The sequence below is a fragment of the Sphingobacterium sp. UBA7631 genome (assembly GCF_002483935.1).
GTDB classification, from domain to species: domain Bacteria; phylum Bacteroidota; class Bacteroidia; order Sphingobacteriales; family Sphingobacteriaceae; genus Sphingobacterium; species Sphingobacterium multivorum.
The window spans coordinates 1-108,320 of record NZ_DLIX01000006.1; the positions used below are offsets into that span (position 1 = coordinate 1).

The 108,320-nt window shown below is 38.9% G+C and carries 97 protein-coding genes and 5 tRNA genes; 50 read left to right on the forward strand and 52 right to left on the reverse strand.

The window, feature by feature from the left end; all coding sequences use genetic code 11:
• Positions 1-151: 151 nt before the first annotated feature.
• Together B3P16_RS10380 and B3P16_RS10385 are read left to right on the forward strand one after the other, a co-directional pair.
• A complete protein-coding gene (locus tag B3P16_RS10380; RefSeq protein WP_286842870.1) occupies positions 152-901 on the forward strand; it encodes a hypothetical protein in 750 nt (249 codons plus the stop codon).
• Between the two features lie 16 nt (positions 902-917).
• Positions 918-1,859, forward strand: coding sequence for a TIGR01212 family radical SAM protein (locus tag B3P16_RS10385; protein ID WP_070570068.1), 942 nt, complete (start codon positions 918-920; stop codon positions 1,857-1,859).
• A 150-nt stretch (positions 1,860-2,009) separates the two neighbouring features.
• On the opposite strand, the gene B3P16_RS10390 is transcribed toward B3P16_RS10385, so the two are convergent.
• Together B3P16_RS10390 and B3P16_RS10395 are read right to left on the reverse strand one after the other, a co-directional pair.
• Positions 2,010-2,477, reverse strand: a complete 468-nt coding sequence (locus B3P16_RS10390; RefSeq protein WP_070570070.1) for a nucleoside triphosphate pyrophosphohydrolase family protein — start codon at positions 2,475-2,477, stop codon at positions 2,010-2,012.
• A 94-nt stretch (positions 2,478-2,571) separates the two neighbouring features.
• Positions 2,572-4,188, reverse strand: coding sequence for a pseudouridine synthase (locus B3P16_RS10395; protein WP_286842873.1), 1,617 nt, complete (start codon positions 4,186-4,188; stop codon positions 2,572-2,574).
• A 242-nt stretch (positions 4,189-4,430) separates the two neighbouring features.
• Between B3P16_RS10395 and B3P16_RS10400 the strand changes: the two genes are divergently transcribed.
• Positions 4,431-5,243 carry a lytic transglycosylase domain-containing protein gene (locus B3P16_RS10400; RefSeq protein ID WP_112375476.1) on the forward strand — a complete coding sequence of 271 codons (813 nt, stop codon included), beginning with the start codon at positions 4,431-4,433 and terminating at the stop codon, positions 5,241-5,243.
• A gap of 97 nt (positions 5,244-5,340) precedes the next feature.
• Here the strand turns inward: B3P16_RS10400 and B3P16_RS10405 are convergent, their stop codons facing one another.
• Both B3P16_RS10405 and B3P16_RS10410 read right to left on the reverse strand, forming a co-directional pair.
• Complete coding sequence (locus tag B3P16_RS10405; protein WP_286842876.1) at positions 5,341-5,994, reverse strand: LolA family protein; 654 nt, start codon at positions 5,992-5,994, stop codon at positions 5,341-5,343.
• 1 nt (position 5,995) lies between these two features.
• On the reverse strand, positions 5,996-8,731 hold the full coding sequence (locus B3P16_RS10410; protein WP_286842878.1) for an FtsK/SpoIIIE family DNA translocase: 2,736 nt from the start codon (positions 8,729-8,731) through the stop codon (positions 5,996-5,998).
• A gap of 275 nt (positions 8,732-9,006) precedes the next feature.
• Between B3P16_RS10410 and B3P16_RS10415 the strand changes: the two genes are divergently transcribed.
• Positions 9,007-9,516 carry a GNAT family N-acetyltransferase gene (locus B3P16_RS10415; RefSeq protein ID WP_070563216.1) on the forward strand — a complete coding sequence of 170 codons (510 nt, stop codon included), beginning with the start codon at positions 9,007-9,009 and terminating at the stop codon, positions 9,514-9,516.
• A gap of 121 nt (positions 9,517-9,637) precedes the next feature.
• Here the strand turns inward: B3P16_RS10415 and tyrS are convergent, their stop codons facing one another.
• On the reverse strand, positions 9,638-10,921 hold the full coding sequence (tyrS, locus tag B3P16_RS10420; RefSeq protein ID WP_070563213.1) for a tyrosine--tRNA ligase: 1,284 nt from the start codon (positions 10,919-10,921) through the stop codon (positions 9,638-9,640).
• A gap of 103 nt (positions 10,922-11,024) precedes the next feature.
• On the opposite strand from tyrS, the gene B3P16_RS10425 reads away from it, so the two are divergent.
• Together B3P16_RS10425 and B3P16_RS10430 are read left to right on the forward strand one after the other, a co-directional pair.
• Entirely contained in the window at positions 11,025-11,708 is a 684-nt protein-coding gene (locus B3P16_RS10425) for an ACP phosphodiesterase (RefSeq protein WP_070563210.1), read from the forward strand.
• Between the two features lie 80 nt (positions 11,709-11,788).
• A complete protein-coding gene (locus B3P16_RS10430; RefSeq protein WP_070563207.1) occupies positions 11,789-13,483 on the forward strand; it encodes an amino acid permease in 1,695 nt (564 codons plus the stop codon).
• An 88-nt stretch (positions 13,484-13,571) separates the two neighbouring features.
• Here the strand turns inward: B3P16_RS10430 and rlmF are convergent, their stop codons facing one another.
• A complete protein-coding gene (rlmF, locus tag B3P16_RS10435; RefSeq protein ID WP_070563205.1) occupies positions 13,572-14,483 on the reverse strand; it encodes a 23S rRNA (adenine(1618)-N(6))-methyltransferase RlmF in 912 nt (303 codons plus the stop codon).
• Positions 14,484-14,560: 77 nt separating this feature from the next.
• On the reverse strand, positions 14,561-16,507 hold the full coding sequence (locus B3P16_RS10440) for a KUP/HAK/KT family potassium transporter (protein WP_046671947.1): 1,947 nt from the start codon (positions 16,505-16,507) through the stop codon (positions 14,561-14,563).
• Between the two features lie 259 nt (positions 16,508-16,766).
• Here B3P16_RS10440 and B3P16_RS10445 point away from each other — a divergent pair, with 259 nt between their 5' ends.
• On the forward strand, positions 16,767-17,201 hold the full coding sequence (locus B3P16_RS10445; RefSeq protein ID WP_070563202.1) for a T9SS type A sorting domain-containing protein: 435 nt from the start codon (positions 16,767-16,769) through the stop codon (positions 17,199-17,201).
• Between the two features lie 104 nt (positions 17,202-17,305).
• On the opposite strand, the gene ispG is transcribed toward B3P16_RS10445, so the two are convergent.
• Positions 17,306-19,321, reverse strand: coding sequence for a (E)-4-hydroxy-3-methylbut-2-enyl-diphosphate synthase (ispG, locus tag B3P16_RS10450; protein WP_286842880.1), 2,016 nt, complete (start codon positions 19,319-19,321; stop codon positions 17,306-17,308).
• Between the two features lie 45 nt (positions 19,322-19,366).
• Entirely contained in the window at positions 19,367-20,314 is a 948-nt protein-coding gene (locus B3P16_RS10455) for a LiaI-LiaF-like domain-containing protein (protein ID WP_112375482.1), read from the reverse strand.
• Between the two features lie 246 nt (positions 20,315-20,560).
• Between B3P16_RS10455 and B3P16_RS10460 the strand changes: the two genes are divergently transcribed.
• From B3P16_RS10460 to B3P16_RS10470, 3 genes are all read left to right on the forward strand, one after another.
• Complete coding sequence (locus B3P16_RS10460; RefSeq protein ID WP_046671950.1) at positions 20,561-21,295, forward strand: MlaE family ABC transporter permease; 735 nt, start codon at positions 20,561-20,563, stop codon at positions 21,293-21,295.
• Between the two features lie 9 nt (positions 21,296-21,304).
• On the forward strand, positions 21,305-22,063 hold the full coding sequence (locus B3P16_RS10465; protein WP_070563195.1) for an ABC transporter ATP-binding protein: 759 nt from the start codon (positions 21,305-21,307) through the stop codon (positions 22,061-22,063).
• A 107-nt stretch (positions 22,064-22,170) separates the two neighbouring features.
• A complete protein-coding gene (locus B3P16_RS10470) occupies positions 22,171-23,076 on the forward strand; it encodes a class I SAM-dependent methyltransferase (RefSeq protein ID WP_286842881.1) in 906 nt (301 codons plus the stop codon).
• Between the two features lie 79 nt (positions 23,077-23,155).
• Here B3P16_RS10470 and B3P16_RS10475 read toward each other — a convergent pair whose 3' ends face one another.
• The 3 genes from B3P16_RS10475 to B3P16_RS10485 form a co-directional block, all read right to left on the reverse strand.
• A complete protein-coding gene (locus tag B3P16_RS10475) occupies positions 23,156-24,934 on the reverse strand; it encodes a hypothetical protein (RefSeq protein WP_159333400.1) in 1,779 nt (592 codons plus the stop codon).
• A gap of 83 nt (positions 24,935-25,017) precedes the next feature.
• Positions 25,018-25,860: a formyltetrahydrofolate deformylase gene (gene purU / locus B3P16_RS10480; protein WP_112375486.1), complete on the reverse strand. Its 843-nt coding sequence runs from the start codon at positions 25,858-25,860 to the stop codon at positions 25,018-25,020.
• Positions 25,861-25,897: 37 nt separating this feature from the next.
• A complete protein-coding gene (locus B3P16_RS10485; protein WP_070563183.1) occupies positions 25,898-27,751 on the reverse strand; it encodes a DNA topoisomerase IV subunit B in 1,854 nt (617 codons plus the stop codon).
• A 167-nt stretch (positions 27,752-27,918) separates the two neighbouring features.
• Between B3P16_RS10485 and B3P16_RS10490 the strand changes: the two genes are divergently transcribed.
• Both B3P16_RS10490 and B3P16_RS10495 read left to right on the forward strand, forming a co-directional pair.
• On the forward strand, positions 27,919-29,073 hold the full coding sequence (locus B3P16_RS10490; RefSeq protein WP_286842883.1) for an SPFH domain-containing protein: 1,155 nt from the start codon (positions 27,919-27,921) through the stop codon (positions 29,071-29,073).
• Positions 29,074-29,096: 23 nt separating this feature from the next.
• Positions 29,097-30,206, forward strand: a complete 1,110-nt coding sequence (locus tag B3P16_RS10495) for a zinc finger domain-containing protein (protein WP_286842886.1) — start codon at positions 29,097-29,099, stop codon at positions 30,204-30,206.
• A 72-nt stretch (positions 30,207-30,278) separates the two neighbouring features.
• Here the strand turns inward: B3P16_RS10495 and B3P16_RS10500 are convergent, their stop codons facing one another.
• The 3 genes from B3P16_RS10500 to B3P16_RS10510 are packed head-to-tail and all read right to left on the reverse strand — an operon-like array spanning position 30,279 to position 33,175.
• The gene (locus B3P16_RS10500) at positions 30,279-31,274 is read right to left on the reverse strand and encodes a hypothetical protein (protein WP_286842889.1); all 996 of its coding nucleotides are present in this window, start codon (positions 31,272-31,274) and stop codon (positions 30,279-30,281) included.
• Positions 31,275-31,308: 34 nt separating this feature from the next.
• The gene (locus B3P16_RS10505; protein WP_088162938.1) at positions 31,309-32,418 is read right to left on the reverse strand and encodes a hypothetical protein; all 1,110 of its coding nucleotides are present in this window, start codon (positions 32,416-32,418) and stop codon (positions 31,309-31,311) included.
• Between the two features lie 10 nt (positions 32,419-32,428).
• Complete coding sequence (locus B3P16_RS10510; RefSeq protein WP_286842891.1) at positions 32,429-33,175, reverse strand: hypothetical protein; 747 nt, start codon at positions 33,173-33,175, stop codon at positions 32,429-32,431.
• A gap of 65 nt (positions 33,176-33,240) precedes the next feature.
• Here B3P16_RS10510 and B3P16_RS10515 point away from each other — a divergent pair, with 65 nt between their 5' ends.
• The gene (locus B3P16_RS10515; RefSeq protein WP_286842893.1) at positions 33,241-33,396 is read left to right on the forward strand and encodes a hypothetical protein; all 156 of its coding nucleotides are present in this window, start codon (positions 33,241-33,243) and stop codon (positions 33,394-33,396) included.
• A 16-nt stretch (positions 33,397-33,412) separates the two neighbouring features.
• Here the strand turns inward: B3P16_RS10515 and B3P16_RS10520 are convergent, their stop codons facing one another.
• Positions 33,413-33,910: a phosphoheptose isomerase gene (locus tag B3P16_RS10520; RefSeq protein WP_286842896.1), complete on the reverse strand. Its 498-nt coding sequence runs from the start codon at positions 33,908-33,910 to the stop codon at positions 33,413-33,415.
• Between the two features lie 196 nt (positions 33,911-34,106).
• Between B3P16_RS10520 and B3P16_RS10525 the strand changes: the two genes are divergently transcribed.
• From B3P16_RS10525 to atpG, 9 genes are all read left to right on the forward strand, one after another.
• On the forward strand, positions 34,107-36,332 hold the full coding sequence (locus B3P16_RS10525) for a helix-turn-helix domain-containing protein (RefSeq protein ID WP_286842898.1): 2,226 nt from the start codon (positions 34,107-34,109) through the stop codon (positions 36,330-36,332).
• 49 nt (positions 36,333-36,381) lie between these two features.
• Entirely contained in the window at positions 36,382-36,609 is a 228-nt protein-coding gene (locus B3P16_RS10530; protein ID WP_286842900.1) for an AtpZ/AtpI family protein, read from the forward strand.
• Positions 36,602-37,000, forward strand: a complete 399-nt coding sequence (locus tag B3P16_RS10535; RefSeq protein ID WP_286842902.1) for a hypothetical protein — start codon at positions 36,602-36,604, stop codon at positions 36,998-37,000. The genes B3P16_RS10530 and B3P16_RS10535 overlap by 8 nt, the downstream gene beginning before the upstream one ends.
• 94 nt (positions 37,001-37,094) lie before the next feature.
• Positions 37,095-38,183: a F0F1 ATP synthase subunit A gene (atpB, locus tag B3P16_RS10540; protein WP_286842904.1), complete on the forward strand. Its 1,089-nt coding sequence runs from the start codon at positions 37,095-37,097 to the stop codon at positions 38,181-38,183.
• Positions 38,184-38,218: 35 nt separating this feature from the next.
• The gene (gene atpE, locus B3P16_RS10545; RefSeq protein ID WP_121127264.1) at positions 38,219-38,413 is read left to right on the forward strand and encodes an ATP synthase F0 subunit C; all 195 of its coding nucleotides are present in this window, start codon (positions 38,219-38,221) and stop codon (positions 38,411-38,413) included.
• A gap of 111 nt (positions 38,414-38,524) precedes the next feature.
• Positions 38,525-39,025 (forward strand): F0F1 ATP synthase subunit B, encoded by a 501-nt coding sequence (locus B3P16_RS10550; RefSeq protein WP_286842905.1) that lies wholly within the window; start codon positions 38,525-38,527, stop codon positions 39,023-39,025.
• 29 nt (positions 39,026-39,054) lie between these two features.
• On the forward strand, positions 39,055-39,597 hold the full coding sequence (gene atpH, locus B3P16_RS10555) for an ATP synthase F1 subunit delta (protein ID WP_286842906.1): 543 nt from the start codon (positions 39,055-39,057) through the stop codon (positions 39,595-39,597).
• Positions 39,598-39,651: 54 nt separating this feature from the next.
• Positions 39,652-41,226 (forward strand): F0F1 ATP synthase subunit alpha, encoded by a 1,575-nt coding sequence (gene atpA / locus B3P16_RS10560; protein ID WP_070563151.1) that lies wholly within the window; start codon positions 39,652-39,654, stop codon positions 41,224-41,226.
• 77 nt (positions 41,227-41,303) lie between these two features.
• Positions 41,304-42,203 (forward strand): ATP synthase F1 subunit gamma, encoded by a 900-nt coding sequence (atpG, locus tag B3P16_RS10565; protein ID WP_070563149.1) that lies wholly within the window; start codon positions 41,304-41,306, stop codon positions 42,201-42,203.
• 70 nt (positions 42,204-42,273) lie between these two features.
• On the opposite strand, the gene B3P16_RS10570 is transcribed toward atpG, so the two are convergent.
• Positions 42,274-43,320, reverse strand: a complete 1,047-nt coding sequence (locus B3P16_RS10570; protein ID WP_286753101.1) for a 3-oxoacyl-ACP synthase III family protein — start codon at positions 43,318-43,320, stop codon at positions 42,274-42,276.
• A gap of 78 nt (positions 43,321-43,398) precedes the next feature.
• Here B3P16_RS10570 and B3P16_RS10575 point away from each other — a divergent pair, with 78 nt between their 5' ends.
• From B3P16_RS10575 to B3P16_RS10585, 3 genes are all read left to right on the forward strand, one after another.
• Entirely contained in the window at positions 43,399-43,680 is a 282-nt protein-coding gene (locus B3P16_RS10575) for an ATP-dependent Clp protease adaptor ClpS (RefSeq protein WP_046671971.1), read from the forward strand.
• A gap of 99 nt (positions 43,681-43,779) precedes the next feature.
• Positions 43,780-46,221, forward strand: coding sequence for a TonB-dependent receptor domain-containing protein (locus tag B3P16_RS10580; RefSeq protein WP_286842908.1), 2,442 nt, complete (start codon positions 43,780-43,782; stop codon positions 46,219-46,221).
• A gap of 67 nt (positions 46,222-46,288) precedes the next feature.
• Positions 46,289-47,098, forward strand: coding sequence for a 3-keto-disaccharide hydrolase (locus B3P16_RS10585; protein ID WP_083295832.1), 810 nt, complete (start codon positions 46,289-46,291; stop codon positions 47,096-47,098).
• A gap of 32 nt (positions 47,099-47,130) precedes the next feature.
• Here B3P16_RS10585 and B3P16_RS10590 read toward each other — a convergent pair whose 3' ends face one another.
• Complete coding sequence (locus tag B3P16_RS10590; RefSeq protein WP_070563144.1) at positions 47,131-47,835, reverse strand: YjjG family noncanonical pyrimidine nucleotidase; 705 nt, start codon at positions 47,833-47,835, stop codon at positions 47,131-47,133.
• 212 nt (positions 47,836-48,047) lie between these two features.
• Between B3P16_RS10590 and B3P16_RS10595 the strand changes: the two genes are divergently transcribed.
• The 6 genes from B3P16_RS10595 (at position 48,048) to B3P16_RS10620 (ending at position 52,867) form a co-directional block, all read left to right on the forward strand.
• Positions 48,048-48,923, forward strand: a complete 876-nt coding sequence (locus B3P16_RS10595) for a sensor histidine kinase (RefSeq protein ID WP_070563141.1) — start codon at positions 48,048-48,050, stop codon at positions 48,921-48,923.
• Positions 48,913-49,620, forward strand: coding sequence for a response regulator transcription factor (locus B3P16_RS10600; protein ID WP_070563139.1), 708 nt, complete (start codon positions 48,913-48,915; stop codon positions 49,618-49,620). Before B3P16_RS10595 ends, B3P16_RS10600 begins: the two co-directional genes overlap by 11 nt.
• A gap of 10 nt (positions 49,621-49,630) precedes the next feature.
• Positions 49,631-50,149: a hypothetical protein gene (locus B3P16_RS10605; protein WP_286842910.1), complete on the forward strand. Its 519-nt coding sequence runs from the start codon at positions 49,631-49,633 to the stop codon at positions 50,147-50,149.
• Entirely contained in the window at positions 50,149-51,186 is a 1,038-nt protein-coding gene (hemE, locus tag B3P16_RS10610; protein WP_070563136.1) for a uroporphyrinogen decarboxylase, read from the forward strand. Before B3P16_RS10605 ends, hemE begins: the two co-directional genes overlap by 1 nt.
• Before the next feature lie 171 nt (positions 51,187-51,357).
• Positions 51,358-51,897 (forward strand): CopD family protein, encoded by a 540-nt coding sequence (locus tag B3P16_RS10615; RefSeq protein ID WP_070563133.1) that lies wholly within the window; start codon positions 51,358-51,360, stop codon positions 51,895-51,897.
• A 76-nt stretch (positions 51,898-51,973) separates the two neighbouring features.
• Positions 51,974-52,867, forward strand: coding sequence for a DUF4476 domain-containing protein (locus B3P16_RS10620; protein WP_286842911.1), 894 nt, complete (start codon positions 51,974-51,976; stop codon positions 52,865-52,867).
• A gap of 21 nt (positions 52,868-52,888) precedes the next feature.
• Here B3P16_RS10620 and B3P16_RS10625 read toward each other — a convergent pair whose 3' ends face one another.
• The 5 genes from B3P16_RS10625 to B3P16_RS10640 form a co-directional block, all read right to left on the reverse strand.
• Positions 52,889-54,322, reverse strand: a complete 1,434-nt coding sequence (locus B3P16_RS10625; RefSeq protein ID WP_286753103.1) for an NAD-dependent succinate-semialdehyde dehydrogenase — start codon at positions 54,320-54,322, stop codon at positions 52,889-52,891.
• Between the two features lie 77 nt (positions 54,323-54,399).
• Positions 54,400-54,795, reverse strand: a complete 396-nt coding sequence (locus tag B3P16_RS24355; protein WP_353681989.1) for a thiol-disulfide oxidoreductase DCC family protein — start codon at positions 54,793-54,795, stop codon at positions 54,400-54,402.
• A gap of 141 nt (positions 54,796-54,936) precedes the next feature.
• Complete coding sequence (locus B3P16_RS10630; protein WP_070563122.1) at positions 54,937-56,151, reverse strand: bifunctional 3,4-dihydroxy-2-butanone-4-phosphate synthase/GTP cyclohydrolase II; 1,215 nt, start codon at positions 56,149-56,151, stop codon at positions 54,937-54,939.
• A 71-nt stretch (positions 56,152-56,222) separates the two neighbouring features.
• Entirely contained in the window at positions 56,223-57,707 is a 1,485-nt protein-coding gene (locus B3P16_RS10635) for an LptF/LptG family permease (protein ID WP_070563119.1), read from the reverse strand.
• A 102-nt stretch (positions 57,708-57,809) separates the two neighbouring features.
• Positions 57,810-58,187, reverse strand: a complete 378-nt coding sequence (locus tag B3P16_RS10640) for an START-like domain-containing protein (RefSeq protein ID WP_070563117.1) — start codon at positions 58,185-58,187, stop codon at positions 57,810-57,812.
• 66 nt (positions 58,188-58,253) lie between these two features.
• Between B3P16_RS10640 and B3P16_RS10645 the strand changes: the two genes are divergently transcribed.
• The 3 genes from B3P16_RS10645 (at position 58,254) to B3P16_RS10655 (ending at position 60,746) form a co-directional block, all read left to right on the forward strand.
• Positions 58,254-58,327: transfer RNA gene (locus B3P16_RS10645), tRNA-Met, on the forward strand.
• A gap of 293 nt (positions 58,328-58,620) precedes the next feature.
• Positions 58,621-58,694, forward strand: a tRNA-Met gene (locus B3P16_RS10650).
• Between the two features lie 135 nt (positions 58,695-58,829).
• Positions 58,830-60,746, forward strand: a complete 1,917-nt coding sequence (locus tag B3P16_RS10655; protein WP_070563114.1) for a peptide-N-glycosidase F-related protein — start codon at positions 58,830-58,832, stop codon at positions 60,744-60,746.
• Between the two features lie 94 nt (positions 60,747-60,840).
• Here B3P16_RS10655 and B3P16_RS10660 read toward each other — a convergent pair whose 3' ends face one another.
• The 3 genes from B3P16_RS10660 to B3P16_RS10670 all read right to left on the reverse strand — a co-directional run bounded on the left by B3P16_RS10660 (position 60,841) and on the right by B3P16_RS10670 (position 63,840).
• Entirely contained in the window at positions 60,841-62,520 is a 1,680-nt protein-coding gene (locus B3P16_RS10660) for a hypothetical protein (RefSeq protein WP_070563111.1), read from the reverse strand.
• Between the two features lies 1 nt (position 62,521).
• Positions 62,522-63,298 carry an ABC transporter ATP-binding protein gene (locus B3P16_RS10665; protein WP_070563110.1) on the reverse strand — a complete coding sequence of 259 codons (777 nt, stop codon included), beginning with the start codon at positions 63,296-63,298 and terminating at the stop codon, positions 62,522-62,524.
• A gap of 158 nt (positions 63,299-63,456) precedes the next feature.
• Positions 63,457-63,840, reverse strand: a complete 384-nt coding sequence (locus tag B3P16_RS10670) for a hypothetical protein (RefSeq protein WP_070563107.1) — start codon at positions 63,838-63,840, stop codon at positions 63,457-63,459.
• A 195-nt stretch (positions 63,841-64,035) separates the two neighbouring features.
• Here B3P16_RS10670 and B3P16_RS10675 point away from each other — a divergent pair, with 195 nt between their 5' ends.
• A complete protein-coding gene (locus B3P16_RS10675; RefSeq protein ID WP_070563105.1) occupies positions 64,036-64,296 on the forward strand; it encodes a hypothetical protein in 261 nt (86 codons plus the stop codon).
• Here B3P16_RS10675 and B3P16_RS10680 read toward each other — a convergent pair.
• From B3P16_RS10680 to rplM, 6 genes are all read right to left on the reverse strand, one after another.
• On the reverse strand, positions 64,293-65,114 hold the full coding sequence (locus B3P16_RS10680) for a helix-turn-helix domain-containing protein (RefSeq protein WP_083295829.1): 822 nt from the start codon (positions 65,112-65,114) through the stop codon (positions 64,293-64,295). The two genes, B3P16_RS10675 and B3P16_RS10680, sit on opposite strands and share 4 nt — an antisense overlap.
• A gap of 139 nt (positions 65,115-65,253) precedes the next feature.
• Positions 65,254-66,117: an SDR family oxidoreductase gene (locus B3P16_RS10685; RefSeq protein WP_115049397.1), complete on the reverse strand. Its 864-nt coding sequence runs from the start codon at positions 66,115-66,117 to the stop codon at positions 65,254-65,256.
• Between the two features lie 188 nt (positions 66,118-66,305).
• Positions 66,306-67,142 (reverse strand): translation elongation factor Ts, encoded by an 837-nt coding sequence (gene tsf, locus B3P16_RS10690; protein WP_070563096.1) that lies wholly within the window; start codon positions 67,140-67,142, stop codon positions 66,306-66,308.
• A 195-nt stretch (positions 67,143-67,337) separates the two neighbouring features.
• Entirely contained in the window at positions 67,338-68,135 is a 798-nt protein-coding gene (rpsB, locus tag B3P16_RS10695) for a 30S ribosomal protein S2 (RefSeq protein ID WP_070563093.1), read from the reverse strand.
• Between the two features lie 18 nt (positions 68,136-68,153).
• Positions 68,154-68,540 (reverse strand): 30S ribosomal protein S9, encoded by a 387-nt coding sequence (gene rpsI / locus B3P16_RS10700; protein ID WP_070563091.1) that lies wholly within the window; start codon positions 68,538-68,540, stop codon positions 68,154-68,156.
• 11 nt (positions 68,541-68,551) lie between these two features.
• Positions 68,552-68,995 (reverse strand): 50S ribosomal protein L13, encoded by a 444-nt coding sequence (rplM, locus tag B3P16_RS10705; RefSeq protein WP_046671993.1) that lies wholly within the window; start codon positions 68,993-68,995, stop codon positions 68,552-68,554.
• Positions 68,996-69,230: 235 nt separating this feature from the next.
• Between rplM and B3P16_RS10710 the strand changes: the two genes are divergently transcribed.
• From B3P16_RS10710 to B3P16_RS10730, 5 genes are all read left to right on the forward strand, one after another.
• Positions 69,231-70,952 carry a tetratricopeptide repeat protein gene (locus B3P16_RS10710; protein WP_286753107.1) on the forward strand — a complete coding sequence of 574 codons (1,722 nt, stop codon included), beginning with the start codon at positions 69,231-69,233 and terminating at the stop codon, positions 70,950-70,952.
• Positions 70,942-71,745: a DUF4292 domain-containing protein gene (locus B3P16_RS10715; protein ID WP_070563085.1), complete on the forward strand. Its 804-nt coding sequence runs from the start codon at positions 70,942-70,944 to the stop codon at positions 71,743-71,745. The genes B3P16_RS10710 and B3P16_RS10715 overlap by 11 nt, the downstream gene beginning before the upstream one ends.
• 108 nt (positions 71,746-71,853) lie before the next feature.
• Positions 71,854-73,158 carry a murein hydrolase activator EnvC family protein gene (locus tag B3P16_RS10720; protein WP_286770024.1) on the forward strand — a complete coding sequence of 435 codons (1,305 nt, stop codon included), beginning with the start codon at positions 71,854-71,856 and terminating at the stop codon, positions 73,156-73,158.
• Positions 73,159-73,251: 93 nt separating this feature from the next.
• Positions 73,252-73,449, forward strand: coding sequence for a twin-arginine translocase TatA/TatE family subunit (tatA, locus tag B3P16_RS10725; protein WP_046671996.1), 198 nt, complete (start codon positions 73,252-73,254; stop codon positions 73,447-73,449).
• Positions 73,450-73,632: 183 nt separating this feature from the next.
• Positions 73,633-75,099 (forward strand): LysM peptidoglycan-binding domain-containing protein, encoded by a 1,467-nt coding sequence (locus B3P16_RS10730; RefSeq protein WP_286753109.1) that lies wholly within the window; start codon positions 73,633-73,635, stop codon positions 75,097-75,099.
• 9 nt (positions 75,100-75,108) lie between these two features.
• Here the strand turns inward: B3P16_RS10730 and B3P16_RS10735 are convergent, their stop codons facing one another.
• Together B3P16_RS10735 and B3P16_RS10740 are read right to left on the reverse strand one after the other, a co-directional pair.
• Positions 75,109-75,621: a phosphoribosyltransferase family protein gene (locus tag B3P16_RS10735; protein WP_070563077.1), complete on the reverse strand. Its 513-nt coding sequence runs from the start codon at positions 75,619-75,621 to the stop codon at positions 75,109-75,111.
• Positions 75,622-75,726: 105 nt separating this feature from the next.
• Positions 75,727-76,308, reverse strand: a complete 582-nt coding sequence (locus B3P16_RS10740) for a C40 family peptidase (RefSeq protein ID WP_046671999.1) — start codon at positions 76,306-76,308, stop codon at positions 75,727-75,729.
• Positions 76,309-76,844: 536 nt separating this feature from the next.
• Between B3P16_RS10740 and thrA the strand changes: the two genes are divergently transcribed.
• The 3 genes from thrA to thrC all read left to right on the forward strand — a co-directional run bounded on the left by thrA (position 76,845) and on the right by thrC (position 81,778).
• Positions 76,845-79,292 carry a bifunctional aspartate kinase/homoserine dehydrogenase I gene (gene thrA, locus B3P16_RS10745; protein ID WP_286842914.1) on the forward strand — a complete coding sequence of 816 codons (2,448 nt, stop codon included), beginning with the start codon at positions 76,845-76,847 and terminating at the stop codon, positions 79,290-79,292.
• 87 nt (positions 79,293-79,379) lie between these two features.
• On the forward strand, positions 79,380-80,318 hold the full coding sequence (locus tag B3P16_RS10750; RefSeq protein ID WP_046672011.1) for a homoserine kinase: 939 nt from the start codon (positions 79,380-79,382) through the stop codon (positions 80,316-80,318).
• Between the two features lie 152 nt (positions 80,319-80,470).
• Entirely contained in the window at positions 80,471-81,778 is a 1,308-nt protein-coding gene (gene thrC / locus B3P16_RS10755; protein ID WP_286842916.1) for a threonine synthase, read from the forward strand.
• 15 nt (positions 81,779-81,793) lie between these two features.
• On the opposite strand, the gene B3P16_RS10760 is transcribed toward thrC, so the two are convergent.
• Positions 81,794-82,567: a hypothetical protein gene (locus B3P16_RS10760; protein WP_286770021.1), complete on the reverse strand. Its 774-nt coding sequence runs from the start codon at positions 82,565-82,567 to the stop codon at positions 81,794-81,796.
• A 226-nt stretch (positions 82,568-82,793) separates the two neighbouring features.
• On the opposite strand from B3P16_RS10760, the gene B3P16_RS10765 reads away from it, so the two are divergent.
• Entirely contained in the window at positions 82,794-83,981 is a 1,188-nt protein-coding gene (locus B3P16_RS10765; RefSeq protein WP_286770020.1) for a class I SAM-dependent rRNA methyltransferase, read from the forward strand.
• Between the two features lie 65 nt (positions 83,982-84,046).
• Positions 84,047-85,243: an MFS transporter gene (locus tag B3P16_RS10770; protein ID WP_286753110.1), complete on the forward strand. Its 1,197-nt coding sequence runs from the start codon at positions 84,047-84,049 to the stop codon at positions 85,241-85,243.
• A 69-nt stretch (positions 85,244-85,312) separates the two neighbouring features.
• Here B3P16_RS10770 and B3P16_RS10775 read toward each other — a convergent pair whose 3' ends face one another.
• From B3P16_RS10775 to B3P16_RS10805, 7 genes are all read right to left on the reverse strand, one after another.
• Positions 85,313-86,074 carry an SGNH/GDSL hydrolase family protein gene (locus B3P16_RS10775; protein WP_115046669.1) on the reverse strand — a complete coding sequence of 254 codons (762 nt, stop codon included), beginning with the start codon at positions 86,072-86,074 and terminating at the stop codon, positions 85,313-85,315.
• A 34-nt stretch (positions 86,075-86,108) separates the two neighbouring features.
• Complete coding sequence (locus B3P16_RS10780; RefSeq protein ID WP_112375506.1) at positions 86,109-87,296, reverse strand: aspartate aminotransferase family protein; 1,188 nt, start codon at positions 87,294-87,296, stop codon at positions 86,109-86,111.
• A 61-nt stretch (positions 87,297-87,357) separates the two neighbouring features.
• Positions 87,358-87,777 carry a hypothetical protein gene (locus B3P16_RS10785; RefSeq protein ID WP_231585177.1) on the reverse strand — a complete coding sequence of 140 codons (420 nt, stop codon included), beginning with the start codon at positions 87,775-87,777 and terminating at the stop codon, positions 87,358-87,360.
• The gene (locus B3P16_RS10790) at positions 87,777-88,733 is read right to left on the reverse strand and encodes a hypothetical protein (protein ID WP_286842920.1); all 957 of its coding nucleotides are present in this window, start codon (positions 88,731-88,733) and stop codon (positions 87,777-87,779) included. The genes B3P16_RS10785 and B3P16_RS10790 overlap by 1 nt, the downstream gene beginning before the upstream one ends.
• Positions 88,734-88,766: 33 nt before the next feature.
• Positions 88,767-89,312 carry an RNA polymerase sigma factor gene (locus tag B3P16_RS10795; protein WP_046671841.1) on the reverse strand — a complete coding sequence of 182 codons (546 nt, stop codon included), beginning with the start codon at positions 89,310-89,312 and terminating at the stop codon, positions 88,767-88,769.
• Positions 89,313-89,333: 21 nt separating this feature from the next.
• Positions 89,334-90,287, reverse strand: coding sequence for a transketolase family protein (locus B3P16_RS10800; protein ID WP_046671842.1), 954 nt, complete (start codon positions 90,285-90,287; stop codon positions 89,334-89,336).
• A gap of 1 nt (position 90,288) precedes the next feature.
• Complete coding sequence (locus B3P16_RS10805; RefSeq protein ID WP_070563052.1) at positions 90,289-91,137, reverse strand: transketolase; 849 nt, start codon at positions 91,135-91,137, stop codon at positions 90,289-90,291.
• A gap of 170 nt (positions 91,138-91,307) precedes the next feature.
• On the opposite strand from B3P16_RS10805, the gene B3P16_RS10810 reads away from it, so the two are divergent.
• On the forward strand, positions 91,308-93,725 hold the full coding sequence (locus B3P16_RS10810; protein WP_286842922.1) for a glycoside hydrolase family 3 N-terminal domain-containing protein: 2,418 nt from the start codon (positions 91,308-91,310) through the stop codon (positions 93,723-93,725).
• 124 nt (positions 93,726-93,849) lie between these two features.
• Here the strand turns inward: B3P16_RS10810 and B3P16_RS10815 are convergent, their stop codons facing one another.
• The 4 genes from B3P16_RS10815 to B3P16_RS10830 all read right to left on the reverse strand — a co-directional run bounded on the left by B3P16_RS10815 (position 93,850) and on the right by B3P16_RS10830 (position 96,548).
• Positions 93,850-94,404 (reverse strand): NifU family protein, encoded by a 555-nt coding sequence (locus B3P16_RS10815; protein WP_070563046.1) that lies wholly within the window; start codon positions 94,402-94,404, stop codon positions 93,850-93,852.
• A gap of 72 nt (positions 94,405-94,476) precedes the next feature.
• Positions 94,477-95,826: an adenylosuccinate lyase gene (purB, locus tag B3P16_RS10820; protein WP_070563043.1), complete on the reverse strand. Its 1,350-nt coding sequence runs from the start codon at positions 95,824-95,826 to the stop codon at positions 94,477-94,479.
• A gap of 125 nt (positions 95,827-95,951) precedes the next feature.
• The gene (locus B3P16_RS10825) at positions 95,952-96,176 is read right to left on the reverse strand and encodes a hypothetical protein (protein WP_046671847.1); all 225 of its coding nucleotides are present in this window, start codon (positions 96,174-96,176) and stop codon (positions 95,952-95,954) included.
• Between the two features lie 147 nt (positions 96,177-96,323).
• On the reverse strand, positions 96,324-96,548 hold the full coding sequence (locus B3P16_RS10830; protein WP_046671848.1) for a hypothetical protein: 225 nt from the start codon (positions 96,546-96,548) through the stop codon (positions 96,324-96,326).
• Positions 96,549-96,875: 327 nt separating this feature from the next.
• Between B3P16_RS10830 and B3P16_RS10835 the strand changes: the two genes are divergently transcribed.
• Entirely contained in the window at positions 96,876-98,225 is a 1,350-nt protein-coding gene (locus B3P16_RS10835) for an acyl-CoA dehydrogenase family protein (RefSeq protein ID WP_286842924.1), read from the forward strand.
• Between the two features lie 112 nt (positions 98,226-98,337).
• On the opposite strand, the gene B3P16_RS10840 is transcribed toward B3P16_RS10835, so the two are convergent.
• The 5 genes from B3P16_RS10840 to rplS form a co-directional block, all read right to left on the reverse strand.
• Entirely contained in the window at positions 98,338-99,123 is a 786-nt protein-coding gene (locus tag B3P16_RS10840) for an META domain-containing protein (protein WP_286753115.1), read from the reverse strand.
• 118 nt (positions 99,124-99,241) lie between these two features.
• A complete protein-coding gene (gene yidC / locus B3P16_RS10845) occupies positions 99,242-101,068 on the reverse strand; it encodes a membrane protein insertase YidC (RefSeq protein ID WP_286842925.1) in 1,827 nt (608 codons plus the stop codon).
• Positions 101,069-101,107: 39 nt separating this feature from the next.
• Positions 101,108-102,718 (reverse strand): CTP synthase, encoded by a 1,611-nt coding sequence (locus B3P16_RS10850; RefSeq protein ID WP_286842927.1) that lies wholly within the window; start codon positions 102,716-102,718, stop codon positions 101,108-101,110.
• A 123-nt stretch (positions 102,719-102,841) separates the two neighbouring features.
• A complete protein-coding gene (locus B3P16_RS10855; protein ID WP_286842929.1) occupies positions 102,842-103,927 on the reverse strand; it encodes a carbohydrate-binding family 9-like protein in 1,086 nt (361 codons plus the stop codon).
• Between the two features lie 295 nt (positions 103,928-104,222).
• On the reverse strand, positions 104,223-104,570 hold the full coding sequence (gene rplS, locus B3P16_RS10860; protein ID WP_046671854.1) for a 50S ribosomal protein L19: 348 nt from the start codon (positions 104,568-104,570) through the stop codon (positions 104,223-104,225).
• Between the two features lie 342 nt (positions 104,571-104,912).
• Between rplS and B3P16_RS10865 the strand changes: the two genes are divergently transcribed.
• Positions 104,913-104,986 (forward strand) — tRNA-Pro (locus tag B3P16_RS10865).
• A gap of 45 nt (positions 104,987-105,031) precedes the next feature.
• Here the strand turns inward: B3P16_RS10865 and B3P16_RS10870 are convergent.
• Positions 105,032-107,407 (reverse strand): ABC transporter permease, encoded by a 2,376-nt coding sequence (locus B3P16_RS10870; RefSeq protein ID WP_286842930.1) that lies wholly within the window; start codon positions 107,405-107,407, stop codon positions 105,032-105,034.
• A 434-nt stretch (positions 107,408-107,841) separates the two neighbouring features.
• Between B3P16_RS10870 and B3P16_RS10875 the strand changes: the two genes are divergently transcribed.
• Positions 107,842-107,915: transfer RNA gene (locus B3P16_RS10875), tRNA-Pro, on the forward strand.
• A gap of 329 nt (positions 107,916-108,244) precedes the next feature.
• Positions 108,245-108,318, forward strand: a tRNA-Pro gene (locus tag B3P16_RS10880).
• Positions 108,319-108,320 lie beyond the last annotated feature (2 nt).

Sequence of the window (108,320 nt, forward strand, 5' to 3'; positions counted from 1 at the left end):
TCAAGGGCTTCTTTCGTTTAGGTACTTTTCTTGTGAAGTATCTCGCCTGTTCTAGAACTCCCATATCTAGTTTTTTTGTATATTGCTGTAAATATTACTTACTGGCCGTATGAGAATTTGTTTGATCATCGTCTGTCTTCTCTTGTTGAATGTGAGATCAGGTATTAGCCAAGATAGACAGGATTACATTTTTGTTTCTTATCAAAACTACCTTCCAACCCCGAAGATAGGTATTATCGATTTTTATAGGCAGTTAAATGAAAAATGGAAACGTGATATGGATATGCTTAATGATGAGGCTCATGTTGGATTCGAGGTTTATAAGGATAGCACTATCAGAGTTGTTTCTAGCAATTTTGGTCATGTAGATAAGACTGAAGAAATGAATCAAAAATTTTCGTCCATATCAAAGTGGATACCGGCAAATAAAGATGGTAGATCGACCAATATAGCGCGTGAATATATCATTCATCTTGGGGAAAGGTCCTCTATTGGGGAATTGGGGACATATACGCGGAGTAAGGATACAATGGTTGTCATCGATCCAGGTCATATCCAATTTATCGGCGGTAAATGGTTGAATGCACTGTATTATCAAACACTTGATTATTTTTATACAAATGGCAGGCTAAAAAGAATTGAAATATTGGTTTCAAGAAATAGGAATAGGTTTTATGGCTATTTGTCATTTAAAGAATTTGAACAATTTTTCGTATTCTATTACGGTTTACCTACTTATTATGATAATTCTCCCAGTTTAGCTGTTAAAAGCAGTTATTTTGATTTGGAGAATGCAGTTAAGGATAGTTTGTATAAATTATCTTGGGAAGATTTTCGTGATGGCCGTATCAGTTTAACATTTGATCCTGAGAAAGTAATGGTCACATATGATTTTTATTGAGTAACTTTGCAGCGCAATGGGTACATTATTGGACAACGGAATTAAACCGTATAATCATTACGGGGCTTATTTAAAGCAAAAGTATAACGGACAGAAAGTGTTTAAAGTGATTGTGGATGGTAATTTTACCTGCCCCAATCGTGATGGTAGTAAGGGCTATGGTGGTTGTACGTACTGTAATGTAGATTCTTTTACACCGGATACTGCCCGGAAAATTCCTTCTATACGCGAGCAGGTGGAATCGGGTATTGAAAGAGCACGTAATAGCTATGGCGCTGAGAAGTTTATTATTTATTTCCAGCCAAATACAAATACATATGCGCCGACTCATCTACTGAAGATGATGTATGATGAGGCTTTAAGTATTGATCCTGAAAATACTTTGGGTCTTTCTGTGGGTACACGTCCTGATTGTTTGGATTTTGAAAAGATTGCATTGTTGGAGTCTTACACAGATCGTTACGATGTAGATTTGGAGATGGGTATGGAATCTATCTACAATGATACATTGGAGCAGATCAATAGAGGCTGTTCTCACGACGAATTTGTTCAGGCCATGAATATGCTGAAAGATACTCCGTTGGAGCTTTGTGTGCATACCATCTTTGGCTTCCCGTGGGAATCTGAAGAAATGATGTTGAAATATGCAGATGAAATCAACCGCTTTCCACAAATTAAATTTGTGAAGTTGCATCACTTACATATTGTAGAGGGATCTATTATGGGCGTTAAGTTCAAACGTGAGCCTTTTGAACTTTTCTCGATAGAAGGTTATACGGAATTCTTAGCAAAGTTTATTCCTCGATTGCGTCCTGATCTGATCATTCAACGTATTTTCGGGATTGCAGATAAAGAATTGTTAATTGCTCCGAATTGGGGCTTACCGAAATCAGGTATTCAAACATACATCGATAAGGGATTGGAAGCACGTCAGGTCGTGCAGGGGAGTCTTTTTTAGCCGTTCCTAATATTTTTTATACTCTTTTGATAGATCATTGTATGCTATCGCGTTTAATGAATATATTCCGCGTTATAAAAACAGCAAAGGCTTCTCTAATGAAGCCTTTGCTGTTTACCTACAAAAAAAGGGTACGATTACCATCTTTATTTAGCCCTCAACAATTGTTTTTAGATCGGCTGGAGAGTAATTGATGGATTTTAACGTTTTATTGTCAGCTGTTCTGAATACCAGAAATTTGCCATCAACTTCTTTATAATAGGATTCTACACCTTTTAATTTATAGTGCTCCTGTGTAGCGATGGCTTCTGCTTCGTCTTTACATGCTTTGCTCATATTGGAACGTTGAACTTCATCAAAAAGAGCAGAGAATTTATCTTTTAAACCAAATTCTAATACCGCTCCAGCAAGTACATATTGAATGTCACATAGCGCATCTGCAATCTCGACCAAATCTTTATCCCGGATGGCCTCTTCTAATTCTTTTAATTCCTCAGCGATCAACGATACCCGTAAGGCACATCTTTGTTCAGATGGAATAGTAGGCGTGTCTAGGATTGGATGTTGGAATGTTTTATGGAACTCCGCAACGGATGAAAGTGTTTTCGGATCAGTCATATTCTTTGTTTTATTATTTGAAAGAGCAAATATAAAAAATAAAGGACGGTTAACTGAATGACCGTCCTTTATTTTTATTTATCTGCTTAAGCGATTAAATCAGGTGCTTTAACTGCACGATTTCACGCTCTTCTAAATATCTCCAACGGCCACGTGGAAGGTCTTTTTTCGTTAAGTTTGCATAAACCACACGATCCAATTTAACGACTTCATATCCTAATGACTCAAAAATACGACGTACGATACGATTTTTCCCCGAGTGGATTTGGATACCGACTTCACGTTTCGATCCGCCTTGAACATAGCTCAAGTCATCTGGTTTAATTACACCGTCCTCTAATTCGATACCAAAGCTGATTTTGTTAAAATCGCCTTGTGTAAGGCTTTTGTTTAACTCGACATTATAGATTTTGCTGATGCTGTTGCGCGGGTGTGAAAGTTTTTCAGCAAGACTACCATCATTTGTCATCAAAAGTAGTCCTGTTGTGTTTCTGTCAAGACGACCAACAGGATAGATTCTTTCTTTTGTCGCTTTAGAAACAAGTTCCATTACGGTATGACGCTCCTGCGGATCATCTGTAGTCGTGATATAATCTTTTGGTTTGTTCAACAAAACATAAACATTTTTTTCACGTTTTAAACGTTCGTTGTTGTAACGGATTTCATCTGTTGCAGGATCTACCTTGGTACCCAATTCCGTAACAGGTTCTCCATTTACCCAAATAACACCAGCAGTGATAAGCTCATCCGCTTTACGTCTTGAACAGATACCAGCATTGGCGATGTAACGATTTAAACGAACTAAGCCGTCATCTTCTGCATCCTCTGCTTTTTTCTTTGGACGTTTAATATATTGTTTATCACCAAAGTTTTTGTTGTCGTCAAAATTTCTACTTTTATCGCCATCAAACTTTCTGTTAGAAGGTCTTGAAGAGTCATTTCTGTCTGAACGTTTGAAACTGTCTCTTTTGTCAAAAGAACGCTCTGATCTGTCGAATGATCTTGGGCTGTCATTTCTGTCTGAACGTTTGAAGTTATCTTTTTTATCGAAAGAACGCTCTGAACGGTCAAAAGATCTTGGAGTGTCATTTCTGTCTGAACGTTTGAAACTATCTCTTTTGTCAAAAGAACGTTCTGATCTATCAAAAGATCTTGAGGAGTCATTTCTGTCTGTACATTTGAAACTATCTCTTTTATCAAAAGAACGCTCTGAACGGTCAAAAGATCTTGAGGAATCATTTCTATCTGTACGTTTGAAACTATCTCTTTTATCAAAAGAACGTTCTGAACGGTCAAAAGATCTTGAAGAGTCATTTCTATCGGAACGTTTGAAGTTATCTTTTTTGTCAAAAGAACGTTCTGATCTATCAAATTTATTGAAGGAATCTTTTTTGTCAAAAGATCTTGAAGAATCATTTTTATCAAATGAGCGGCCTCCTCTACCAAAGGATTTTTCTGAATTATCTTTTGAACGGAAGGAATTGTTATCTCCTCGGAAGGAAGGTTTGTCTGAGAATTTTTTAGATCCGAATGATCTGTTCTCACGAATATCATCTTTTCTGAAAGAGCCTCTTTCAGATTGGTCATTCGACCCATATGATTTTTTTCCGAAACTATTGTTCTTATCGCCTCTAGATTTGAAACTATCTGAGTTGCCTCGTGACTTTCTGGAGTTGTCATCACGACTGTTCCTTTTATTGCTGAATGGCATTGTGTTTTGCTAAAATGTGAACGACAAAGTTAGGTATAATTTTGGGTTTTGCGAAAAAATCCTTATCTTTTTGTCTTTTCTTGAATTTGCTGCGTTTTTACGCTAACAAAGCCGCTTTAAGTTGTCTAGAATGTAACTATTTGTTTTTTAAATAAATAGTGTTTACCTTTGTACCCTTGAATTTGAACCAAGCTATTTTTTGATCGATTGCAGTCGTGGATAGGGTAGCATTAAGGGAGTGAATGATAAGAAAGAAAGTTTTATGTAGTAGTTTGATTTTGTTTGCTTTATTGCTGTCAAAGTTATACTCAACCCCACACAACAATGCTTCAAACGGCGATAAGATCGTTGAACCGAAGCTCGTAGTAGTTCCCGTTCATCATGGGGATGAAGAAGAAAAAAAAGAAAAAAGCAATTCCTTTGAATCGTATATGAATTCATTGACATTTGCCGAAGATTCATTACCGATGGATCGTCCGCTTGTGGAAAGTAAATTGCGTAAATTTTTCAGTCGATTCTCGTTTAAAAAAACAGGATCGTACGATATGCACAAAAAGGCAGAGACCTACTTGCCTATGATTGCAAAGATCCTTAAATCACATGGTATTCCGGAAGATTTCAAGTACATTCCATTGGTGGAAAGTGGCCTTAGTAAAGCTGTTGTTTCATCGAAGGGAGCTGGTGGCTATTGGCAATTTATGCCGGCAACAGCCCGTTTGTATGGATTAAAAGTCAATGGTACGGTAGACGACCGAAAGGATCTTGTTAAATCTACGCATGCTGCAGCGAGATACCTCAAATACCTCTATGGCCAATTTGGTAACTGGACCTTGGTTGCTGCGGCGTATAATGTTGGTGATGGCAGTTTAAGAGGTTCTATAAGAAGACAAAAAAAGGACGACTATTTTGCCTTGAAATTGAATAATGAAACGGGTTCGTATGTGTACAAACTTGTTTCTATGAAGGAAATTATCGAACATCCACAGAAGCATGGCTATTCACGTTATGCCAATAAAGAAAGTGAGACGTTGGATAAGGAACCGAACATGCTGTAAAATAGTGTACTTCACAATAAAAAGGGCTTTCCACTGCATAGTGGAAAGCCCTTTTTATTGTACTGTCTTTAATCAGACCTGTAGTATTGTTCTATTTTTACCTCAGATCGACGATGTCGAAGCCTTTATAATCATTTTTGTTGAATACGAATAGACTACCGGAAAGCGCCTTATTACCTTCCTGAGAAGTTAATGTATACATATAGCGATTACCACTTTTATCAAATACGGTGGTATCATAGATCAGACTGCTTGCTTTGTTAATGCGCAGCTTGATCTTTGAATAGTTTTTTTTGCTATCAAGAGGACTTAATTCAACAACACTTAGTGTAAGCCCTTTTACCTTTTCTGTATTGGTCAAGGTATATTTAAAACCTGTGGTATAAAAGCTGAATATATTTGTTGGATTGATCTCGTTGGTCGAATTGCTTGCTTCTGAGATTTCAACTTCTTTTTCCGCTTTCATGATATTCCACTGTGTCTTGGAATCCGATATCAATACTTGATTTTTGGTATTGACCTGGTACTTGTTGTTACTCTTGTCCAGGTATATTGTTCCGGCATCAGTATGCGAGCCGCCATTAGCTTGTTTAATATCTAATGAGAAATTGGCCTGTATTGTTTTGTATGCATTGTACTTTTGGCTTACTTTCGTCAGTAGCGCCTTGGCAACAGCGTCATTTTGTGCATAACTGTTTTGGCTGTATGCCATGATTAGCAGACCTACAATAAACCATACTTGTTTTTTCATCTTAGTTGTCCTTTCTTAACGTCTCCAAAAATTGTTCTAATGAATACTCATCTGGATAAAGCACTTCGCGGGCCTTACTTCCTTCAAATGGACCTACAATTCCTGCAGCTTCCAATTGATCGATGATTCGTCCTGCTCTGTTATAACCCAATTTTAATTTACGTTGGATTAATGACGTAGAGCCTTGCTGATGCATGACAATCAATCGGGCAGCTTCTTCGAACAACTGATCGCGGTCTTTGGGATCAAAATCTACACTACCAGAACCATCTCCGTTTTCGTCTACGTACTCCGGAAGCATAAATGCCGAAGGATAGCCTCGTTGCGCACCGATGTAATCGGAAATTTGTTCAACCTCAGGCGTATCCACAAAAGCACATTGAATACGTATCAAATCACTTCCAGTCGCTAGAAGCATGTCACCCCGACCGATCAACTGATCTGCACCGCCTGTATCTAGAATGGTCCGTGAATCGACTTTCGACAACACACGGAATGCCAGACGTGCAGGGAAGTTGGCCTTGATTGTACCGGTAATGATATTGACAGAAGGACGCTGGGTTGCAATAACCAGGTGAATTCCTACCGCACGGGCCAATTGTGCCAATCGTGCAATCGGTGTTTCGACCTCTTTTCCTGCTGTCATCATCAAGTCGGCAAACTCATCAACAATAAGAACGATATATGGTAAGAATCGATGACCCTCCTCAGGGTTTAATCTGCGATTGATAAATTTTGCATTATATTCCTTTAAATTCCGTACCTGCGCATTTTTTAACAAATCATAACGTTGATCCATTTCTATACAGAGGGAATTTAAGGTGTTGATTACTTTCTTCGTATCGGTGATAATCGCATCTCCGTCGTCAGGCAATTTTGCAAGGAAGTGGCGCTCTACTTTTTTGAATAGAGAAAGTTCCACTTTCTTAGGGTCAACAAGGACAAATTTTAGTTCGGCTGGATGTTTTTTATACAGTAGAGAGGTCAGAATCGCGTTAATACCTACTGATTTACCTTGCCCGGTAGCCCCCGCAACCAGAAGGTGAGGCATTTTAGCTAAATCGGCAATATACACTTCATTTGAAATTGTCTTACCTAAAGCGATCGGGAGATCCATATCTGTTTTCTGAAACTTCTCCGTAGCAAGGACCGATCGCATGGACACCATTTCCGGACTGGAGTTTGGTACCTCAATACCAATAGTTCCTTTTCCGGGCATCGGTGCAATGATCCGGATACCTAAGGCCGCAAGACTTAAGGCAATGTCATCTTCCAGATTTTTGATTTTTGAAATCCGTACACCTGGTTTTGGTATAATTTCATACAAAGTCACCGTTGGTCCTATCGTTGCCTTGATGCTTTCGATCTCGATGCTATAGTTTCTCAGTGTATCAACAATCCTATTTTTGTTCGCTTCGAGTTCCTGTTGATTGATGGTAATTTTACCACCACCATAGTCCTTCAATAAATCCAATGCCGGATGTTGGTAGCCAGAAAGATCCAATTTTGGGTCATACTGTCCGAATTGGGCCACAAGATCACTGGCGGTAATTTCTTTTTCCTCTTTGATATCTTCGACCACCAGACCGGGTACTGCATCGGGTTCTATAATAGCTTCTGGCTCTCGTTGGCGTTCTGCTTCGATTTTCGGCGCTTGATATTCCTGGATTAACGGTAAGTCTTCGGCTTCAAATTCTTCATTTGGCTGATCAATTGTAAAACTGATTGAAGGTGTATTCTCTGTTCTTTCAAGCGGACTATCGTCGAAGGTGAGCACCACTTTGTCCTTCGGATCAATTTGTACTTCGGGTACAGGGTGATGCGTAAAGGCAGGACGCTGAAGTTCTTCCTGTACCTCTTTGTCCCGAGCAGATTGAAATCGCTCATTGATTGACGTTGACCGTTGGAAAGATTCTCGCACCGACTGGATGGAATCATCTTCAATATGAATTTTGTTTCTAAGATTTTGTGGAGCGTATTCATCCTCATCCTCTTCGTCCGTATCTTCAGAGAATGACTTGGATTTCCTGTTACTGAATAGGACAAATTTAAAATCGAGGTTGTAAAGTAAGATCAATGTCGTCAGGTAGGCAAAAGCCAATATACAGCCAACGCCGACAATGCCAACTTGTGCTTCCAGTAATTTATTGGTCCAAAAGCCAAATTTACCCTCGAGCATATGCGGTGTATCGGCCATAAATCCATGCAGGAAGCCTAAAGTTACCGAGATAAAAACGATAGCAACAAAAGAATAGACTACAGTACGGTACAAAGGAAGTAATGATTTCTTGAACAACAAGCGATATCCTAAAATGAATAATACGGGGATAAAAAGAAAAGATGCGACGCCAAACCATTCGTACATGAATTGGTTGGCTAGCAATGCGCCAAATTTCCCTAGTTTATTATCGACAACGGGTAGATCAACAGCTTCATCATGAATTTCTTCTGCGGATCGGAATAATGTCGACCATCCACCATTGGTTTTTGCAATATAACTTTGATCGTCTTCCCAAGTGAATAAGTAGGAGACGAAAGCTGTAGCAAATGCCAATGAAAGTAAGATCAATAAAATCCCTAATATCTTGACAGCCTTTTGCTGTGCATCAGAATAATCTCTTGGTACACTGTTTTTTTGACTTTTTTCTTTTTTAAATGTTGTCGATTCCTTTTGAGGGGCACGTTTGCCGGAAACTGAATTCCCTGTCTGCCTAAATGTATTTCCTTTATTTGACATTGAAAAGCTCACAATTATACTGCTTACAAACTTAGTTATTTTGATAGTATTTTAAAGATGCTGATCGCCTATTATTTTAAGTTTGTCGTTTTTTATGAATGAATAAATTTAGATGTAGCTAAAAAGCTTGATAGGTATAATGGCTAGCAAATACTATGCCCTGCAAGTGGGGTGGGCTAAAGAATATGGGATATGGCTAAAGATTGTTTCTGTTTTTGCCTATTCTTTAGAGTTGCTCTAAAATATGTAGTTTTACGAATAAAATAAGAGATAGCATGAACAAGTTTGAAATACGAAAAGCGACATTAGCTGATAAAGGACGGATTTGGGAAATTATACAACAAGCAATTGCCCTCAGGAAAGAACAAGGTAGCCGACAATGGCAAGATGGTTATCCGAATGAAGATGTGGTTCAGTCGGATATTGATAAGGGCTACGGGCATGTCGTTGAAGTGGAGCGTAGGATTGTAGGTTATGTTGCTATTATTTTTGATGTCGAACCTGCATATAATGATATTGACGGAAAATGGTTAAGTGATGGTTCTTATGTCGGTATACACCGACTGGCCTCGGCGCAGGATCCGCATATGAAAGGTGTGGGGACGGCTATTATGTCCGGGGTGGAAGAGATAGCCATCGATCATGGCGTTTATAGTATTAAGGTGGATACTAATTTTGACAATGGGGGTATGCTGCATGTGTTCGAAAAGTTAGGGTACCGCTATTGCGGGGAAGTACATTTTAGGGGAGCGTCACGCAAAGCATTTGAAAAACTATTAAAATAACCGAACCGATTTCTTCTGCGGAGGAAGAATAACATTGGATTTCATAAAAAAGTCCCTTTTACTTTGTTCAAAAGGGACTTTTTTATGTTTATGGATTATTAAATCAGGATACTGCTGATCATTAATCTGCAATAATCAAGTAGTAATTCTTTTTACCGCGTTGTGCAACAATATATTTATTGTTTACAAGGTGATTGTCCGTAATCGAATCTTCAATATCGGTTGCTTTTTCTCGGTTGATAGAAACGCCGCCGCCCTGAAGCATTTTGCGGGCTTCACCTTTTGACGGAAATACCTGTGTCTGAACAGCTAGTAAATCAAGAATATTGATGCCTGCTGCGAGATCTGCTTTAGCGACCTGAAACTGCGGAATGCCTTCAAATACCTCTAAAACTGCGTCGTGATCTAAGTTGTTTAAGAATTCTAAAGAGCCATTTCCAAAAAGAAATTCAGAAGTTTTGATCGCAGTTTCGTACGCTTCTTCGGAGTGGGTACGAATGGTGATATCTTTTGCCAGTGCTTTTTGAACTAAACGTAAGTGTGGCGCTGCATCATGTTCTGCAATAATGGACTCAATTTCTTCCTGAGGTTTGAGTGTAAAAATTTTGATCCAGTTTTTAGCATCATCATCTGACGTATTCAACCAAAATTGGTAGTACTTATACGGAGAAGTTTTTTTTGGATCTAACCATATGGCACCAGATTCGGTCTTTCCAAATTTCTGGCCGTCGGCTTTTTTGATTAATTGCGTCGTGATGGCATAGGCTGTTCCCTGATCTTGGCGACGGATCATTTCGCTTCCTGTTACGATGTTACCCCATTGGTCCGACCCGCCCATTTGAACTTTACAGTTGTGGTGCTTCCAAAGATAGTAGAAGTCATATCCTTGAATCAATTGATAGGTAAACTCTGTAAATGAGAGACCATTGTCGCCTTCCAGACGTTTTTTTACAGAATCTTTTGACATCATATAGTTAACGGTAATCATTTTACCGATATCACGAATAAAATCCAAAAATTTAAAATCTTTAAACCAGTCGTAATTATTAACCATTTGGGCGTCATTTTCCCCTTCTCCAAATTCAAGAAATTTGCCTAACTGCTTTTTCAGACAAGCGACATTATGCTGTAAGGTAGCTTCGTCCAACAAGTTACGCTCTGCAGATTTGAAAGAAGGGTCTCCGATCATGCCTGTTGCTCCTCCAACCAGGGCAACTGGTTTGTGGCCTGCATTTTGGAAATGGATCAACGTCATGATTTGCGTCAAGTGTCCTACGTGTAGAGAGTCGCCTGTGGGATCAAAGCCGATATAACCAGCGACTTTTTCTTTATTCAGTAAGTCTTCAGTGCCTGGCATAATATCTTGCAACATGCCTCTCCAACGTAATTCTTCTACAAAGCTCATTGTTAAATGGATTTAATTTTTTAATTTACAAGATGCAAAGATAGGAGATTAAGCGTATATTGAGCGAATAATTTCCCATAAAAGCACACGCTAATAAGCTGGTATGAATTTTTTATCACATTTCTATTTTGAACGGTTTGCAACTAATCCCGAACGTATGGTGGGTGGATTGTTACCCGATCTATTAAAAAATGCGGATAAATCCTTTATGCTAAAACCGCGTCAGTATGAAGATGAGCTCTTGGACAATCCTTTACTGGAACAATTGTACATAGGCTGGAACCGTCATATCGAGGTCGATCGTCTATTTCACAATTCACCTTACTTTTTTCATCATACACATCAGCTGAAACTAAAAATCCAGTCTAGTTTAGCCGGGCTGCCTATCCGTCCGTCCTTTATGGCCCATATTGCGTTGGAGCTATTGTTGGATCATATCCTAACACAAAATAAAGCGGTCTCCATCGATAAATTCTACGCTGCACTGGTACATGTCAATGAAGATGCTGTTCGGAAGTTTTTGAAAATTAATCAGCTGAGTGATATTCCTAAGTTTGAAAAGTTCTATCATCAGTTTATTGAGTGGGCGTATATTTATGACTATGCACAGGTAGAAAAAATCGCAGGTGCGCTTTTCAATATTTGTAAGCGATTGTGGAAATTTGAAGTTTCAGTGGAGCAAAGACAGCTTCTGACAGAACAGCTGATTTCCTATTTACATACGCAGATGACCGATTATCAAGAAATTTACCAGTATATTCAATATGAGCTGGTGGACTTTAATTAGTCTGTCAGAAAATACCAATAGTATAAGACCTTGAAAATATTTATTTTCGCATAATTTTAAGTATCAAAAACTAAATTTACATGTCACATAGACTTTTTCGGAAGAAAAGTGTTGATCAGATTCTGCATGACACTCAAAAAGAGGAGGGGACGGGCCTTGCAAAGGTATTGGGGGTAACAGATCTGGTTTCGTTGGGTATCGCCGCTATTGTAGGGGCTGGAATCTTCAGCACAATTGGATTGGCGAGTTATGAAGGTGGACCAGCGGTATCACTCCTCTTCGTTTTTACGGCTTTTGCCTGTGTTTTTACGGCATTGGCCTATGCGCAATTTGCCAGTACGGTTCCTGTGTCTGGCTCAGCATATACATACGCTTATGTGGCCTTTGGTGAGTTGTTTGCATGGATTATAGGTTGGGCATTGGTCTTGGAGTATGCTGTTTCCAATACGGTTATTGCCATTTCCTGGTCGCAGTATTTTGTCTCCATGCTGGAGGGCTTTGGACTCCACATACCGGCTTGGTTGTCCATGGCGCCAGGCTATGCTTATGATGCTGTAGAGAAGATGAACCAACATGGTGCGGCTGCACTGACCGCAATCGACCAACATGGTCTGGATGCTTTTAATAATGCACCACGAATAGGAGGACTGCCTATTATTTTCGATTTACCAGCAGGTGTCATTACATTTTTGGTTACTTGGTTGGTTTATATCGGAATCAAAGAGTCCCAGAAAGCGAGTATGATTATGGTTATGATCAAGGTAGCGATTATCCTGGCCGTAATTTTTGGGGGTATATTTTTCATTAAACCTGAAAATTGGACACCTTTTGCGCCGAACGGCCTCAAAGGTGTACTCGGAAGTGTGGCCGCGGTTTTCTTTGCCTTTATCGGATTCGATTCGATCTCCACAACTGCCGAAGAGTGTAAAAACCCGCAGCGCGATCTACCTAAGGCGATGATCTATTGCCTATTGATTTGTACTGTATTGTATGTTGCTATTACCTTAGTCTTGACGGGGATGGTTAATTACACCGAATTAAATGTGAAGGATCCGCTTGCTTTCGTGTTTAAATATGTGGGCTTTGACCATATGGCCGGAATTATATCGGTCACCTCTGTGATTGCCATCACCAGTGCCTTGCTGGTGTATCAATTGGCGCAACCAAGAATCTGGATGACGATGAGTCGGGATGGTTTGTTGTGGAAGAAATTTGCGACCATTCACCCAAAATATAAAACACCTTCGTTTGCAACTATTGTAACGGGTTTGGTGGTTGCTATCCCTTCGTTATTTTTTAAAATGGATTTCTTTGTGGATTTAACGAGCGTCGGTACCTTTTTTGCCTTTATACTTGTGTGCGCCGGTGTATTGTATATGGATTATTCGGGTTTATCGGCAAAATCCAAATTTAAAGTTCCTTACATCAACGGTAAGTATTTGGTTGGTGCAGGGCTACTGATTGCTATTGTGTTTATTTTTAGCTATGCGCAAGAAACGATACAGGAGTGGAAATCGCTTACCATCCTTGAAATTCTAGAACATAAAATGTTGGTCATCATATTTTGGTTAACTTGGCTTGGACTGGGGATTTATAGCTTTAAAATGAACTTTTCCCTATTGCCTGTCGTTGGTATTCTGATCAATCTGTATTTAATGACGGAGCTGGGGGCAAGTAACTGGATAATATTTGTGATCTGGCTCGTGATTGGATTGGCTGTATATTTTATGTATGGCTATAAACATTCAAAGTTAAATAAACAGGCGCAAGCCTAGTATAGGAGAAGCGTCGTACAGTAATGGATCAAAGAAAAGGAGCTATCTGCATAAAAGATAGCTCCTTTTTTTTAATATCATGGACTTATTAGAATCTCCATAAAAGGATCCGGCTTACCTTATTACCTTGTTCCATGCGGATCACTTCGGTCTCTTTTACGTTTATTTTCTTTAGTTTGTGTTGTAGAAAGCGAATGTCTTCGCGGTGGGCAACTAATGTTGTGAACCATTTTACTTGATCTTTGTGAAATTGGCTTTCAAAGATCATGCGTGACAAGAATGCTTTTTCACCACCATCGCACCATAACTCGCTTCCTTGTCCAGAAAATGCCTGTGTGACCGGTTTTTCGTCTATTTTAGCGTCTTTGATACCTGTGGTCTTACGGATGGACTGCTGTAAAGCCTCGGTCTGAGAGCTAAAAAATGGGGGATTACAGATTACCACATCATATTTTTCCCCTGGAAGAATAATGTCTTTAAATATGGCTTTGGGATTATTTTGGAGACGGATTTGTATGCTCTTTTTTAAGCTCATATTTGTCCGTGTTATCTCGATGGCGTTTTTGTATGCACTCTTGATGATTTCAGACCCTACAAAGCTCCATCCATACTCCTGATGTCCGATGATGGGGTAGATACAATTTGCACCAACACCGATATCGAGGACGTGGATGTTTCCGCCTTTTGGAATTTCACCATTATTGTCCCTTGCAAGAACGTCTGCGATATAATGAATATAATCTGCCCGGCCCGGAATAGGGGGGCAAAGATTCTCTTTGGGGATATCCCAGTGTTGAATGTGGTAATATTTTTTTAGAAGTGCCTTGTTTAACGTTTTAACAGCATCGGGGTTGTTAAAATCGATGGACTTTACTTTATACGCATTTTCTATAACGAAATCTTTGAGCGAAGGTTCCACTTTGCTCAATTCTTCAAAATTGTAGTTATCGAGATGTCTATTTCTAGGATGTAATTTCTTTTTTGGATTAGCGTCTGCCATGATGTATTATTTGCAACAAAAGTAATGCAATTCTATTGAATAAAAAAGGTGATGCTTGAGCATCACCTTGAGGAGTCTTAATCTTTCCGTATGAGATGGACCTCTGAAGTCTGTGGAAAATTGAGCGGAACCCGTTCAATTGTAACAAAGCTGGAATCTAAACCAAAACCTTTTTCTTCGGACAAACTCATTTTTTTGAGGTAACCATAGATGTCCATAATTACTTTTTCTATCCATGTCATCTGGTTGGTTTTGGAGAGTACTTTTTCCAAAACAACAAACTTAAAGTCACCAGGAATATTGTGTTTACGTAGGGTGTCGTATTGACTGGTGATGTCAATTTCACCTTTTTTCACCATTTCCTCAACTACTTTTCTGAACAGTAGACTGATGCGCTGTTCCTCTCTAAAGCCAAGTTTAAAATCAACCCGTATTAACTTACCGGGGATAAGCTGATCGATTGAATATTCTTTTGTATGTGGATGATCCATCACATCAACGTGGACTAGCCAATATACATCCGCACGCTTTGGCTTTTTATTAATAATTGAATAAATAATTTTAGCCTCTATCTCGGATTTGAAATTTGCACTTGTCAGATAGACCAAATGCGACGCATAGGGAGGGACCGATTTGTCCTCGCTCAATTCGGAGATAATGGGGTAATATTTATTGATGTTAATGAAGTTAACAAAACGATTTTTAATTTTTCGCGCTGTGTACCAGCAATACATTGTTATATATAGCGCAGTGGCAAGCAGAAGAGTCAACCAACCGCCATGGGCTATTTTAACACCATTTCCTATTAAGAAAGTTAGTTCAATAACAAAATAAGCAATCAAAAATACCGCAATTAGTACACGGTTGACTTTTTTCATGGCGAGGAAGTATCCCATTAAAATCGTGGTCATCAATACCGTTAAATTGATCGCAAGACCATAGGCTGCATCCATTCGGCTTGATTCTTCAAAAACCCAGATGACAATCATACAGCCGACCCATAAAATTAAATTGATGGATGGTACATACAACTGACCTTTATGTTCACTGGGGTAGCGGATAGCCACCTTAGGCCATATATTCAACCGTACTGCTTCCGAAATTAGGGTATATGATCCGGATATCATGGCTTGACTGGCGATGACCGCTGCAATCGTCGCGATGGCGATACCGTAGCCTATAAACCAATCGGGCATGATTGAGTAGAACGGATTTTCACCTCCAAGGACACGTCCTTCCTGTGTCAATAACCAGGCTCCTTGTCCGAAATAATTTAGTATAAGTGTGATTTTTACGTAGATCCAGCTGATGCGGATATTGTTTTTACCACAGTGTCCCATATCCGAATACAATGCTTCGGCACCTGTAGTACATAAAAACACGGCACCGATCAGTAATAGCGAATGGGGGTAGGTAATCAAAATATGGAAAGCATAATAGGGGTTGATCGCTTTCATCACTTCTGGTGCGAGGTGAAGATGAGATAAACCGATTACACCAATGATTGTAAACCAGATGGTCATCAATGGGCCGAAAACCTTTCCTACAACAGATGTTCCAAATCGTTGGATAATAAACAATAAGGAGATAATTGTAACTACAATAGGTACTGTAGGTAATCCTGGGAATTTGAGATCCAAACCTTCAATAGCCGAGGATATTGTGATGGCAGGGGTGATCATTCCGTCCGCTAACAAGGTCGCTGCACCGATCATCGCCGGGAAAATTAACCAAGGGGCTCGTTTGCGTACCAATGAATAGAGGGATAGGATACCGCCTTCACCTTTATTGTCTGCCCGGAGTGTGATCCAAACATACTTTACTGTTGTCTGGAGCGTCAGTGTCCAAAAAACACAGGATAGCCCGCCCAAGACTAAGTCCTTTTGAATGGCTCCTTGTCCCATGATTGCTTTGAAAACATACAATGGAGAAGTTCCGATATCTCCAAAAACGATTCCTAAACTGATCAATAATCCGGCGAAACTCACCTTATTGATACTGTTGTGATGACTGTTGTCTGCCATTTATCAATTATTTTATTTCAAAATATACTGCAAAAATATACTTTTTGCCTGTACTTTAAGTAGGTACATTTCCTGCGCCAAATTTTAGCATTTACTTTGACATGCGCAAGAGCTGTTAAAATTTGTTAAAAGAAACTTAGAATGAATCTATTTGCTGAAAAACTTTTAAACAAAATACTAACTTTGTTGTTGATAATTCAAATAGTTAGCGTTATATTTGATTAAACCGTAACCAGTATTTGAAGTCTAATTTAACACTATGGGGAGAAATCTACTTAAAGCAGCTTGTTTAACACTTTTATCCGCACTGACATTGTGTAGCGGGTTGACTCGGGTGTATGCAAAGTCTCCTTATGACCATACTATTTCGCAACATATTTGGGACGGCAGTGAGGCATTCGGAGAAGATAATAACATCAAGGAGACAGAGAAACTTATCAATAATGTGAAGGTTTTCTACAATCCGATTGCTGAACAAATAAATCTTTCTTTTAAATTGGCAAAATCGTCGAGTGTGTCTATCAAAGTAATGGATGCATTGGGCAATGAGATTCTCCAATTAATGAATGGTAATCTGGATTCAGGAATTCAAAATCTTTCCTTTGAGCATGGTGGAAAATTAACGACAGGATTTTACTTTGTACGCGTAGTTGCAGGTTCGGAAACTGTGGTGAAAAGATTTTCTATTCGATAAGAAAGTAACATTTTTCGATAAAAAGGTAATTTGTAATGTACGTTCATTCGTATACATAAAACAGCAAAGGGNNCCCTTTGCTGTTTTATGTATAGCTTGATTTGTTAATTTTGGTCTTGTTGTAGTTCTTCGATCCACAATCCATCATCTTGAATGATCTTGATCAATTCATCTAAGGCATGGGCTGAACTCACATTTTTCTTAACCACCTGCTGACCTCTATATAATGTCACTTTATCAGGGCCCGCCCCAACATAACCATAGTCTGCATCTGCCATTTCTCCAGGGCCATTAACAATACAGCCCATGATTCCAATTTTTAAGCCTTTTAAGTGATTGGTACGGCTTCGGATCATTTGCGTGGTTTCTTGGAGATCAAATAAGGTTCTGCCACAGCTTGGACAGGAAATATATTCTGTCTTGGATATTCTGGATCGTGTCGCCTGTAAAATTCCGAACGAAAGTGAGGCGATATTTTCCAATGCCGTTGCCGGAGAGTCAATCCAAATTCCTGAACCTAAACCATCGATTAATAATGCGCCTAGATCTGTAGAAGCGTACAGCTGTATTTTTGATATCGGTTCTTCGGGATTCATAAAATCACCAATGGGTCCTGAGAATTCTTCCGCCAAATAAGAACGCTTGATAATGACAGGATTGTCAATACCGATTTCCTGCAGATTTCGAAAGAACTGTCTTTGATCTGCCATACCGTGCAAGTAATCGGTTTCTACGATAAATACGACTGTTTTGTCTAGCTGTAAGGATTCAAACAATGGGGTTAATAAATCTGAATTACAGATTTTGACCATATTCAGGACTTTATCCTTATTGTCTGACTTTACGAATTCTTCTAAGGTAAAGAGCGGATGAATATTGGTTTGATCGGTAAGTTTTGACCAGGTATTATAGTTATATACTTGCTTCAGATTTGCCGGCATCGTAAAGGATGGTAAACTGTCTGCGAGATAAACAAAGTCTACAGACTGCTCACCCATGTGGTATTTATCTAATAGGATATCGTAGCGATAACCTACTTTGGTAAGGATCTGAGCGTCCTTTAGATTTTCCTTAGAAATGTCGACCACAACCCTAGGTACCAAAGAGCCGCCGATGAAAGTATTTACTTCTTGGCTGGCATAAGGAATATGTGGTGTCTCCGGAGAGAGCTGAACAATCTTTTGTTTGGGCTGACTCGCGATGTTTGCCTTTCTTTTGCTATATCTATTGACAAGTGCTATAGCGACCGGAGCTTCCCGTTCAGGCTCTTCGGTTAGCGATACACGTACCGTATCGCCCAATCCATCTTCCAACAGTGTTCCGATACCGACGGCAGATTTTACACGACCATCTTCACCGTCTCCAGCTTCAGTTACACCGAGATGTAGGGGATAGTTCATGTTTTCGGAAACCATTTTTTCGACCAGCAATCGATAGGCTTTGACCATGACCTGCGGGTTGGACGATTTCATGGAGATACAGAGATTGTAGAAACTCAGGTCTTCACACATCCGGATAAACTCCATGGCTGATTCGACCATCCCTTCCGGAGTGTCACCATAATGACTCATGATCCTATCCGAAAGTGAGCCGTGGTTGGTACCAATACGCATGGCGGTACCATTTTCCTTACAGATATTTACGAGCGGAGTGAATTTTTGATAGATGCGATCTAACTCGCGCTTGTATTCAGCATCGGTATAAGATAGCTGATCAAATTTCTTCTTGTCTGCATAGTTACCGGGATTGACCCTTACTTTCTCGACGATGCGCGCAGCGACCTCGGCAGCATTTGGTGTAAAATGAATATCAGCGACTAAAGGGACTTTATAGCCTCTTCTGCGAAGTTCATCTTTTATGTTAGCTAAATTTTGTGCTTCTTTAATACTTGGAGCGGTAATACGAACGTATTCGCAGCCCGCCTCTACCATTCGAATGGTCTGCTCAACTGAGCCCATCGTATCCATTGTATCTACCGTAGTCATACTTTGAATACGAATGGGATTATCGCCACCCATGGGAATATCACCGATCCGAATTTCCCTTGTTTTCCATCTCGAATAATCTACCTTGGAATTGCAATAGATTCCAGGTAATGTCAACATATTACTTGTGTCCATATCTAACACAAAGTTAGCTTTTCTTGACTAAAAATCGGGTGTCAATTAATATCTTCTAATTTTTATTGACGCGATGCCACCGTTGATATCGAAATCGAATTTTTGAGCGGCAGAGTCGTAATTTGTCGATTTTACTTCGCCTTCACTTTTTAGGAAATCGCCCTCATAATCTGTCGAGGATAATGCATTGTCGCTTGTAATACGACAGGCCGCGTTTTTGGGGATGGAGATTTCAATAGAGGAGGCTCCAGCATCCATAGAAATTTTAGTTGTTGCCAGCGGTTGACCTAATTTTAACTTTAGACTAGTCGCTCCAGCATCGATATCCAATGTTTCTATCTTGTAGGGTGAAAGATCTAACCTGGCATCAATTGCACCTACATCAAAATTCAGATTCCATAGGATGTTGGGGTTTAATGCGATAAACGTATTGTTGTTTTTGCTGTTAAAATCCTTGTTTTTGAATTTTCCCTTTAGGTTGATATCTAATTTGTCTGCAGATTCTCCATGTACAGTTATGCCCAATAGATATTCTTTTGATGTGTTAAATGCCGAGAAGATTTCTGAAGTGGTGCTACTATCATTTCTTAATGAAGTGGCCCCCAAATCGAGGTTTAGGGTAGCACTATGGATTTTATCATCCAGCGGGACGTTTAATTTTTCTGTTGTATAATTTGTTTTATCGTTGGGATCGTCGACATTGATGTTGACGCCTTTACTTTTTAAAAGCTGTGTTAAAAGTGGTTCCTTTGGTGTCGACAGCCCTATGTAAGTCAAAAAACCTAAAATTACGACGGTAGAACCGATGGCGACAAACTGTCCAATCTGTTGGTCTTTGGGTACCAGCATACGAATTCCGGCAAGCACAATAAACAGCGGCCAGTATCTAAAAATACCTACCCAGTTGAAAGAAATTGTGTTGAGCTGTGATAATAATAAGACAACTCCTATAAAGAGAATGGTGATACCAGTTGTTATTCTTCGTGTATTCATAACTAATTCCGTTTGTTAATATATCTCAAAAGTAAGTCGCTTTGGGAGATACCGTATGAATGTTTAGGCTATTATACATAAAAAATCGGTAAATGTGACTAATTGATCGGTAAGTAATTTCGTTTTTCGTATACTTTTTGGGTTTTTGCTTGTTTATATATTTGCTGGAATTAATTACCTTTAATGGATAGCTTGGCTCAGTATAGCCGTTAAATTGGCGTAATACATTGAAATTAAATAGATAATATGATCTTTCATCACATTGGTGCATATCTCATACTCCTGAAATCAGTTTTTAAAAGACCGGAGAAAGGGCGAATTTATTGGAAGGAAACCGTATTGGCAATGACCGATATTGGTATAGGATCTCTGGGACTTATCGTTATTATTTCCACCTTCATTGGCGCTGTTATGACCATGCAAATTGCCTTTCAGATGGTATCCGACTTGATCCCAAATTCTATTATAGGTTCGATCAACCGGGATTCAAATATTTTGGAATTAGGACCGACGATCTCGGGATTGGTCTTAATGGGGAAAATTGGGTCGTCTATATCTTCACAGATCGGATCCATGCGTGTTACAGAGCAGATTGATGCTTTGGAAATTATGGGGATCAATGCTCCTGGTTATTTGATATTACCCAAAATATTGGCGGGTATCACCATGATTCCGATGTTGGTGATTATTTCTATCGTGTGCGCTTTAGTGGGCGGTTTGTTAGGTGGATCCCTTTCGGGCGCTGTGACACAGGCGGATTATATTTTAGGAATTCAAGATGGCTTCAACGGCTTCACGGTGACAGTTGCCCTTGTTAAAGCTGTTGTGTTTGGGTTTATTATTACCTCGATATCTGCTTATAAAGGGTATAATGTAAAGGGCGGAGCGTTGGAAGTTGGGCAAGCTAGTACGGAAGCAGTTGTCGTTGGCTGCATAACTATTCTTGCGGCGGATTATGTGATAACCGCATTAATGCTTTAAAAAGATTTTATGATTCAAATCGAAGATATTAACAAATCGTTTGGTGACAACCATGTGCTGAAGGGTATCAGTGCAAATTTCGAACCTGGAAAGGTGAGTTTGATTATTGGAGGGTCGGGGTCGGGAAAGAGTACTTTATTGAAATGTATCGTAGGCCTGCACCAACCGGAAAAAGGAAAGGTAATTTTTGATGGCAAGGATTTTACTCGGATGAATTTTGAAGAGCGTGTTCCTATTCGAAAAGAAATAGGTATGCTTTTTCAAAATTCAGCGCTGTTTGATTCGATGACGGTCGAACAGAATATCATGTTTTCGTTGGACATGTTTACGGATATGTCCAAAGCGGAAAAATTAGACCGTGCAAATCATTGTTTGGAACAGGTTAATCTGGAGGGACGAAATAAACTGTTCCCTGCGGAGCTTTCGGGGGGGATGAAAAAGCGGGTTGGAATTGCACGTGCAATTAGTATGAACCCTAAATATCTATTTTGTGATGAACCCAATTCGGGATTGGATCCGGAGACTTCGATTGTTATTGATGAATTGGTACTAAAAATTACGCAAGAGTTGAAATGTACGACAGTCGTTGTTACACATGATATGAATTCTGTGATGGGAATTGGTGAGTATATTTTGTTTCTCTATAAAGGAGAGAAATTCTGGGAAGGTTCCAATAAGGATATGATGCGGTCGGATGTGGAGGAATTGAACAACTTTGTTTTTGCAAGCCCATTAATGAAAAGTGCGAAAGCTTCTATGGGGCAATAAGGGCTGGGAACATGGCTTTATTGCGCGTAATTTTATGTGTTTGATCTGTGTTAGCATCATGCAGATTTCTTTTATATTGAAATTTAGCTTAGTTTTGTCGGAAAATTTTGATTTTGGCAGCAACAAATATACAACTATTGACCCCACAGCATTGGAAGGACTATGAACTCATTGATTGTGGTGATTTTGAAAAACTGGAACGTTTTGGTGATTTAATTTTAATCAGACCAGAACCTCAGGCTGTATGGCCTAAAGCATTGACTGATGCGGAGTGGAACAAGCGTTATCATATCAAATTCAAAGGTCGTTCGGCTACTTCAGGAGAATGGTTGAAGAAAAATCCTAAGGCCCAAGACCGTTGGCATATCGAATATAAAAATAAGGATGTGGCCATCAAATTTAGATTGGGCTTGACATCTTTTAAACACGTCGGGATATTTCCGGAACAGGCTGTAAATTGGGACTATATTTCGGAATCTGTACGTTCATTTAAGACGGAAAGACCGAAGGTTCTAAATCTTTTTGCATACACTGGTGGAGCATCTTTAATAGCAAAGGCTGCGGGCGCGGATACGACTCACGTAGATTCGATTAAACAGGTTGTTACCTGGGCAAATGAAAATATGGAAATTTCCAATTTGGATAACATTCGTTGGGTGGTTGAAGATGCTTTGAAATTTGTAAAGCGTGAGCTGAAAAGAGGTAATACGTATAATGGGATTATTTTGGATCCACCCGCATATGGGCATGGGCCAAAGGGCGAGAAATGGAAATTGGAAGATCACATTATGGAAATGATGACTGAAGTCGTTCAACTATTGGATCCTAAAGAGCATTTCTTGATTTTGAATACGTATTCATTAGGGTTTTCCTCTGTTATTGTTGAAAATTTAATTAAGACAGCTTTCCCAAAAGTGGAAAACTTGGAAATAGGCGAGTTGTTCTTAAAAGCAACTGCAGGACCGAAACTTCCACTTGGGGTATTCGGTAAATTTCGCAAAATAGCGAAGTAAGGCTTGTCAAAAGATTCCTGATAATAACACGGGGCGCTTATTTAAGCGCCCCGTGTTTGTTTAAAGTTATATTAGGAGGTTACATATGGATGTCTTTTAAACGTAGTGATGCCAGTTCAAGCTGTCTGGGTATCGCTGTGCTGATATTTTGTGGAATAAGCGATAAGTGCTGGGTAAGTTCGTTGTAATAAGCTATTCCAGCTTGTAATTGTGCTTTGAATCTAGCTACATATTTTATCTTTTTATCGTTCATGATATTTTTATTGTCTGTGACATATTTTTGAATATGATCGATATACAGGTTGAGTTCGTTGATCATAACAAAAGGTCTGTTGTCATTTTCAAAAACTGATATACGGCCATAGATGTGGTCGATCATTTCCCGCAAAGAATATTGTTTTTTGAACCAGACAAGATTCGGGCCTGGGCAGATGGATACAGCGGTCTGTTCTTTGCTCTTTTGGATATTGTACTTAAGATAAGCTGGTGCTGCGAGCCCTTCACAAAGACAGGTTTTTTCTGTAATGGCGTCAAAGGCTTTATCGTATTCCGCAGCGGACAGATTTTGTTTTTGTAGTTCCTGGATCTTTTGATGTTGATAGACGCGTGATGCAGTGCAGATCGGTTTATCACCAAACTCGGTGTTCGAAATAAGGTATTCTTTTTTACAAGGGCTACCGGGGCGCCCTTTTTTTATACGTTCCAACCGTAGGTACTCTGCGCCACTTTGTCTGAAATTGTTAAAGGGAATTCCCAATGGAGATGCTCCACTACAGTAGAAGTCTTCTTTCTTGGCAAGTTCCAATGCTTTCAGGGTTTCTTGATCTACTGTGGTTGCTTCGGGAACCATCAGAAATGGGGATCCCCATCCTACGGCATCGAATCCATAATAGTCTAATAAGAACTGATGTTCTGAAGCTGTTCCCACGCCTCCTTGAACTGTATATTTGATGCTGGGAGGAGTTGTTAATGAGCGCTCCTGGGAAACCCAATATGCGTGGTATATCTCGAAAAGTTCGGTTTTCAAACTTTCTTTTTTCTCTTTAAACTCTTGAAGGATTGGTCCCAGAAGAAAACCATCGGTTGCGAAAGCATGACCACCGCAGTTCAAACCGGATTCTATTCTGAATTCAGATACCCATACACCACGCTTAGCGAGATATTTTGCCTGGATGAGCGCCGATCGAAAGTCACTTACTTTCAAAACGACTTTTTTGTCAAATAGACCTTCACTATTGGGGAAGAAAGCCGGTAATTCAGCGAGGTAAGCGTATAGGTGTGGATTCATCCCTGCGGAAAGGATAAGGGAGGAATGCAAGTTGGAATTTGCAAAACCACGTAAGGCTGCTGAAGCATCAGAATAACGCTGATCCAATAGGTTACCATCCTGGTAATTCATTTTATCTACTTTGGACATAATATTAACATCGATGTCTCCCGGTTTGAGATAATTGATCAATAGATCTTGCAGCTCGGTTTTAATCGCGCGATTGGTTTCCATTTCCATCGCGTGATAAATCGGTTTTGAAGGATGTGACTCGGGTAAAAGCTGAAAATATTTGGTAAGTTCTGAATTTTCGGTGAAGGGCTGACGCTTCAAGGCCGCGACTTGCTTATTGACCACAAACTGTACGAGATTGAGATAGGCCGTAATTCTTTTTGCCCGGTAATCTTCTTCTGTTTTAGTGATCGGATGATAGACGATTTGATATTGTCCGCAGTAATAGCGGCGCATGCGCTCGATGAGTTCATCGTCAACAATAGACATTACGGTGGAGATACCATATTGTGCGACCTTAAGTGCGGAGTCGATGGAGAAAGCTAAGCCTAATACGGGGATATGAAAAGTATGCGTCATTCTTAAATATTTCTTTTACGAAATAATGGAGAATAACGCTGAAAAAAAGTAATGATTGTTTTATCGGGACATGATCGTAATCACTATTCAAATACAATTGTCTTGTAATCGTTGCGCATCACACGATCTTCACTAAGCAGACGAATTGCTCTGCTCAGAACAGCCTTTTCTATTTCTTTGCCGGCAGTTACCATATCTTTTACAGTATAGGTGTGATTGACATGTCGTATATCCTGTACGATGATGGGGCCTTCATCGAGTTGGTCGGTAACGAAATGCGCTGTGGCACCGATGATCTTAACGCCTCTTGCATGAGCCTGCTTGTACGGGTTGGCACCAATAAAAGCGGGTAAAAATGAATGGTGTATGTTGACCAGTTTATTTTCAAAGGTACTGACAAACTGAGGAGACAAGATTCGCATGAACTTCGCCAGAATGATGTAATCGAAATTATAGTTTTGGATTTGTGCGATCAGTTGTTTTTCGAATGTTTCCTTTGTCAGGTTTTCATGTGAGATGCAATGAAAAGGAATATCAAACTTTTCCGTAAAGGAGCGTAATGATTCATAATTACCAATTACGGCCTGTACTTCGGCTCCCCATGTTTCGAAGTGTTGACGTACCAGGATATCGGCAAGGCAGTGATGCTCTTTGGTCACGAGGACGACGATTTTTTTGCGGTTATTGGGGTTTATCTGTATCTGAGCAGATGGGGGAAGTACTTCGGCAAGGGAATCCGAAAGCTGTTTCTGCTCAGGCACGATACCGTTACACACGACACGCACGAAGAATTTGTTGGCTTCTTCATCCACATATTCACGCATGGTGACAATATTGAGTTGATATTTTGCCAGCGTATTTGAAATGTTGGCGACCAATCCAACGGCATCTTGACATTGGATCAGAATTAAGGTTTGGTTGTGCATGAAAGGTGGTTGTAGGTTGCTAAAAAAGCGGGTTATTTTAACCCGCTTTTTTTGTTAGTTCTTCTTCAAGGTCAACTTCAACACGCAGATTTTCGACAATATGCTTTTGTCGATCTGGTGTGTTTTTGCCCATGTAATATTCTAATAACTGTTGAATTTTATTGTCTTTGGACAAGATAACCGGGTCAAGACGGATATCTTTTCCGATAAATAATCCAAATTCGGAAGGTGATATCTCACCCAAACCTTTGAATCGGGTAATTTCAGGTTTAGCGCCTAATTTTGCGATTGCTTTTTGTCGTTCTTCATCGGAATAGCAATAGATCGTTTCCTTTTTGTTGCGGACACGGAAAAGTGGTGTCTGTAAGATGGAAACGTGGCCAGCTTTGACAAGGTCTGGGAAAAACTGCAAGAAAAATGTCAATAGCAACAGGCGGATGTGCATGCCGTCGACATCGGCATCGGTAGCAATTACGATATTGTTGTAGCGTAATCCATCGAGACCGTCTTCAATATTAAGCGCATGTTGTAAGAGGTTAAATTCCTCGTTTTCATAAACAATCTTTTTGGACATACCGTAGGAGTTTAACGGTTTTCCTTTCAGACTGAAAACAGCTTGAGTCTGCACATCCCGCGATTTGGTAATAGAACCAGATGCAGAATCCCCCTCGGTGATAAACAACGTTGTTTCTTGGTTACGTTCATTTTTATCGCTGAAGTGCACTTTACAGTCACGTAGTTTACGGTTGTGCAAAGAGGCTTTCTTCGCTCTTTCGTTGGCGAGTTTTTTGATACCGGCGATATCCTTACGTTCACGTTCCGATTGAAGAATACGTTTTTGAAGAGCATCTGCCGTAGCCGGATTTTTATGTAAGTAATCATCCAATGCTTTTTTAACAAAGTCATTGATAAATCCTCTTACCGTAGGGCCTTCTGGGCCTACACTTTGAGATCCTAGCTTTGTTTTGGTCTGTGATTCAAAAACGGGTTCCTGCACTTTGATGGCGATGGCACCGATAATTGATGAACGAATATCCGATGCGTCAAATTCTTTTCTGTAAAAATCGCGGATTGTTTTGACAAGTGCTTCACGGAAGGCAGCCTGGTGTGTTCCACCTTGCGTGGTATGCTGACCGTTGACAAAAGAATAATATTCTTCTCCGTACTGCTGGCCGTGAGTCATCGCGATTTCAATATCATCCCCCCGTAAGTGAATAATCGGATAGCGCATGGATTCAGCATCAATATTTCGTTCCAATAGATCTTTTAGTCCGTGTTCAGAAATAAACTTTTGCCCATTAAAGTTGATCGTAAGACCTGAGTTTAGAAAAACATAGTTCCAGATCATGTTTTCAACAAATTCAGGCCTATATTTATAATTCCGGAAAATAGAATCGTCGGGGTAAAATGTTACAGATGTACCATTCCGTTGCGTCGTATCTTTTTGTTCATCATTGACTAATTCCCCTTTAGAGAATTGGGCAATGCGTGTTATATTTTGACGGTATGACTGGACGGTAAACTGACTGGACAAAGCATTTACGGCTTTTGTACCAACACCATTTAAACCGACGGACTTTTGGAAAGCCTTACTATCATATTTACCACCCGTATTGATTTTAGAAACAACATCAACCACAGAACCAATTGGGATACCACGTCCATAATCGCGTACGGAAACTTTATTTTCGTTTACCGTGATATCAATAGTTTTACCGGCACCCATAACAAACTCATCAATTGAGTTGTCAACGACCTCTTTCAATAAAACATAGATACCATCATCATAGGCCGAACCGTCCCCCAACTTTCCAATGTACATTCCCGGACGGAGGCGGATATGCTCTTTCCAATCCAGGGACCTAATGCTGTCTTCGTTATATGTACTCATAAATTAATGTAGAACTTAGCTAACAAAAGTAAAAAAAATAAACTACGATAAGTAGTTTGAAAGGCTAAATTTTTTAGATATCGCTAGTTTGCGTACTGCTGGAGAAAATTGCCGGTTTGCGGGGAAATGTTTACATTTAGTGTAAGTAATTGTAAAGAGAATAATTTATGGGATTATTTGATAAAATCAGGAATGAGTTTGTCGATATTATCGAATGGGTCGATAATAGCACAGATACGATTGTGTGGAAGTTTCCACGGTATCAGAATGAAATAAAAATGGGGGCACAGTTGACTGTGCGAGAAGGGCAGGCTGCGGTATTTTTGAATGAAGGCGTGGTTGCGGACGTCTTTCAGCCTGGTCGTTACGAACTTACGACCCAGAATATGCCGATCATGACAACCCTCAGAGGTTGGAAATATGGGTTCAATAGTCCATTCAAAGCCGATGTTTATTTTGTCAACCTTCGACAATTTGTCAATCAGAAATGGGGAACTAAAAATCCGATTATGTTGCGGGATCCTGAATTTGGTCCCATTCGACTTCGGGCTTTCGGTAATTTCTCTTTTCAGGTGAAGGAAGTTACTGTTTTTATGAAACAGCTTGTTGCGACGACGCCTGTATTTACAGTTGAAGATATCACAGAGCAGCTTCGAAACATTGCGGTATCGCGGGGGATGGATGCTATTGCTGAGTCGAAGATACCGGCCTTGGATCTTGCATCCAACTATGATGAAGTTTCGGCCTTGATACAGCAAAAAATTGGGGTTGATTTTGATGAGTTGGGTTTGAGCTTAACGAAGTTCTTAATTGAAAATATTTCATTCCCAGAAGAAGTCGAGAAAGCCCTTGATAAGCGAAGCAGTATGGAGGTCGTTGGTAATCTGGGGGCCTATGCCCAATTCCAAGCCGCAAATTCAATGGAGAAAGCTGCTGAGAATCCCAGTAGTGGAGGGATTGTAGGTGCTGGATTTGGTGCTGGGTTGGGAGCAGGAATGGTTGGTCAAATGGGTAATGTATTTCAGCAAAATAGTTTTGATGGGAATAATCCTACTGGTACGGGATCAGCTGCTGCGGCTTCGTCTGCAGGGGCCGTTGGACCTCCTCCATTGCCCAAAGCGGTCGCTTATTACCTGGCCGTTAAAGGTAAACAGGAAGGGCCCTTTGATTCGGAACAGCTGCGCGCTCTGATAAAAGAGGGGACGATGACACTTGCTACCTTGGTCTGGAAAGAGGGACTTGAAAACTGGATTGAGGCTGAAAAGGTAGTCGAATTAAAGGATCTGTTTTCGCAGAACCCGCCACCGATACCAGGAGTTTAGGGTAAAATGCATTACCGAGTTTTATGAGTTTTGAAGAAAAAACCTCCGAAATAGAGCAGGGGTTAAAATGTCAGGGCTGTGGTGCTATTTTGACTTATCAGCCCGGTACGTCCTATTTAGCGTGTTCCTATTGTGGAACCAGGAATGAAATAGCGGATCAGCTACCGGAAGATGGGCATATTGAATCTACAGATTATAAAGTTTTTGGACAAGCAATGGAGGGGCTCGCCGATGAGCGCTATAGCTATTTGGCTGAAGTTGTGCATTGTAGTAACTGTGGCGCAAACTCGCGTTTGAATCCTCATGTTACGGCAGATTTATGTGCTTTTTGTGCTTCACCATTGGTAATTGACCATCAGCAAAAGCGTATTGTGAAGCCACATGGTCTTGTTCCCTTTTCCGTTGATTACAAAAATGCTTTTGGGCTATTGACACAATGGGCCGGTAAGATATGGTTCGCTCCGAATGACTTTAAGCGAATTTTTAATTCAAGAAATGATCGTTTAAAAGGAGTGTATATACCATTTTGGTCCTATGATGCAGATGTACATTCTGATTATGTGGGGTCACGTGGCGAGTATTATTATGTGACGCGTACAAGACGCAATTCGGATGGTGAGACGGAAGAATACGAAGAAAGACGAACAAATTGGTATCCAGCTTCAGGTAGTATCTATAGTCAATTTAAGGATATTGTCATTTCGGGATCAACATCTCTTCCCGAAAAGTTCTCTGATAAAATCGGACCTTGGAATTTGGGCTATCTAAAACCTTTCAATGAGCAATATTTAAGTGGCTTTATCGCTGAAACTTTTAGTGTGGATCATGTAAAAGCGGCGGAGACTGCCCGGACAATAATGGATCGGGAAATCGAACGCCAGGTTGAGAATGACATCGGTGGTGATACACAGGATATTGATTCTATTGATAGCGATTTTAAATCCATTAAATTGAAGTATATTCTTTTACCTGTATGGTTATCAGCATATCAGTACAAAGGAAAGAGTTATCAGATCATGGTCAATGCATTTAACGGTAAAGTTTATGGACAACGACCTTATAGCTTTTGGAAAATCGCTTTTTTGGTATTGGCGATCATTATTGTTTTATATCTCTTGAGTTTTATGGGATAACAAAAAAGGTTATAAAAAAAGCGCTGTTCTCTTTTATTGAGAACAGCGCTTTTTTTATGTTAATCGTCTTGACTATTTGTTTAGTGAAAGTAGGAATCCGATCGTGAAATTGGCATCCCAATCAAATACGAAAGTGTCGCAATTGGTTGCATCTTTAATTGCTTTATAGATGTTGACACCGCTTTTTGTTTTTATTTTATCTGTTTTGTAAGATGCTGGATCGTTCAAAACCGTAAAACGCTCTTCACCTTGGCGTGTCTGCGATGCTAATTCAAAAGGAACCCCGCCTATAATAAAACAAACCTCTCTTTTATTTGACGGAATTTTCTCGCCTAATTTTTTTACTTCTGTATAGACCGCGTCATCTTTAAGGTCTTTTTCATAATATTTTGCACCAGGTGCTTCTACCGATTTTGTGTCACCGTCAATCCAGGAAATTTTAGTATTACCGGAGCCAATGTCAACAACAAATGAATTATCTTCGTAAGCTTTCGGCAGGACAGATTTTAACGCTAATTTTCCTTCTTGCTCTGCTGTAACCAGGTTGACCACAAAGCCCATTTTTCTTAGTTCAGCACTAATAACTGAAGTTTTAGGTTCTTTCTGGGCTCCGGAGCTAATGACGAAATGTATGTTTTTGGATTTGACGCCTTTGTCGAGCATCATGCCTATATAATCTTTTAATCCTTTACGGATGTCTTCCGTATTTGCCAATCCTTCGTATGCAAATGACTTTCCAAAGTCTTTGGAAATGATCTCCCAGCGATTTTCTTTGTCCATATTGACGACAAAGGAATTGAAACCCGAAGCGCCCACTTCAACGACACCCTTGTATTCGCCGTCGATTGGTTTTTCGGGTTGATAGTTGAATGAACGAGTCGTTTCTGAGCCTGATGAAGGTGCGGCCGCATGACCATTATTGCTTGTTGAATCTGTTGTTTGGACTGTCGAATTAGCATCAAATTTGCCCGATTGAATGGCCCAATAACCGATTGCGAGAATAGGTAAGGCGATGATAATTGCTTTGATTGGCCATCTTAATCTTGCCCATGTTGATTTTTCTTCCATAATGTTCGTATAATAAGTTTGATTTTAGTTAATGTTAATCGAGTAATGTAAATCCTTTATCTACTTTTTCTTCGGGTTTGAGTTCATAGCTGGCATCGGCCATTTGTGTTACGTTTAATACATTTAGATTACGTTCGTCAACTTTGCGGATAAACTCTTCCAGTTCACCTTGAGTAGGCGTGCCACCCACGGTGATGTTGTTGTTTTGATCCAAGAAATCAAGATTCGATCGGATAGAGGCAATATTTTGACTGATGGCACCTGTTGCTGCATTCATGGCCTCTTGAAATGCCCAGCCATCTTTAATATTGAACACATCGGCTAGGCCATCGGTGGCATTTTTCATCTTTTGAGTGGCTTCTAGCTTCTTGGAAATAATAGAAATGCTGCTATCCAAGGTGCTGACATAGATACGCGCTGCGCTTTCATTATCTTTTAGGACTTCCAATACTTTTGCAAATTGATTGGCATATTGTACGTAACTGCGCGCATTTTGTTCTTCAGATTCACCTTCTTTTCCCAATAGAAATGCTTTGGTACGTGTTTCTTTGGCATCTCTTGCATAAGCATTTGCCTTCTCTGCATTATTTTTGCTCGTTTCCTCCTTTGATTTCTCGTCGAGATTGGCCGCTTCAGCGGTGAAACGTTTCGCATAGGTGTACTTCTCTTCGGCTGTTTTTTGAGCAGTTTCACCGCTTTGAATCATGTCGATGCGGACACCGTCTACATTGCTGATTTTTTCCTTCACACGTTTCAGGGTGTCTTTTGCATCCCTTGATAACAGTTGTAAGGTTTCGATAGGGTTATTTCTAATGATGGATTTTTCACCTTTAAAAAGTAGTACGGTACCCAGTCGGTGCAATAGCGCAATGATCTTTGGGGCTAGCAATAATAAGGTAATCAGGATTATACTGAATATCACAAAAAGTATACTTTTTCCGGCATATTCCAGCATAATCGGTAAGTACTTGAAAAAAGCAAAGGCTCCGCCAAGTAAAAGCGCCCAAAAGAAGATCGACGAAGCTGTCTTCTTCGCTTCTGGTGATTTTAATTGTGCAGGCAAATGATCGCCCAGTACTTGAAATATCGGAAGTTGCGTTTTTATCTCAGCGGGAATATTAACATACTGATCTTTTCTTTCCATTGATTTATTTTTATGTTATTGATTGATTAATCATATGCAATGCAGTGTTGATTTCGGTGACCACTTCATCAACGGCCGCGTTGCCGATGTTTATTTTTTGTTCGATATCTTTAATTCTTGGTTCGTACTTTTCATTAATTTGACCCAAAGCGAGTTGTTTTTTCTGTAGGTCATCTTGCAATTTGGCGATATTCTCCGTTATTGTTTTGATTTCAGTGTTCAGATTTGCAATCTCCATGGTTCGGTCTTGTTCAGTCTTTTTCTTTTCAGCCTGTTTTTGTTCCGATTCTTTGGCAATGGTTTCTTTCAATTTATTAGCATAATTTGTGCCAGTTGCTACCAGTTTATCCTTGGTTAACGAACTGTCTACAAATTTCAGTGAAGTATAGGCTGCTTTTAATGTGTTTTCCTCTACTTTTCCCATTGCGGCAGCAGCATTCCATACTTCGAAAAAATCTACACCCTGTTCGTTGAGTTTTTCAAGAATGGCATAGACCTTTAATTTCATTTCTTTGAGGTCGGTTGTTCCGTCATTGGCTGTTATAGGGATTGGGGGCGGTGTTTTTCCAGTTGGAGCCTGGGCCGTGGGCGATGAATATGCCGGTGGTACAGCGGGGCTTTCTGGAGCAGCGCTAGTAGCTGGCGCCGGAGGGGCTTGTGCCGGTGGCGTTTGCTTTGGCTGATCGTCCTCAAAAATTAATTTCTTCAGACTGTTTAATATACTGGATCCTCTTTTAGTATCGTCGTTGCTCATCATGTCATAGTTGATTATATCTCTACTAAAATAATAAAAATTAATATTCTCTTCTAATGAATTGCGTTATGGAACACCTGAAATGGACATGGGGTGGAGGAGCTTGGATAAAAGCGATGAAATGCAACTGTGCGGAGAGTGAATCAGCTGCTATGGCACTTTATTTTTGGGGTAAAAACAAAGATTCCCAATTGTTGGATTGGGAATCTTTGTTTTGGCGGTAACGGTCCTGTGGGACTATTATCTGCCAAAATCATCTTGTACGCGAACAATATCGTCTTCGTCAGAAGGGTGGTTAGCATCTGTGTGCTGCCAGATCTCGGCTAAAATACCGAAGCCATCCAATCCAATTAAACGGTGACGTTGCCCTTGACGCAATCTGATTGTTTCTCCCTCTTTCAATGTTGAAACAACCGATTCTTCATCTGTGTCAGAAACCATAACGCCTACGTTACCTTGAATAACACGCCAGATTTCGGCACGACGGTGGTGATATTGCCATGAAAGTCTTTTCTCTGGTGCGACAATTAAAATTTTTGGGCTTAATTTTCCTGAAATTCTTAATTCTTGTACATCCATTCCGCCGAAGTACTCATCGGCAAATTCTTGTGCTTGGGATTCGTCGATAACGAAAAATCCTCCCCAAGGGCGTGCAGCATCTGATTTATCAATACGAAAACCTTTGGATGTCAGCATTTCCTGTACTTTTTCAAACAATGCGATTTTATCTATAGCCATATTAAAAATTCTAAAAATTTGTTATTCGTTAATTCAGTTGCTAAATATAAAAAAAATCCATTAATATTTTAAGTTAACCGTTTTAGCTTTATCTAAATCCGTTATAATGGAGCTGTTTTGGATATCTCTAGCTATAATATGTCGCGTGAAGTTAAAAATGAAATTGCTAATTTTGTGATCAATCTAATTTCAGGATATGTCAAACTTTCAAGTCGATCGGGAAAATACTGCATTTATGCAGGCTGTTGCTTTTGTTAACCAAACGAACCAAAACATATTTATAACAGGAAAGGCTGGTACAGGAAAAACGACGTTCTTGAAGTATATCCGTGAGCATAGCTACAAGAAGATGGCTATTACGGCACCCACGGGCGTGGCTGCGATGAATGCGGGCGGAACCACTTTACATTCTTTATTTTGGCTTCCATTTGGAACCTTTATTGAAGATTATGAGTTACGTTGGGACGAACAGGATAGTCATATTTACAATAAATCGCGTTTATTCAGTACGATTAAACTGACCAAGCAGCGCAGAGCTATTTTGCAGGAATTGGAACTATTGGTAATTGATGAGGTCTCAATGGTCCGTGCAGATACGTTGGATGCGATTAATGTGATTCTGCAATCTGTTCGTCGCGATATGCGACCTTTTGGTGGGTTACAAGTATTGTTTATCGGAGATTTATATCAGTTGCCACCAGTAGTGAAAGATGCCGAATGGAATGTTTTGCGGGATCATTATTCTTCTGTTTTCTTCTTTAATGCTAAAATTTTGAGGGATAATCCGCTGGTGATGTTAGAGCTCAATAAAATCTATCGTCAACAAGATGAAGGTTTTATTTCAATTTTGAATGCCATACGAAACAATCAGTGTACAAGTGACATGCTAACGACCTTAAATGGTTATTATCAACAGGACTTTGTTCCAAATGAAGAGGATCAGTATATTACATTGACCTCCCATAATCGAAATGCTGATGAAATAAACGGAGCCAAGTTGGCATCATTATCGGGGAAAATGTTAAATCTTAAGGCTGTTGTCAAAGATGATTTTGCGCAGGGTTCCTACCCTGCTGAAGAAACGTTATCCTTAAAGATAGGGGCACAGGTGATGTTTATTCGAAACGATTCGGGAGATGAGCGTAAATATTACAATGGAAAGATTGGTACGGTAAAGGACATCGATACGGTGCAGGGCACAGTAACGGTTACATTTCCTGATGGGTCGGAATCTGTTACGGTAAAAAGGGAGACCTGGGAGAATATTCGGTATAATTACGATAAGGGGCAAGATCAGATTAAGGAGGAGATATTGGGTACATTTTCGCAATTTCCACTTCGACTGGCCTGGGCTATCACCATTCATAAAAGCCAGGGTTTAACTTTTCAAAAAGCGATTATTGACGCAGGTACCTCTTTTGCTGCGGGACAGGTGTACGTTGCACTGAGCCGTTTAACGAGTTTAGATGGGCTTGTATTAAAATCGATCATCCCGTCTTATGCCATCCGTACCGATTACCAAGTTGTCGAATTTGCGCAGCGTGCTCAGGGACAGGCTGATGTAAATGAGATTCTAGAGCAATGCCAGCGGAATTATCTTGGCCAGATTTTAATGCACGGTTTCCGTTGGGACGGTCTATTGGCCGAAACTTCTGAATTACTGAAATCACTTGAGGAGCGTAATATTGATGGAAAGGAACAAGCAATACTATTTTTTCAACAATTGGTCAAGCACCTTCAGACCCAGGAGAAAGTTGCACATAAGTTTATTGTTGTATTGTATGATTTGTTGCGGGATAAAAACGCGATCGACTATGATGTAATTTGTGAACGTTCTACTGCTGCGGTCAATTGGTTTTTACCGAAAATGGATGTAGATCTGATTGAGGCCTTAACCAAACATATCGAAGAGTATCAGATACGAAAACGTACGAAGAAATATATTGACGAGTTAAAAGCACTGTTGCTTGATTACAAGCGAAAACGCGAGCAGTTGCAACATTGTCTGCTTATTGCCGATACGCTTTCAAAACGGGAAGATTTTCAAACAGCGATGCTCGATGTTGCTGCCAGTGTGAAGACCAAAGAAAAAGATGAATTGGCTGCGCAAAATGCAGATGAAGAGGGGCCTAAGAAGTTGGATACAAAGGAGGTTTCCTTAGAAATGTTTAAGGATGGGATGAGCATTGCTGATATAGCGGTTAAGCGCGGGATGGTTGCCGGTACGATATATGGGCACCTGATTAACTTTGTGGGTGCCGAAGTGGAAGCAACAGAGTTGATCGCGCAGGAGAAGTTGGATCGTATTCTTGGTGTGATACGTGCAAACCCGGATAAATCCTCTTCAGAACTTAAAATGCTTTTGGGGGCAGATATTGATTATCCGGATATTAAAATTGGACAAAAAGTTTTGGGATTGTAGTGGATAAGGATTTATGATGTATATTTGTCAACCTTTTATTATAAGCTAATTGAAAGAGGAGAAAACCAATAAGAAAATTAACAAATGGATTGTATTTACTTCCATGCCTATTCAAATGGGTGTGACAATCTATTTATTTTATTGGGTGGGAACTTGGTTGGACAATAAATATGCGATTGCTGGTGAATGGGGGATGAAGGGATTAACACTTTTGGGGGTGATTGTATCTTTGTATCAGTTCATCAGGCAGGCAAATCAAATTAATAAAAATGAATAGTTATCTGAAAAGCGTATTTGTACTGCTGATCGTTTTTGCGGCAAGTTTTGCTGCGCATTATCTCGTGATATCCGGAATGAACACAGAGGGATACTGGGCTCAAACGTCCTACAGTCTTGTGGGGATGTATACTTTTGGCGTCTGTTCTTCTTTGCTGGCTGCGGTTTTGATCTTTTTTGCGAACTGGTCCATGCCGGAGAAATTAGGTGTAATATTTCTAGGGCTCGTGCTACTGAAAGCTGTCGCGGGGTATATTTATATAAAGGACGGGCTAAAGACCGTTGAAAACAACTTTATCGAATATAACTTTTTGGTGGTATTTTTCATCGCTTTGTTTGTGGATGTATACATCGCTTTTAGCGCTTTAAATCAAGCAGATAAAAAGGTTTAAACTATTTTTGGAAAAAGTTTAAACAAATGGTGATTTATGCCAAATAAAATTGTATTTTTGCGCAAAATTTTTTATTATTCAATAGTAATCTGAAATGGTGAATCTTAAGAGAGCACTTTTATTATTTGCAGTAATTTTTCTTGCTGTCAATCCTTTTACCTTAAAAGCAGCTGAGGAAGCGCATGGGGATGCGCCTAAAACCCAGGCTGAGGAAATTAAAGAGTATAGTCAACATCACTTACAGGATGATCATTATTTCTCTTTGTTTACCGATAAAAAAGCAGGAAAACATTATGGTTTTCCATTGCCAGTAATTCTTATTGATAATGGATTGATTGTTTTTTCTTCTGGCGAGTTTCATCACGGTGAGTCTGTTGTGGAGAAAAATGGTCAATACTACACACTTTATCACGGAAAGATCTATAAAACAGACGCTGCTGGTACATTGAGTTACGATGAAAAACATCATCCTACGAATGCAAAACCCCTAGATTTTTCGATTACAAAAAACGTTGTCGGTTTAATATTAGCTGCATTTTTAATGTTTTGGGGCTTTATCTGCCTAGCTAAAACCTATAAAAAAGGTGTGAATAATTTGCCAAAAGGCATCGGTCGTGTTTTAGAGCCATTGGTTTTATATGTACGTGATGAAATGGCTATTCCTAATATCGGTCACCGTTATAAGGAATTTATGCCTTACCTGTTATCGGTATTTTTCCTGATTTTTATTCTAAACTTATTAGGTTTAACACCTCTTGGTTTTAATGTGACGGGAAATATTACAGTCACGTTATGTTTGGCTTTATTTACCTTTTTTGTTATCAATTTCAAAGGAAATAAAGATTATTGGAAGCATATTTTCTGGATGCCGGGTGTTCCAGTTCCTTTTAAAATAGTTTTGGCACCAATTGAGGTGTTGGGTATGTTTACAAAACCCTTCTCCTTAATGTTGCGTTTGTTTGCGAATATTACGGCTGGTCACTCTGTTGTCATGGGTTTGATCGCAATTGTCTATTTATTCCAACAACAGTTGACAGTAGTAGGTAGTATTGGTGTCTCTATGGTATTGACACTTGTTCTATTCTTATTGGAACTTTTAGTAGCTTTTCTTCAAGCATTCATCTTTACGATGTTGTCATCCTTATTTATCGGAATGGCAGTAGAGGAACACGCTCATCATTAATTGAATTTTTTTGTTAAATTTTATATATTAAAAACATGGTAATTCCAAATTTAGTAGGTGCAGGTTTAATCGTAATCGGTGCAGGTTTAGGTTTAGGTAAAATCGGTGGTTCAGCTATGGAAGCTATCGCTCGTCAACCAGAAGCAGCATCTAAAATTCAAACTGCGATGATCATCATTGGTGCCTTAGTTGAAGGTTTAGCATTCGGTGCTTTAATCTTAGGTGCATAATCCAAGTTGATTAAAAAAATTACTAAACACAGTTTGCAACGGTTGGTTGCAGACTGTGTTTAAACAAAAAAATACAAACAAAGGAAAATTATAATTTACAATTGTATATAAATGGAAGCATTAATTAATCAGTTCTCGTACGGTTTGTTCTTTTGGCAACTAATCATCTTATTGGTTGTGATATTTTTATTAGGCAAATTTGCTTGGAAACCTATCGTAAATGCTTTAGATGAACGTGAGCAAGGAATTGCGAATGCATTGGAGGCTGCTGAGAAAGCTAAATTGGAAATGGCTCGTTTGACAAATGAGAACGAACAATTGCTTAAAGAAGCTCGCGCGGAACGTGATGTTATCCTTAAAGAAGCAAAGGAGCTAAAAGAGAAAATTGTTGCTGAAGCGAGAACACAAGCACAGTATGAAGGTTCTAGAATGATTGCTCAAGCAAAAGAGGAGATCAATGAACAAAAGAATAAAGCTTTGACTGAGGTTAAATCTCAGGTTTCTTCTTTGTCCTTGGATATCGCTCGCAAAGTTTTAAACAAAGAATTTGAGGACCAAGGAAAGCAAGAAGCTTTAGTGGCAGATTTGCTTAATGACGTTAAATTGAACTAATCCGGTCACTTAAATTACGAAATAGAATTATGTCAGTATTTAAAGTAGCATCGAGATATGCTAAGTCATTAATCGACTTGGCTAGCGAGCAAGGCGCACTGGAAACAATCAAGACAGATATGGATTCATTCATTGCTGTTTTAAAATCCAGTACAGAGTTGCAAGCGGTTTTTGCCAATCCTATTGTTCCTTTGGACAAGAAGAAAAACATATTGGATGCGCTGTTTAAAGATAAGATCAATCCAAATATCTTGGCTTTCTTTAAGATCATGATCAACAAAGGTCGTGGCGAGATTGTATATGCCACTGCTCAAGAATTTATTCGTGAGTATAACGAGGTAAAAGGAATTGTGAAAGCTACAGTTACATCTGCAGCGCCGCTTTCTGAAGCTAATTTGGCAGCGATGAAAGATGTACTTGCGAAAGAAACCAACGCTCAAGTGATATTGATCAATAAAGTTGATCATAATTTGATCGGTGGATTTGTAGTCAATATCGGCGATCGCCAAATTGATGCAAGTATTGCTGGTAAGTTGAATAAATTGGAAAGATATTTGAATCAGAATAATTAATTTGTTCTGATACTTGAAGTAAAATAAATCAAAAAACCCCTTATAATAATTAAAATGATAGAGGTAAGACCAGATGAAGTTTCGGCAATTCTAAGAGAGCAATTGTCGGGCTTTAAATCAGAAGCCGAACTAGAGGAAGTGGGTACCGTACTTGCTGTGGGTGACGGTATTGCTCGTATTTACGGCTTAACTAAAGTTCAGTCCGGTGAGTTGGTTGAATTTGATAACGGATTACAAGGTATTGTATTAAACTTAGAAGAAGACAACGTTGGTGTTGTACTTTTAGGTCCTTCTGATGAGATCAAAGAAGGAGATACTATTAAACGTACCAACCGTATTGCATCCATCAAAGTTGGTGAAGGCTTGTTGGGACGTGTTGTAAATACTTTAGGTCAACCAATCGATGGTAAAGGACCTATTCAAGGTGATTTGTATGAAATGCCTATCGAGCGTAAAGCTCCGGGTGTTATCTACCGTCAACCGGTAACTGAACCATTACAAACAGGTATTAAAGCGATCGATGCAATGATTCCAGTAGGTCGTGGTCAACGTGAGTTGGTTATTGGTGACCGTCAGACAGGTAAAACAGCTGTTTGTATCGATACAATCTTGAACCAAAAAGAATTCTATGATGCAGGAGAACCTGTATTTTGTATCTACGTTGCCGTAGGTCAAAAGAATTCTACAGTTGCGAATATCGTGCGTACATTGGAGGAAAGAGGTGCTATGGCTTATACAGTAGTTGTGGCTGCATCTGCTGCTGATCCAGCTCCACTTCAGTTTTATGCACCAATGTCAGGTGCTGCTATCGGTGAGTTTTTCCGTGATACAGGTCGTCCAGCATTGATCGTTTATGATGATTTGTCTAAGCAAGCTGTAGCTTACCGTGAGGTTTCTTTATTGTTACGTCGTCCACCGGGCCGCGAAGCATACCCAGGTGACGTATTTTATCTACACAGTCGTTTGTTGGAGCGTGCAGCGAAAATCAACTCTTCAGATGATATCGCGCGCAACATGAATGATCTACCTGAATCGATCAAACACTTGGTCAAAGGCGGTGGCTCATTAACTGCCCTTCCGATCATTGAAACCCAAGCTGGTGACGTTTCTGCATATATCCCAACCAACGTAATTTCAATTACAGACGGTCAGATTTTCTTGGAGTCTAACTTGTTTAACGCAGGTATTCGTCCAGCGATCAACGTAGGTATCTCTGTATCTCGTGTAGGTGGTAATGCGCAGATCAAACCGATGAAAAAGGTATCTGGTACATTAAAGTTAGATCAAGCTCAGTACCGTGAATTGGAAGCTTTTGCGAAATTCGGTTCTGATCTAGATGCTGCTACTAAATCTGTCTTAGATAAAGGTGTTCGTAACGTTGAGATCTTGAAACAAGGTCAATATTCTCCAGTTTCTGTAGAGAAACAAGTTGCGATTATTTATATCGGAACTAAAGGTTTATTGCGTAATGTTCCTGTAAATAAAGTGAGAGAATTTGAAGAAGAATTCTTGACTCAATTGGAACAACGTCATCCAGAAGTATTGTCAGCTTTCAAAGCTAATAAGTTCTCCGATGAATTAACTGCAGTGTTAGAAACAGTAGCTAAGGATTTAGCATCAAAATATTAATAGTAATGAGTATTTGGTATTGAGTCTATTGACTAGGCTCAATACTCAATACTAGGTACTTAATACTTAAAACAAATATGGCAAATTTAAAAGAAGTAAGAAACCGGATTACCTCGGTATCATCAACACAGCAGATCACGAAAGCTATGAAAATGGTTTCGGCTGCTAAATTGAAGCGCGCTACTAACGCTATCTTACAATTGCGCCCATATGCGAATAAACTAAGAGATATTTTGGCGGATGTTTCTGCGAGTGTTGAGGGAAGTAACTCTCCTTTTACAGTGGATCGCGAGCCAAATAAGGTATTAATCGTTGTTGTTTCTTCTAATAGAGGTTTGGCTGGAGCATTCAACGCAAATGTTATCAAAACGACTAATAACTTGATCTTTAACAAATATGCTGAGCAACATGCTAAGGGCAATTTGAGTATCATTGGTATTGGTAAAAAGGGTTATGACTTCTACTCGAAACGTAACTTCAATGTGGTAGCTAATCACTCTGATTTGTTTTCTGATTTAAATTTTGGTTCTGTATCTGTGGTGACTGAATTTATCATGGAGCAATTCAAAGAAGGTAATTTTGATCGTGTTGAAGTGGTTTATAATCAGTTCAAAAATGCTGCAGTTCAAGAGTTGACTGCAGAACAGATTTTACCATTATTACCTGCGGAGGAAAACAAACAACATACGCATAAAGCAAAAATAGAAGCTGAGGTGGATTATATCATCGAGCCTTCCAAAGAGAAGATTATCGAGGAATTGATTCCTAAAGCAATCAAGATTCAATTATATAAAGCTGTTTTAGACTCGAATGCTTCTGAGCATGGAGCACGTATGACGGCAATGGATAAAGCTACAGAGAATGCCGGCGACTTAATCAAATCACTGAAGCTATCTTACAACCAGGCACGTCAAGCTGCAATTACAACAGAATTGACGGAGATCGTATCTGGTGCAGCAGCATTATCAAACGGATAATCTTTTATTCGGAAATGTATAAAAAAGGTGGTAATCGAAAGATTATCACCTTTTTTATATATGCTATTTTTTACCATCGAATTAAGGCTGAACCCCACGTAAATCCTGCTCCAAAAGCTGCCAAACATACGAGATCACCGTCTTTAATCTTTCCTTCTTCCCAAGCCTCGCATAGTGCTATCGGTACAGAGGCTGCAGTGGTATTACCATATTTCTGAATATTGTTGAATACCTGATCCTCCCTTAATCCAAGTGTTTTCTGTACAAATTGCGAAATGCGAAGATTGGCCTGATGTGGAATTAATAAATCGATATCATTAGTTTTTAAATTATTTTTTGCTAGCGCTTCATGAATAACCTCAGGGAATTTGACAACAGCTTTTTTGAAGACGGCCTGTCCATCCATATTTGGAAACGCAGTCCCATCTTCGAGCATCTCCTTGGTCATCAATAATCCCCCCAATTCTTGGTCCGGCCAATCGGGCATTTTATCCAGCCAAATTCCACTGGATGCACCGGGATAATACATAGCTAGCTTTTCGGCATCGTCTCCGTCTGAATGTAAGTGCGTGCTCAGGATTCCTTTGCCGTTTTCGGTTGTGGGTTGCACAACCACTGCTCCGGCACCATCGCCGAAAATAACAGAAACGGCTCGTCCTCTCGTAGAAAAGTCAAGTGCAAAAGAGTGTTTCTCCGAACCAACCACTAGCACATTTTTGTACATCCCTGTTTTGACAAATTGATCGGCAATAGAAAGTGCATATATAAAACCTGAACATTGGTTTCTAATATCCAGCGCCCCGACCTCCTTCATCTTCATTTCCCGTTGCAGTAGAACGGCGCAGCCCGGGAAATAATAATCTGGCGATAAGGTGGCAAAGATGATGAAGTCGACATCTTCAGGTGTAATATGGGCTCGTTCGATGGCAATTTTAGCGGCTTCGACCCCCATAGTGGTGGTGGTTTCGCCTATTCGGTCTGCATATCTACGTTCTTTAATGCCAGTTCGTTCTTGAATCCATTCGTCACTGGTATCCATAAAGCGTGTTAGGTCATTATTGGTATATACGTTTTTTGGAACGTAATAGCCAATTCCTGCAATTTTTGACTGTAACATAATAAATTCCTCTAATTGATTGTATTCTTCCCTTTTATATTATCGTTAATTTAGAAAAAAATATTCTATTTTTGCAGCATGGGTACCCAAACTGCTGAAGAAACCTTTACGTTAGAAGAGATATTAGCCTCTGTGAAAGAGTCTAATCGACTCATTTTGTGGAATGATGAAACCAATACGTTTGAACATGTGATTCATTGTCTCATCTATCATTTACAATATACCGAGAAGCAAGCTGAGAAGATTGCCTGGAAAGTACACACTGAGGGGAAATGTGCTGTATTGGAAGGCACCTATACGGAGATGGAAATCTATCGTAAAATTCTGAAAGCCGAGGGATTGACTGTTTCTGTGGAGTAATTTACTATTCTTTTGTTACCGTAATAATATGGTTACGCTTCAATTTTGTCTATAAGTTTTAGTTTTCTTTGCACTATAACTTATAAACTAAGCTGAAGCATGTTTTTTTACGCTAAATCGTTTAAATCTTTCTTATTTGTATTCTTTTTACCTGTTGTCCTTTTTGCTCAAACAGGTCAAATCAAAGCTATTTTAGTTGATAGCGAAACCTCTAAACCTATTTCATCGGCTAGTGTCGCGCTCTTGGACGCCCATAGTAACGTTCTTGTTAAGGGGGGACAGTCTGTATCCCAAGGATTCCTTTTGTTGTCTGATATTAAACCTGGTAAATATATTGTCCGTATCACTTATGTTGGCTACGAGACACAAACTATAGATAGTATAGCGGTCTTAGGGGGTAAAAGTAAGGACTTAGGTCGAATTGCTTTGAAACCTACAGGTAATATGTTGAATGAAGTTGTTATTGAAGGACGAGCTCCAGCCATGCAGATTGGTATAGACCGTAAAACCTTCAATGTAGGTGAGAGTTTGGTCAGCGCGGGTGGAACAGCGACTGATGTGCTTGCGAATGTTCCCACTTTGCAAGTTGATCAGGATGGATCGGTCAGTTTGCGTGGATCAAGTAGTGTGAAGATTTTAATCGACGGCCGGGAGTCTGCTTTAGCAGGAAATGATGTAACTTCTTTGCTTCAGAGTCTACCTGCCAATTCAATTGAAAAAGTTGAAGTCATCACAAATCCATCCTCTAAATATGATGCAGAGGGCCAAACTGGGATTATCAATATTGTTTTAAAGAAAAATATTCGAACAGGGCTGAACGGATCGATAAATACATCCGCTGGTTCTTATGATAATTATATGGCTGGTATAACATTGAATTATCGTGATCGGAAATTCAATTACTTCGGATCCTATAACTTCAATAAACGAAACATGTTGGGAAGTGGGAAAACGGACAACAGGTTTTTTGGTGATAGCACGCGTAATTATAGCGAATCCGAATCGTCAAGAAAGGGCAATAGCCATACGGTAAAAGCTGGGTTTGATTATAATATGTCAGATCGAACTTCATTGAGTTTTTCGAGTAATTTAAGTATACGTGATAACAAGCGAATAGAGGACTTGAATTATGAGTTCTTTAAGCAATCGCAGATGACAGGAACGAGTGTTCGAAATTCAACGCAATTTGAGGACGATCTGGGTTATGAATTAAATGCTGATTTTAAACATCAATTTAAGCGAGAAGGAGAGGAGTTGACGGGGAATGCAAGTTATGGAAGAGACAAGGAAGATGGTACAAATGATTTTTCTCAAAATTATACCGATGGACGGAAGGCCACTTCACGGAAGAATGTTACGTCTGAGGATGGCAAGAATATCAACCTTCAATTAGATTATGTTTTACCTTTCTCTGAAGTAAGCAAATTTGAGGCGGGTTACCGTTCTCAAATCAGAAAGTCATTTGATACCCAGTTTTCCAGATCACTCGATTCTATAGGTAACTATGTGCCAGATTATAGAATCAGCAACGATTTTGATTTCACGAGTACAGTCCATGCGATCTATGCGAATTATCAAAATAAATTAACGGATAAAATTGGCTATCAAATCGGACTACGTGGAGAACAATTTGAGCTGAAGTCTACCTATTTCTCCAAGGATCCAGCTGCTGTGGAAACGGAATCCAATGCTAAACAGAAATTTTTCAGGTTATATCCAACACTGTTTTTAACCTACGATGTTGGTGAAAATGGGGATAAAGTTCAATTTAGCTACTCGCGCCGTGTTCAACGGGCTCGTGGTTGGCAAGTTAACCCATTTTTAAACGTATCCGATGATTTGAATTATCGTCAGGGAAATCCGAATCTGAAACCGGAAGATGTGCACAGTTTGGAAATGAGCTTTGCCAAAACCTTTGGTAAAGTAAACCTCATATCTTCGGCTTATTTCAATCACGCAAGTGAGGTTATTCAGCCATTTGTTTACAAGATAGAGGATGGAAGAACATACAGTAGATGGGAGAATATGACCAGTCGTAATCTTTCGGGTTTTGAGTTTATTTCAAAGATCAACGCAACGAAGGATTTTGACTTTACATTTAATCTCAATTTGATCCACATTCAGTATAATGCAAACCCGGACTATGATATTAAAGAACGAAAGGATTTCGCTTATAATGCTAATCTGACCGCTAATTATCGTTTTACGCCAACATTTTCTGCACAAGTGCGCGGCGAGTATAATTCTTCCCGTGTAATGGCTCAGGGACAGATGAATGCAATGAAAGGTATGGATCTGGCCTTGAAAAAAGATGTGTTTAAGAAGAAAGCTTCAATTATGTTGAATGTTAGAGATGTATTTAATTCGCGGAAAATGAATGGTGTGACAGAAACCTCTCAACTTATATCCAATTTTGAGCACCGTTGGATGAAGCGGATGGTAACTTTATCACTTTCCTATCGGTTTGGTAGCCAAGATTTAAACAAATCAAAGAAGAAAGAGTCAAATACAAATGAAATGGGCGGTGGAGAGGAATATTAAAAAATATTCCTCTTTATACACTCAAATGCTTAAATTTAATTTTAAAACAAACCTAAAACTAAAAAGAATGAAGTTATTAAAAACAGTTCTTGCGGTATCGGTGATTGCTTTTTCAGCACATCTTAATACTGCCGTAGCGCAAGCAAAAAAAGAGGTTCCTGCTTACAAAATCTTAGATTTACCTCGTGTAGATATCAAGAAATTTAAAAAGAATAAAGCTGGAGCCTATGTTATTTTTGATGGTACTTCGCTGGAAGGCTGGAGAGGATATGATAAGACCGTAGTCCCGAAAAGATGGGTAATTAATGAGGGGGCGATCAAATTTGATAGCCAAGCTAATGTTGGTAAAGAAGAAGGCGGAGATTTGGTCTTTGCTCATGATTTTAAGAATTTCGAATTGGAGATGGAATGGAAAGTTGCTAAAGGAGCAAATTCGGGTATCTTCTTTTTAGCGAAGGAAGTGGAAGGACAGCCGATTTATATCTCGTCTCCAGAATGCCAGGTCCTGGACAATGAAAACCATCCTGATGCTAAAATGGGGGTAGATGGAAACCGTAAATCGACTTCATTGTACGATATGATTCCTGCCAAGCCGCAGAATGGTAAACCGTATGGCGAGTGGAATAAGGTTAAGATCAGAGTAAACAATGGCAAGGTCGAGCATTTTCAAAATGGTGTAAAGGTTGTTGAATATACATTATGGGATAAGTCGTGGATTGATTTATTGCAAAAAAGTAAATTCAGTGAAGAAAAATGGCCTTTGGCTTTTGAATTGTTGAGCCATGTTGGTGGCGATAGCAAATCAGGGCTTATCGGTCTTCAGGATCATGGAAATGATGTCTGGTTTAAGAATATTACCGTTAAGGTTCTAAAATAGAAAAAGCAGCTTTAAGCTGCTTTTTCTATTTGCTATAGTATCGATTGTAACTCTTTTAAGTCGATAATCATATGTGATACATCGTCCGGTTTTTCAATAACATTTGGGTTAAAGAAAATGGCATCCATGCCTACATTTACGGCTCCACGGATGTCGGCATCCAGGTTATCTCCAATCATCAGTGATTGCTGCGCCCGAGCTTGAGCAGTCGTCATAGCGAACTCAAATATTCGGGGGTCCGGTTTATTCACGCCGATGACTTCCGAAATAAAAATATGTTTGAAATATTTGCTGAGGTTGCTCTTTTCCAGTTTGGTCTCACAGGCCTCTTTAAAACCATTCGATATCAGGTGAAGATTGTATCTGTCACCCAAATAAGCCAAGGTTTCATGTGCATGTGGAAACAGATTTGTTTTTTTTGGACAGATAGCGAGGTATTCCAGTTCGAATTCTTCAGGAAACAACTCCGGATCGACACCGAGCTCAGTAAAGGTGTCGGCAAAGCGTGCTTTCCTGAGTTCTGGTTTTGATATCTTTCCGTGATGATAGAGCCCCCAAAGGCGATGATTGTTAACCGTATAAGTTTCTATAAAACGAGTGGATGACTCTTGATTGAACAAGTGATCAAACTTGTATTTAAAATATAACTCGTGCAGACTTTCTTCGGCATTTTTATCAAAATCCCATATGGTATGATCCAGGTCGAAGAAAATGTCTTTTTTCTCGTGATTAAACATATACAAAATTAAAACAAATTAATTTTAAATTCCAAGTCAGTTGGGTTAGCTAGTGATGAAATTAAAGGTCACTTTTAGCGCTATCGGGTTTCCGATGGTTTATATGAGCTGTTTGTTGATTTTAGTCTTATTGCGAATCGGTTAATTTTCTTCTTTGTGTCATAATCCTTCGGATATTTCCGAATACATAGGTGAATACCTATTTTTGTCACATGAAGAAAGCGCTGTTACTCTTTTATTTTCTATTGTTCTATGCGGTTATGCAACTGATATGGTGGGGGGTGATGTTTATTCGTTTTGATCCGAGTAAAAAGAACATGATCATAGGGGAGGGAATATTCTTCTTGATTATTTTCTTGTGGGGTGCATGGCGATTGAAGCGACTGGTTGAAAGGGAGCAGAAACTGTTGCAGCAACAGCAGAACTTTCTTTTGGCTATCACACATGAACTTAAATCGCCGTTGGCTTCTGTCAAATTGTATATTCAAACGATTTTGAGACGTGATCTTGACAAGGAGCAACAACAAACGTTCTTGAGAAATTCGCTGAAGGATATCGAGCGTTTGGATGATCTGGTTGAAAATGTATTGATGACAACCAAGTTGGACAGCCGTAACTACAGTATGCCGAAAGAGGATTTTAATTTTACTGCTTTGGTAGAACAGGTTGTGGATAGACTTCAAAAGAATTCCTGTAGTTCGCAAGTCTTGAAACCTTATTTGGAGTCGGATATCATTATTCATGCTGATAAGTTTGCGATTAGTAATGTGGTTACTAATCTGATAGAAAATGCCATTAAGTATTCACCGGCATGTGCTATGGTGGATGTGAAATTATATACGGAGAATAATAAAATAATTTTTTCTGTTGCTGACCATGGTATCGGTATCAGTGATGAAGAGAAAAAACTTATCTTTAATAAGTTTTATCGCGTGGGAAGTGAGGCAACACGAAAAACCAAAGGTACAGGTTTGGGGTTATATATCGTGAAAACCGTATTGCAGAAGCACGACGCGACCATAAAAGTTAAAGATAACACTCCTAAAGGGAGTATTTTTGAAGTAACATTTGAAAGAAATGCAAAGTAAACAAAGAATATTACTTGTCGAAGATGAAGAACACTTGTTAGAAGCTATCAAGTTGAATCTCGAAATGGAAGGTTACCGTGTTACTACGGCTACCGATGGAAAAAAAGCACTAAAAGTCTTCAAGGAGGAACGTTTCAACTTGGTGGTTTTGGATGTGATGATTCCCGAAATAGATGGATTCCAAGTAGCTGAAACTATTCGACTGCAAAACACTGAAGTTCCTATCATGTTTTTAACTGCGAAAAATAGCAGTGAGGATCGAATTACGGGTCTTAAGAAAGGGGCGGATGATTATTTGGTAAAACCTTTCAACTTAGAAGAATTGATCCTTCGCGTTGGAAATTTGGTGCGTCGTGGCATGAAACCGGATGATTTGAAAGAACTAAATTCTTATCAAATCGGTGATAAAACGATCTATTTTAATTCGTATGAGCTACATCATGCGGATGGCACGATCACTTCTTTGACAAAGAAGGAGACTATGCTGTTGAAACTGTTGATTGAACGACGTAATGAGGCAGTATCACGGGAACAAATATTGGAGACCGTATGGAATTACGATGTTTATCCATCTACGCGTACCATCGACAATTTTATCTTAACCTTCCGAAAATATTTCGAACCAGATCAAAAGCATCCGATTTATTTCCATTCTATCAGAGGTGTTGGTTATAAGTTTACCGACAATAACGCATAGGTAGAAAGAGATGATGACAATCAAGGCTAGAATAGTCGTTATTTTTATTGCTGCATTATTTTTAGGCTATGGCTTATACCAGGGGCATTATCAAACTGCTGTGCTGATAGCGGGTGGAATAGGCTACTTGATTTGGAGTCATTTTAGAGAAGGGTCCGTTTTTTTGGCAACGCAGGCTTTTCATAGACAAGATTATGAAAAGGCAAAAAACTTGCTTGCTGAGATAAAGAATCCGGATGCACTTCGTAAAGGCAGGCGCAATTTCTATGAATTTATGATGGGAAACATTGCGCTTAAAGAGGAACGTGTCGATGAGGCTGAATATCATTTTCAGCTAGCTTCGCGTCTGCCTTGGAAAAAAGATAATGAAAAGGGTATGGTTATGATTAATCTAGCAAATATAGCGCTGCGAAAGTTGGATTATGAAAGAGCTAGAGCTTATACAGATGTTGCCAATAAGTTACATCTGACGGCTAGGCAGAACAGCATTATTACAAAAATAGAAAACGAAATTTCAAAACATTTATAGTGAGTACTACTTTACAAAACGACTTATTGATTAGAGCTGCGTTCTCGCAGCAAACGGAAAGACCTCCTGTGTGGATGATGCGTCAAGCTGGACGCTTTATGAAGGAATATTGGGATATCAAGAATAAATATTCCTTTTTGGAGATGTGCAAAACACCAGAAATTGCTGCGGATGTCACTATGCTCCCAGTAGATTTGCTAGGCATTGATGCCGCTATTTTATTTTCTGATATTTTAGTTACAGCTGAAGCTATGGGAGGGGATCTGTCCTTTGAGCAAGGTGTCGGTCCTCGTTTTTCTAATCCTGTTCGCTCTGTAAAGGATGCTGAAGCTTTGTCTACCAACTGTTTGGATAAATTGCAGTATGTTGCTGATGCAATCAAGGTCATTCAACAACGTCTTGACAGCCGCATCCCTTTGATTGGTTTTGCGGGCGCACCATTTACAATTTTAAGTTATTTGGTTGAAGGTGGATCTTCAAAAGATTTTAAGTTAACGAAGTTGATGTTGAACAATCAGCCTGAGTTAGCACATCTGATCCTTCAAAAGATTGCAGATGTAACGGTTGAATATCTTAACATGCAGATTGCAGCCGGAGTAAATGCAATTCAATTATTTGATAGCTGGGCCTTGGCCTTATCTTGGAATGATTATCGTGATTTTTCGCATTATTATAATAAGCAGATTATTGCGAAGTTGAACCGTAAGGATATTCCAGTCATTTCCTTTTGCAAAGGATCTTCTGTTTTTGCACCAATGATGGTCGAAGCGCAACCTGATGTTGTTTCTATCGATTGGAATGCAGATTTAAAAAATATTAAACAATCTCTGCCGCAGGGTATTGCTGTTCAAGGGAATTTGGATCCATTTGTTTTGTATGCAGATAAACCTGTTATCAAAAAGAAGATTATCGAACTATTTGAGCGCATGAGAGGTGAAAATGGTTTTATTTTCAATTTGGGTCATGGTATTATGCCGGATATTCCTTTTGATAATGTAAAATATGCCATTGAGGTTGTAAAGGAATTTAGCTATTAGTTTGCTATCCACTTCAACAACAAAAACGACTTGCCTCTGGCAGGTCGTTTTTGTTGTTACATGCTACAATCTCGTGTTTTTGATAGTGTTCTTTTGTATAATGGATGTAAGATTTGTGCAATTGATGTTTGGACGTATTGATTGCTCTTAACTTTTCTTATTTTTGTACCTATGGTCTATTTATATGCAAAAGCAGTTCATATTATCTTTGTGATTTGTTGGATGTCAGGTCTGTTCTATATGCCTCGACTCTTTATATATCATACAGAAGCTAAGGACAAGAGTCAGGAAGCATTTGATGTTTTGCATAAAGAATTCAGTAAGATGGAAAAATTACTGTGGTGGGTAATTACTACTCCTGCGATGTACATCACAGTCTTTTCTGCACTAGTTATGTTATGGTATTCTCCTGGCTTATTATCCATGGGGTGGATGCATGTAAAACTGACATTCGTTCTGGGAATGATAATTTATCATTTTACCTGCCAGAAGATTATGTTCAAATTAAGCCGTCAAGAATCCAAATTAACCTCAACAAAACTCCGTTTGTTTAATGAGGTCGCGACAGTTTTATTATTTGCGATTGTTTTTACTGTTGTCTTAAAGTCAGCCCTGAATTGGATATTTGGTGTTTTGGGGCTCTTAATTTTATCCATCGCTTTAATGATGGCCGTAAAACTTTATAAGAAGTACCGGAACAAGAAAGCATAACAAAATGTTAAATTCGTCTGGTTTCTTAACCCTTTTTTATGCTGTGTAGTCGAAAGATTATAAATTGAATCGGATTATGTACAGGAAAATTTTGGTGACGGTCTCGTTGCTTATTGTCGCAACGGCTGGGTTCGCGCAGCGATACAGACCTTTTGGAGGAGCATTAAATATCTATTCTACTGATGTTCCATTTTTTCTTTATATCAACAACGTTTTGTATAACAATAGAGCTTCCACGGATATCAGGGTCCCCAATTTGACGAGTCGTCGTTATGATCTGCGTATTGTGTTTGCTGATAGGCAGCAACGAACGTTGAACGGTAGCGGCGTGCAACTTGTCAATAGAAATGGACAATATATGAATGTTGTATTTTCTGTCAGTAGCAGACGTGGAAATAGGGGGATTATCTTGGAGTCCATGAATCCTGTTGATCGGTATAACAACGGTAATTATCGTGAGGATTTACCTTATACTAACCGGGACGGATATCGCAATGAACAAGGTAATGATCGATACAGACAATCAGAAGATCGTGACGATTTGCCAGACAATAATCGTGAAGGATATAACAAAGGATGGAATAATGATCGATATAGGCAATCAGGAGACGATAAGGTTCATCGCGACGGTGTAGCGAATCAAAGAGGATATGCTGAAAATGAAGATAATGATCAGTCTGATAACGGAGTAATGAATAAGACGAATTCTAATCGATTGAACGATCTATTGAATCAGAAGGAAAACGATCAGGATAGGCTTGCTGTAGCTGCTCAGGAATTAAAAAGTATGCGCCTAAGTGTTACTGAAATTGTTGATTTAATGGAACTTTTTATACGAGATGATAATAAACTGGCTTTTGCCAAATATGCTTATCCGACCTGTGTGGATAAACAGAATTATGAGAGAGTAGGGGATGCCTTATCGTTCAGTTCAACCCGGGAGAAGCTAGTGGATTTTTTAAAAAAATAAAAGGAGCATTTTGCTCCTTTTTTATTCACCGCCGAAGCAGATATATTTTAATTCCATATATTCATCCAAACCGTGTTTAGAACCTTCACGACCTACACCAGATTGTTTTACTCCACCAAAAGGAGCTGCTGCATTTGAAATAAGACCTGTGTTAATACCTACCATGCCAGCTTCTAGCTGTTCAGCAACACGAAAACAGCGATTTATATTTGTACTATAGAAATAGGAGGCTAGGCCAAATTCAGTAGCGTTGGCCATTGCTATTCCATCATCTTCTGTTTTGAAACTGAAAAGAGCGCAAATAGGACCAAAAGTCTCCTCGCGGAATATAAGTGCTTCTTTCGGGACGTTGGTCAGGACAGTTGGTTGGAAAAATAGGTCTTTGATGACCTTTCCTCCTGTAGCCAATTCGGCACCATGATTTAACGCGTCTTGCACATGATGCTGCACTTTTTCTAGCCCTTTTGTATTGATTAATGGACCTACCTGGACGCCTTTGTCAAGTCCATTGCCAACTTTCAATTTACTGACAGCATGGCTAAGTTTCATCGAAAACTCATCATAGACTTCTTCTTGGATTAGAAACCTATTGATGGAAACGCAAGTTTGCCCTGAGTTTCTAAATTTTCCGGCAATAGCTCCTTCGACTGCAGCATCAATATCCGCATCGTTAAAAACCAAAAAAGGAGCATTACCACCAAGCTCCATAGACACTTTTTTAATGTTAGAGGCTGATTGTTCTATGAGTGTTTTTCCGACTTCGGTTGAGCCTGTGAAAGATAGTTTTCGTATGAGGTTGTTCGTAGCGAGTTCTTTGCCGATACCAGCACTATCTTTTCCAGTAATCACATTAAAAACGCCTTTTGGAATCCCAGCATCTTCAGCCAGTTTAGCCAAAGCTATAGCAGAAAATGGTGTTTGAGATGCCGGTTTTAGCACAATGGTACAACCAGATACCAAAGCTGGAGCAACCTTTCGGGTGATCATCGCTAAGGGGAAATTCCAGGGTGTAATTGCAGCAACAACTCCGACCCCTTGCCTAATTGTAAGCATTCTAGTTCCTTTTTTTTGAGAAGGTATCGTCTCACCATAGGCCCTTTTTCCTTCTTCTGAAAACCATTCTACGAAGGAACTACCGTAGTCAACCTCTACCCTCGATTCGCTAAGGGGTTTGCCACTTTCTAAGGTCATGATTTCCGCTAGATCGTCTTTATATTGCTGAATAAGATCGTACCACTTTCGGACGGTGTTGCATCGTTCCAGTACAGTTGTGTTTTTCCAGCTTTTCCACGCCTTGTCAGCATCAATTATGGCTTTAGTACAGTCAGCTACTTTTAGATCTGGCAACGAAGCAATAACTTTCCCTGTTGCAGGATTTACCACATCAAAGGTGTGTTTTGACTTGATAAATTTCCCATTGATATAGGCACTGTCAATTAAAAGTGTATTTTTCATCGATGTAAATTTAATTGTCACAAGTATAATTAGAAGATTTCTGAACTAAACTTCACTTCAATATGATCGTTGTTTGTTCAAATGAATCTCTCTCGCTCAGATTTTGACGGTATTGTACAAAACTCATTTTTTCCAAACCATCGATAGCGATTTTTAGCAAAATAATCATAGAGCGTATCTCTCCATTTGAGTGGTAAAATCTTCAGTAAATAACATGTCATGTAGGGGAAGCCCAATTGCTTACAAATCTTTAAAACAGCTTCACTTTTGAGATAGATACCGGTTGGAGATAGGAAAACGATGGAGTCAGTATTTTTGGGAATATTTGTTAGTGTGGTCCGGGCAAATTCAGACTGCAAAGAACTAAATAAGAATTTCTTTCTGCGATCTATTCTTAATAATAGTTGAACAAAGCGATTACAGATCAAGCAATCACCATCGAAAAAGATGATATATCTCCCTTGTTGTTCCATATTATAAAGTTACTCCTATTTATTGAAAGTACTGCCACAACAAGATCATAAAAGGGAGAGATTTTATCATTAACCGAGTTTAGTCCTCCATGTAAAAAAGGCGGTGTTTCTATTTGAAACACCGCCTTTTTTTATTCCTTTTTATAGGTTTTTCATGATTGTATGTCCCATACGATCCCTTTTGGTTTTTAAGTACTCTTCGTTAAAGGGATTTGCAGTTATTTCAATAGGTACATTTTCTATAATTTCAAGACCATAACCTACTAGGCCAGCACGTTTTGTCGGATTATTTGACATAAGACGCATTTTTGTGACACCAAGATTTCGAAGAATCTGTGCTCCGACACCATAGTCTCTTAAATCTGCTTTAAATCCTAATTGTACATTGGCATCTACCGTGTCCAAGCCATTTTCTTGTAACTTGTAAGCATGTAGCTTATTGATCAGTCCAATACCGCGACCTTCTTGATTCATATAGACAATAACACCTTTCCCCTCTTGCTGGATCATTTCCATTGCTTTGTGCAGTTGAGGACCACAGTCACAACGGCAAGAACCAAAAATATCACCCGTAACACAAGAGCTGTGCACCCGCACCAAAATAGGCTCATCTTCATTCCACTCCCCTTTGTAAAGCGCTAAATGTTGTTCGCCAGTGTCTTTTTGTGTAAAGGCTTTCATCTTAAAATCACCAAATTGCGTTGGCATATTAACAGTGACTTCTTCATTGATTAAAGAATCGTGCTTAAGACGGTATTCAATTAGATCTTCAATACTAACGATCTTTAAATCAAATTTTTTAGCAACCTCTATTAGTTCTGGAAGTCTGGCCATTTCACCATCTTCTTTTAGAATCTCAACCAATACACCTGCTGGTTCAAATCCTGCTAATCGAGCAAGGTCAACGGTAGCTTCAGTGTGTCCTGTGCGACGTAATACGCCACCATCTTTTGCTATTAGCGGGAAAATATGTCCTGGTCTACCTAATTCTTCATAATGAATATTAGGATCAATCATTGCTTTAATTGTTTTCGAGCGGTCTGACGCAGAAATTCCGGTTGTACAACCGTATCCCTGTAAGTCAATGGAAACTGTAAAGTTTGTTTCATATACTGCTGTATTCTGTCCCACCATTAGATCCAGATGTAATGCATCTGCTCTTTCTTTTGTAATTGGGGCACACACTAGTCCACGACCATGAGTCGCCATAAAGTTGATGATTTCGGGAGTTGCATTGCGGGCAGCTGTGACAAAGTCTCCTTCATTTTCGCGATCTTCGTCATCCACGACGATTACTACTTTTCCTGCTTGTATATCAGCGATCGCTTCTTCGATCGTGTTTAATTTGAAATCCATTTATTGATATATTGTAATTGGTACAAAGTTAGTGTAGAATCTAAATTTATTTATAATAGCGTTGTCACAATCTAATGTGATTCTTTCAATTTATTCTTTTTTGCAAGCTTTTCCTTAATCCATTTCCAAGCGGCTTCTACTTTTAATTTATATTGATCAATATCAAATAACGCGGAATCTGTCGTTGACTTGTATGTTAGAAAAGCGGCCAATGGTGTTAAGACAATAATGGCCATCCACATGCCAACGGCTGATGATATGGCACCATCTTTAGCTGTTTTTTCTGCTACTGTAGAGATAATGTGATAGATCAGAAAGAAAATGATGGCCATCACCACAGGAAGACCAAGTCCACCTTTTCTGATAATGGCTCCTAGTGGAGCTCCAATTGCAAATAGTAAGAGACAGGAGACAGCTAGGGTAAACTTGCGATGCCATTCAATACGATAACGGATATCTTTCGATTTGTAATCTTTAAATTCAAGTGTACGGCCGTTTAGATCTTCCTTTAAATAATTCAACTGGTTCAGCGCATTCATAGTGATTTGTGCTCGTTGTTCTTGTGGAACGAGATCGGTAAGCAAATTTTTAAAAGGTTTGATCTTAGCCTCTTTGACCTTTGGCTGTCCGGGTTGATTCACACTAAAATATTTCGAATAGATATTATATCGGGTGTCTAATGTACGGACGATTGCCTTTCCCATGCTGTCTATTTTGATATGATTGGAATCGATGTACATGTCTAACTGTTTCAGGTTTAACATGGCATGGTGGCTCTTGAAGAGGTTTTCGTCAGTTTTACCCTGTTGAAAACTTCCCATATCAAACTTTTGCTCTGTTTCCTTAAACTTAAACCGCGTAAATTGCTGGCGTGGATCGTAGGTTTTGGAGTTTTTAGTCCGTGCTTCCTCGTAGCGGATACCATCCTTAAGTTTAAGGATCATATAATTGTTGTCAGGAGAGTTATAGATATACCCTTCTTTGGCCATAAGTACATTATTGGCTGTATTACCGCCACGATGATCATAGATCATCAAGTCATAGAGAATTGTTCCCGCTTTGTTTTTTCCTCTAGCGCGGATTGAGTAACCTGGAATGGTGTTGTTAAAGATTCCGGGTTTGATGAGGAAATCTGCCTTTTTATTACGTACATCAGTAAGTAGCGTACCCATTTTTAGGTTCACTACGGGGAGAATATAATCGGAGAACAGAAAAGAACTTGTTGCGAAAATTGCAACGAGTATAAATAGCGGGGTCATTGCTTTACGTAAAGATACGCCTGCAGCCTTGATTGCAACTAATTCATAGCTTTCACCCAGATTTCCGAAAGTCATAATGGAGGAAAGGAGCATGGATAAAGGCATTGCCATTTGGATTTGAACAACGCATTGATATCCAATTAGCTCCATGATGGTATACCATTCAAATCCTTTTCCAATCAAATCATCAATGTACTTGAATAGGAAAAGCATCAATAAGACAAACATCACAATAAAGAATGTGACAATAAATGGTTTTATGAAAGCTTGAAGAATAAGTAAATGAACCTTTTTCATCCGTGACGCAAAGCAAATTGATGCCTTTACATTAAGGCATCTCCCAACTAAGAAGCTCCTGCTGGAGCCCCTAGTGGAAATATATTGCAAAGATAGGCTTTTTTATGCACCTATAACACTTTGAAGATAGACTATTGAATTTTTCCAAATTAACTTTCTATTTTCAAGGTCTTCTTCTTTAGCGTAATCTGTTATCTTAAGAGCAACATCATTCGTTAGCTCGTCTTGATCGATCTCCAGATCGAAATAATAGGGATCATCATCTAGCCATTTAAAGCGTACAGATTTATTTTCTTTTGATGCTACAATTTTTGCTCGGTGAGGTTCATCATCCCAAATGAAAGTATAAACGGTGTCTTTATAGTTTACATCATCTGCAAACCATTGTGCCAATTCGTTTGGTTCTTGCAAATACGGAAATAAAATTCTAGGTGAAGAGTTGATGATATATTCTAGTTGGAATTTTATTTTATCTGCCATAAAAATGTTTTTTTAAATTTTAGTTTGTTTAAATCAAAAATAAGCTATATTTGCATTCCCAAAAATGGCGGGGTAGCTCAGATGGTTAGAGCGTTGGATTCATAACCCAAAGGTCGGCAGTTCGATTCTGCTCCCCGCTACAAATCTCTTCCAAAATTGCTTTTTATTGCATCAACTTATTATTTGTAATAATACATATTTATTTTGTTATTGCAAGTTTTTTTGTAAAAAGTTGCTCCCGTTTTTTAATAAACATGTTGTTTTTTGGGCTGTCAATTTTTTTAAGTTCATTTTCTATTTTTCAATGCTAAATTTATTGAGTTAAAAATGAGTTTGTTGTGTTTAATACAAGTTTTAAATAGGCCAGAATCAGTAAAAAAATAAAAAAATCTTTTGAATTGACATACGAAGTGGTATATTTGCATACCGAAACGGCGGGGTAGCTCAGATGGTTAGAGCGTTGGATTCATAACCCAAAGGTCGGCAGTTCGATTCTGCTCCCCGCTACTAAAAGCATCAATCTTAACAAGATTGATGCTTTTTTTATGATTGCATGTATTTCCTTTTTATCGCATTTCCTTTTTTTCGCTGCTGGCAAGATTACATCTATCTTTGTATTGTTTTATGGATAATATTTAAATAATGAATATAAGACCTATACTAACCCTATTTTGCTTTTTTATCTGCCATCATGTTTTTGCACAACAAGGCACAAAAAGCCACGTCGTTACACATCAACGGAAAACCATTCTATGTGATGCACAGAAAGGCGAGAATTCTTACCCGGCTTGGGGAGTATTTCCAAAAGAAAATTATCCTATACGAAAGGTTACTATGTTTGTTACGCTGGGGAGCCCGGATAGTTTGCGCACGGCGCATTGGGACTATTTGGATCACATCGTATTACGTCGTAAAGGAGGGAAAAATGGACCAGCACTAAATTATGAATTAGGAAGAATGCTTACGCCATATGGTAGTATTTACAATAAGGGATGGAGTTGGAAGTGGCAGGTCGATGTAACTGATTTTGCTCCTTTCTTAAGGGATAGCGTGGAAATTGTCTATACTCATTCTGGTTTTGAGGACAAGACTGTGGGATGGGCACTTACCGTAGATTTTGAAATTTTATCAGGTCCACCAGTTGTTACCCCATTGGGAATAACAACGCTGTGGAATAAAGCCTATAAATATGGGGATGTCAACGAAAAGATAGCAGAAAATCTACTGCCAATAACATATACCTCGAGTGCGGGAGCAGCATTGAGCCGAATACGCATTCAGCATACAGGGCATGGTATGGATAAACCACGTGGCTGTAGCGAATTCTGTAGCCGGTGGCGCGAACTAACCTTCGATGGAAAGACTGTGGACAAACGTGATATGTGGAAGAAATGTGGGGGTAATCCACTTTATCCACAAGGCGGGACCTGGGTACATGACCGCGCATATTGGTGTCCTGGAGATTTACAGCAGCCTGATTTTATTGATGTATTTACTAAAGTTGGTACCCATCAAATTGCCTTACAGATGGAACCTTATACAGCGACTGATAATGTGCAGGCTGTCGAAAATATATCCGCTTACTTGTTTCAATATTCTGCCCCTAAGCAAAAAGTTGATGTTGCCGTTGAGTCAATAATGGTTCCAAGTGATGAACAGCGTTTTTCTCGATTAAATCCGGCGAGTGTTGGCCCAAGGATCTCTTTCAGAAATTTAGGTGCTGAGCCGATTCGTACCCTAGAAATTGTTTATGGCACGAAGGGATTCCCTGCCAGAACTTTTCATTGGAAAGGTAATCTTTCTTTTAATCAGGTTGCAGAAGTTATACTGCCTGGAGAAATACAAGAAAGAGATCAGGAGAATGTATTTACGGTATCACTTCTAAAACCGAATGGCAAGTCGGATGCGTGGCCTATAGACAATAAGGCGGAAAGCGTCTTTAACGCGCTGCAGCTATTTCCCACTGATTTTGTTTTGGAGTTTATGACCAATAATAAACCGGCGGATAATCGTATATTTCTAATTAATGCAAAGCAGGATACGGTCTTTCGCAAAAATGGCGCCCAACTGGCTGCGGCAACGATGTATAGAGATACTTTACACCTTAATGAGGGAAACCACTCACTCTCTTTGGCCGATACCGCAGGTAACGGACTGCAGTTTTGGGCACAACCTGAAAATGGTGATGGCCATTTACGAATCTTCGATTTGAAAGGAAACCTTATTCATGCTTTTGAAAGCGATTGTGGAAATGGCGAAATGTTTAGTTTCCATGCTAAACGTGGATTTGAGACGGGTCTAAGTTCAACGCAATATGCCTTTTCGCTTTATCCAAGGTCGGTTGTGGATAAGACTCAACTAAGCGTAGTCTCCAATGAACCGAGTGAGATGACTGTGCTTTTTATGGTTGATGGCGTTTTGTGGCAAAAACACGAATACAAATCCATTCAACAGGCTGTGCTGAATTATGATGTGAGTCATTTACCATCAGGAAGAATAATCGTAGAAGTTTTGATGGATGGTATTAGCCAGTTTAAAGGACGAATAAATAAAAGATAACCGGATAAAGAAAAGCGTGAAGATATTTTGTGCTTAGATTTTGAAGAATTTGATAAAAAAAGCTCCATTATGGAGCTTTTTTTCATCTGTTTAATCAATTGTCGTCGTAAGCTAAGCCTTTCCAGTCTTCTCGCTGTAAGTACTTCAGCATTAAAAAGAAGATGAACCATGCAAGTCCAGCTAAGATCCAAATTAGTGTTTCATAGTGGAAAATGATTTTATGTAAGTATCCCAAAATACCCAATAGACCTAATATCAGTAGATTAGTTATTGCTTTTGAATTGGATTGACTAGCCTTCGAAAACGGATAGCTTTTGACAATAAAAAGCATAATCAGAATACTTTCGATACCGCCAATAGCGGAAGATAATAGCAGATCATTAATAGAACTGAGACCAAATAGTGGTACACAGATAGAAAGAAACAGAATGTTGAACGGTAAAACATATTTGATAAGACATGCTTTAAGAACTCCAGTCATCAGTTGTCCTGGTTTTTGTATGGGAGTCACATGGTAGACCCAGGCCGCTTTATATTTATTACTTTGCGTAATAAGCTGGAAAACGGTTAGTATGGTTAATAACGAAAGATAAAACATAATTATATACAAGCCTGAATCACGAAGCTTCGCTATTTTGCCAGCTATTGGGAGATCGTCTCCTGTACGTAGAAATAAAAAAACGAAATAAATAGGTAGATAAGCCAACGAAGGATATAGCTGTTGCTTAAATTCTCTCGTTTTAGAACTTATCAGCCATACAATGCTAAATCCTGCCTCTTCAACGGGGGATGAGCAAACCTTCGAGGAAATTCTTTTATATAAAGGTAATTGGGATGGATTATTTCGAGTTAATTGTGAAGCTTCACCAGGAAGGCTATCGGCGGTTGCAAGTGCAGCTATTTTCGCATTAAATCCACGTGAAAATAGCTTAGTACAAGCGTAAATACCAGCAAGAGGAGTTAGTATTCCTAATGTTGATAAGACGACCATATGTACACTGTGGCTGCCAAAGAGTAATGGTTGAAATGATGCAATCCAGGTACTTGGGAATATCCAAAGAAATCTGAGTTGTTCCATCGTTAAATGAGATTCTACAATAGATTGAATCAAATTAGGGCCAACATAATAGGATAGGAAAAGAACCAGTGAGAGACCGATCTGTATATAAGTAATTACATCTTTAAACTTTTGTATGGGGAGATATTTGATGCTAATCAGATAAAATCCGTTGACAAATATCAGCGCGATCAATGTGCTTAGTATAAGCTGCAGACATAAAAGAAGGACGGAGACGATATCCCAATTGAAAGATACATAAATAAGCACAGGTAAGGTTAACGCAATTACTTGATTAAAAAGCTTGATTGAAATAAAAGTTATTCGGGAAATAGCTAAAGTCTTATCATTAACTGGTCTGGGCATAATGATATACTGATCCCGAGTATCTAATAGTATGGGCGAAAAATCGGACACCAGTGTAATACTTAACATGCTAATGAAACTGAGTAGCATGATCGAAATGGCTAAGTACCTATCTGGAATCGACAAAATAATGACCATGAATATCAGGCCAAAGATGAGATACAATAAGAATTGTAAAATCGATGACGACGAAGATGATTTTCCCGAGCTACGTTTGCGAAAGCTAATAGGCTTTCGATTATCTAGGATTATTTTGGTTTGTAAGATGATCTTAAACTGTTCATAATTGATGCCTAAGCCTTTCCAAACCCCACGAAAAAGAAGGATAAATTTTAAGATAAATTTTTCCATGTTATTGAATTGCTGTAATGATATTGGAAGCGTCCAATGCGCTGCTGCCCGTATTGGTTAATTTAGCAAATATATGCTCCAATGATTCGTTAGGATCTGTTTTTAGTTCCTCAATCGTACCATCCGCAATGATGCTCCCCTGGTTTATCAGTAAGATTCGATCAGATACTTTTTCAACAACGTCCATCATATGTGAACAATAGAAAATTGTTTTCCCTTCTTTTGCAAGTAATGAGATAAGTTCTTTAACAAAGATAACAGCATTAGCATCGAGTCCAGATAATGGTTCATCCAGCACGATAATTTGTGGGTTATGAATAATTCCTGAAATTAAAAGTACTTTTTGACGCATTCCTTTGGAGAAGGTATCCATCCTATTATTTACATTAGATTCAAGGCCAAACGCCGCTAACAGTTTTAAGGAACGTTCCTGAATGACTTTATCTTCCATTCCATAGAGTTTACCTACAAAATCCAGGTATTCCATGGGAGTCAGTACATCATATAATTCTGCGTTTTCGGGAACATATCCCAATAATGCTTTTACTGCAAGTGGATCTTTTTGAATATTGATGCCATTTATTTCTACAGTGCCTGTGAAGTCCTCGATAAGTCCTGTTAATATTTTAACAGTAGTGGATTTGCCGGCACCATTTGGGCCAATATATCCGATAACTTGACCTGGGAATATGTCGAGGTTGATTCCTTTCAATATTTCTTTTTCTCCGTATGATTTTTTTAGGTCAACAATCCGGATGAGAGGTAATATACTTTCCATATCATTATAATCTTCAAAGTAAACTTACATAAAAAATTGGAGTTATAGTTTCCAATTGAAAAGTATATGATTCCTAATTTTGAGAAGAAAGTCTTTATTTTAATCCATGGAAAAGGGACCTTCCGGTCCCTTCAAAAACTATGTTATTTTCGGAAAAACTATCTATCGTTTTTAGGATATCCCTCTTCATCGAGATCATCTCTCAAATCTTCTTCGTTCTCGGCTAATTTCTTGTCCAAAGGAGATAAACGTTCATGATCAAAAGTCTCGATTCGCATGTTAGCATTATCTAGATCTTCCTCTTTGAGTTCATCTTGTGTTGCATACTCATCTCCGACAAAAGGATTAGAGTCATCGTATGTTGAATCATCATCAATTGCACCTTCAGCTACTGTATCGTAGTCAGCCGGGTGATCGTAGTCTGGATCGTTGTCATCGACATCCATTTCATAACTGTCAAGTTCTTCATTAAAAGCAAGGTCCTGCTCTTTATCTGGATAGTCTTCTTCGACTTTCCCATTTTTACTTTCTTTTTTCGACATAATCCTGCTAATTTTTATTTATCTGTAAAACAGTTCCCGTAAAAAAAAGTTTTTGATTTATCTGTGAAAGCGAATGTTCCAGTGCCACTAGGAGGTCAGGAATGTGAAGATTCTTTTGGAAAGATAAAATCCAAAAAATGGTTAAAGCAGTAAAACAATATAATTATATGTTTGTTTTATTTTAAAATAGGAATTATGATCTTCAAGCGTTTAAATTATCAGACTTTACAGAGTTTACGCCTACAAGGCTACAATATTTTATTGACCATTGGTCGGGCTGAAGATGAGAACCCAATTTATTTCCCAATGAAATTGGAATCTTTTAATTCCAGTAGCTCAAATTTTGACAGTCATGATGCAGCGACCTTTCAAGGAAAGAAGATTCTTATTTTGGATGAAGCCATTCAACGCTCTTTAAATCACGATCTTAATGGTGTAATCCAACTCGACAATTAAGCACTATTTTTAGCTCTTTTATAAGAGCTGGGTGTAATATTTCTTTTCTTCTTATAGAAATTGGTTAGGTGACTTTCATCATTAAATCCGAGTTCTTCTACAATTTGTTTCATCGTGTATCTATTGGATGCTAGTCGCTCCTCAATTAGTTTAATACGAATATCGTCTATATACACTTTGTAGCTTTTTGAATATCTTTTTTTAAAAAAGGCCCCAAAATAATTTGCTGAAATTTGGAACTGATCTGCAATCGACTTGATTTGTAATTTATCCGGGAAATAGATATTTTGCTGTATGTATTGCTCGATCTCTTGAGACAATTCATAAGACTCGTTAATAGGTAGCTCCAGATCTGTCAATATATTTTCTACTAAAGCGAAAAGGGACATTGTCTGGTGGAATATAAAAATTGATGCCGCTTCATCTTCACTCTCATATTGTTGAATTAGCGAAATTACCCGCTCGATCAGTTTTTTATTTTCCTTTTTAAGGGATAGGCTCTTATTTAACAATGTCTTCGAGTTAAAGATATCAACCGGGTTGTGAGTAAGTCTAAAATTTTGTTGTATAAAGTGCAGATCTTTAAAGTAGGAGTTGGAGAAATAGAGTACAAATGCAGTTGTATCTTTTTTTGTCTCAAGTGTTTCGAAATCTTTATTCAAAAAAAGTAAATTCTCTTTGGAAAATTTTAAGTTATTCCCTTTCGATACGAGTGTGCCTTCGGCTATATAAACTAACGCAAAATCAAAACCCGTTTTATTGAGTTCTAATTTTTCTTTATGCTTGATTTTTTGAGATTCGAAAGATAAATTCATCATATGTACAGATTCTATTGGAATAATCGCTACAAACCTAAGAAAAATGGATTAAAGACCTTGCTATTTCCTCTTTTAAACCGGCATGTAATACAGTTGCGTATTCACCATAAAATAAATCATTCGTTATTTTAAACGATTATCAGGTGCTTTTTGCATTTCTGGTCATCTGTTCAATAGCATCCCATTGATCTTCAGGAATAATATCCAATCCATTGAACTCACCTGCTCCCTTAAGCCACTCGCCGCCATCTATCGTGATAACATCACCGTTGATATAACTGGCGTAATCGGATACCAGATAGGCCGCGAGGTTGGCCAATTCCTCCAGTTTGCCCAAGCGGCCCAAGGGGATACGTTTGGTAGGCGAGAGAAGTTCGCCTAATTCACCTGGAAGTAGCCGTTCCATGGCACCTGAAGTTTGGAATGGACCCGGAGCTATAGCATTGAGTCTTATCCCTTTTTTTCCCCATTCAACGGCTAACGATCGAGTTAATGCAAGAACTCCGGCTTTAGCTGTTGCAGAAGGAACAACGTAGCCAGAACCCGTCCAAGCATAGGTTGTGACGATACTTAGTATAGCTTTATTATGTTCGTTGGCCTCAATCCAACGCTTGCCCAGTGCTAGGGTATAGTTTATACTACCTTGGAGAACGATACCAATAACAGATTCGAAGGCGCGGTGGCTTAAACGTTCGGTAGGGGAGATAAAATTTCCGGCAGCATTGTTTATGAGGATATCTATCCCGCCAAAATGTTCATATCCAAAGGAAACGACGCGCTCGACATCCTCATAATTTCGGACATCTCCAGCTACTGCAAGACATTTCGCCTGATATTTTTCCGACAATTCGTTCGCTGTATGCTGTATAACATCATCTTTACGGCTCGTGATCAGGCAAGAGGCGCCAAGCTCGAGAAAGTAATCTGTCATGGCTTTTCCGAGGCCTGTACCACCACCCGTAATCAAAATTCGTTTTCCTTTTAACGCGTTTTCCTTTAACATACCCATATGCTGTCCAGTTTTTATGTATCCTTAAGTTACACAAATTTGGGATAAAATAAAAGCCAAGGCCAGCGGTGAAAAATAGTTCGGGAATAAATGAAAGAAGAGATATAAACAAAAACAGGAGCCATTCGAAGAATAGCTCCTGTTTTAAAAATTTCCAATTCTGGTAATAGAATGAATTATGCTTATGCGCCCAATTGTACGCGTTTGAAAGCAGTTACAGTTAATCCTTTGGAAACTGAATCTAAGAATTGAGCGATGTTTTTAGAAGAATCTTTTACGAATTCTTGGTTTAACAAAGTTGTGTCTTTGAAGAATTTATTCAATTTACCTTGAGCGATTTTCTCAGCCATTTCAGCAGGTTTACCTTCAGCAATGATTTGCTCTTTAGCAATAGCGATTTCACGCTCGATTGTGTTTTGATCAACACCATCTTTGTCAATTGCGATAGGGTTCATTGCGGCAATTTGCATTGCTACATCTTTACCTGCTTCTTCAGCACCAGCAGCATCAGCAGAAAGACCTACTAATACACCTAAACGGTAGTTACCGTGAATATAAGCGATAACCTTTTCAGCAGTGATAGTTTCGTATTTAGAAACGTCAATTTTCTCGCCAATTACACCAGTTTGCTCGATTAATAAATCAGCGATGTTTTTGCCATCAAGTTCCAAACCTTTTAATTCTTCCAAAGAAGCAGGTTTACTGTTTAATGCAACGTCTGCAATTTTTTCAGCGAAAGCAACGAAGTCTGCGTTTTTAGCTACGAAGTCAGTTTCACAATTAACTTCAACTACGATACCTGATTTACCATCAGCAGTAGCTTTAGCGATGATAACACCTTCGTTAGAGTCGCGATCTTGACGGCTAGCAGCTACTTTAGCGCCTTTTTTACGCAAGTAATCTACAGCAGCTTCAAAGTCACCATTAGACTCAACTAAAGCTTTTTTACAATCCATCATACCAGCGCCAGTTTGTTGACGCAATTTGTTCACATCTGATGCAGAAATTTGTACTGACATGTTTATTTCTTTTTATTATTATTTACGACTGAAATTTGTACAATATTAACTTAAAACATGTTAAGCTAATATGAAGTTTAACATTTCTTGATAAACGAGTATTGTTAAACCAAAAAACCGGACAGAGAGGCTAGTTCAAGAAAAGTAAACTTTTCCAGAAACTAACGCTACGCCATCCGGTTTGGAATAAAAATATTATTCTCCGTCTTTCGCTTTGCGAGGACGTTTAGCTTCTGAAGCATCACTATTATCAACTTTTGCTTTAGCAGCAGCAGCATCTTTTTCAGCTTCTTCTTCTTTGTCGCGTTTGCGCTCGTCCAAACCTTCTTGGATTGCTTGACCAATGATACCGGCGATTAAACTAATAGATTTACTAGCGTCATCATTTGCTGGGATTGGGAAATCAATGTTTGAAGGATCAGAGTTTGTATCTACCATTGCAAAAGTAGGGATGTTCAATTTCATTGCTTCAGAAACAGCGATGTGTTCTTTTTTCACATCGATGATGAATAAAGCAGCTGGTAAACGGTTCAAATCAGCGATACCTCCTAAAAGGTTTTCTAATTTGATACGCTCACGTTGAATCATCAACTTCTCTTTTTTAGACAATACATCATATGTACCATCTTTTTGCATTTTGTCAATGTTAGACATTTTTTTGATAGACTTACGAACTGTAGCGAAGTTTGTAAGCATACCACCTAACCAACGCTCAGTTACAAAAGGCATATTAACCTCTTTTGCTTGTTGTGCGATGATCTCTTTTGCTTGTTTTTTCGTAGCGACGAATAAAACTTTGCGACCTGATTTTACGATTTGTTTGATAGCTGAAGCAGCTTCTTCTAATTTCGTAAGAGTTTTGTTCAAGTCAATGATGTGGATACCGTTGCGTTCCATGAAAATGTACTTAGCCATTTTCGGATCCCATTTACGTGTAAGGTGACCAAAGTGCACACCTGCATCCAATAAATCTTGATAAGTAGTTCTTGCCATTTTTTGATCCTCCTTTGATTAACGTTTACTGAATTGGAATCTTCTACGAGCTTTACGACGTCCTGGTTTCTTACGTTCAACCATGCGGTCATCACGTGTTACTAAACCTTTAGCGCGTAATGCAGGTTTAACTTCTGGGTTAAGCTCAACCAAAGCTTTTGCGATCGCTAAGCGAACAGCTTCTGCTTGACCTTTAACACCACCTCCGTTAACGTTTACTTTTACATCAAAGTTTGCTAATTCACCAGCTACGTTCAATGACTGTGTAGCGATGTATTGCAAAGGTAATGTTGGGAAATACTCTTTGTAGTCTTTACCGTTTATGATAATGTTTCCGCTACCAGCAGTTAAGTAAATGCGGGCAACAGCAGTTTTTCTTCTTCCTGAAGTGTTAGTTGTTGACATGACGATTCTCCTTAAAATTTAACTGGTTTTGGATTTTGTGCTTCATGCTTGTGCTCAGTACCAGCATAAACGTAAAGGTTTTTAAACAATTGACGACCTAAACGGTTTTTAGGAAGCATACCACGAACAGCTTTTTCAATAATGCGTTCAGGAAATTTAGCCATTAACTCTTTAGGAGAAACGAAACGTTGACCACCTGGGTATCCAGTGTAGCGTACGTAAACTTTGTCGCCTAATTTGTTTCCTGTCAATTTAATTTTGTCTGCATTGATAACAATCACGTTATCTCCACAGTCTACGTGTGGGGTGAATGTAGGCTTATGCTTACCACGAATTACTTTCGCGATGTTGCTCGCCAAACGCCCCAAAATCTCTCCTTCAGCGTCAACAACGATCCACTCTTTGTTAACGGTGTTCTTGTTGGCAGAGACAGTTTTGTAACTTAACGTATTCACTTGCTTTTGTTTAAATAATTTATTAAAAAATTTTTCTTCCCCTTATCTCAAGGGTCTGCAAAGGTACATCTATTATTCTATATTTTAAAATCTATTTTGCTTATTTTGTTGAAAACGAGTTGAATTTCAAGCGAGCCCCACTAATCTCAATATTTTTACAACTTCCTCGAATGAATATTGTTACATTAGTTAGTATATTGCAGGAAGAATTTTTAAATTATTATAGCGGAAGTAGATGAGATTGAATTTTTTAGATAAACGATTTTTTTTAAGTTTTATTGGTTTACTCCTAGTAGCACTGGGCTCATTAAAGGCGCAATCTTCGGATAATAAGCCTAAACCTTACGATGCACGACTCAAAAACGTACAGGAAATATTGAAGCAAGGAAAAATTGGCCCCGGGATGGATTCTTTGGATGCTATAATCGCAGATTACCCACAAGCCGATGACATCTATTTTACAAAGGCAATTCTTCTTGCGCAGATGAGAAATCAAGATGGAGCGATCGAAGCTATAAAAGAAGCGCTGAATATTCAGTCGAAGCCGGAATATCTAAGTTTTGCTGTAGATGCATTTAAAAGTAAAAACGACGCGGATAGTGCTTTAATCTATCTCGATAAGTTGATAGATCGAGATGACAATAATACTGCCTCACTAAAACGGGAGCGTATCATGCTCCTTTTCAATGGTGGGTACAAGGATGTGGCTTTGGAGTATTTCTATAAAACCAAAGAGATCGCTGTCGCTTCTGATACATTGGACATGGTTGGCAGTGTGTTGTTAAATGATGCCGGTAATTATAAAGCTGTCATTGATCTTTTGAAGCCCTGGGCAGACAAAGGGACTTCGCTGGCTCAAGTGTATGGACAATTAGCGCAAGCCTATAATCTTTCCAAAAACTCGAAGCTTGCATTGGACTACATTAATAAAGGAATTCAGACGACAAAAGAGGATTTTCTTTATTTCGATTTGGCTGATCTCTATCGATTTGATAAAAAGCTGAAATTATCTTTTGATGCACTTAAGCAAGGATTTCAATCTAAGAAAGTTGATTTTGCAGATAAGAATCGGATTATAATGACCTTGTTGAATCCGAAAGGTCCCTATACAAAAGACCAACTTTTGGAATTGGTGAATATCTTGGTTGAAGTTCATCCACGTATTGCCGAAAGCCATATGGCAAAGGGACAAGTGTTATGGTTGAGAGACGATAAGTCCGCTGCTCAAAGTTCACTAGCGGTAGCCGTGAGTATGAACCCCTACCAGATCGATGCTTGGCGGATGCTGATGAGTTTGGATATGGACAAAGGTGAATTTGATCAAGCCATTGCACATGGTGGGGAAGCGTTACACTATGTGGCCAATAATGCGACCATACTCTATTTTACGAGTATGGCCTATTTGATGAAAAAAGACATGGAAAATAGCCGAAAGTTTATGGAGGCTGCACTTAATAATGCACAGGATGAATCGCCTTTTCTACAAGCAAATATTTATGGGGGATTAGGTGATATTTATAATTCACTTCAGATGTATAAAGCCTCTGACGCGGCTTACATCGAAGCTATTCGATTGGATAGTACAAATGTGACGGCGATGAACAATTTAGCATACTATTTGTCGTTAAGAAAAGAACGACTTGATGAAGCTACAAAGTATGCCGCAATGGCGACGAAATTGCAGCCCAATAATGGAACTTTTGAAGATACCTATGCTTGGGTACTTTTTGCAAATGGAAAATATGATGACGCACTAGTATGGATTCAAAAAGCGTTAAAAAATACAAATCCGCAAACGGCGGTATTACTGGAACACTATGGCGACATTTTGATTAAGTTAGGGAAAACAACGGATGCCGTTAAGCAGTGGAACCTCGCTTTAGAAAAGGGAGCTGATACGGAGGAGGGTAAGCTGAAATTGAAAAAGAAGATTGAGACTAAAAGCTATGTGGAATAAAATTGTTTGGGTTAGTGCTGTTGTGTTGCTGCTTTCTTCTTGTAGTTCTAAGAAGAAACTACTAAAAGGTGCTGACCTTAAAGCTGAAAACGAGTTGACCATAAAAGATAATACAAGGGAGGCGAAAAAGAATAGCTTACGTGATCTTTTTTTGACCAATTTGAATTATTCTACTTTTTCTGGAAAAGCGAAGATGCGTCTCGATCTTGGGAAGGACAATTATGATGTCACTTCTACTATTCGAATAGAGAAAGATAAAAGGATCTGGATTTCCATTTCTGCTACACTGGGTATAGAGGTTGCCCGGGTATTGATCACTCCAGACAGTGTACAAATCTTAAATAAGTTTCAGAGCGAATATATGGTTAAGCCATTTGACTACCTATATCGTTTTGCCAGTCCGGATTTAACTTTCGGAAATCTACAGGATTTGTTGCTAGCCAATCTTTCGGTGAATCTATTGTCCGATATTGATCAGGTTAATTTTAAACAGGACTCGATGTCTGTCCAGTTGGATGGCAAACTGAATGAACTAGATTTTTTATATAAGTTAAATAATAACAATAGGCCTTATCAGTTTAGATTAGCGCAACTTTCAAAAAAACAATTGCTGGAGGCCAATTACGGTGAATATGCCATGGCCTCTGGACAAGAATTTCCGATGCTTTTAAAAATGATCATTTCTGATGGTCGTCAAGAGATAAAAACAGAGATAAATTTTAACAAAGTGACTTTTAATGAACCAGTCGAAATGCCTTTTTCAGTATCGTCACGTTACAAAGTAATCCGATGAGAAGCTGTCTATTTCCTTTAGATTTATTACTTTCGCAATTAGTTTGCTAAAGTATGGGGTGAATTAATAGGATAGAAAGATGGCAAACACAAAAAAATAGTACTGTAAATGAACTTTAAAAAGACAATACTTGGTATAGCTGCTTTCCTATTCATGATTGGGATTTCATCGGCGCAGACTAGGGCTGAACTTGAAAAACAGCGTGAGAAACTCAATCGTGAAATTGCTGAATTACAGAATACGGTCAAAGAGATTGCAAAGGAAAAATCACTTACTCAACAACAAGTGACAGCATTGAGTAAGCAGATTAATTTGCGCGAGCAGAAGATAAATACCATTACTTCGGAAGTAGCTGTAATTAACAAACATATCAATGCCAATACCGCTGCCGTAAATAAGTTAAAGGCCGAATTGGAGAAGATGAAACGTGACTATGAGAAGATGGTGATGTTTGCGTTCAGAAACCGGAATGCCTATAATAAATTGATGTTTATTTTTGCATCCAAGGATTTTAATCAGGGGTTCCGACGGGTTAAGTACTTACAACAGTTTAACGATTCTAGAAAGCTGAAAGCTGCCGATATCGAAAATACAAAGAAACAGATTGAACAAAAAATTGCTCAATTGCAGGCGGACCGAAACAAACAGGTTGCCTTGATGAAAGAGCAGGAAAATGAGAAAAAAACCATATCTCAACAGCGATCTGTTTATTCTGGACAATTGAGTGAATTGATTGTTACAGAGCGCGGCGTGAAGAAAGATATTACCCAAAAGCAAAAAGAGGAGCGTCGTATTAATGCGGCCATCAAGGAGATCATTAGAAGAGAAATTGAGGCTGAACGTCGACGAGCTGAGGCGGCGCGTCGTGCTGCGGAAGCTGCTGCTGAACGGAATCGCAAAGCGAATGAGTCCACATCAACTACAAAGGGTAAGAACAATACAAAAACGAGTACTTCGAAGATGTCAGAATCTGAGGTGCTCCGTAGTACACCAGAAGCAGTTAAACTTTCAAATGACTTCAGATCTAACCGCGGTAGTTTACCTTGGCCTGTTTCCAATGCGAAGATCATGCAAGATTTTGGAGGGGAAAGTGTCGGAAGAAATGTCAATGTGGAACATATATCCGTGAAAATACAAACTTCTAGTGGTGCGGCTGTGAAAGCTGTTTTCGCAGGAGAGGTAAGTAGTGTTTTAACAATGTATGGTCAACGTATCATAATGATTAAACATGGTGAGTACTATACTGTCTACAATAATATGGGAAGTGTAAGTGTTTCTAAAGGGCAAAAAGTAAGCACGGGTCAAACTATAGGAACGGCGGATGTGGACTCCGATACAGGTGTGCCAATGGTTGACTTCTCTGTTTATCAAGGGTCAACACCACTGAATCCGATGTCATGGTTGGCGAGATAAGAAATAATTACTATATTTAATAATTATCATTACATTTGTAAATAGAGAGAGAAGTTTTAGTTTAAAAGAATTGAAAAACAAGAAATTATAGTTATGTCAACATCATTATTAATCATGGGAATCGGGGGGCAAGAGTTAATTGTCATTGTAGTAATATTGTTACTATTATTTGGTGGCAAGAAGATTCCTGAATTGATGCGCGGATTGGGTAAAGGAGTAAAGGAATTTAAAGAAGGCCAAAAAGATGAGTCTTCACCTGAAAAAAAATCTGAAGTAGAAGATAACAAATAAGGGAGGTTTTGATCCCATATAGCATGGATACGATTTTGTGAAGAACAAAATCGTATTTTGTTTTATACGCGACCTATAGCGAAATAGGACGAAAACCATTTTATACTAAAATCCATTTCTAATCGTTTAGATTATTGTTGATTTTTCAGCAGATGAATCAAACTCGGATTTAACAGTAAATTTATGATCGGAAAACAGACGTTAATTTCAATACTAGGAGGGGTATGCTATGTACTACCACTCATGGCCCAAGAAAGCGCTGTAGAAGGTATGAAAGAAGCTGCCCATACCTTCTTTCAAAAAAGCATCGAAAAAGAAAAACAAGAGATTTACCAGTACCTGGACAGTATAAAATCTTCCGGAAGTAACCGACAGCATGATGCTGAAATTACAGATGAAGATATACAGCTTGTACGGAAATTAAAGGCAATAGAACGTGAGGTTCCATTGGACTACTCACCACGAGTGAAAGATCTGATTGCCAAATACACGTCGGATAATTATAATCCCTATATGTGTAGGATGATGGGACTAGGACAATACTATTTCCCATTGTTTGATAAAATCATGGATGAAGTAGGAGTGCCGCGGGAACTCAAATATCTAAGTGTAGTCGAATCATCATTAAATCCACGTGATATCTCTAGTGCCGGAGCAACAGGATTATGGCAATTGATGTATTATGAAGCCAAAACTTATCATCTTACGGTGGACAGTTATACCGACCAACGTATGGATCCGATCGCTTCGAGCTATGCTATTGCAAAAATCCTAAAAGAAGCTTATGATGAATATGGCGATTGGTTGTTAGCGATAGCATCCTATAATGGCGGTAAAGGAGCGGTTAGCCGTGCGATCCAACGTTCGGGAAAGGAGAATGCTACTTTTTGGGATATCGCTCCATATCTAACGCAACAGACCCAAAACTATATCCCTAAGTTCATCGCAATGACCTATGCGATGAAATACGCAGACGAAAATGATATCAATGCTGCGGATACCGAACTTTCACTGAGAACTCAAGCATTGGATATCAATAAGCGTATTTCATTGAACCAAATAGCGGATGCTTTACAGGTGTCAAAAGAGACATTACGTGCATTGAATCCTAGTTTTAAAAGAAACGTGTTAAATGGCACTGAAGAGTCCCCATTGCGATTAGTTTTACCTGTATTGGATAAAAAGATTGCCGCAGAGGAATTGTATGCAGCGCTCAATACGCCAATATCTTCGGCAAATCCTAGTCAGACAGAAAATCCAAGCGAGCCTTTACAGAATGGGAAATATAAAGTGAAAGTTGGTGAGACATTCGCTTCCATTGCTGACAAGTTTGAAGTAACCGTACAGGATATAAAATCTTGGAATAACCTGCGTGGAAATCAGATTGTCCCTGGACAAAACTTACTGATAAAAAAGGAGGATGATTTCGTCAATGCGAAATTAGCTCGTAACACAGAAAGGTCTTCAAAGAAAAACCAACAACGTGCCGCTAGCGCCACGCGTACAGCTTACTATGTCGTTAAGAAAGGTGATACATTATCTGAGATCGCAGATAAAAATGGCACATCAGTCGGTCGACTTAAAAGTGAAAATGATTTAAATGGAAGCCGGATAAAACCGGGGATGAAATTGAAAGTCTCAAAAAAATAACAGCATGGTTTAAATTAACCATGCTGCATCTTCTTCTTTGTCAAATTCTTCAAGAGTAACGGTAACATGTTCTCTTAATATCGTTGAAAGCTTCGTACCATAGTAGTCACTAAATATAGGGAACTTATGGTGGCTTCTATCAATTAATACAGCCGTTCTCATTTTCTTCAATGGAACGTTTAAGAATACACCTAGTCCATAGGCTAAGGCTCTACCACTATTCAGTACATCATCGACTAAGATGATGGTCTTATCTTTTGCAATATCAACAGGTATGTCTGTGCTTGCACTCAACGATCTACTCGTTTTCTTCATAGTAACTTTAATCAGCAGGATTTCCTTCGTTGAAATCTCCTGTAAAATCGCCTGAAGGCGTTGTGCAAATACATAACCCCGGTCAGCAATTCCTACCAATACAAGTGTTTCATCTTCAAAATTGTCTTCCAAAATTTGATAGGCAATCCGAATAGATTTTTGTTTTATTTGTTCTTTATTTAAGATGAGCGTTTTCTTTGAAGACATAATAGTATTCCAATGATTATGGGGTAAAAATAGGATATTATATTGTATAAAAAAAGTCCAAAACGAGTTAAACGCTTTGGACTTTTCGAGACTGAATCAATCTTATTAATTCAATTTATTATCTTTTTCCGCTTTTAATATTTCTGCTGTAAGCGATCTATTATCTTCTGGTAAACGACCACCATTGTAATAATAACGTCGCCAGTATGGCTCATCTAAATTGCTAATCATAACTCCTTTACTGGACGAGGCATGTGCAAACTTATTATCGCCGATATAAACACCTACATGGGTAATACTTTTACTTCTAATTTTGAAGAATACCAAATCACCTGCTTTTAGCTCATTTTTTTCGACAGTTTTGACTTGAGAATATTGATTTCTGCTATTATATCCTAACGAAGTGTTAAATACTTTGTCGTATAATTCATAAGAAAATTTAGAACAATCAATGCCTCTTTTTGAATCTCCTCCTAAGCGGTATGGAGTTCCCAACCATTCGTAAACAAATTGATAAAGTTTGGTATTTGTTGTTGCTGAGACTGCAACTCCCATGATTTGTGAAAAGTATTCTTTCGCTAGATTATCAGGATCTGATTCTGGTTTGGAGTTTCTGTTGGTTTGTGCCTGCGACACTAGACATAAGCCGATAAATAGCATTGACGCTATAAATTTCTTTGTTTTCATTAAATCGCTTTTTTGTACAACATTTAACTTTTAAAAATTTAACACTGTCATCTATTTTGGACAGCACTGTTGCGAATATAATACAATATCAGTTTAGGGTCAAATTTATTTTAAGGTATTTAACGAAATTTTAACAATTTTAACATCTTCATAACGCCCATTTGGGCATATTGTACTTTAATAATTCTGTCAACGATCAACTACAGTGCCTCGACTACCTGTTCGAGTAAAAAACGCTCCCCTAATGTCAGAATGCCACTTGATTATATGTCTCATTGTGAATCTTAAAAAAAATATTAATTTTCTTTGGTAAAGTGATAATATTTGTTCTATATTTACAAAACATAAGCAAAAGCAATGAACACAAATACAATTATTACATCGATTATTATTACCACCGGGATAAAACTCAGGAGGAAGTAGTTTCGTTGTATATAATTGTAGACACAATATTTAGAAGCGCTTTCCTCGACAAAGGAAAGCGCTTCTTTTTTTAGCATAAAAATCATCAATCTAAACAAACAGTATAAAACAGTATGAAAGTTTTAAAATTTGGAGGCACATCGGTCGGGACGGTAGAAAGTCTAAAGGCGGTCTTAAGCATTGTAAAAAAATCTTACGATGCAAAGGAAAAACCATTGGTTGTGTTGTCAGCTATGTCAGGTGTAACAAACTTACTTACCCAACTGGCGGAGGACGCTGCCGAAGGAAAGTCCTTTTCGGATGGTCTAAAGTCCTTGGAAGATAAGCATTTTACGGTTGTCAAAGAGCTCTTGGCTGTGAAATATCAAAATCCTGTATTTACAAAGCTAAAGTTGTTTTTTAATGAGATAGAAGATCTCCTGCAAGGAATTTCTGCACTAAAGGAGCTGAGTAATCAAAGTAAAGATTTGATCCTTAGCTACGGTGAGCGTTGCTCAAATTATATGGTATCTAAGGTGATGGAACAATATATTCCCGAGTCTCTATTTATAGATGCATCCCATTATGTGAAAACTGATTCAAATTTTGGTAATGCATATTTAAATGAAATGCTAACGGAGCAATTGGTGAAATCATTGTATATCACGCATGGTGATAAACTACTGTTTGTCACCGGTTTTATCGGAAGTAATGAAAATGGACGTATTACCACCTTGGGAAGAGGTGGATCAGATTATACCGCAGCGATCTTCGGGTCGATACTGGACGCAACAGCCATTGAAATTTGGACAGATGTGAATGGGATGTTAACTGCCGATCCACGTATTGTGAAGAAAGCGTTTTCCTTGCCTGTATTATCATACACAGAGGCAATGGAGTTATCTTACTTCGGTGCTAAGGTGATTTATCCTCCAACGATGATTCCGGCTTTCTTAAAGAAAATACCGATAGTTATTCGAAATACTTTTGAGCCTGATTTTTCAGGGACAGTGATTCAGTTTGATAGTGGAAAAACTGCGCTGCCAATCAAGGGGATTTCTTCGATCTCGGATATTTCTGTCATCAACCTGAGTGGATCAGGGATGATCGGTAAATCGGGTTTTAGCGGGCGGCTTTTTACGCTATTGGCTCGAGAGCAGATCAATGTTGTGCTAATCACGCAATCATCTTCCGAACACAGCATCACATTTGCTGTCAATCCATCGGATGCCAAACGCGCTATACAATTGATCGAAGTGGAGTTTGAGCTTGAAATCCAGGCAAATAAACTGGTCGTTCCTGCGATCGAAGAAAACCTGTCGGTCTTAGCTATCGTTGGTGAAAATATGAAAAAAACTCCCGGCATGGCCGGTCGGTTATTTGCAGCATTAGGACGCAACGGTATCAACGTCCGTGCTATTGCACAGGGATCATCCGAATACAATATATCTGTAATTATTGGTAAAGAAGATTTAGCGAAGGCACTTAATGCCGTACATGATGCGTTTTTTGCAGAGCTAAAGAAAACGCTGCATGTATTTAATATCGGTACCGGTAACATTGGTGCAACTTTATTTAAACAATTGGAAAATCAACATGACTTCCTATTGGATAAAAATGATATCGAAATTAAAGTTGTTGGAATTTCCAATAGCCGTAAAATGCTTTTCAATACCGAAGGTGTTGATTTAAATAATTGGTCGGATGAACTTGCTAAAAATGGAACTGAATCAGACCTGGCATTGTTTATAGATCGAATGAAAGCGCTGAATTTGCCGAACTGTGTATTTATCGATAATACTGCAAGCAAATTACCTGCAACCTACTACGAAGATATCTTTAAATCCAATATTTCAATCGTCACCTGCAATAAAATTGCGAATTCAGGTAAATTCGAGCAATATAAAACATTACGCGATACTGCTCATCGACACGGTGTAGATTTCTTTTATGAAACAAATGTAGGTGCAGGATTGCCTATCGTCAGGGTGCTCAAAGACTTGATGCTGAGCGGTGACCGTATTCTGAAGATAGAGGCTATTCTTTCAGGGACAATCTCGTATATTTTCAACAATTTTAAAGCAGATGCTTCTTTTTATGATATCGTCAAACAGGCTCAGGAGCTGGGATACACCGAGCCAGATCCAAGGGATGATTTAGGTGGTGTAGATTTTATGCGTAAAATGCTCATCCTGGCGAGAGATGCGGGGTATGCTGTTGAGGCCGAAGATGTAGACCTCGGTGCAATATTACCTCCAGCATGTTTGAAAGCAGATACAGTAGATTCTTTTTATACAGAATTGCAACAGGAAAATGAATATTTCGAAGCAATGAAGAAGAAAGCAGCCAATGAAAATAAAGTAATCCGCTACATCGGGAAATTGGAAAATGGAAAGGTATCCATTGCGATTCAGTTTGTTGATGAAAACCATCCTTTTTATGCTTTATCAGGCAGCGATAACATTATATCGTTTACAACAGAGCGTTATAAAGAACGTCCCCTTGTCGTAAAAGGTCCTGGTGCGGGAGCTGAGGTGACAGCTGCCGGTGTATTTGCAGATTTGGTAAATGTCGGAGCATAAAAACTATTCAAGGAAAATAAAAATTACGTGATGGCCAATAATTTAAATGTGGAGTATCTGAAAGATAAGGTGATAAATTTAGACAGCATGCTGTCGGAAGTTCGTGTTTTTGCACCTGCAACTGTCGCAAATATGATCTGCGGTTTTGATATATTGGGTTTTGCTGTTGAGCAACCCGGTGATGAGGTGGTGATGCGACGTACGCAACAACCTGGAGTAACGATTCGGGAAATAACTGGAGACGATGGAAGACTGCCGCTCGATCCCGGTAAGAACACCGTATCTGCCTGTGTGCAATATCTATTACAAGCCCTGAATATCTCATCAAAGGTAGGTGTCGAAATCGAATTGCATAAACATATGCCAATTGGATCTGGACTAGGTTCCAGCGCAGCAAGCACCGTAGCTGGGCTTTTTGCCATCAATACCATGCTCGGAAACCCTTTGACAAAAGAAGAATTATTACCATTTTGTGTTGAAGGTGAGCGTTTGGCTTGCGGTACAGGCCACGCCGATAATGTTGCTCCAGCGCTTTATGGAGGCATCACATTAATCCGGGGAAATGAACCTTTGGATGTTATTTCTATCCCTTCCCCAAAAGAACTCGTAGCAGCAGTGGTTTTTCCACAGGTCGATGTTCCCACACGTGACGCAAGACAACTCATAAAGGATAAAGTGCTGTTGAAAGACGCCGTGACACAATGGGGAAATATCGCGGGATTGGTCGCTGCATTGTTCAAAGAAGATTACGATCTCATTGCACGAAGCATGAAAGATATCCTCATTGAACCAACACGTGCAATTTTAATTCCCCAGTTTTATGAAATGAAGGAGATTGCTTTGAAAAATGGTGCCTTGAGTTTTGGTATTTCTGGCTCAGGCCCCTCTGTCGTTGCAATAACACGGGACGAAAAAATAGCAAAGGATATCGCCGACAAAATTCAAACTCATCTCAAAGAAAATGAAATTGACAGTTTTGGCTATGTTTCCCGTGTCAATGTCGAAGGACCCAGGGTTTTAGATTAAAAATTATTTACGGACAGAAACGAGGTTTATAAATCTCAGGTCAATTGATAATTGGCTCAGAAAAGATAATAAAATGAAATATCCGCATTCTAAAGTGAATACGAATCAAAATAACAGGATATTTTATATGGCCTTGACAAAATTATTTACATATGAAATTTTATAGTACAAATAATAAAACATTAGAAGTCTCCTTTAAAGATGCGGTCTTCAATTCTCTCCCTGCAGACAAAGGATTGTATATGCCTGAAGAGATTCCACAATTGGACCCGCTATTCATTAAGAATATTCAACAGTATTCCTTGCAGGAGATTGCTTTCGAAGTAGCTTCTACACTATTGGGAAAAGATATTCCCAAAGGCGATTTAAAACAGATTGTGAACGATGCCATCAATTTTGATGCTCCTGTAAGATTCTTGACCGACAGCACGGCTGTGCTCGAACTATTTCATGGGCCGTCTTATGCTTTTAAAGATTTCGGAGCTCGGTTTATGAGCAGAGTTATGGGCTATTTTTCAAAGACTGACGATAAATTACTGGACGTGCTTGTTGCGACGTCAGGCGATACAGGAGGAGCTGTTGCATTGGGCTTTTTGGGCGTAGAAGGAACACGTGTGACGATCTTATATCCTAAAGGTAAAGTCTCGGAAGTTCAGGAACTACAATTGACCACCAATGGACAAAATATTCGTGCTATTGAAGTTGAAGGAACTTTTGATGATTGTCAGGCATTAGTAAAGCAAGCTTTTAGTGATGCAGAACTCAATGCTGTATTGCGTTTGACCTCCGCTAATTCAATCAATATAGCACGGCTGATCCCACAGACATTTTATTATTTTTATGCGTATGCACAATTGAAGTCACAAGGAATCAATGAGACCGTGTTTACGGTGCCGAGTGGTAATTTTGGTAATATCGGGGCTGGTTTATTGGCCTATAAAATGGGACTTCCAGTGAAGCATTTTGTAGCTGCAACAAACGTCAATGATACCGTTCCTCGATTCCTTTCTTCCGGCAAATATGAACCATTGCCTTCTGTTCAAACCTTAAGCAATGCCATGGATGTTGGGAATCCCAGCAACTGGGTGCGTATACAGGATCTTTTTGGCGGAAATGTGGAGGAATTAAAAAATATGCTCTCTTCTTATACATTTACAGATGAAGAAACAAAAGAAGGAATGCAAAAATTATATGAAGAATCGAACTATATCGCCTGTCCGCATACAGCAATCGCCTGGCTTGGCGCTCGTGCTTATGCAAAGGAGCATCCAGGTCATTACGCTTCGGTTTTCTTATCGACAGCACATCCCTGCAAATTCCCTGACGCAATAGCAGCAGATGTATTTGGAAAAATAGTGTTGCCTGCCGGTGCAGAAAGATTGCAAGGAAAAGAAAAATTAGCGGAACCTTTAAAAGTTGATTTTGAAGCCTTCAAAAAATATTTAATCAACCATAACTAAACACCGAGGGCTCCTTTAGGAGCCCTTTTTTATACCAAGATAGGCATCGATATAGTTCTTTAATTCAAGTTTTTTATCCTTATCTAAGATTAAGTCATAGATGGGGATAGGTTGCTCTCGCCCAAATCTTATGAAATCTCCATTTTCTTCCGTCAATGAACTTAACCATGCACTGACATCAATGGTATTTTTTATCGGGTGCATATCAAATAATCGGAGATTGGCACCTGAAACAAACGCTACAATTTTCCAATCTTTTATGACTTTGTCATCAAGCACAGTTTTTTTATCCAGGTATTTTATAAGATTTACGGACGCCCCTTTGGTGCAGCTCAAAATGAGATGTGTGCCATACTTTTTTACAATAAGTTCTGAACTGTTGTTCTGAACAAAATTAATGAAGTCTTGATTTTGAAATTTCGGATCTTTTACTGCAAAGAAAAGCATGCTGTATTGAAATCCTTCAGAATAATAGTTGGTTAGTTGCATTTTCTGGTCCGAGGGAATGCGTGCCAATGCATCTGTTTCCGTTGTAACGAGTTGCTCCCCGTAATGATCAAATTGTATTCTCAGACTTCTCAATAGTCCCTCCTTATTAATATCTTCGCTAAATGCACCACCACTTGAAAAGCCCGTTGTTCTAGAAATATAGGAAGATTCCTTTAATTTTTCGGTATCAATGATTTTTGCACGTAGCCCCTTATTGACAAAAAGTAGGTTTTCTTTTGCATCATATCCATAGCCGACCATAAAATATGGCTCAGCTTTAATTGCTTGGCTGACTTTCATTTCTGTTTTTTCAAATCTAGACAACTCGACAAGCTCAAGATCTTCCTCATTTTTAATTGTGAGTTCAGAATCTGATTTTTTACACGAAAAAAGCGAACAAATAAATGTTGTGGTTAATAATAAGTGTTTTAAATTCATTTTGTAAATATACAAGAATAATTGTTTCATTTATTTTTTGACAAATAAAGAAGCAGGGTTTTACAATTAATACGTTAATTTTGCAACAATGAAATCAGTTTATTTGAATAAGGGTAAGGATAAAGCTGCCTGGCAATTGCATCCTTGGGTATTTTCTGGAGCAATTAAATCATTGTCCGATAAGATTGAAGATGGCGAAGTTGTTGGCGTTTACAATGCTGAACGTGAATTTATTGCCTATGGTCTATTTCACAATAGCTCGCGTGTAGCCATTCGTTTATTGGAATGGAACCCTCAAGCACAGATTGATGCAGATTGGTGGCGTGCACGCGTTCAGAAGGCTGTAGCAGCAAGACAGCATCTGTTGCAAGAAGGTGTCACCAATACGGTTCGTTTAATCTTTGCTGAAGCAGATTTTCTTCCTGGACTTATTGCAGACAAATACGCGGATTTTATATCCATTCAGGTTCATTCAGTTGGGGTGGAAAAAGTCAAATCAGTTATTATCGATGAATTGAATGCTTTGCTGCAACCCAAAGGAATTTATGAGCGTAGTGATCTGAAATCTCGCGAACATGAAGGTTTACCTGATACCAATGGGCTTTTGTTTGGAGAACTTCCATCTGAATTTGTCGACGTTATCGAAAATGGCATTCATTATAAGGTGAACATTATTGATGGACAAAAATCGGGATTTTATTGCGACCAACGTGAAAATCGCCAGCTGACGGCCAATTACGTTTCAAATAAACGCGTCCTAGATTGTTTTTGCTATTCCGGTGGTTTTACGTTAAATAGCTTGAAAAGTGGGGCGGCAGAAGTCATATCTGTAGATAGTTCTGCACTTGCTATTGAAACCCTGGAAAAGAATATCATTGAAAATGGTTTTGAACCTAGTCGACATAGCGCAATATTGTCTGATGTAAACAAGCAATTGCGTAAATTCATTGATGAAGGGGAAAAATTTGATCTTATTGTCTTGGATCCGCCGAAATATGCACCCTCTCGATCTGCATTGGAAAGAGCGTCAAGGGCGTATAAAGACCTCAATCGCCGCGGATTGATGTTGTTAAATAGTGGTGGTTTATTAGCGACATTTTCTTGCTCAGGTGCGATGGACATGGATACGTTCAAACAAGTGCTCGCTTGGGCTGCACTGGATGCCGGTAAGGAAATTCAGTTTATCAGACAATTTCATCAGCCTGAAGATCATCCTGTCCGGGCATCGTTCCCAGAAGGCGAGTATCTGAAAGGATTGTTGGTGCGCGTATTGTAATTATTATATGAAGATAGTTTAGGTTGATTTTAACAAATCAACCTTTTTAATTTTTGAACAACGTCATGATACAAGAGAAGACGAGTAGACCTATTTTTTCTATTTTGTTTGCCGTGAGCATGGTGCATCTTTTGAACGATATGATTCAGGGAGTGATACCGGCAACCTATCCCTTGCTCAAAGAAGAGCATCATCTAAGCTTTTCTCAGGTTGGGATGATTACAATGGTTTATCAGATAGCAGCTTCAATATTCCAGCCCGTTGTAGGCTCATTTACGGACAAACATCCTGTACCATACTCTCAGATCATTGGGATGTCTTTTTCCCTTCTCGGTATGCTTTTGTTTTCGAAAGCACATAGTTATGAATGGATCTTATTTTCTGTTTTTCTGGTCGGGATTGGTTCTTCAATCTTTCACCCTGAATCTTCTCGTGTAGCTTATATGGCATCGGGAGGGAGAAGAAGTATGGCACAATCTATTTTTCAGATTGGAGGAAATGCAGGGACCGCAATGGCCCCAATCATTGTCGCTTTTTTGGTATTACCGAGAGGGCAGCAGGCGATCGCCTGGATGTGCTTATTTACGATTCTTGGCCAATTTATATCTTATTATATTGGTAGTTGGTATAAAAAGAGACTTCAAAGCTTTGCCAAATCAACGAAGAAAACAATACGCGTGCCTGATCTACCCAATAGCCGAATCGTCGTGACCGTTGTTATACTCCTCTTACTGATTGTTTCAAAATACTTCTATATAGCAAGTATTACAAACTATTTCCAGTTTTATACCATCAAGAAATTTGGGATTAATGAAGTGGAAGCACAAGTCTATCTATTTTATTTTCTGATAGCTGTTGCGGTGGGAACATTACTGGGCGGAGTATTCGGGGACCGATTTGGTCGCAAATATGTCATTTGGTTCTCCGTCTTGGGCGTTGCACCATTTGCATTAGCATTACCCTATGTCGGACTTACGATGACGGGAATACTAATCGTGATTATTGGATTGATTTTATCATCAGCTTTTCCAGCAATTATTGTTTATGCACAAGAACTATTGCCTAAGAAGTTGGGCATGGTTTCAGGTTTATTTTACGGCTTTGCATTTGGAATGGGAGGGATTGGATCCGCTGTACTTGGCTGGCAGGCAGATCATACGTCCATCGAGTTTATTTATCACCTATGTTCCTACCTGCCATTGATGGGTATTGTGGCTTATTTTCTTCCCAATCTACAAAAAACACCTTACAAAGAAATCTAGATTTGGCATATAGGCGCATGTTAAACAAGAAAGAGCGGATTTCAATAAAATATCCGCTCTTTTTTGTTATTATTTGATGCAGTCCATCCAGGCTGAGGCCATCATCTGTGCGCCGGCAAGGGTAGGGTGTACACCATCTGCTGCCCAGTAGGCACCAGGAGCATTCTTTTGGGCATTGTCGAATATTTTTTGATAGGGAATTAGAATTGCGCCAAATTCTTTGGCGACCTCACGAGCGGATTCTTGGTAGGCCAAAAATTTTGGATACCACGCTTCAGTAATGTGACCTACGCCCTTTACTGCAAAAGGTTCTCCAATGATCAATTTGACGTTTGGAAGCTTTTGTAATGTCTCCTGTAGTAACTGTTGGTATTGGGATTTATACTCCTCAACCGTTGTCTGTGCTCCGCGGTCGATTGTTCGCCAGAAATCGTTCACACCGATCAAAATACTCAATACAGTGGGTTTAATTGCCAGTGTATCCTCCTGCCAGCGCTTTTGAAGATCGGGCACACGATTTCCACTAATACCTGTATTATATACCTTTAGTTTTTTTGCCGAATATTTATTTAAGAGCTGGCTGGCAGCCAATAGAGCATAACCATGTCCAAGTGCTGCGGTATCATTGGCATTTCTATTGTTTCTATCTCGGCCCACATCCGTAATGGAATCGCCCTGAAATAAAATGATGTCGTCGTTATTTAAACTGATTTTTGAGGAACTGGCGGTGGATTCGTGAGCGAATACATCGTTTCCCAGTATATTGGCACCAGTCAATAGACCGGAACCAATAATGCTTTTTTTGATAAATGATCTGCGGTTTGTGTTCATTATTAGGTTTTTGTTATGTTTAAAGTTACATACTTTAAGCATACTTTTCCAAACCTTTTATAATGATGTTACACGCTTTTTCAATTTCCAAATCTGTAATAGTCAATGGAGGAGCGACACGCAGTGCTGTTTCACAATGCAGATACCAATCGATCATAACCCCGTTTTCAGCACAATACTTACTCACGTTGTAAACCTGATCAAAGGAATCCAATTGCAGACACATCATAAGACCTAATCCTCGAATTTCTTTAATTGCAGGGTGTCGGAGTTTTTCTTTAAATAAAAGCGATTTTCGCTCGACCTGTTCTACCAATTTTTCTTCCTTGATAACAGCCAGTGAAGCCCGTGCTGCGGCACAACTTACGGGGTGGCCCCCAAAAGTCGTGATATGCCCAAGCATGGGATTATCCTTAATAACATCCATCACTTCTTTGGCTGCAACAAATGCGCCTAGGGGCATGCCACCACCGATTCCTTTGGCAAGCATCAGGATATCTGGGACGATAGCAAAATGCTCAAAAGCAAAGAGACGGCCTGTGCGGCCAAAACCAGTTTGGATTTCATCAAAGATCAGTAGGGTACCTGTTTCATTACAGCGTTTTCTGACGGCTTGCATGTAAGCGATATCCGGGACTCGGACACCCGCTTCCCCCTGAATAGCTTCGAGGATGACAGCAGCAGTTTGTTCCGTAATCTTTGTTAGATCGTCCAGATCATTAAACTCGATAAAATCTATTTCGGGAAGGAGGGGGGCATACGCTTTACGGTACGCATCGTTTCCGATAAGACTGAGCGCGCCTTGTGTACTGCCGTGGTACGCCTTTTTTGCAGCGATAATCTGCCTGCGACCGGTATATTTCTTTGCTATTTTCATTGATCCCTCTACGGCTTCCGTTCCACTGTTGGTGAGGTAAACCGATTGAAAATTAGGAGGAAGTTCTGCTAATAATTCTGTAGCAAATTGCACCTGTGGGGCCTGCACAAATTCACCATAAACGGTGACATGTAGGTACTGGTCCAATTGTGATTTTATAGCTTCCAAAACCTTCGGGTGACGATGGCCTATATTGCTGACATTGAAGCCAGAGACCAAATCCATGTATTCTTCTCCATTTGGGCCATAAAGGTAGACACCTTCAGCCTTAACTACTTCAACCAATCTAGGTGAGCTAGATGTTTGAGCGGTATTCATTAAAAATAATTCTCTGTTGCTTAACATGATCTTACAAATGTCCGAAAATAAAAAAGAAGTCTTCAAGACTTCTTTTTTATTTTCGAGATTATTTTCTTCTATTCTGCAGGGATTTGTATAGATGTTCCCTGAATTCCTGTTCTACTTCAAAAAATTGCGATGCTCGCGCATTGCCAATAACTTTGGCAAATTTGGCCCGATATTCTTTTTTGATCTCCACTTCTTTAGCATCATACTGTAAGACGTCTCTGGAGCCACCTCTAAAACTATTTTTTGGAGCACCATTCAATTTTTCTTTCCTGATATCCCAAAGCGTTTGGCTGTACTCATTATAGAGCGGGAAGAATTGCTGAGCCTCTCTCGGAGTTAAATCCAGTTCTTTAGTAATGTAAGCTATTTTTTCATTTTCTATAGCTTGAAATCGATTTTTGTCTTGCGCAAAGCCCAAGGCAATAGAAAATATACTAAAGAACAATGTTATCCATATGTATTTTTTATTGAACATCATTATAAGGTATAATTTAGATAATCTTCTATTTCTTGTTTAGATATATTACTTCCAAATCCCTTAGTAGGGAGATTTGCTTCGTCAGTATACTGGGCCATATAGATCATATCGTCACCAGAAGCCGACTCCGCAAGGTAATTAATGATTTCCTGCTTAGGAATTTCTGACAAATGCTGGCTTAACTGCTCTTCTGCAACAGCTTCTACAGGAGTCGTATTTTGCTGTTGATATTGATAACCCCAATATCCGCCTATACTCAACATAGCCGCAAAGGATGCCGCAACCGCATAACGAGCGTACCATTTTTTAGGTTTCCCAATCTGACGGATCGGTGTATTATCCTTTTCAAGCATTTGAACACGATCAATGATGCTGTCCGAAAGAATCTCAAAATAATGTTGTGGTACATCAAAACCTGCAGTCACAATCGTTTCTTTTAGTTTTACTTCAGCAATACGAGCAAAAATTGTCGATTCAACTATTTCTTCGTAGCCAACAGGAGCTGTAAAACCATCTGTCGGAACTGTTTCCTTCAATTTCTCCGCCGCTAAACGGGCGAAGATGGAGTCTTCAAGGGTTTGATTATAAGCGGAAGGCATGGTAAAGCCATCCGATGCAATCGTTTCTTTTAATTTGCCTTCTAAAATTCGGTTGAAGATAGTTGAAGATAGTTCAGAAGCATAATTTTCAGGAATTTCAAAGCCGTCTGTAGTAACCTGATTTTTTAAACTATCTTCCGCAACCTTACACATTATGGCGTCAGATAAGCTATTAAAATATCCTTCTGGAACCTCAAAGATGGATTCTTCCTTGCATTCAACCAATTTGACTTGCGTAATTATTTTTGATTCTAAATCACTGAAATAATTTTCAGGTAAGCCAAATGGATTTTCACGCAACGATGCTGGAAGATTTGTAGGCTCCAGCCCATCATGATATGTGCCATTTTCCTTCATAGTATCTGTTAGAACCTAATTTCGCTAAAAGGTTTAATCGTTGTTGTTAAAAAATGCCTCTATTTTTTTGACAGCTAAATGATAAGAGGCTTTAAGCGCTCCGACACTTGTTCCGAGTACTTCTGAAATTTCTTCGTATTTCATATCTTCAAAATATTTCATATTGAAGACCAATTTTTGCTTTTCTGGCAAAGTCAACAAAGCCTGTTGTAATTTCATTTGAGCTTTATCACCGTTAAAATAATTGCCATCAGCAAGCGTTTCTGCCAAATAAGCAGTCGTGTCGTCATCCAACGACACGTTCTGCTTTTGCTTTTTCTTATTTAAGAAGGTAATACATTCATTTGTTGCGATACGATAAAGCCAAGTGTATAATTGTGAGTCTTCACGGAAATTCCCAAGGTTTTTCCATACTTTGACAAAGATATCTTGAACAACATCGTCCGCATCGTCATGATCGATGACCATTCTTCGCACATGCCAATAAATCTTCTGTTGATATTTCTTCAACAATAAACGGAAAGCTTCTTCTCGCGTACTCTCTTCGGCGAATTTTGCTATAATTAAAGCGTCATCCATATATTGACTTGCGTAGTTTTGTTATTTTCTTTTGATTACTTTTTGAACCGCAGCCACAATAGCCGCAGCATTCAAACCGTATTTTTCCATCAATTGAGCAGGAGTACCTGATTCTCCAAAACTATCATTTACGGCAACGTACTCTTGTGGAGTAGGTAACTCTCTTGTTAACACTTGAGCAACGCTATCACCCAAACCGCCAAGACGATTATGCTCTTCTGCCGTTACGACACATTTGGTTTTCGCAACAGATTTTAAAATAGCTTCTTCATCCAAAGGTTTGATGGTATGGATATTGATAATCTCAGCGTTGATACCCAACTCAGCTAATTTCTCGCCAGCTTGGATAGCTTCCCATACTAAATGACCTGTAGCAATGATCGTAACATCCGTTCCTTCATTTAATAATACCGCCTTACCAATCACAAATTCTTGATCAGCAGGAGTGAAGTTAGGAACTACGGGACGGCCAAAACGCAAATAAACTGGTCCCTCATATTTTGCTGCTGCAATCGTAGCGGCTTTTGTTTGATTGAAATCACAAGGATTGATCACTGTCATTCCTGGCAACATTTTCATCAAGCCGATATCTTCTAAGATTTGGTGAGTTGCACCATCTTCACCTAAGGTTAGGCCAGCATGCGACGCTGCAATTTTTACATTTTTGTCCGAGTATGCAATCGATTGGCGAATCTGATCATAAACACGTCCTGTTGAGAAATTTGCGAATGTACCAGTGAATGGTATTTTACCACCGATCGTAAGTCCGGCAGCAATTCCCATCATATTAGCTTCCGCGATACCGATTTGGAAAAAACGTTCTGGAAATTCTTTGATAAAATCGTTCATTTTTAACGAACCAATTAAATCAGCACATAATGCAACTACATTCTCATCTTGCTTTCCTGCTTCTAGTAATCCCGCACCAAATCCTGAACGTGTATCTTTTGACTCTGTATAAGTATATTTTTTCATTCTAGTAATCTCCTAAAGTTTCTGTAAGCTGATTCAATGCCGACGCCAATTGTTCGTCATTTGGAGCAACACCATGCCATTTATGAGAACCCATCATAAAATCAACACCGTTACCCATTTCAGTATGCATCAGAATAATGACTGGTTTACCTTTTCCTGTGCGTGACTTAGCTTCTGCTAAACCTGCAACAACAGCATTCATATCATTGCCTTTAGCAATTTCCATCACATCCCAGCCAAATGCTTCCCATTTTGCACGAAGATCCCCAAGAGATAATACTTGATCTGTAGATCCGTCAATTTGTGCTTTGTTATAGTCAACAGTAGCAATTAAATTGTCAATCTTGTTGTGTGGCGCGTACATTGCAGCTTCCCAAACTTGGCCCTCCTGCAATTCTCCATCACCCATTAATACATAAACTAGATTATTGTCTTTATTCAATTTTTTTGCCTGTGCGGCTCCAATTGCAACAGATAATCCTTGTCCCAATGATCCCGAAGCAATACGAATACCTGGAAGGCCTTCGTGTGTTGTTGGGTGACCTTGAAGTCTGGAATTGATTTTTCTGAACGTTGCTAATTCGCTCACTTCAAAATATCCCGCACGTGCCAATGTACTGTAAAATACAGGAGAGATATGTCCGTTTGACAGGAAGAATAAATCTTCTCCTTTTCCATCCATGTCAAAGGAAGGATTGCGTTTCATTGCATTGAAATAAAGCGCCACAAAGTAATCTGTACAACCTAACGAACCACCTGGGTGTCCTGATTGACAAGCGTGTACCATACGTACGATATCACGTCTTACCTGTGATGCAATTTGTTCTAGTTTGTTAATATCTGCACTCATTTTTTTTGTTGGTTTCACAATTGGTCGTAAAGTTAACTATTTTTAAGCTAGATGCTTGTTAAAAAATGAATTTATATTGACTTATTCCAGACTGACAATGTATTTGGCCTGCAGATTTTTATTTTTTTTGTACCTTGCTTCACTTTATAAAACCAACAATTTTCAGCATAATGCTTAATCAACTCAAAAGCTGCGTTTTTATTTCAGCGCTCTCAGTCCTATATTTGCATTCTTCTGCCCAGCACAGCAACATTTATCATAAGGATTGGATCGATTTTAACAAAAATGGAAAAAAGGATATTTATGAAGACCCCAATCAGAAAATAGCCAGTCGCGTGGAAGATTTGTTGCGCCAAATGACTGTTCAAGAAAAGGCCAATCAGACTGTCACACTTTACGGTTATGGGCGGGTTTTGAAGGATGAACAGCCCACTGCCGCTTGGGACAAAGAGATTTGGAAATACGGCTTGGCCAATATTGACGAAATGTTGAATAGCTTAGCTTATAATAAGTCGGCAAAAAGTTCATTTTCGTATCCCTTCAGCCGCCACGCTCAAGCCTTAAATAATGTTCAACGATGGTTTGTGGAAAATACACGACTTGGTATTCCGGTTGATTTTACCAATGAAGGAATTCATGGACTCAACCATGATCGGGCTACCTCCTTGCCGGCACCAATCAATATTGGAAGTACATGGAATACTGCGCTGGTACGTAAAGCTGGTGATATAATTGGTAGGGAAGCCAAGTATCTTGGCTATACAAATGTTTATACGCCTATTCTTGACGTTTCTAGAGATCCACGATGGGGAAGAGTGGTTGAAACCTATGGAGAAGATCCGTTTCATATTGCCGAAATGGGAAAACAAGTTGTTTTGGGGATTCAAAAAAATGGCGTCGCATCCACATTGAAACATTATGCGGTCTATTCTGTGCCCAAAGGGGGGAGAGATGGCAATGCACGAACGGATCCGCATGTTGGCTTTCGTGAGATGCATTCGCTTCACCTCTATCCATTTAAAAGGGTCATAAAGGAAGCCAAACCTTTAGGAGTCATGAGTAGTTATAATGATTATGATGGCGTGCCGGTATCTGCCAGTAGTTATTTTTTGCAGGACTTACTCCGCAAAGAATATGGGTTTGAAGGATATGTAGTTTCTGATAGCGAGGCCCTAGAGTTTATTTACAACAAACACCATGTTGCTGCAAACTATAAAGAGGCTATTAAACAGGCATTGGAGGCGGGTTTGAATGTGCGGACAAATTTTGATCCACCGAGTACCTATCTAACACCGTTAATGGAACTAATAGAGGAAGGGGGGCTGGATACCAAAATATTGGATCAGCGGGTTCGCGAAGTCCTGACGGTGAAATTTAAATTGGGATTATTTGATCATCCATTGAGAGAAGATATAGCGATAGCCGATAAAAAGGTGCATACCCCCGCAGATGAAGAAGTATCACTTCAAATGAATAAGGAGTCTATTGTTCTGTTGAAAAATGAACAGAATCTTCTTCCAATAGACGTGAATAAATACAAACGAATTTTGGTTACGGGACCAATGGCAGAAGCAACAAATTATACGACAAGTCGATACGGGCCATCCAATAACCCAATCACAACCATCAAAGATGGGATTATAAACTATGGAAAAACAAAGGCACTTCGGGTTGATTATGCAAAAGGGGTAGATGTCGTGGATAAAAACTGGCCTGAGAGTGAGATTATTCCAACAGACTTGTCCGGTGAGGAGCTGGAAAAGATGGCCGAAGGTGTCCGTCTCGGTAAAGAATCAGACCTAATCATAGCAGTAATGGGCGAGTCGGAACGGGAAGTCGGTGAAAGTCGATCGAGGTCAGATCTAAATTTGCCAGGCAAGCAACGCGACTATTTAATGAAATTGAAAGAAACAGGTAAACCTATTGTGCTGGTACTTGTCAATGGTCGTCCACTTACTGTCAATTGGGAAAATAAGTATCTACCTGCAATTGTGGAGAGTTGGTTTCTTAGTAATCAGTCGGGAAATGTTCTTGCCGAAATGCTGTTTGGAGGGTATAGCCCTAGTGGAAAATTGCCCATTTCATTTCCAAAGTCTGTAGGACAGGTTGAAATGAATTTTCCGACCAAGCCCGCTGCACAGGCGGGGCAACCCGGGGTCGGACCCAATGGGTGGGGAAATAGTCGGGTTGTTGGCTTTTTATACCCTTTTGGATATGGATTAAGCTACACAGATTTTAGTTTTTCAAATTTACAACTCACGAAGAAACAGATCAGACCAACGGATTCCCTTACAGTTACGGTTGATATTGAAAACATAGGGAAGAGGAAAGGCGCCGAAGTTGTTCAGCTTTATATCAAAGATGTGCTGTCTTCGGTAACGACATATGAGATGGATTTGCGTGGGTTTGAAAAAATTGAACTTAATCCAGGGGAGAAAAGGACTATACGGTTTACAATACTACCTGCCCACCTGGAACTTTTGGATCAGCACAATAACTGGACAGTTGAACCTGGCAAATTTGAACTATTTATCGGTAATTCTTCTGTTAATCTTCCGCTTAAGGATTCATTTGAAGTGGTCAATTAGGATTAAAATTGCCAGACCAAATAGATGACGGATGGCAGTCCTTCCTTAGGACTTAGGGGATAAAAAAAAGGATTCAGCAAAATTAACTACTGAATCCTTTTTTTATTGTATCGAATAGCTGTGATTACATGGCCTCTGCCACTACTTCAGTCACTTCTGGAACCATGCGTTTCAACAATCCCTCAATTCCTGCTTTTAATGTGATTGTCGAGGATGGACAACCACTGCAAGAACCTTTTAGTTCAACTGTCACAATACCTTCGTTGAAGGATTTATAATGGATTGCTCCACCATCTTGTTCAACAGCAGGTCTCACATAATCATGTAATACTTGTTGTATCTTCACTTCAGTTTCAGTACCTTCAAAATTAACCTCTGTATCGTGGTGTACCGTTTTTACAGCAAGTTCAGACTCTACAGCACCTTTTACAAAGTCTTTTAGCAAAGCTTCAATGTCTTCCCATTCCGCATCTTCAGTTTTGGTAATGGTCACGAAGTTACTTGCAAAAAATACCCCATTGACAAAGTTAAATTTGAATAATTCAAGTGCAAACGGTGAATCTTGTGCTGCTTCTTTATTTGGATAATCTACACTACCGTTGATCAACAATTTGTTGACCAAGAACTTCATTGTAGAAGGATTGGGTGTAGACTCTGTATATACGTTAATCGTAGCCATGTATTATCTATTTTTATTCCAAGCAAATATAGGTCAAAAGAAGCTTTCTTAAGGTCATCTATAAGTAAAAGCTTATAAAGTAATACCTGTGTAGTTCGAAGGACTGATTGCTTTTAGTTCCGCCTTAACTTCCGCTGACACATTTAGATTATCAACAAATGTCGCTATCGTTTCTTTCGTAACATGTGTGTTGGTACGTGTTAGGTCTTTTAAAGCTTCATACGGCTTAGGATAACCTTCCCTTCTTAGTATAGTTTGTAGTGCCTCCGCAACAACAGCCCAATTATTTTCAAGATCATTGGCTAATGCCTGTTCGTTTAAGATCAATTTGCGTAACCCTCTCAAAGTTGATTTAATAGCAATTAGGGTATGTGCAAATGGAACACCAATATTACGTAATACCGTAGAATCTGTTAAATCCCGTTGAAGACGGGAAACAGGTAACTTCGCTGCAAGGTGCTCGAAAATTGCATTTGCAATACCTAAATTTCCTTCTGCATTTTCAAAGTCTATCGGGTTGACTTTATGTGGCATAGCCGAAGAACCGATTTGACCGGCAGTAATTTTTTGTTTAAAATATTCCATCGAAATATATGTCCAAATGTCACGGCATAAATCGATGACAATATTGTTGATCCGTTTTAAGGCGTCACAACTTGCCGCAAAGTTATCGTAGTGCTCAATTTGCGTGGTCGTTTGTGAACGGTCTAAACCCAAGATATTGTTGACGAAATTATTTCCAAAATCGATCCAATTTGTCGCTGGATATGCAACGTGATGCGCATTAAAATTACCAGTCGCTCCACCAAATTTAGCTGAATACGGTACTTGCTGTAATAGTTGCAATTGACGTTCAATACGTTCAATGAAAACATAGAACTCTTTGCCCAAACGAGTTGGAGATGCTGGCTGTCCATGGGTACGTGCCAACATCGGGATCTCTGACCACGAAGTTGCCAAAGATTTCAATTCATGAAGCAATTCTTCGATTGCAGGTGTATAGCTCTCTTTAATTGCTTCTTTCCAGGAAAGTGGAATGGCTGTGTTATTGATATCTTGTGAAGTCAAACCAAAATGAATAAATTCAAGGTAGTCCTGTAATCCTAATTTTTCAAATTGATCTTTTAGAAAATACTCAACAGCTTTAACATCATGGTTCGTAACTTTCTCCGTGTTTTTGATCCAAATGGCATCTTCTTCAGAAAAATTCCTATAGATATCCCTTAATTTTTCATTTAGTGTTTTGTCAAACTGTTGCAATTGAGCGATACCAGACTCGCTTAATGCAATAAAATATTCGACTTCTACGCGTACACGATATTTTATTAAGGCAAATTCGGAAAAAAATGCTGAAAGTTCATTAGTATTATTGTAATAGCGTCCGTCAATAGGCGTAACTGCTGTTAAAGATGATAAAGCCATAGATTGAATGATTTTTGGCAAAGGTAAAAAAATGCTTGGAGCTTAGCAATTTAATTGGTGTAGATATAAAAAAAGCCTCCTTGCTGAAGGAAGCTTTCTATACGGTGTAAATTCTTTTCAGAGAATTAGTGAGCAGCTTTAGTTGAATCAACTTTAGCAGCAGCTGAATCTACAGCAGATTTTGCTGAATCTACAGCAGTTTTTGCTGAATCCAATTGAGTGTTAGCTGAATCTAAAGCAACGTTAGCTGAATCAGTAGCAGCGTCAGTTTTTTTAGCAGTTTCACCACATGATGCGAAAGCCAATGTTAAAGCTAAACCTAAGAAACCGAATTTGAATGCGTTTTTCATTTTATTAAAATTAAAATATTTTTAAATCTTGTTATTTAGGAGTTAATACCATTAAACAAAAAAGGTAACCCCTGTATTTCTTTTTTTGAAAAAAAAAGAAAGGCCTTTCGTAAAAAAGGCCTTCCAAAAGCTCTATTCAGTCCTAAATTATTTTTTAGTAGCAGCTGAATCAACTTTAGCAGCAGCTGAATCAACTTTAGCAGCAGCTGAATCAACTTTAGTAGCAGCTGAATCTAATGTGTTAGCAGCTGAATCAACTAAAGCAGAAGCTGAATCTGCAGCACCTTCAGCTTTTTTCTCTGAATTGTTACAAGATGCGAAAGCTACAGTTAAAGCTAAACCTAAGAAACCGAATTTTAATGCGTTTTTCATTTTCTAATTTTCTAATTTAAATTGAAATAATTTTCTTTTTCATCTCTTAATACACGTAACCAAAAAAGGTAACCCAAAAAATAATATTTTTTTGAAAATATTATTAACAAGCTGTTTTTAAGTGTTTTATAGTTGTGTGTTTTATTCGAAACGTTCCTGATTCCAATATTTTGTTGATAAGATATCGTGCGATAAAAGGTAAGTTGCTGTCCATTCGTTTGTTTACCGGATAATTCCATAGTGTCAATTTGTATCATGCCGTTTCCAAACAATTTTCGATTATTTTTCTTATTTTAAAAAGTAAACACTTAAAAAGTAATTGCAATTATGTTTGATAAAGTAAAGAATATAATGGATTTGGCAAAATCAATAGACTTTGGCAAATTGGAAGAAATATCGAAGAAAGTGGATTTGGGAGCAGTAATGGATGCCGTATCAAAAATGGATGATAAGCAGCTTCATGGTTTAATGAAAATGCTGAGTGCAGGAAAAGAAAAAAAGGAATTACCTCCTATTAATGGTGATTTCTATGCTATGGATAGCAAATTAAATGATTCAGATCGTGCATTGCAATTGAAGGTGCGGGAATTTATGGAGAATGAAGTCAAGCCAATTGTCAATAAATATTGGTTAAGAGATGAATTTCCTTTCGAAATTATACCGAAACTAGCCGCTTTAAATATTTGTGGCTATACCTACGATGGGTATGGCTGTATGGGGGGCAGTTCTTTAATGGAGGGGATCATCGCAGCGGAGATAGCGCGTGTTGATGCTTCTGTAGCGACTTTTTTTGGCGTACAGAGTGGTTTGGCTATGGGATCAATCTATATATGCGGATCCGAAGAACAAAAACAGGAGTGGTTGCCCAACATGCAGAAAATGCAAGTGATTGGTGCTTTTGGTCTAACCGAGCCCGAAGTAGGGTCGGGAGCAGCGGGCGGATTGACAACAACCTGTAAGAAGACCGCCGAAGGCTGGGTGTTAAATGGTCAGAAAAAATGGATCGGGAACTCCACTTTTTCGGATATAACCATTGTTTGGGCTAGGGATCTTGATGATGGCGAAGTTAAGGGGTTTATTGTACGAAAGGATAATCCAGGTTTTTCCGTTGAGAAAATTAAAGATAAAATGGCTTTGCGTATCGTACAGAATGGTCTTATTACTTTAGCGAATTGCATCGTTCCAGAAAGTGATCGCCTGCAACATGCAAATTCTTTTAAAGATACAGGAAAGGTTCTTCAGATGACGCGAGCAGGTGTCGCTTGGATGGCTGTAGGATGTGCGCGAGGCGCCTATGAAAATGCCTTGGATTATACGCGTAAAAGGAGGCAATTTGGTAAACCAATCGCCTCTTTTCAGCTTATTCAAAATCACCTGGTTGAAATGTTGTCCAATTTAACGGCTATGCAAACGCTTGTCTTCAGATTATCTGAATTACAGGATAAGGGTGAGCTAAGAGATGAACATGCCTCGCTGGCCAAAGTCTTCTGTTCTTTACGTACCAGGGATATTGTTTCCAAGGCTCGAGAGGTCATGGGCGGAAACGGTATTCTGTTGGAATATAATGTCGCACGGTTTTTGGCCGATGCTGAAGCCATTTATTCCTATGAGGGGACAAAAGAAATCAATTCACTCATTGTTGGCAGAAGTATAACTGGATTTAGCGCCTTTGTTTAGGGTATCTGGCTAGTCTTTGGCATCCTGTTGCAAAATATCGCTTAATACATAAAAAGGGCATTGTTTCGTAACAACGCCCTTTTTACTTCATTTGGAGCAAAAATCTAATTTTCTATTTCCGTTTGAATCGCATAATAGCAATGTCACCCATGATAAATGTCAACGTATTCTCGCTTATACTAAAGGTATTTACCTTTTCTAAGGTCGAAAAGAAGGTTGCTTCGCCATTACCTTCGCAGGCCATCTTTGTCGACATAATGGGGCCAAAATTAATGGTGTTTCCATTCGTTTTAAAAGTCATATTGTAATTATTACAGCTGCTATTTCCGTTTACTTTACCACTGGAAACATCAAATATCATGGTTGGTTTACGATTGGGATATAGGCCATCGAAAGCAATCCGTGGGCCGGATATATAATCAAGTTCCCAAGTTCCACTAAGTTGTTGCTTATTGTCCTGAATCAACTTAAATTTTGCCAGGGGAGCCATTTTCGCTTTGTTCAAGCTAAGAATATCATCCTTAACCGTATAGTTATCTGCAGCAATCAGGTTTTTGGATAAGGCTTGTTCAATAGACATATCCGGACAGGCCATCATCGTAGACATACCCTGAGCAAATTTAACCTTTCCATTCTTTGATAAAGTCAATTCTCCACCGATGCCATTACATCCCCCACTTGCACTGTAACTTTTTTCGTCCAGCTGGAGGTAAGGCATTTTACCGTTGATCTGAGCCGCTACTGGCTGTCCATTGATTTCAATCAATTGCCATTTTTTTCCAATTACTGACGACAGGCTACTTTCTGTGTTCTGCTCATTCGCGTTTTTCTTCATCACAGAGCAACTTCCAAGACTAACGATTAAGATGGCCAGTATGGCGATGTTTTTAAAGTTCATATTTTAAATTTTAACCTATTAACACCCTTTTTAACGTTTGGTTTGACAAAATGCTACAAAAGTTCACAAACAAAAAAGGCTTCCAGTTTGGAAGCCTTCTTTATCAGTAGGATAAATCTTACGATTTGTTTTTATTTTGTTGTGCTTGTTGTTGTGCACGCATCATTTCTTCCATTTTCGTTTGGAAGCTCGATTTTTTATCTGCTTTTGGATTCTTTTTATTTTCCTCCAATTTAGCTAAGATTTTCTCATCATTCACCATAGTGCGAATAACCAACTGCGTTAAGAACGTAAATAATGCACTTAAGAAATAGTAGTAATTCAAACCTGCTGGGAAGCTATTCAAAACAAAGAAGAAAATCAACGGCATGATATAGCCCATGTATTTCATTTGTCCTGTAGCACCAGATGTAGCGTTGTTATACCAGGTCGTTAACAGTGTTGTCAATGTCATCAAGATACACATCAACGAGATGTGGTTGAATGATCCAAAAATAGGTGCAAATGTGAATAGCGTATCATAAGTTGACATGTCCTTCATAAACAAGAAGCTTTGTCCTCTCAATTCAAATAAATTTGGAAAGAAGTAGAAGAACGCAATGGTAAATGGCATTTGTAAGACGAGAGGAAGACATCCGCCAAGTGGATTCACACCGACCTGTTTGTACAGTTTCATTTGCTCCTGCTGCATCAACATTTGATTGTCTTCACCCACTTTTGCTTTGATCTCATCCAGCTGCGGTTTTAAAACACGCATTTTGGCCATAGAGACATAAGACTTGTAGGTCATTGGGGAAAGAATCAACTTCAACATCAATGTCAATAAAAGGATAACGATACCATAGCTCATATGGAAACCATCCAGGAAGTTGAATACAGGTACTGTAATCCATTGGTTGATCCAACGCATAGGCCCCCAACCCATATTGATAATCGATTGATAATCATTTCCTTCAGCCTTCAATACATTGTATTGATTTGGTCCAAAGAAGAAGTTTAGGGAATAATTATTGTCCTTATGGTTATCAAATGCTAATTCCGCGTTTGTGTTGTAGAATTTAACGATATCGGTTTCTGACGCATGTTTTACATCCACTTTTGCATTGACAAAGCCATCTTTAGTGCTGAGGATACTAGAGAAGTAATGCTGCTTGAATGCAATCCATTGTACTTTTTTCTCCAATGCTTCATCAGCATCTTTTGATTCGGAAAGGTGATCTACTTTATTATCTTCTTTATAATACAGGGTAGATTTCTGTCTTTCCGATTCTATGTTTTGCTCTTTCTGTCTCAACGTGGTGTTCCAGTTCAGGGTCAACGTTTTTTGACTCTGCGGAATTAAATTCTGTATCCCTTTTGTGTTAATGTCCAGTCCTACATTATAACCTTTGCCAGCAATCGAGTATACATATTCAATATATTGATCGGCACTGTAATTTAGTCGGAATTTTACAAATTGTTTACCTTCAGCAGAAACTTGGATATCCGAAGATTCTGTATTGAAGTATAAATCATTTGTTGATACATTTTGACCAGCTGCATTAAACTGAAAACCAAACTTGTTGTCCTCACCATCAAAAAGCATCAACGGTTTTCCATTGAAATTCTTTTCGCCTTTTAGTTCTACGGATTTAACCTTACCACCTTTTGTACTGATTTTGGCAATGATTTTCTCGTTTTCAATCGTAATGACTTTCTCCGTTCCAAATTTTGTCGCGCCAAAAGGTTTTTTCAATTCCGCCGAATCAGCAATCACTGCTGTTTGTGCTGCTTTGGCTTTAGCGGTAGAGTCACTTTCGGCAGGCAGTCCTTTTTCGGTACGCGCTTTAGCCTCTTGTCTCGCTTGTTCTTGTTTGATTTCCGATTCTGAAGGCTTCATCAGGTAAAATGAACCAGTGATGATAGCAAACATCAGGACCAAACCAATTAGGGTATTTCTATCCATTTTTAATAATTAAACTTAATTAATTGTATCCTTCTATTACTACTTTGATTTTTTGTTGGCCAAAGCAGCGGCTACAAAGCTAACAAAAAGTGGGTGAGGATTTGCAACAGTTGACTTTAATTCTGGATGAAATTGTCCGGCAACGAAAAATGGATGGTTTTTCAATTCGACAATTTCAACTAATCCAGTCTCCGGATTGAATCCTGAAGCAATCATTCCAGCAGCTTCATATTGTTTTAAATAGTCATTGTTAAATTCATAACGGTGACGGTGTCTTTCAGAAATTTTTGTTTTACCATAAATGGCAAAGGCCTTAGTTCCTTTTTTAATTTCACAGTCGTAAGCACCTAAACGCATTGTACCGCCCATATTGGTGATATTTTTTTGCTCTTCCATCAAATTGATGACCGGATTGCTCGTGGTGGCATCCATCTCGAAACTATTAGCGTCTTTCAGACCCAATACGTTTCTTCCGAACTCGATAACCGAACATTGCATACCTAAACAGATACCGAAGAACGGAATATTATTTTCACGAACATATTGAATAGCATTTAACTTACCGTCCAAACCGCGTTCGCCGAAACCCGGAGCAACCAAGACTCCATCCATACCTTTCAGCTTTTCAGAAACATTTTCTTTTGTAACACTTTCAGCTGCAATATAACTTACTTTTACTTTACATTCGTTTGTTGCACCTGCATGGATAAATCCTTCAATAATGGATTTGTAAGCATCTGGTAGTTCAACATATTTTCCGACTAAGGCAATATTCACTTCACTAGTTGGGTTTTTGAGCTTGCCAAGGAAGTTCTTCCAATTTTCTAAATCTGGCTCATTTTTGTTGGAAAGTTTTAGCTTTGTTAATGCTGTTTTATCAAGATTCTCCTTCAACATCAGTAATGGAACGTCATAAATCGTCGACGCATCGATAGATTCTACGACGGCGTTGATGTTGACATTACAGAATTGCGCTAATTTTTTACGGATTTCCTGTGATAATTTATGTTCAGTACGACACACTAGAATATCTGGTTGTACACCATATTCCAATAATGTTTTTACTGAATGTTGCGTAGGTTTAGTTTTAAGCTCGCCAGCAGCGGCTAGGTAAGGGACTAAAGTCAAATGGATAACCAGCGAATTATTGGCTCCTAATTCCCAGCGAAGTTGTCTTACAGCTTCCACAAATGGTAAGGACTCAATATCGCCCACTGTTCCACCCAATTCAGTGATGATAATATCATATTCACCAGACTCACCCAACAGTTGCATTCTGCGTTTTATCTCATCGGTGATATGGGGAATGACTTGAACGGTTTTTCCTAAATAGGCACCTTCACGTTCTTGTTGGATAACGTGTTGATAGATGCGGCCTGTCGTGACGTTATTTGCTTGTGAAGTAGGGACGTTCAGGAAGCGTTCGTAATGACCTAAATCAAGGTCTGTTTCAGCACCATCTTCCGTAACATAACATTCTCCATGCTCATATGGATTTAATGTTCCTGGGTCGATGTTAATGTAAGGGTCGAATTTTTGAATGGTAACTTTATAGCCACGCGCTTGGAGAAGTTTAGCAAGGGAGGCAGCAATAATACCTTTCCCCAACGACGAAGTAACGCCGCCCGTAACAAAAATATATTTAGTCATAACAATTAAAGGATTTTCAATTTTATGTGGTCAAAATGACCAATAATAGTTGCTTTATGTACGGGATACAAAGATAGCAATTTTTATTCAAAATCAGAATTGAAGATCGCTCGAATAATTAAATTAAAAATAGATGTTGCCTTGGCTATCGATTGTTGTCTTTAGTGTAGGCTGTGCTTTTGACTTAATTTCAATACGATAGAAATTAGTGCTATTTGAAAATACAATCTCATAATTTTTGTGCTCATTTATAATTTCAGGATATAATTTGCTTAACTCCTGAATTGACGTTGCATAGCGTTTTTTATCGTTTCGATAGATCTGTTGCAGGTAAAAGATATTCCAGGTAACTTTTTCGAGCGCGAGGAATTGCTCATCGATAGGTTGATGGTTTGTGTCGTTAACAAATTTTATATGTCCCCATCGCTCAGGGTAATGCATATTAACGAGGCCGATTGGAGACCATACCCAGTTCTCTTCAGCGAGCGTCTTACCCGTGTTGTCTTTTATCTTGCTATAGATAGTTTCGGTATTGTCATAATGCCACTGAACGCGTGAGAAGTTTATCTTCCAGGTTTCATTTGCTTTGATCTGATTTCCTTCGCCAAAGTATTTTAGACTTTTTACAGGTATTTTCATTTCCACAGTCCAAAATTCATCCTTGTCTTGTGGATTGTTGATGGACCCGGCATGATAGACTGCAGTTTCAATATCTTTTGTGTCCCAATTTAGATTAGCCCTACCGCCAAAGCGATAAGGTTTAGTCATCAAAAGATCCATAACTGTATTTAATGCATTTATTTCAATCTCTATATATTCCGGAGAGAATAGATTTGGCTTGAGAAAGATCTCAAAATCATTGTCATGATAGATGATTGTATCTTTCTGTCTTAAATATCCTTTGATATGAGGTTCTTGAAGCTTGGCAAAAAGATAAAGGTTTTCTTTATCCCAAAGCATCTTGACTTGCGTCTTAAAAGTAGGAACAGGCTTATTTAATCCCTCAATATCCTTAAAAGAGTCTGTCCATGGCGCTTTTGACCAGGAAGCCTCATCGTCCTTTCCGTCAATCGTGATTGCATCTGTTGCTGGGTGTACATAATAGGTTTCAGGGCGCGACTGTAACTGAAGAAATTCATTCAGATTCCGTTGTGCAAAAGTAAAGGTCGGATAGCTTATAAAAGCAAAGATAAAAGCTATAATTCTCATCAAGATACAGTTTGATTTTTAACGGCAGCAAAGTGAAGATGGAACAAAATTAGGATGTTTTTAACTATTGTGATCATCTACGATTCTACCTTTCAGATACGAAGCTAAAAGTAAGTAAAATGTTTTAGCGCGGCAAAGAGGAGGGTGTGATTTTAGGAAACAATATATAATTGTCCTAAATTTATTACAGAAGCAGTGGTTTGTATGACCTGCGTTTTGGAAGCTACGGGTGGTAGGGCATAAAAAAAGGCTTTGAATGATTTCAAAGCCTTTTTTTATGCCGTGGTAGTCGTAATTAGATTCTTTTCGATTTAATACGAGCAGCTTTACCAGTAAGGCCGCGTAAATAGAATAATTTCGCGCGACGAACTTTACCGTAGCTGTTTACTTCAATTTTTTCAATGTTTGGTGAGTTTACAGGGAAAATACGTTCAACACCTACACCGTTTGAGATTTTACGAACGGTAAAAGTAGCGTTAGCACCTTCGCTGTTTAATTGAATTACTACACCTTGGTACACCTGTACACGCTCCTTATTTCCTTCGCGAATTTTATAATGAACGCTGATGGTATCTCCAGCTTTGAAAGCGGGAATTTCATTCTTTACTACCGCTTGTTCTTCTACAAATTTTACTAAATCCATGATTTCGAGTAATTATTAACGATTTATATCCTGTAAAAATCGGAATGCAATATTACGACTTATTTTCTGAATATAAAAATACTTTTTTAAAAAACTATTGACTGATATTCAAATCGGATGCAAAGATATGAAAATGAAATGGATAATCTAAAGATATTTTGAATATTCCTTTGTAGACTATATGGAGCGGGTTTTTGATTGCTAAATTCAATAGAATATATTGTTTTGATAAAAATATTATGCAATCAATCAGTTGTTTAGTGATTAATTTTCTATAGGGTGTTGACAAAGTCAAAAAATGATTCGATATTTGTGCCACACAAAACAAAGGTGATACCTTTTCGGGGTGTAGCGTAGCCCGGTATCGCGCCACATTTGGGATGTGGAGGTCGTAGGTTCGAATCCTGCCACCCCGACTTAAAAGCTCTAACGAAAGTTAGAGCTTTTTTTGTTTCCTATTATTATTCGTCCCGTAAGCTATTTACAGGATTAGCTATGGCTGTTCGGATAGCCTGCCAACTTACTGTAATTAATGCGATACCTATTGTTACTAGTCCCGCCAGCACAAACATCCACCATTGGATTTCGATGCGGTAAGCAAAGTCTTCCAGCCATTTGTTCATGGTTAGCCAGGCGATCGGCGAGGCAATTATCAAGGCAATTAATACGGGTTTTATAAAATCTCTGGACAATAATGTAGTGACACCCGATACCGAAGCGCCAAGCACCTTGCGAATTCCGATCTCTTTGTTTCGTTTGGCAGCCGTAAATGAGGCTAAACCATAGAGGCCTAGGCACGCGATAAATATGGCCAATCCAGAAAAAAGACTGAGTATACGTTGTTGCCTAAGATCAGTTTTGTACAGCATATCGAATTTCTGGTCCAAAAAACTGTATTCAAACGGATATAATGGGGCTACTTTCCCAAATGCGGTTCTGATAGTTTTTAGAGCTTCAGGGAAATCTTTTGTGTTTAAGCGGATAAGGGCTACCCTTAGATCATCAGAAGGGGCAACAACTAATGCATCCATGTTTTCTTTTAGGGATAGGAAGTTAAAATCATCAATTACACCAATGATTGTCCGGGGGGATTGATCGCGGATCGTATTTTTTATCCATTTGCCAATGGCCTGTTCGGGAGTAAATCCAAGCATCGATGCTGCAGTACGATTGACTAATACAGCCCTAGTGGAGTCTGTCGGGTGTTGTATTGAAAAGTTTCGGCCTGCTATTATTTTGAGTTTCAACGTACTTACATAGTCAAAATCAGTGAACTCTGTCCTTGACTTCCACTTCTCACCGTTTTTTCCTTCGACCTCGAATGTGTGGTTATCGAAGAAGCCGCCCGGTTCACCGGACATAAAGGAGACCGATGTAATGTCGCTGCTCGCAGATAATTCGTTCTTGAATGTACGCAGGTTGTTATATAGTTCTTCATTGTCTATTGGAATAACCACTGTCTGTTGGTCGTCATAGCCAAGTCCCAGTTCTTTTACATATTTCATCTGCTTAGAGATAATCAATGTACCGATGATCAGTAAAATAGATATGCTGAATTGGAACACCACTAATGTATGGCGGAACAGTGTGCCGCCCTTGCCTAAGCGCAATTTACCTTTTAATGCCTGTATAGGGGAGAAGGTCGAAAGGTATAATGCGGGGTAACTTCCCGCTAATAGACCTACTATAATGATAACTGCAATCAAAAAAATATAGATCGGCCATGAATTCCATGGGACTGTTAGGCTGTATCCCAATAGTTGATTGTATACAGGCATAAGTAGTTGCAGTAGACACATGGCGAGCGCGCAGGATATGCTGGTTAATAAAATGGATTCTCCGATAAACTGTCCCATTAATTGAAGACGTTGTGCGCCAAGCACCTTTCTTAAACCAACTTCTTTCGATCGGTCAACTGCACGTATTGTTGAGAGATTCATGAAATTGATGCAGGCGATAATCAATATAAGTATGGCGATGGAAAGAAAAATGTAAATAACCTTTTTGTCGCCATGTTTTGCGCTGTCAAATGCGCTGTGGGATTCAAGATAGACGTCTCGTAGCGGTGTAAGCGCAAGATCAAAATGAATGCCCATATTGGTAGAAACTGCTTTCATATGCCTATTCATGAAATCAGGAAACTGCTTTTCCAATTGCCTAGCATCCTTATGTTCGTCAAGTAAGATGTAAGTGAATAAATTGTTGTTTTGCCAGGCTTTAAAGGGTTCGGTATCGAGATAATTGGATAAGGGGATAATGAGATCAAAATCCAGATGTGAATTGACCGGAAGATCTTTAGCGATCCCAGTAACGGTTAATTGTTTATTTTTATCAAGCTGCAGTATTTTACCGATAGGATTTTCATTTCCAAAATATTTCTTCGCAGTTGTTTCCGTGAGCACAACACTTGTTGGATTTTTTAAAACAGTCGTTGGATTCCCTTTGATTAGCGGAAAACTAAATAGTTCAAAGAAATCGTCATCTGCAATAAAGAGTTTCTTTTCATTGAATGCAATGTTGCCAACAGAGAATAACCCATTGGCAGGCATTACCCGTACAGCTTTTTTGATATCATCGGGATAATCGGTTAATAAGGCCGTGGCATAGGGTGCGGATAAATAAGGTGCACGGTCCTTGGTGTTGTCAAAACCACGCATGACCCGATAGATGCGACCGCCTTGGCTGTGAAACTTATCAAAGCTAAACTGATTGGCGATAAATAGAAATATCATTGCGCAGACGGTGATGCCTATTGTTAAGCCAAGAATATTGATAAAGGAAAAAACCTTGTTCTTTATCAGGTTTCTCCAGGCAATTTGGAAATAGTTCTTTATCATACTTTTCGTTATAAGTGTTCATTTTGAACTTATGGTAATCAATCCCGTTGAAGGATAGCGTAATTCTATTTTTTTAAAAATGTTCATTGGATCAATTTCAAAAAAACGGCCAAAGGGTTAAGTTGTTTACAATCAATTTGTTGTGTATTATCTTTATGTGATCTAATTGTTTGTATTCGAACACTTCATGTTCATATCCGAACATGTTGCGGTTGAGAGGTCAAAAGATTTTAATTGACAGGTGAGTGTTTTATCGAAATAATAAATAGCGGGAACAGCATTGGCTTTGATTGTATAGGGGAGAGCGATGTGCCGTCTGGCGAAGAGTATGTCGCAATGTAACAACTTGTTAGTTTTATTTTGTGTTTTTCATTTGCAAATAATTTGTAAGAACCGTATATTTGTGCCACACAAAACAAAGGTGATACCTTTTTCGGGGTGTAGCGTAGCCCGGTATCGCGCCACATTTGGGATGTGGAGGTCGTAGGTTCGAATCCTGCCACCCCGACTAGAAAAGCTCTAACGAAAGTTGGGGCTTTTTATGTTTCAGAGCAGGGTGTGCACCTGCGAGCTTTAAGATACTAAAAGGTTCGATCCGTAAGAGCTTCGGTTTTTTTGGGGGCTATTTAGCGCTAAACCGAAATTGTTCTAATGCTTCACTAGGTGTAATAAAAGGGATTTTTCATTTTTTGCTTTATAAAATGAGCTGCTTTTTAATCTTATTTGTAAATTATTTTGCAATAAGTCAATTTGTTAGGTGGTTTGTGAAGAATATTTTTGAAAAAAACATATTTTTAGTTTACTTTTGTGCCACACAAAACAAAGGTGATACCTTTTCGGGGTGTAGCGTAGCCCGGTATCGCGCCACATTTGGGATGTGGAGGTCGTAGGTTCGAATCCTGCCACCCCGACT

Excerpts from the sequence above, each read along its gene's own strand:
- atpH (WP_286842906.1), top strand. The coding sequence starts at position 39,055 with ATGTCAGTATTTAAAGTAGCATCGAGATATGCTAAGTCATTAATCGAC.
- atpG (WP_070563149.1), top strand. The coding sequence starts at position 41,304 with ATGGCAAATTTAAAAGAAGTAAGAAACCGGATTACCTCGGTATCATCA.
- rlmF (WP_070563205.1), bottom strand. The coding sequence starts at position 14,483 with ATGGCAGACGCTAATCCAAAAAAGAAATTACATCCTAGAAATAGACAT.
- B3P16_RS10390 (WP_070570070.1), bottom strand. The coding sequence starts at position 2,477 with ATGACTGATCCGAAAACACTTTCATCCGTTGCGGAGTTCCATAAAACA.
- B3P16_RS10855 (WP_286842929.1), bottom strand. The coding sequence starts at position 103,927 with ATGAGAATTATAGCTTTTATCTTTGCTTTTATAAGCTATCCGACCTTT.
- atpB (WP_286842904.1), top strand. The coding sequence starts at position 37,095 with ATGGTGAATCTTAAGAGAGCACTTTTATTATTTGCAGTAATTTTTCTT.
- B3P16_RS10635 (WP_070563119.1), bottom strand. The coding sequence starts at position 57,707 with ATGAAAAAGGTTCATTTACTTATTCTTCAAGCTTTCATAAAACCATTT.
- B3P16_RS10735 (WP_070563077.1), bottom strand. The coding sequence starts at position 75,621 with ATGTCTTCAAAGAAAACGCTCATCTTAAATAAAGAACAAATAAAACAA.
- B3P16_RS10510 (WP_286842891.1), bottom strand. The coding sequence starts at position 33,175 with ATGATGAGCAACGACGATACTAAAAGAGGATCCAGTATATTAAACAGT.
- B3P16_RS10670 (WP_070563107.1), bottom strand. The coding sequence starts at position 63,840 with ATGTCGAAAAAAGAAAGTAAAAATGGGAAAGTCGAAGAAGACTATCCA.
- B3P16_RS10685 (WP_115049397.1), bottom strand. The coding sequence starts at position 66,117 with ATGTTAAAGGAAAACGCGTTAAAAGGAAAACGAATTTTGATTACGGGT.
- purB (WP_070563043.1), bottom strand. The coding sequence starts at position 95,826 with ATGGCTTTATCATCTTTAACAGCAGTTACGCCTATTGACGGACGCTAT.
- B3P16_RS10770 (WP_286753110.1), top strand. The coding sequence starts at position 84,047 with ATGATACAAGAGAAGACGAGTAGACCTATTTTTTCTATTTTGTTTGCC.
- tyrS (WP_070563213.1), bottom strand. The coding sequence starts at position 10,921 with ATGAGCTTTGTAGAAGAATTACGTTGGAGAGGCATGTTGCAAGATATT.
- B3P16_RS10800 (WP_046671842.1), bottom strand. The coding sequence starts at position 90,287 with ATGAAAAAATATACTTATACAGAGTCAAAAGATACACGTTCAGGATTT.
- tatA (WP_046671996.1), top strand. The coding sequence starts at position 73,252 with ATGTCAACATCATTATTAATCATGGGAATCGGGGGGCAAGAGTTAATT.
- purU (WP_112375486.1), bottom strand. The coding sequence starts at position 25,860 with ATGCACAACCAAACCTTAATTCTGATCCAATGTCAAGATGCCGTTGGA.
- B3P16_RS10680 (WP_083295829.1), bottom strand. The coding sequence starts at position 65,114 with ATGATGAATTTATCTTTCGAATCTCAAAAAATCAAGCATAAAGAAAAA.
- B3P16_RS10625 (WP_286753103.1), bottom strand. The coding sequence starts at position 54,322 with ATGAAAAATACACTTTTAATTGACAGTGCCTATATCAATGGGAAATTT.
- thrC (WP_286842916.1), top strand. The coding sequence starts at position 80,471 with ATGAAATTTTATAGTACAAATAATAAAACATTAGAAGTCTCCTTTAAA.
- B3P16_RS10825 (WP_046671847.1), bottom strand. The coding sequence starts at position 96,176 with ATGAAAAACGCATTCAAATTCGGTTTCTTAGGTTTAGCTTTAACATTG.
- B3P16_RS10455 (WP_112375482.1), bottom strand. The coding sequence starts at position 20,314 with ATGAATACACGAAGAATAACAACTGGTATCACCATTCTCTTTATAGGA.
- B3P16_RS10475 (WP_159333400.1), bottom strand. The coding sequence starts at position 24,934 with ATGACGCATACTTTTCATATCCCCGTATTAGGCTTAGCTTTCTCCATC.
- B3P16_RS10835 (WP_286842924.1), top strand. The coding sequence starts at position 96,876 with ATGTTTGATAAAGTAAAGAATATAATGGATTTGGCAAAATCAATAGAC.
- B3P16_RS10615 (WP_070563133.1), top strand. The coding sequence starts at position 51,358 with ATGGTCTATTTATATGCAAAAGCAGTTCATATTATCTTTGTGATTTGT.
- B3P16_RS10405 (WP_286842876.1), bottom strand. The coding sequence starts at position 5,994 with ATGAAAAAACAAGTATGGTTTATTGTAGGTCTGCTAATCATGGCATAC.
- B3P16_RS10485 (WP_070563183.1), bottom strand. The coding sequence starts at position 27,751 with ATGAGTACATATAACGAAGACAGCATTAGGTCCCTGGATTGGAAAGAG.
- B3P16_RS10795 (WP_046671841.1), bottom strand. The coding sequence starts at position 89,312 with ATGGATGACGCTTTAATTATAGCAAAATTCGCCGAAGAGAGTACGCGA.
- B3P16_RS10715 (WP_070563085.1), top strand. The coding sequence starts at position 70,942 with ATGTGGAATAAAATTGTTTGGGTTAGTGCTGTTGTGTTGCTGCTTTCT.
- B3P16_RS10440 (WP_046671947.1), bottom strand. The coding sequence starts at position 16,507 with ATGGCAGACAACAGTCATCACAACAGTATCAATAAGGTGAGTTTCGCC.
- B3P16_RS10385 (WP_070570068.1), top strand. The coding sequence starts at position 918 with ATGGGTACATTATTGGACAACGGAATTAAACCGTATAATCATTACGGG.
- B3P16_RS10600 (WP_070563139.1), top strand. The coding sequence starts at position 48,913 with ATGCAAAGTAAACAAAGAATATTACTTGTCGAAGATGAAGAACACTTG.
- B3P16_RS10505 (WP_088162938.1), bottom strand. The coding sequence starts at position 32,418 with ATGGAAAGAAAAGATCAGTATGTTAATATTCCCGCTGAGATAAAAACG.
- ispG (WP_286842880.1), bottom strand. The coding sequence starts at position 19,321 with ATGGACACAAGTAATATGTTGACATTACCTGGAATCTATTGCAATTCC.
- B3P16_RS10720 (WP_286770024.1), top strand. The coding sequence starts at position 71,854 with ATGAACTTTAAAAAGACAATACTTGGTATAGCTGCTTTCCTATTCATG.
- B3P16_RS24355 (WP_353681989.1), bottom strand. The coding sequence starts at position 54,795 with ATGGAACAACAAGGGAGATATATCATCTTTTTCGATGGTGATTGCTTG.
- B3P16_RS10765 (WP_286770020.1), top strand. The coding sequence starts at position 82,794 with ATGAAATCAGTTTATTTGAATAAGGGTAAGGATAAAGCTGCCTGGCAA.
- B3P16_RS10400 (WP_112375476.1), top strand. The coding sequence starts at position 4,431 with ATGATAAGAAAGAAAGTTTTATGTAGTAGTTTGATTTTGTTTGCTTTA.
- B3P16_RS10525 (WP_286842898.1), top strand. The coding sequence starts at position 34,107 with ATGTCAAACTTTCAAGTCGATCGGGAAAATACTGCATTTATGCAGGCT.
- rpsI (WP_070563091.1), bottom strand. The coding sequence starts at position 68,540 with ATGTCAACAACTAACACTTCAGGAAGAAGAAAAACTGCTGTTGCCCGC.
- rpsB (WP_070563093.1), bottom strand. The coding sequence starts at position 68,135 with ATGGCAAGAACTACTTATCAAGATTTATTGGATGCAGGTGTGCACTTT.
- B3P16_RS10630 (WP_070563122.1), bottom strand. The coding sequence starts at position 56,151 with ATGGATTTCAAATTAAACACGATCGAAGAAGCGATCGCTGATATACAA.
- B3P16_RS10815 (WP_070563046.1), bottom strand. The coding sequence starts at position 94,404 with ATGGCTACGATTAACGTATATACAGAGTCTACACCCAATCCTTCTACA.
- B3P16_RS10550 (WP_286842905.1), top strand. The coding sequence starts at position 38,525 with ATGGAAGCATTAATTAATCAGTTCTCGTACGGTTTGTTCTTTTGGCAA.
- B3P16_RS10710 (WP_286753107.1), top strand. The coding sequence starts at position 69,231 with ATGAGATTGAATTTTTTAGATAAACGATTTTTTTTAAGTTTTATTGGT.
- B3P16_RS10590 (WP_070563144.1), bottom strand. The coding sequence starts at position 47,835 with ATGTTTAATCACGAGAAAAAAGACATTTTCTTCGACCTGGATCATACC.
- B3P16_RS10595 (WP_070563141.1), top strand. The coding sequence starts at position 48,048 with ATGAAGAAAGCGCTGTTACTCTTTTATTTTCTATTGTTCTATGCGGTT.
- thrA (WP_286842914.1), top strand. The coding sequence starts at position 76,845 with ATGAAAGTTTTAAAATTTGGAGGCACATCGGTCGGGACGGTAGAAAGT.
- B3P16_RS10840 (WP_286753115.1), bottom strand. The coding sequence starts at position 99,123 with ATGAACTTTAAAAACATCGCCATACTGGCCATCTTAATCGTTAGTCTT.
- B3P16_RS10775 (WP_115046669.1), bottom strand. The coding sequence starts at position 86,074 with ATGAACACAAACCGCAGATCATTTATCAAAAAAAGCATTATTGGTTCC.
- atpA (WP_070563151.1), top strand. The coding sequence starts at position 39,652 with ATGATAGAGGTAAGACCAGATGAAGTTTCGGCAATTCTAAGAGAGCAA.
- B3P16_RS10655 (WP_070563114.1), top strand. The coding sequence starts at position 58,830 with ATGAATATAAGACCTATACTAACCCTATTTTGCTTTTTTATCTGCCAT.
- B3P16_RS10750 (WP_046672011.1), top strand. The coding sequence starts at position 79,380 with ATGCTGTCGGAAGTTCGTGTTTTTGCACCTGCAACTGTCGCAAATATG.
- B3P16_RS10495 (WP_286842886.1), top strand. The coding sequence starts at position 29,097 with ATGAGTTTTGAAGAAAAAACCTCCGAAATAGAGCAGGGGTTAAAATGT.
- B3P16_RS10515 (WP_286842893.1), top strand. The coding sequence starts at position 33,241 with ATGGAACACCTGAAATGGACATGGGGTGGAGGAGCTTGGATAAAAGCG.
- B3P16_RS10415 (WP_070563216.1), top strand. The coding sequence starts at position 9,007 with ATGAACAAGTTTGAAATACGAAAAGCGACATTAGCTGATAAAGGACGG.
- B3P16_RS10675 (WP_070563105.1), top strand. The coding sequence starts at position 64,036 with ATGATCTTCAAGCGTTTAAATTATCAGACTTTACAGAGTTTACGCCTA.
- B3P16_RS10575 (WP_046671971.1), top strand. The coding sequence starts at position 43,399 with ATGGGTACCCAAACTGCTGAAGAAACCTTTACGTTAGAAGAGATATTA.
- tsf (WP_070563096.1), bottom strand. The coding sequence starts at position 67,142 with ATGTCAGTACAAATTTCTGCATCAGATGTGAACAAATTGCGTCAACAA.
- B3P16_RS10805 (WP_070563052.1), bottom strand. The coding sequence starts at position 91,137 with ATGAGTGCAGATATTAACAAACTAGAACAAATTGCATCACAGGTAAGA.
- B3P16_RS10740 (WP_046671999.1), bottom strand. The coding sequence starts at position 76,308 with ATGAAAACAAAGAAATTTATAGCGTCAATGCTATTTATCGGCTTATGT.
- B3P16_RS10640 (WP_070563117.1), bottom strand. The coding sequence starts at position 58,187 with ATGGCAGATAAAATAAAATTCCAACTAGAATATATCATCAACTCTTCA.
- B3P16_RS10760 (WP_286770021.1), bottom strand. The coding sequence starts at position 82,567 with ATGAAAGTCAGCCAAGCAATTAAAGCTGAGCCATATTTTATGGTCGGC.
- B3P16_RS10585 (WP_083295832.1), top strand. The coding sequence starts at position 46,289 with ATGAAGTTATTAAAAACAGTTCTTGCGGTATCGGTGATTGCTTTTTCA.
- atpE (WP_121127264.1), top strand. The coding sequence starts at position 38,219 with ATGGTAATTCCAAATTTAGTAGGTGCAGGTTTAATCGTAATCGGTGCA.
- B3P16_RS10410 (WP_286842878.1), bottom strand. The coding sequence starts at position 8,731 with ATGTCAAATAAAGGAAATACATTTAGGCAGACAGGGAATTCAGTTTCC.
- B3P16_RS10445 (WP_070563202.1), top strand. The coding sequence starts at position 16,767 with ATGGGGAGAAATCTACTTAAAGCAGCTTGTTTAACACTTTTATCCGCA.
- B3P16_RS10830 (WP_046671848.1), bottom strand. The coding sequence starts at position 96,548 with ATGAAAAACGCATTAAAATTCGGTTTCTTAGGTTTAGCTTTAACTGTA.
- B3P16_RS10790 (WP_286842920.1), bottom strand. The coding sequence starts at position 88,733 with ATGAAGGAAAATGGCACATATCATGATGGGCTGGAGCCTACAAATCTT.
- B3P16_RS10620 (WP_286842911.1), top strand. The coding sequence starts at position 51,974 with ATGTACAGGAAAATTTTGGTGACGGTCTCGTTGCTTATTGTCGCAACG.
- B3P16_RS10580 (WP_286842908.1), top strand. The coding sequence starts at position 43,780 with ATGTTTTTTTACGCTAAATCGTTTAAATCTTTCTTATTTGTATTCTTT.
- B3P16_RS10810 (WP_286842922.1), top strand. The coding sequence starts at position 91,308 with ATGCTTAATCAACTCAAAAGCTGCGTTTTTATTTCAGCGCTCTCAGTC.
- B3P16_RS10850 (WP_286842927.1), bottom strand. The coding sequence starts at position 102,718 with ATGACTAAATATATTTTTGTTACGGGCGGCGTTACTTCGTCGTTGGGG.
- B3P16_RS10490 (WP_286842883.1), top strand. The coding sequence starts at position 27,919 with ATGGGATTATTTGATAAAATCAGGAATGAGTTTGTCGATATTATCGAA.
- B3P16_RS10605 (WP_286842910.1), top strand. The coding sequence starts at position 49,631 with ATGATGACAATCAAGGCTAGAATAGTCGTTATTTTTATTGCTGCATTA.
- B3P16_RS10460 (WP_046671950.1), top strand. The coding sequence starts at position 20,561 with ATGATCTTTCATCACATTGGTGCATATCTCATACTCCTGAAATCAGTT.
- B3P16_RS10785 (WP_231585177.1), bottom strand. The coding sequence starts at position 87,777 with ATGATGTTCAATAAAAAATACATATGGATAACATTGTTCTTTAGTATA.
- B3P16_RS10570 (WP_286753101.1), bottom strand. The coding sequence starts at position 43,320 with ATGTTACAGTCAAAAATTGCAGGAATTGGCTATTACGTTCCAAAAAAC.
- B3P16_RS10500 (WP_286842889.1), bottom strand. The coding sequence starts at position 31,274 with ATGGAAGAAAAATCAACATGGGCAAGATTAAGATGGCCAATCAAAGCA.
- rplS (WP_046671854.1), bottom strand. The coding sequence starts at position 104,570 with ATGGATTTAGTAAAATTTGTAGAAGAACAAGCGGTAGTAAAGAATGAA.
- B3P16_RS10660 (WP_070563111.1), bottom strand. The coding sequence starts at position 62,520 with ATGGAAAAATTTATCTTAAAATTTATCCTTCTTTTTCGTGGGGTTTGG.
- B3P16_RS10535 (WP_286842902.1), top strand. The coding sequence starts at position 36,602 with ATGAATAGTTATCTGAAAAGCGTATTTGTACTGCTGATCGTTTTTGCG.
- B3P16_RS10430 (WP_070563207.1), top strand. The coding sequence starts at position 11,789 with ATGTCACATAGACTTTTTCGGAAGAAAAGTGTTGATCAGATTCTGCAT.
- B3P16_RS10730 (WP_286753109.1), top strand. The coding sequence starts at position 73,633 with ATGATCGGAAAACAGACGTTAATTTCAATACTAGGAGGGGTATGCTAT.
- B3P16_RS10665 (WP_070563110.1), bottom strand. The coding sequence starts at position 63,298 with ATGGAAAGTATATTACCTCTCATCCGGATTGTTGACCTAAAAAAATCA.
- yidC (WP_286842925.1), bottom strand. The coding sequence starts at position 101,068 with ATGGATAGAAATACCCTAATTGGTTTGGTCCTGATGTTTGCTATCATC.
- B3P16_RS10395 (WP_286842873.1), bottom strand. The coding sequence starts at position 4,188 with ATGCCATTCAGCAATAAAAGGAACAGTCGTGATGACAACTCCAGAAAG.
- B3P16_RS10780 (WP_112375506.1), bottom strand. The coding sequence starts at position 87,296 with ATGTTAAGCAACAGAGAATTATTTTTAATGAATACCGCTCAAACATCT.
- B3P16_RS10425 (WP_070563210.1), top strand. The coding sequence starts at position 11,025 with ATGAATTTTTTATCACATTTCTATTTTGAACGGTTTGCAACTAATCCC.
- B3P16_RS10465 (WP_070563195.1), top strand. The coding sequence starts at position 21,305 with ATGATTCAAATCGAAGATATTAACAAATCGTTTGGTGACAACCATGTG.
- B3P16_RS10520 (WP_286842896.1), bottom strand. The coding sequence starts at position 33,910 with ATGGCTATAGATAAAATCGCATTGTTTGAAAAAGTACAGGAAATGCTG.
- B3P16_RS10870 (WP_286842930.1), bottom strand. The coding sequence starts at position 107,407 with ATGATAAAGAACTATTTCCAAATTGCCTGGAGAAACCTGATAAAGAAC.